113 protein-coding genes, 1 other RNA gene and 1 pseudogene (2 of these 115 only partly in view) are annotated in these 112,254 nt (G+C 72.4%); 62 read left to right on the top strand and 53 right to left on the bottom strand.

The annotated features are described in order from the left end of the window. Both CFI00_RS09860 and CFI00_RS09855 read right to left on the bottom strand, forming a co-directional pair. Positions 1-1,067, bottom strand: partial view of a hypothetical protein gene (locus CFI00_RS09860; RefSeq protein ID WP_207084981.1) — the 5' portion only. It extends 907 nt beyond the left edge of the window; 1,067 of the gene's 1,974 nt are visible here — the first part of the coding sequence; it begins with the start codon at positions 1,065-1,067; its stop codon lies off the left edge, out of view. Between the two features lie 351 nt (positions 1,068-1,418). Continuing rightward, positions 1,419-2,066: a hypothetical protein gene (locus CFI00_RS09855; protein WP_207084980.1), complete on the bottom strand. Its 648-nt coding sequence runs from the start codon at positions 2,064-2,066 to the stop codon at positions 1,419-1,421. A 243-nt stretch (positions 2,067-2,309) separates the two neighbouring features. Here CFI00_RS09855 and CFI00_RS09850 point away from each other — a divergent pair, with 243 nt between their 5' ends. Next, positions 2,310-2,798, top strand: a complete 489-nt coding sequence (locus CFI00_RS09850) for a hypothetical protein (protein WP_207084979.1) — start codon at positions 2,310-2,312, stop codon at positions 2,796-2,798. Positions 2,799-2,922: 124 nt separating this feature from the next. Here CFI00_RS09850 and CFI00_RS09845 read toward each other — a convergent pair whose 3' ends face one another. After that, positions 2,923-3,171: a hypothetical protein gene (locus CFI00_RS09845; protein WP_207084978.1), complete on the bottom strand. Its 249-nt coding sequence runs from the start codon at positions 3,169-3,171 to the stop codon at positions 2,923-2,925. 207 nt (positions 3,172-3,378) lie between these two features. Between CFI00_RS09845 and CFI00_RS09840 the strand changes: the two genes are divergently transcribed. The 5 genes from CFI00_RS09840 to CFI00_RS09815 all read left to right on the top strand — a co-directional run bounded on the left by CFI00_RS09840 (position 3,379) and on the right by CFI00_RS09815 (position 7,085). After that, the gene (locus CFI00_RS09840) at positions 3,379-4,050 is read left to right on the top strand and encodes a hypothetical protein (protein ID WP_207084977.1); all 672 of its coding nucleotides are present in this window, start codon (positions 3,379-3,381) and stop codon (positions 4,048-4,050) included. Positions 4,051-4,140: 90 nt separating this feature from the next. After that, a complete protein-coding gene (locus tag CFI00_RS09835; protein ID WP_207084976.1) occupies positions 4,141-4,653 on the top strand; it encodes a BRCT domain-containing protein in 513 nt (170 codons plus the stop codon). A 190-nt stretch (positions 4,654-4,843) separates the two neighbouring features. Further along, positions 4,844-5,305 (top strand): hypothetical protein, encoded by a 462-nt coding sequence (locus CFI00_RS09830; protein WP_207084975.1) that lies wholly within the window; start codon positions 4,844-4,846, stop codon positions 5,303-5,305. 1,085 nt (positions 5,306-6,390) lie between these two features. Next, complete coding sequence (locus CFI00_RS09820; protein ID WP_207084973.1) at positions 6,391-6,717, top strand: nucleotidyltransferase family protein; 327 nt, start codon at positions 6,391-6,393, stop codon at positions 6,715-6,717. After that, entirely contained in the window at positions 6,714-7,085 is a 372-nt protein-coding gene (locus CFI00_RS09815) for a HepT-like ribonuclease domain-containing protein (protein WP_207084972.1), read from the top strand. Before CFI00_RS09820 ends, CFI00_RS09815 begins: the two co-directional genes overlap by 4 nt. Here the strand turns inward: CFI00_RS09815 and CFI00_RS09810 are convergent. Beyond that, positions 7,064-7,414, bottom strand: a complete 351-nt coding sequence (locus tag CFI00_RS09810) for a tyrosine-type recombinase/integrase (protein WP_207084971.1) — start codon at positions 7,412-7,414, stop codon at positions 7,064-7,066. The two genes, CFI00_RS09815 and CFI00_RS09810, sit on opposite strands and share 22 nt — an antisense overlap. Before the next feature lie 19 nt (positions 7,415-7,433). Further along, positions 7,434-7,727: pseudogene (locus CFI00_RS09805) on the bottom strand (integrase core domain-containing protein); the annotation flags it as partial. A gap of 62 nt (positions 7,728-7,789) precedes the next feature. Here CFI00_RS09805 and CFI00_RS09800 point away from each other — a divergent pair. The 3 genes from CFI00_RS09800 (at position 7,790) to CFI00_RS09790 (ending at position 9,919) form a co-directional block, all read left to right on the top strand. Beyond that, positions 7,790-8,230 carry a GerMN domain-containing protein gene (locus CFI00_RS09800; protein WP_207084970.1) on the top strand — a complete coding sequence of 147 codons (441 nt, stop codon included), beginning with the start codon at positions 7,790-7,792 and terminating at the stop codon, positions 8,228-8,230. Between the two features lie 179 nt (positions 8,231-8,409). Beyond that, positions 8,410-8,691 carry a Fe-S cluster assembly protein HesB gene (locus CFI00_RS09795; protein WP_207084969.1) on the top strand — a complete coding sequence of 94 codons (282 nt, stop codon included), beginning with the start codon at positions 8,410-8,412 and terminating at the stop codon, positions 8,689-8,691. 403 nt (positions 8,692-9,094) lie between these two features. Then, positions 9,095-9,919: a SigB/SigF/SigG family RNA polymerase sigma factor gene (locus CFI00_RS09790; RefSeq protein WP_242532767.1), complete on the top strand. Its 825-nt coding sequence runs from the start codon at positions 9,095-9,097 to the stop codon at positions 9,917-9,919. 9 nt (positions 9,920-9,928) lie between these two features. On the opposite strand, the gene CFI00_RS09785 is transcribed toward CFI00_RS09790, so the two are convergent. Next, a complete protein-coding gene (locus tag CFI00_RS09785) occupies positions 9,929-11,398 on the bottom strand; it encodes a phospholipase D-like domain-containing protein (protein ID WP_207084968.1) in 1,470 nt (489 codons plus the stop codon). A gap of 109 nt (positions 11,399-11,507) precedes the next feature. On the opposite strand from CFI00_RS09785, the gene CFI00_RS09780 reads away from it, so the two are divergent. From CFI00_RS09780 to CFI00_RS09770, 3 genes are read left to right on the top strand one after another with little or no spacing between them, the layout of a single operon-like run. After that, positions 11,508-12,185, top strand: a complete 678-nt coding sequence (locus CFI00_RS09780; protein ID WP_207084967.1) for a hypothetical protein — start codon at positions 11,508-11,510, stop codon at positions 12,183-12,185. 5 nt (positions 12,186-12,190) lie between these two features. Continuing rightward, complete coding sequence (locus CFI00_RS09775) at positions 12,191-13,762, top strand: DNA polymerase Y family protein (RefSeq protein ID WP_207085444.1); 1,572 nt, start codon at positions 12,191-12,193, stop codon at positions 13,760-13,762. 21 nt (positions 13,763-13,783) lie between these two features. After that, positions 13,784-17,179: an error-prone DNA polymerase gene (locus CFI00_RS09770; protein WP_207084966.1), complete on the top strand. Its 3,396-nt coding sequence runs from the start codon at positions 13,784-13,786 to the stop codon at positions 17,177-17,179. Between the two features lie 9 nt (positions 17,180-17,188). Here the strand turns inward: CFI00_RS09770 and CFI00_RS09765 are convergent, their stop codons facing one another. Both CFI00_RS09765 and CFI00_RS09760 read right to left on the bottom strand, forming a co-directional pair. Beyond that, positions 17,189-18,256 (bottom strand): NAD-dependent epimerase/dehydratase family protein, encoded by a 1,068-nt coding sequence (locus CFI00_RS09765; RefSeq protein WP_207084965.1) that lies wholly within the window; start codon positions 18,254-18,256, stop codon positions 17,189-17,191. A gap of 92 nt (positions 18,257-18,348) precedes the next feature. After that, entirely contained in the window at positions 18,349-18,852 is a 504-nt protein-coding gene (locus CFI00_RS09760; RefSeq protein WP_207084964.1) for a MarR family transcriptional regulator, read from the bottom strand. 95 nt (positions 18,853-18,947) lie between these two features. On the opposite strand from CFI00_RS09760, the gene CFI00_RS09755 reads away from it, so the two are divergent. Genes CFI00_RS09755 through CFI00_RS09740 form a run of 4 tightly spaced genes read left to right on the top strand, consistent with a single transcriptional unit; the run spans position 18,948 to position 21,427 of the window. Beyond that, the gene (locus tag CFI00_RS09755; protein WP_207084963.1) at positions 18,948-19,523 is read left to right on the top strand and encodes an NADPH-dependent F420 reductase; all 576 of its coding nucleotides are present in this window, start codon (positions 18,948-18,950) and stop codon (positions 19,521-19,523) included. A 36-nt stretch (positions 19,524-19,559) separates the two neighbouring features. After that, positions 19,560-20,069 carry a VOC family protein gene (locus tag CFI00_RS09750; protein ID WP_207084962.1) on the top strand — a complete coding sequence of 170 codons (510 nt, stop codon included), beginning with the start codon at positions 19,560-19,562 and terminating at the stop codon, positions 20,067-20,069. Next, a complete protein-coding gene (locus CFI00_RS09745) occupies positions 20,066-20,731 on the top strand; it encodes a serine esterase (protein WP_207084961.1) in 666 nt (221 codons plus the stop codon). The genes CFI00_RS09750 and CFI00_RS09745 overlap by 4 nt, the downstream gene beginning before the upstream one ends. 60 nt (positions 20,732-20,791) lie before the next feature. Then, positions 20,792-21,427: a YceI family protein gene (locus CFI00_RS09740; protein WP_207084960.1), complete on the top strand. Its 636-nt coding sequence runs from the start codon at positions 20,792-20,794 to the stop codon at positions 21,425-21,427. A gap of 62 nt (positions 21,428-21,489) precedes the next feature. Here CFI00_RS09740 and CFI00_RS09735 read toward each other — a convergent pair whose 3' ends face one another. Next, positions 21,490-22,383 carry a LysR substrate-binding domain-containing protein gene (locus tag CFI00_RS09735; RefSeq protein WP_207084959.1) on the bottom strand — a complete coding sequence of 298 codons (894 nt, stop codon included), beginning with the start codon at positions 22,381-22,383 and terminating at the stop codon, positions 21,490-21,492. A 77-nt stretch (positions 22,384-22,460) separates the two neighbouring features. Here CFI00_RS09735 and CFI00_RS09730 point away from each other — a divergent pair, with 77 nt between their 5' ends. From CFI00_RS09730 to CFI00_RS09670, 13 genes are all read left to right on the top strand, one after another. Then, positions 22,461-23,678, top strand: coding sequence for an acetyl-CoA C-acetyltransferase (locus tag CFI00_RS09730; protein ID WP_207084958.1), 1,218 nt, complete (start codon positions 22,461-22,463; stop codon positions 23,676-23,678). Further along, complete coding sequence (pcaD, locus tag CFI00_RS09725; protein WP_207084957.1) at positions 23,675-24,451, top strand: 3-oxoadipate enol-lactonase; 777 nt, start codon at positions 23,675-23,677, stop codon at positions 24,449-24,451. The genes CFI00_RS09730 and pcaD overlap by 4 nt, the downstream gene beginning before the upstream one ends. Beyond that, positions 24,448-25,227, top strand: coding sequence for a CoA transferase subunit A (locus tag CFI00_RS09720; protein ID WP_207084956.1), 780 nt, complete (start codon positions 24,448-24,450; stop codon positions 25,225-25,227). The genes pcaD and CFI00_RS09720 overlap by 4 nt, the downstream gene beginning before the upstream one ends. Further along, positions 25,224-25,871, top strand: a complete 648-nt coding sequence (locus tag CFI00_RS09715; protein WP_207084955.1) for a 3-oxoacid CoA-transferase subunit B — start codon at positions 25,224-25,226, stop codon at positions 25,869-25,871. Before CFI00_RS09720 ends, CFI00_RS09715 begins: the two co-directional genes overlap by 4 nt. A gap of 148 nt (positions 25,872-26,019) precedes the next feature. Further along, the gene (locus CFI00_RS09710; protein ID WP_207084954.1) at positions 26,020-26,955 is read left to right on the top strand and encodes a LysR substrate-binding domain-containing protein; all 936 of its coding nucleotides are present in this window, start codon (positions 26,020-26,022) and stop codon (positions 26,953-26,955) included. Then, positions 26,952-28,052 (top strand): enolase C-terminal domain-like protein, encoded by a 1,101-nt coding sequence (locus CFI00_RS09705; protein ID WP_207084953.1) that lies wholly within the window; start codon positions 26,952-26,954, stop codon positions 28,050-28,052. The genes CFI00_RS09710 and CFI00_RS09705 overlap by 4 nt, the downstream gene beginning before the upstream one ends. A 63-nt stretch (positions 28,053-28,115) precedes the next feature. Next, positions 28,116-28,979, top strand: a complete 864-nt coding sequence (gene catA, locus CFI00_RS09700) for a catechol 1,2-dioxygenase (protein WP_207084952.1) — start codon at positions 28,116-28,118, stop codon at positions 28,977-28,979. A gap of 6 nt (positions 28,980-28,985) precedes the next feature. Next, complete coding sequence (catC, locus tag CFI00_RS09695; protein ID WP_207084951.1) at positions 28,986-29,267, top strand: muconolactone Delta-isomerase; 282 nt, start codon at positions 28,986-28,988, stop codon at positions 29,265-29,267. 219 nt (positions 29,268-29,486) lie between these two features. Further along, a complete protein-coding gene (locus CFI00_RS09690; RefSeq protein WP_207084950.1) occupies positions 29,487-31,130 on the top strand; it encodes an ABC-F family ATP-binding cassette domain-containing protein in 1,644 nt (547 codons plus the stop codon). A gap of 206 nt (positions 31,131-31,336) precedes the next feature. Further along, on the top strand, positions 31,337-32,623 hold the full coding sequence (locus CFI00_RS09685) for an MFS transporter (RefSeq protein ID WP_207084949.1): 1,287 nt from the start codon (positions 31,337-31,339) through the stop codon (positions 32,621-32,623). Continuing rightward, on the top strand, positions 32,620-34,083 hold the full coding sequence (locus CFI00_RS09680) for a protein adenylyltransferase SelO (RefSeq protein ID WP_207084948.1): 1,464 nt from the start codon (positions 32,620-32,622) through the stop codon (positions 34,081-34,083). The genes CFI00_RS09685 and CFI00_RS09680 overlap by 4 nt, the downstream gene beginning before the upstream one ends. A 50-nt stretch (positions 34,084-34,133) precedes the next feature. Further along, complete coding sequence (locus CFI00_RS09675; protein WP_207084947.1) at positions 34,134-35,699, top strand: peptide chain release factor 3; 1,566 nt, start codon at positions 34,134-34,136, stop codon at positions 35,697-35,699. 1 nt (position 35,700) lies between these two features. Continuing rightward, positions 35,701-36,804 (top strand): zinc-binding dehydrogenase, encoded by a 1,104-nt coding sequence (locus CFI00_RS09670; protein WP_207084946.1) that lies wholly within the window; start codon positions 35,701-35,703, stop codon positions 36,802-36,804. Here CFI00_RS09670 and CFI00_RS09665 read toward each other — a convergent pair. Genes CFI00_RS09665 through CFI00_RS09660 form a run of 3 tightly spaced genes read right to left on the bottom strand, consistent with a single transcriptional unit; the run spans position 36,791 to position 39,224 of the window. After that, on the bottom strand, positions 36,791-37,981 hold the full coding sequence (locus tag CFI00_RS09665) for a DUF4389 domain-containing protein (protein WP_242532766.1): 1,191 nt from the start codon (positions 37,979-37,981) through the stop codon (positions 36,791-36,793). The genes CFI00_RS09670 and CFI00_RS09665 overlap by 14 nt on opposite strands. Before the next feature lie 3 nt (positions 37,982-37,984). Next, entirely contained in the window at positions 37,985-38,245 is a 261-nt protein-coding gene (locus tag CFI00_RS23565) for a DUF4389 domain-containing protein (RefSeq protein ID WP_242532765.1), read from the bottom strand. 43 nt (positions 38,246-38,288) lie between these two features. Then, on the bottom strand, positions 38,289-39,224 hold the full coding sequence (locus CFI00_RS09660) for a universal stress protein (RefSeq protein ID WP_207084945.1): 936 nt from the start codon (positions 39,222-39,224) through the stop codon (positions 38,289-38,291). Between the two features lie 142 nt (positions 39,225-39,366). On the opposite strand from CFI00_RS09660, the gene CFI00_RS09655 reads away from it, so the two are divergent. After that, positions 39,367-40,068 carry an ANTAR domain-containing protein gene (locus tag CFI00_RS09655; RefSeq protein ID WP_207084944.1) on the top strand — a complete coding sequence of 234 codons (702 nt, stop codon included), beginning with the start codon at positions 39,367-39,369 and terminating at the stop codon, positions 40,066-40,068. 12 nt (positions 40,069-40,080) lie between these two features. Here the strand turns inward: CFI00_RS09655 and CFI00_RS09650 are convergent, their stop codons facing one another. Both CFI00_RS09650 and CFI00_RS09645 read right to left on the bottom strand, forming a co-directional pair. Further along, a complete protein-coding gene (locus CFI00_RS09650) occupies positions 40,081-41,691 on the bottom strand; it encodes an amidohydrolase (RefSeq protein ID WP_207084943.1) in 1,611 nt (536 codons plus the stop codon). A gap of 29 nt (positions 41,692-41,720) precedes the next feature. After that, positions 41,721-43,682, bottom strand: a complete 1,962-nt coding sequence (locus tag CFI00_RS09645) for an ATP-binding protein (protein ID WP_207084942.1) — start codon at positions 43,680-43,682, stop codon at positions 41,721-41,723. Between the two features lie 93 nt (positions 43,683-43,775). On the opposite strand from CFI00_RS09645, the gene CFI00_RS09640 reads away from it, so the two are divergent. Beyond that, a complete protein-coding gene (locus tag CFI00_RS09640; RefSeq protein ID WP_207084941.1) occupies positions 43,776-44,066 on the top strand; it encodes a hypothetical protein in 291 nt (96 codons plus the stop codon). 16 nt (positions 44,067-44,082) lie between these two features. Here the strand turns inward: CFI00_RS09640 and CFI00_RS09635 are convergent, their stop codons facing one another. The 4 genes from CFI00_RS09635 to CFI00_RS09620 form a co-directional block, all read right to left on the bottom strand. Further along, positions 44,083-47,550 (bottom strand): SbcC/MukB-like Walker B domain-containing protein, encoded by a 3,468-nt coding sequence (locus tag CFI00_RS09635; RefSeq protein ID WP_207084940.1) that lies wholly within the window; start codon positions 47,548-47,550, stop codon positions 44,083-44,085. Beyond that, positions 47,547-48,287, bottom strand: coding sequence for a DUF4194 domain-containing protein (locus CFI00_RS09630; protein WP_207084939.1), 741 nt, complete (start codon positions 48,285-48,287; stop codon positions 47,547-47,549). The genes CFI00_RS09635 and CFI00_RS09630 overlap by 4 nt, the downstream gene beginning before the upstream one ends. Beyond that, positions 48,284-49,831, bottom strand: coding sequence for a DUF3375 domain-containing protein (locus tag CFI00_RS09625; protein WP_207084938.1), 1,548 nt, complete (start codon positions 49,829-49,831; stop codon positions 48,284-48,286). Before CFI00_RS09625 ends, CFI00_RS09630 begins: the two co-directional genes overlap by 4 nt. A gap of 201 nt (positions 49,832-50,032) precedes the next feature. After that, positions 50,033-50,401 (bottom strand): DUF2256 and DUF3253 domain-containing protein, encoded by a 369-nt coding sequence (locus tag CFI00_RS09620; RefSeq protein ID WP_207084937.1) that lies wholly within the window; start codon positions 50,399-50,401, stop codon positions 50,033-50,035. Positions 50,402-50,542: 141 nt separating this feature from the next. Between CFI00_RS09620 and CFI00_RS09615 the strand changes: the two genes are divergently transcribed. Further along, positions 50,543-51,520, top strand: coding sequence for a zinc-binding dehydrogenase (locus CFI00_RS09615; RefSeq protein ID WP_207084936.1), 978 nt, complete (start codon positions 50,543-50,545; stop codon positions 51,518-51,520). Positions 51,521-51,550: 30 nt separating this feature from the next. Here CFI00_RS09615 and CFI00_RS09610 read toward each other — a convergent pair whose 3' ends face one another. Beyond that, complete coding sequence (locus tag CFI00_RS09610) at positions 51,551-52,405, bottom strand: universal stress protein (RefSeq protein WP_207084935.1); 855 nt, start codon at positions 52,403-52,405, stop codon at positions 51,551-51,553. 87 nt (positions 52,406-52,492) lie between these two features. Between CFI00_RS09610 and CFI00_RS09605 the strand changes: the two genes are divergently transcribed. Then, complete coding sequence (locus tag CFI00_RS09605; protein ID WP_207084934.1) at positions 52,493-52,987, top strand: SRPBCC family protein; 495 nt, start codon at positions 52,493-52,495, stop codon at positions 52,985-52,987. An 18-nt stretch (positions 52,988-53,005) separates the two neighbouring features. On the opposite strand, the gene CFI00_RS09600 is transcribed toward CFI00_RS09605, so the two are convergent. Next, a complete protein-coding gene (locus CFI00_RS09600) occupies positions 53,006-53,329 on the bottom strand; it encodes a putative quinol monooxygenase (RefSeq protein WP_207084933.1) in 324 nt (107 codons plus the stop codon). A gap of 140 nt (positions 53,330-53,469) precedes the next feature. Here CFI00_RS09600 and CFI00_RS09595 point away from each other — a divergent pair, with 140 nt between their 5' ends. From CFI00_RS09595 to CFI00_RS09575, 5 genes are read left to right on the top strand one after another with little or no spacing between them, the layout of a single operon-like run. After that, positions 53,470-55,548: a catalase gene (locus tag CFI00_RS09595; protein ID WP_207084932.1), complete on the top strand. Its 2,079-nt coding sequence runs from the start codon at positions 53,470-53,472 to the stop codon at positions 55,546-55,548. After that, the gene (locus CFI00_RS09590) at positions 55,541-56,575 is read left to right on the top strand and encodes an acyl-CoA dehydrogenase family protein (RefSeq protein WP_207084931.1); all 1,035 of its coding nucleotides are present in this window, start codon (positions 55,541-55,543) and stop codon (positions 56,573-56,575) included. The genes CFI00_RS09595 and CFI00_RS09590 overlap by 8 nt, the downstream gene beginning before the upstream one ends. Next, entirely contained in the window at positions 56,572-57,885 is a 1,314-nt protein-coding gene (locus CFI00_RS09585; protein WP_207084930.1) for a bifunctional PIG-L family deacetylase/class I SAM-dependent methyltransferase, read from the top strand. The genes CFI00_RS09590 and CFI00_RS09585 overlap by 4 nt, the downstream gene beginning before the upstream one ends. Then, on the top strand, positions 57,882-58,571 hold the full coding sequence (locus CFI00_RS09580; RefSeq protein ID WP_207084929.1) for a glycosyltransferase: 690 nt from the start codon (positions 57,882-57,884) through the stop codon (positions 58,569-58,571). The genes CFI00_RS09585 and CFI00_RS09580 overlap by 4 nt, the downstream gene beginning before the upstream one ends. 41 nt (positions 58,572-58,612) lie before the next feature. Further along, positions 58,613-59,614, top strand: a complete 1,002-nt coding sequence (locus CFI00_RS09575; RefSeq protein ID WP_207084928.1) for a 5'-3' exonuclease H3TH domain-containing protein — start codon at positions 58,613-58,615, stop codon at positions 59,612-59,614. Between the two features lie 8 nt (positions 59,615-59,622). Here the strand turns inward: CFI00_RS09575 and CFI00_RS09570 are convergent, their stop codons facing one another. Next, positions 59,623-60,237 carry a hypothetical protein gene (locus CFI00_RS09570; protein WP_207084927.1) on the bottom strand — a complete coding sequence of 205 codons (615 nt, stop codon included), beginning with the start codon at positions 60,235-60,237 and terminating at the stop codon, positions 59,623-59,625. 117 nt (positions 60,238-60,354) lie between these two features. On the opposite strand from CFI00_RS09570, the gene CFI00_RS09565 reads away from it, so the two are divergent. Beyond that, on the top strand, positions 60,355-60,756 hold the full coding sequence (locus tag CFI00_RS09565) for a nuclear transport factor 2 family protein (protein ID WP_207084926.1): 402 nt from the start codon (positions 60,355-60,357) through the stop codon (positions 60,754-60,756). A 79-nt stretch (positions 60,757-60,835) separates the two neighbouring features. Here the strand turns inward: CFI00_RS09565 and CFI00_RS09560 are convergent, their stop codons facing one another. Beyond that, positions 60,836-62,290 (bottom strand): HNH endonuclease signature motif containing protein, encoded by a 1,455-nt coding sequence (locus CFI00_RS09560; protein ID WP_207084925.1) that lies wholly within the window; start codon positions 62,288-62,290, stop codon positions 60,836-60,838. A gap of 82 nt (positions 62,291-62,372) precedes the next feature. Next, positions 62,373-62,834: an ATP-binding protein gene (locus CFI00_RS09555; protein WP_207084924.1), complete on the bottom strand. Its 462-nt coding sequence runs from the start codon at positions 62,832-62,834 to the stop codon at positions 62,373-62,375. Positions 62,835-62,912: 78 nt separating this feature from the next. On the opposite strand from CFI00_RS09555, the gene CFI00_RS09550 reads away from it, so the two are divergent. The 4 genes from CFI00_RS09550 (at position 62,913) to CFI00_RS09535 (ending at position 67,699) form a co-directional block, all read left to right on the top strand. Continuing rightward, the gene (locus tag CFI00_RS09550) at positions 62,913-63,368 is read left to right on the top strand and encodes an adenylyltransferase/cytidyltransferase family protein (protein WP_207084923.1); all 456 of its coding nucleotides are present in this window, start codon (positions 62,913-62,915) and stop codon (positions 63,366-63,368) included. Positions 63,369-63,453: 85 nt separating this feature from the next. Beyond that, the gene (locus CFI00_RS09545) at positions 63,454-64,743 is read left to right on the top strand and encodes an endonuclease/exonuclease/phosphatase family protein (protein ID WP_207084922.1); all 1,290 of its coding nucleotides are present in this window, start codon (positions 63,454-63,456) and stop codon (positions 64,741-64,743) included. Between the two features lie 141 nt (positions 64,744-64,884). Then, the gene (locus CFI00_RS09540) at positions 64,885-66,897 is read left to right on the top strand and encodes a PhoX family phosphatase (protein ID WP_207084921.1); all 2,013 of its coding nucleotides are present in this window, start codon (positions 64,885-64,887) and stop codon (positions 66,895-66,897) included. Positions 66,898-66,916: 19 nt separating this feature from the next. Then, positions 66,917-67,699 carry a ceramidase domain-containing protein gene (locus tag CFI00_RS09535; RefSeq protein ID WP_207084920.1) on the top strand — a complete coding sequence of 261 codons (783 nt, stop codon included), beginning with the start codon at positions 66,917-66,919 and terminating at the stop codon, positions 67,697-67,699. 24 nt (positions 67,700-67,723) lie between these two features. Here CFI00_RS09535 and CFI00_RS09530 read toward each other — a convergent pair whose 3' ends face one another. From CFI00_RS09530 to CFI00_RS09505, 6 genes are read right to left on the bottom strand one after another with little or no spacing between them, the layout of a single operon-like run. Beyond that, on the bottom strand, positions 67,724-68,755 hold the full coding sequence (locus tag CFI00_RS09530) for an arginine deiminase-related protein (protein ID WP_242532764.1): 1,032 nt from the start codon (positions 68,753-68,755) through the stop codon (positions 67,724-67,726). A 31-nt stretch (positions 68,756-68,786) separates the two neighbouring features. After that, positions 68,787-71,120 (bottom strand): hypothetical protein, encoded by a 2,334-nt coding sequence (locus CFI00_RS09525; RefSeq protein WP_207084919.1) that lies wholly within the window; start codon positions 71,118-71,120, stop codon positions 68,787-68,789. Between the two features lie 20 nt (positions 71,121-71,140). Next, entirely contained in the window at positions 71,141-72,238 is a 1,098-nt protein-coding gene (locus CFI00_RS09520; protein WP_207084918.1) for a beta-eliminating lyase-related protein, read from the bottom strand. A gap of 10 nt (positions 72,239-72,248) precedes the next feature. Then, positions 72,249-72,452 carry a hypothetical protein gene (locus CFI00_RS09515; RefSeq protein ID WP_207084917.1) on the bottom strand — a complete coding sequence of 68 codons (204 nt, stop codon included), beginning with the start codon at positions 72,450-72,452 and terminating at the stop codon, positions 72,249-72,251. 43 nt (positions 72,453-72,495) lie between these two features. After that, a complete protein-coding gene (locus CFI00_RS09510) occupies positions 72,496-73,026 on the bottom strand; it encodes a thermonuclease family protein (protein ID WP_207084916.1) in 531 nt (176 codons plus the stop codon). A gap of 12 nt (positions 73,027-73,038) precedes the next feature. After that, on the bottom strand, positions 73,039-73,563 hold the full coding sequence (locus CFI00_RS09505) for a 2'-5' RNA ligase family protein (RefSeq protein WP_207084915.1): 525 nt from the start codon (positions 73,561-73,563) through the stop codon (positions 73,039-73,041). Between the two features lie 32 nt (positions 73,564-73,595). On the opposite strand from CFI00_RS09505, the gene cobT reads away from it, so the two are divergent. From cobT to CFI00_RS09490, 3 genes are all read left to right on the top strand, one after another. Continuing rightward, on the top strand, positions 73,596-74,633 hold the full coding sequence (gene cobT, locus CFI00_RS09500; protein ID WP_207084914.1) for a nicotinate-nucleotide--dimethylbenzimidazole phosphoribosyltransferase: 1,038 nt from the start codon (positions 73,596-73,598) through the stop codon (positions 74,631-74,633). Beyond that, complete coding sequence (locus CFI00_RS09495) at positions 74,630-75,397, top strand: adenosylcobinamide-GDP ribazoletransferase (RefSeq protein ID WP_242532763.1); 768 nt, start codon at positions 74,630-74,632, stop codon at positions 75,395-75,397. The genes cobT and CFI00_RS09495 overlap by 4 nt, the downstream gene beginning before the upstream one ends. A gap of 481 nt (positions 75,398-75,878) precedes the next feature. Then, a complete protein-coding gene (locus CFI00_RS09490; protein WP_207084913.1) occupies positions 75,879-76,211 on the top strand; it encodes a hypothetical protein in 333 nt (110 codons plus the stop codon). 94 nt (positions 76,212-76,305) lie between these two features. Here CFI00_RS09490 and CFI00_RS09485 read toward each other — a convergent pair whose 3' ends face one another. From CFI00_RS09485 to CFI00_RS09475, 3 genes are all read right to left on the bottom strand, one after another. Continuing rightward, the gene (locus CFI00_RS09485) at positions 76,306-77,568 is read right to left on the bottom strand and encodes an HNH endonuclease signature motif containing protein (protein ID WP_207084912.1); all 1,263 of its coding nucleotides are present in this window, start codon (positions 77,566-77,568) and stop codon (positions 76,306-76,308) included. Between the two features lie 199 nt (positions 77,569-77,767). Further along, a complete protein-coding gene (locus CFI00_RS09480; RefSeq protein ID WP_207084911.1) occupies positions 77,768-78,172 on the bottom strand; it encodes a DUF6069 family protein in 405 nt (134 codons plus the stop codon). Continuing rightward, positions 78,169-79,164, bottom strand: a complete 996-nt coding sequence (locus CFI00_RS09475; RefSeq protein WP_207084910.1) for an RNA polymerase subunit sigma-70 — start codon at positions 79,162-79,164, stop codon at positions 78,169-78,171. Before CFI00_RS09475 ends, CFI00_RS09480 begins: the two co-directional genes overlap by 4 nt. 102 nt (positions 79,165-79,266) lie before the next feature. Between CFI00_RS09475 and cobU the strand changes: the two genes are divergently transcribed. Next, the gene (gene cobU, locus CFI00_RS09470; protein ID WP_207084909.1) at positions 79,267-79,794 is read left to right on the top strand and encodes a bifunctional adenosylcobinamide kinase/adenosylcobinamide-phosphate guanylyltransferase; all 528 of its coding nucleotides are present in this window, start codon (positions 79,267-79,269) and stop codon (positions 79,792-79,794) included. Between the two features lie 8 nt (positions 79,795-79,802). Here the strand turns inward: cobU and CFI00_RS09465 are convergent, their stop codons facing one another. From CFI00_RS09465 to CFI00_RS09435, 7 genes are all read right to left on the bottom strand, one after another. Further along, entirely contained in the window at positions 79,803-80,534 is a 732-nt protein-coding gene (locus CFI00_RS09465) for a hypothetical protein (RefSeq protein ID WP_207084908.1), read from the bottom strand. After that, positions 80,531-81,172, bottom strand: a complete 642-nt coding sequence (locus CFI00_RS09460; protein WP_207084907.1) for a SatD family protein — start codon at positions 81,170-81,172, stop codon at positions 80,531-80,533. Before CFI00_RS09460 ends, CFI00_RS09465 begins: the two co-directional genes overlap by 4 nt. Before the next feature lie 81 nt (positions 81,173-81,253). Continuing rightward, positions 81,254-84,247, bottom strand: a complete 2,994-nt coding sequence (locus CFI00_RS09455) for a bifunctional [glutamine synthetase] adenylyltransferase/[glutamine synthetase]-adenylyl-L-tyrosine phosphorylase (protein WP_207084906.1) — start codon at positions 84,245-84,247, stop codon at positions 81,254-81,256. Next, positions 84,244-84,963, bottom strand: a complete 720-nt coding sequence (locus CFI00_RS09450) for a type 1 glutamine amidotransferase (RefSeq protein ID WP_207084905.1) — start codon at positions 84,961-84,963, stop codon at positions 84,244-84,246. Before CFI00_RS09450 ends, CFI00_RS09455 begins: the two co-directional genes overlap by 4 nt. Beyond that, entirely contained in the window at positions 84,960-86,303 is a 1,344-nt protein-coding gene (gene glnA, locus CFI00_RS09445; RefSeq protein ID WP_207084904.1) for a type I glutamate--ammonia ligase, read from the bottom strand. Before glnA ends, CFI00_RS09450 begins: the two co-directional genes overlap by 4 nt. A 77-nt stretch (positions 86,304-86,380) precedes the next feature. After that, positions 86,381-87,001 carry a hypothetical protein gene (locus CFI00_RS09440; protein ID WP_207084903.1) on the bottom strand — a complete coding sequence of 207 codons (621 nt, stop codon included), beginning with the start codon at positions 86,999-87,001 and terminating at the stop codon, positions 86,381-86,383. 68 nt (positions 87,002-87,069) lie between these two features. Further along, entirely contained in the window at positions 87,070-87,498 is a 429-nt protein-coding gene (locus CFI00_RS09435) for a hypothetical protein (protein ID WP_207084902.1), read from the bottom strand. Positions 87,499-87,599: 101 nt separating this feature from the next. On the opposite strand from CFI00_RS09435, the gene CFI00_RS09430 reads away from it, so the two are divergent. Both CFI00_RS09430 and CFI00_RS09425 read left to right on the top strand, forming a co-directional pair. After that, positions 87,600-88,292: a response regulator transcription factor gene (locus CFI00_RS09430; RefSeq protein WP_207084901.1), complete on the top strand. Its 693-nt coding sequence runs from the start codon at positions 87,600-87,602 to the stop codon at positions 88,290-88,292. A gap of 1 nt (position 88,293) precedes the next feature. Continuing rightward, on the top strand, positions 88,294-89,595 hold the full coding sequence (locus tag CFI00_RS09425; RefSeq protein ID WP_207084900.1) for a HAMP domain-containing sensor histidine kinase: 1,302 nt from the start codon (positions 88,294-88,296) through the stop codon (positions 89,593-89,595). Between the two features lie 29 nt (positions 89,596-89,624). Here CFI00_RS09425 and CFI00_RS09420 read toward each other — a convergent pair whose 3' ends face one another. From CFI00_RS09420 to CFI00_RS09400, 5 genes are all read right to left on the bottom strand, one after another. Continuing rightward, the gene (locus CFI00_RS09420; protein WP_207084899.1) at positions 89,625-89,999 is read right to left on the bottom strand and encodes a hypothetical protein; all 375 of its coding nucleotides are present in this window, start codon (positions 89,997-89,999) and stop codon (positions 89,625-89,627) included. 33 nt (positions 90,000-90,032) lie between these two features. Further along, positions 90,033-90,419, bottom strand: coding sequence for a hypothetical protein (locus CFI00_RS09415; RefSeq protein WP_207084898.1), 387 nt, complete (start codon positions 90,417-90,419; stop codon positions 90,033-90,035). 133 nt (positions 90,420-90,552) lie between these two features. Then, a complete protein-coding gene (locus CFI00_RS09410) occupies positions 90,553-92,595 on the bottom strand; it encodes an NAD(+) synthase (protein ID WP_207084897.1) in 2,043 nt (680 codons plus the stop codon). A gap of 56 nt (positions 92,596-92,651) precedes the next feature. Next, the gene (locus tag CFI00_RS09405) at positions 92,652-93,896 is read right to left on the bottom strand and encodes a hypothetical protein (protein WP_207084896.1); all 1,245 of its coding nucleotides are present in this window, start codon (positions 93,894-93,896) and stop codon (positions 92,652-92,654) included. After that, the gene (locus CFI00_RS09400) at positions 93,893-94,378 is read right to left on the bottom strand and encodes a SigE family RNA polymerase sigma factor (RefSeq protein ID WP_242532762.1); all 486 of its coding nucleotides are present in this window, start codon (positions 94,376-94,378) and stop codon (positions 93,893-93,895) included. The genes CFI00_RS09405 and CFI00_RS09400 overlap by 4 nt, the downstream gene beginning before the upstream one ends. Positions 94,379-94,463: 85 nt before the next feature. Here CFI00_RS09400 and CFI00_RS09395 point away from each other — a divergent pair, with 85 nt between their 5' ends. The 8 genes from CFI00_RS09395 to panB all read left to right on the top strand — a co-directional run bounded on the left by CFI00_RS09395 (position 94,464) and on the right by panB (position 101,381). Continuing rightward, positions 94,464-95,345, top strand: coding sequence for a GNAT family N-acetyltransferase (locus CFI00_RS09395; RefSeq protein ID WP_207084895.1), 882 nt, complete (start codon positions 94,464-94,466; stop codon positions 95,343-95,345). Positions 95,346-95,354: 9 nt separating this feature from the next. Beyond that, on the top strand, positions 95,355-95,870 hold the full coding sequence (locus CFI00_RS09390) for a hypothetical protein (RefSeq protein ID WP_207084894.1): 516 nt from the start codon (positions 95,355-95,357) through the stop codon (positions 95,868-95,870). Between the two features lie 84 nt (positions 95,871-95,954). Next, positions 95,955-96,449: a hypothetical protein gene (locus CFI00_RS09385; protein WP_207084893.1), complete on the top strand. Its 495-nt coding sequence runs from the start codon at positions 95,955-95,957 to the stop codon at positions 96,447-96,449. Next, positions 96,446-96,742, top strand: a complete 297-nt coding sequence (locus CFI00_RS09380) for a hypothetical protein (protein WP_207084892.1) — start codon at positions 96,446-96,448, stop codon at positions 96,740-96,742. The genes CFI00_RS09385 and CFI00_RS09380 overlap by 4 nt, the downstream gene beginning before the upstream one ends. Continuing rightward, positions 96,739-98,700 carry an alpha/beta hydrolase gene (locus CFI00_RS09375; RefSeq protein ID WP_207084891.1) on the top strand — a complete coding sequence of 654 codons (1,962 nt, stop codon included), beginning with the start codon at positions 96,739-96,741 and terminating at the stop codon, positions 98,698-98,700. Before CFI00_RS09380 ends, CFI00_RS09375 begins: the two co-directional genes overlap by 4 nt. A 28-nt stretch (positions 98,701-98,728) precedes the next feature. Beyond that, positions 98,729-99,892, top strand: a complete 1,164-nt coding sequence (locus CFI00_RS09370) for a PQQ-dependent sugar dehydrogenase (protein WP_207084890.1) — start codon at positions 98,729-98,731, stop codon at positions 99,890-99,892. Beyond that, positions 99,889-100,431: a hypothetical protein gene (locus tag CFI00_RS09365; protein ID WP_207084889.1), complete on the top strand. Its 543-nt coding sequence runs from the start codon at positions 99,889-99,891 to the stop codon at positions 100,429-100,431. Before CFI00_RS09370 ends, CFI00_RS09365 begins: the two co-directional genes overlap by 4 nt. Positions 100,432-100,523: 92 nt before the next feature. Further along, on the top strand, positions 100,524-101,381 hold the full coding sequence (panB, locus tag CFI00_RS09360; protein ID WP_207084888.1) for a 3-methyl-2-oxobutanoate hydroxymethyltransferase: 858 nt from the start codon (positions 100,524-100,526) through the stop codon (positions 101,379-101,381). An 8-nt stretch (positions 101,382-101,389) separates the two neighbouring features. On the opposite strand, the gene CFI00_RS09355 is transcribed toward panB, so the two are convergent. After that, positions 101,390-101,674 carry a hypothetical protein gene (locus tag CFI00_RS09355; protein WP_207084887.1) on the bottom strand — a complete coding sequence of 95 codons (285 nt, stop codon included), beginning with the start codon at positions 101,672-101,674 and terminating at the stop codon, positions 101,390-101,392. Between the two features lie 76 nt (positions 101,675-101,750). Here CFI00_RS09355 and CFI00_RS09350 point away from each other — a divergent pair, with 76 nt between their 5' ends. Continuing rightward, positions 101,751-102,401 carry a histone H1-like repetitive region-containing protein gene (locus CFI00_RS09350; RefSeq protein WP_207084886.1) on the top strand — a complete coding sequence of 217 codons (651 nt, stop codon included), beginning with the start codon at positions 101,751-101,753 and terminating at the stop codon, positions 102,399-102,401. Here the strand turns inward: CFI00_RS09350 and CFI00_RS09345 are convergent, their stop codons facing one another. Continuing rightward, entirely contained in the window at positions 102,402-102,626 is a 225-nt protein-coding gene (locus CFI00_RS09345) for a hypothetical protein (protein WP_207084885.1), read from the bottom strand. 23 nt (positions 102,627-102,649) lie between these two features. Between CFI00_RS09345 and map the strand changes: the two genes are divergently transcribed. Together map and rnpB are read left to right on the top strand one after the other, a co-directional pair. After that, positions 102,650-103,498: a type I methionyl aminopeptidase gene (gene map, locus CFI00_RS09340; RefSeq protein ID WP_207084884.1), complete on the top strand. Its 849-nt coding sequence runs from the start codon at positions 102,650-102,652 to the stop codon at positions 103,496-103,498. 13 nt (positions 103,499-103,511) lie between these two features. After that, an RNA gene (gene rnpB, locus CFI00_RS09335) (RNase P RNA component class A) lies at positions 103,512-103,890 on the top strand. A gap of 483 nt (positions 103,891-104,373) precedes the next feature. Here the strand turns inward: rnpB and CFI00_RS09330 are convergent. The 3 genes from CFI00_RS09330 to CFI00_RS09320 form a co-directional block, all read right to left on the bottom strand. After that, complete coding sequence (locus CFI00_RS09330) at positions 104,374-104,721, bottom strand: type II toxin-antitoxin system HicB family antitoxin (RefSeq protein ID WP_207084883.1); 348 nt, start codon at positions 104,719-104,721, stop codon at positions 104,374-104,376. After that, positions 104,721-104,957 (bottom strand): toxin HicA, encoded by a 237-nt coding sequence (locus CFI00_RS09325; RefSeq protein ID WP_242532761.1) that lies wholly within the window; start codon positions 104,955-104,957, stop codon positions 104,721-104,723. The genes CFI00_RS09330 and CFI00_RS09325 overlap by 1 nt, the downstream gene beginning before the upstream one ends. Positions 104,958-105,497: 540 nt before the next feature. Continuing rightward, a complete protein-coding gene (locus CFI00_RS09320; RefSeq protein WP_207084882.1) occupies positions 105,498-106,955 on the bottom strand; it encodes an RNB domain-containing ribonuclease in 1,458 nt (485 codons plus the stop codon). Between the two features lie 51 nt (positions 106,956-107,006). Here CFI00_RS09320 and yaaA point away from each other — a divergent pair, with 51 nt between their 5' ends. Then, positions 107,007-107,786, top strand: a complete 780-nt coding sequence (gene yaaA / locus CFI00_RS09315; protein ID WP_207084881.1) for a peroxide stress protein YaaA — start codon at positions 107,007-107,009, stop codon at positions 107,784-107,786. Between the two features lie 23 nt (positions 107,787-107,809). Here the strand turns inward: yaaA and CFI00_RS09310 are convergent, their stop codons facing one another. The 4 genes from CFI00_RS09310 to CFI00_RS09295 are packed head-to-tail and all read right to left on the bottom strand — an operon-like array spanning position 107,810 to position 112,034. Next, complete coding sequence (locus CFI00_RS09310) at positions 107,810-108,901, bottom strand: FUSC family protein (protein ID WP_207084880.1); 1,092 nt, start codon at positions 108,899-108,901, stop codon at positions 107,810-107,812. Between the two features lie 13 nt (positions 108,902-108,914). Then, positions 108,915-109,655, bottom strand: a complete 741-nt coding sequence (locus CFI00_RS09305; RefSeq protein ID WP_207084879.1) for a C4-type zinc ribbon domain-containing protein — start codon at positions 109,653-109,655, stop codon at positions 108,915-108,917. A 16-nt stretch (positions 109,656-109,671) separates the two neighbouring features. Then, a complete protein-coding gene (locus tag CFI00_RS09300; RefSeq protein ID WP_207084878.1) occupies positions 109,672-110,472 on the bottom strand; it encodes a Nif3-like dinuclear metal center hexameric protein in 801 nt (266 codons plus the stop codon). A gap of 17 nt (positions 110,473-110,489) precedes the next feature. Further along, positions 110,490-112,034, bottom strand: a complete 1,545-nt coding sequence (locus CFI00_RS09295; protein ID WP_207084877.1) for an AMP-binding protein — start codon at positions 112,032-112,034, stop codon at positions 110,490-110,492. Between the two features lie 177 nt (positions 112,035-112,211). On the opposite strand from CFI00_RS09295, the gene CFI00_RS09290 reads away from it, so the two are divergent. Next, positions 112,212-112,254 carry the beginning of a hypothetical protein gene (locus tag CFI00_RS09290; RefSeq protein WP_207084876.1) on the top strand. Its footprint extends 350 nt past the window's final position, so the window shows 43 of its 393 coding nt (coding positions 1-43); it begins with the start codon at positions 112,212-112,214; its stop codon lies off the right edge, out of view.

Here is a 112,254-nt window from a genome sequence, read left to right as displayed (position 1 = left end):
AGTCGCCTCAACTCGGCATCTTCTTCCTTGGTAACCCAGGTGATCCACATGTGTTGGTCGATGATGCCGAGGACTTCCTCGGGCGAGGTTGCCTCGCCGATCTTCGACACGAACCAGTTGACCGGGGTCATGTGTTCGTAGGTGAACGTCTTGTAGCCGTCGATCTTCTTCTGCGAGTGCCAGGTCGCGGTGCGAAGGTCCACCCCCATCGTTGCGGCGATCGCGTTGGCGGCCTCACTGATGCGAGGTGGCCGAGCAGCCGGCACGAGGATGTCGCACATCTTGCGTAGGTCGATGCTGATCGCTTCCCGCAGCCTGGATCGTTGGTGCGAGTTGAGGTCGAGGTCGAGCAGAGCGTGGCACTTGTGCAAGAGGCCGGCCGCGAATGGTTCGACCAGGGAGGCAAAATAGGCGGTCGGCGGATTGCAGCCGCCTTCGACGTCGTCTGGACCCGAAGCCGGACACGCGGGCTCTTTGTTTCGCGGCTGAGACTCCGTGCGCACCTGCTCTGCTGCCGGAGGGCGATTCAATGTCCCTGTGAGGGAGCCACCGCGGGCGATCTCTTTTTGGCGGGATCGGGCAGACCCGTCTCCGTGAGTGCTACTCGCTCTTCCCGCAGGATGCAGCGGACCCGACTGCCAGTCGCCGTCGTCGAGCCGCCACGTCTGACTAGGAGCGTCATGCAGCCCGACTGGTGGGGAGTTGGGGTCGAAGTCGAGGCCGACGAGAGCGATGGCCTCCGAGTACGCCGTCCACGCGTGCTGATACTCGCTCTGGATGCGGGCATTGTCCTCGGGGGTGGCTCCTTCTGGGATTACCACGAACTCCGCGGGAGCCGCTGGCTCGGCCCAAGTGAGTTCACCGTCCAACGCGATCGCGTGCACTCGTTCGTTGGTCATCCGATGGTTAGCCCGGAACAGGAGCGTGCCATCGTCTTGCCACACGAATCGCACCGACCACCCGGCTCCGTTGACGTGCCCGTTGCTGCGACGCGCCACGGCCTCGTCCGGCAAGGTGAGTCCCCACTTGTCGAAGTAGTCGGCGAAGCTAGCCTGCTGCGGCGTCATGGAACTGATTGTGCTCGACGGTCGGGTATAGCAGTGATCGAAGTACTCACTTCGTAGTTAAGGGATCGCCGCCAGTGTCGGACCACGCGTCTATTAGGCGATGCGCGGTCGTAGCGACCAGTGCTTGGCGAGAGCTCCCCCCGTTCATGCGTCGGTTGGCGACGTAGGCGAGCGACGTGACGTCGCAGCGGTTCCTCGCGCCCACGCGACGATCGGATCGCGCGATGCCGGCCAAGCGCCGTCAGGCGGCGAAATGCCGCACCTCACGACCTGCAGGACGGATTACGGCGCGAGGTGTGACCGTGACAGGGTGGTTGGGCCGCCGCCGATCGGTGACGCAAATGCCGATCGTTACAGCACCCAACGTTGCGGAGGGTCGTCGCTCGGCCGAGTCTTGTCGACCTCGTCCAGAATCTTCACCAGTCGCTGCACGCTCGTTTCATGCTTCGTCTGCCGCGCGTAGGCAAGGATCATGTTGCGGTCGTAGGAGCCGGTCTTCGACAAGTCCCTGATGTAGCTCTTCGTCATCGTGACGTCGGTGCTCTTCGTCCAGCCGTTGTACCCCTCGGCCACGATGCGTTGCGGCAATCCTGTGGTTTCCTCGTCGAGCCCTGCGTCCATGATTTCGCCAGTGACGAAGTTGTATGCCTTATGCAACTTTGCCCAGGCCGCCATCTCGTCCGGGATCCACTCCACGAGCACGACGACGCTCGACTCAAGATGCTGCAGCTTCTCCGTGGTCTTGTGCCGTGGGCACCACGCGAGAACAACGCCACGGTCTGGCACAGACCCGCTGCGCTCCGTCACGATTGGCAGCTTCGCGAGCTCTGCGTGGTGAGCCGCGCCGCCCTTCGGAACAGAAAGGACGGTCAGACGTGCGCGGTGTTCTCGAGCCACTGCGAGTCCGACGTGCATGCCGAGCGCGAGGGTGTCCTTCCCAGTGGCCCTCGGCATGTAGATGTATTGGTGCTTCAACGCTTTCTGCAGTCGATCTGACATGCCGTGCCTCCTATGCTCGGACTCGAGGTTTGATCGACCATCTGACAGTCTCTTGTGGGCGCGACCAGCTAGTCGTCCAAGAGAGCACGAAAGCGGTTCGTCAGGCTCTCGGGATCGTCGACTTCACTGTCAATGTCCGCCTGAATGGCCGCGCGCAGCTTCGGCAGCATGGGCTAGTCGAGGTGTCGCCGAATTGTGCAGCAGTCCCGTGCGCCTGGCTGAGGGTGTGCGACGGTGGGCGCGATGAATCCGTACGACACGAATATCGTCACCTACCGGACGCTGCTTGACGGCTACGAACAAGCCCTGAGGCGCTTCACAGACGCGTCGAAGGGTCGCAACGCCAGCGACGTATTCTTGCCGCTGTTCGAGGCGCTGAACTGGGCGGTCGCCCTTGATGACCAAGTGCGCGCACACTGGGCTCCTGAGGGAATTCCGTTGGACTGGTCGTGGAGAACTCGGGTTGCAGGAGGTGACCTCGTGAACGCCGTTCGCTGTGCCGTGAACGCCGTTCGCTGTGCCAGAAACCGGGTTCATCATCAGTGGGCGGATGCTCTGGTCCTGCGCGAGGGCATGAGCGCTCCCTTGACACCTCCGCTCGTCCTGCATGAGTGGAGTTGGCGACCGCTAGGTGATCTGCCGAAGTCCGACGGGCGCAGGACGCCTGTGATCATCGAGGCGGAGTCCGACTACGGCTGCTCCTGGCCACTCTTCCTGCCCGCATCACACTGACCGGACTCTTAAAAACGTTCCGCCGGCTCGCCGACATGCTGGCACCACCTCGACCTCGGTAAGGCCAATCGACCCTTCCTCGCAGGCGGCGGAAGGACGCACCCGTCCCGAGGCCGCCTCGACCTCACGTGTTGCGAGCGCCTTCGACCCTCGTGATCCAGCTCTTGCCCTCGTCGTTCGGATCCTCGTCCTCTGGAACGCTGAGCACCTCCTGGACCTTGTACCAGCCGCCGGGCCATCCGTTGATGGGTACGGCATACGACACCCATGCCCGCAATACGCGGTCGCGGGTGTTCCACGTCTCTAGGACGCCTGGATACCAACGACCCCGTTCCTCCACCCATACGCGATCGGTAGTGGGCACATTCGTCATGCGTCGACGGTAATAGGAACCGGCTGCCGCCGAAGTGCGAATCGGGGATTGTCCAGCGAGGCATGCAAGCGGCGGAATGCCGCACCGGCGCTACTCAGTCCGACCCCAGCGCCGCTGTGACGCGGGACCTGCGGTTGGTAACAACATCGACCATGCTCGGAAGGCTGGAGACCTAGACTCCCTCGGGTGACGATGTAGGGAGACGCCATGCCAAACAGCGACGAAGTGGACCGGATCGTCCGCTTGTGGGAGCGCAAGCAAGACCATTTGCTCTCGGCTGAGCGTCGTCGCACCTTCGCGGAGCGAGCTGAAGTTCACGAACTGGCGTCCGCGTCGTTCGTCGTCGCACTCCGCTCCGCTCAGACCGTGATGGACGCTTGCCAAGGAAGACTCCTGCTGGTCGAGTGGCTTGCGGCAGCTCGGCACCTGGCGGAAGCGGAGCGGCGGCGCGCTGAGGCTGACCGCAAATTGGTCGAGGCGGAGCGACAGGCGATCGAGGCCGAGCAACGGGCGATCGAGGCCGAGTATGAGGCCGCGGGCTCGGTCGACCTGGACGAGGTTCGCGAGGAGCGCGCCGCCGTGGCTGCAACTATGGAGCAAGCACGGATCGCGAAGCGTGAGGATGCTTGGGCGAAGAGCAGGGCGCGACGGGAGGCGCGGGAAGTCGCGCAACGTGAGTCTCAGAGCAGACGCCTCTCCACGTTGACCCCGGAGGAGCGAGAGGCCAATTTGCAGGAGTGGAGAGACTCGCTGCGTGTCGAGGCAACTCCGGCTGCATCGGCCCCACACGTCCCGCGGGTGCCGGCAGCGCAGGAGGCCGACCTATGTCCCTCCTGCAACACACTGCCAGACCCTCTGGGTCACTGTCGGTGTAGCTGAACGCAAGCCGCACCGGCGCCGGCCACTAACCAGCGCCGAAGGCGGAACGCCGATCAGTGGCCGGAGCCGGGAGCGCTGGCAAGCGGCGGAATGGGTCACCTCTGCGACCGCGCGGCCCACGAGGAAGAGGCCCTGATCGGAGTTGCGATCGAACTTGGACTCCACCGCGACCAAATCGCCGCCGTGCACGCCACCTTCCTCGATGCCATGGCCATCGCTGCCTGGGAGGACGGCGTCGTGACCGAGTCGGAGTTCGCCGACCTGAGCAGCGTGGCGAGCATGCTTGGCCTTCCGGGCGGGCTCGTGCGGATCGCCCTCGAACGTGCCGAGAAGCTCGCCGGACGCTCAGCCACCGACGGTGACTTCAGGCTGGAGATGGGCGACCAGGTGGTCTTCACCGGCGAGCTCTCTGTGCCTCGGGGTCAACTGGAGGACCTGGTGCAGCAGGCCGGGCTGAAGTGCGGCGGCATCACGAAGAAGACCAAGGTCGTGGTCGCCGCCGACCCCGACTCGCAAAGCGGCAAGGCTGCGAAGGCCCGCAGTTATGGCATTCCCGTCATCACAGAGGCGGCCTTCGCGCGACTGATCGGCAGCATGCACTAGGACTGTCGGGGGCGGCGTGTGCGACTCGCGGCGGAATGGGCTAAGGGGTGCGCACTAACGCTTCCCGCACGCGCACGGTCTGCGACGGGCGGGTGTAGCGTCACCGGGCTCGGCCACCATGCCGCGCGTCCCCGTAGAGAAAACTTCCAAGCTCAACGCCCGCCGCTCGATCGGGGCCTACCCTGAGGGAATGAAACGCCTGATCTCTGGTTTCATCGGGTCCGCTCTTGTCGCAACGAGCCTGGTAGCGCTCGTAGACGCACCCGCAAGCGCGACCACGGCGATGCCCTATCTCAAGTCTTTGGCGAAGCAGATGCGATGCAAGTACGGGGAGGCCGACGCGCTTGCCTCGGATGCTCGAGTTGCTCATGGTTGGAACTGTGTTGTCCGTCCCGGATCCAGTGGGCGGCGTGAGTACTACCTGATGACGTATCGAAACACCTCACGTGCGCTGGACGAGTGGCGGGACTGGCTCTCGTGCACGACCTACGACTACGACACCGAGCCGTGCGAACCGGGATACATGGCTCGCAAGGCCGGGGTTCTGATCATCGACCAGTCCAAGGGGGACTCGTATACATATGAAGCCGCGGCCTATGCGGCCCGCAAAGTCGGGGGACGCGTGGTAGCCGGGTATCGCTACCAAGGCTGATCACCCAAGGCCTGCCCGGCGGGGCAGCCGACAGGCGGCGAAGGGCAGCGACGTTCGCGTCGCGCAAGTCAGTCGATCCGCCGTTGAAACGCGTGGGCCTGACACCGCGGCCTCGACGTCCGTCACTGCCGCGGGACTACGTGCAGAACTGGCGGTTGCCGGAACCAGGGTATAGCGAGCGGGCTCTGACCGAGCAAGAGTTCTGAAGGCGATGCTCAGCATTCATCAGTGCGCAATGCCTCCCTGGCCACACGCGCTGAGATCCCGCACGCCGGACCGAAAGGGCACCGCCCGCCGTTCGGGCGGTGGCCGACGCCTGCGGGTCGAACACACCGGTCAGTCCTCGGCACCTTCCCCATGAGCGCGATCGTCTCCAGAGGTAGGGATGCGATGGAGAAGAGTTGCGAGGTCGTCCACGCGGATCCGGATCGGCCGGCCGCTACCTGCCCCGCGCTTGCCGAGCGTGTAAGCAGGGAGATCACCCTTGGCGATGAAGCGCCTAACGGTCTTCGCGGACACTGCGAGCATCTCTGCAGCCTCCTGCAGGCTGACGTATCGGCTCGCCATGACCGCCCTCCCCTGCTCTTACCGACGCCTGTCAGGCAGTCAGTGGACCCTGCGGGAGTCGAACCCGCAACCCCCTCGCTGCGAAACGTGGTGCGCTCCCAATCGCGCCGCTCAACGTCGAGGCCGAGATGACGGCGATCCTCAAGCGTGAGGGCCGCAAGCGCTGGTCCTACAGGCGCTGTGATCCAAGGACCGCGGATAATCAAACTCCTCTGCCAACGACGGACTCTGCTGTTCGAGGGGTCGCGAGCGCGTGGCCCCAGTGTGGACCGAACCTCCGCAATCTTCTTGTCTCCGCAGGTCAGCGAGCCGCGCGATCAGATCTACGACATCTAGACTCCAAGACCTAGCGAACCGGCTCCTGACCTGCGAAAACGCAGATTCGGGAGCCGGTTTGTTTCGTCTCAGTCCGCAACGAGTCCGCAAAACGTTTCATCGCGGACCAATGACGGACGGTGTCGGCCAACGGGAGCCAGCGGCGTCCGGACCGGGAGATCACTTCCCGGTACGATCGGAACATGACCAAGCCGACGCCCGAAGTCGGTCCGCTCACCGGCCCGACTGGTCGGCTCGTGGCTGCCCACCGGGACCAGTTGCGCGAGGTGCTCGAGCGTCACGGCGTCGGGAACGCCCGCCTCTTTGGCAGCGTTGCCCGCGGCGACGACCACGACGGCAGTGATCTGGACATCCTGGTCGACTTCGCGCCCCGCACAAGCTTGTTCACCATCCTGCGGATTCAGGACGAGCTCGAGGCCATCCTGGGCGTCCCTGTAGACCTCGTACCTCACTCTGGGCTCAAGGATCGCGTGCGGGTCCGTGTCCAGCAGGACCTCATCGCACTGTGAGTCGTCACGACGCCGATCGCCTCGACGACATCACCGCCGCGACTGAGGCCATCCGATCGCATGTCGAGCGGGGACCGCTGTCGGACAGCTTGGTGAGCGACGCGGTACGCATCCGACTCCTGGAGATCGGTGAAGCAGTCAAGGCGCTCCCCGAGAACCTGACATCAACCGAACCCGACATCCCGTGGCGCCAGATCGCGCGCATGCGCGACCACCTCGCGCACCGGTACTTCATGACCGAGCTTGAGATCCTGCAGAGCACCATCGAGGAAGATCTAGGCCCACTGCGCGACGCCGTCGACCGCATGCGCGCACGCTCGGTGTCAGGTTCGGGCGAGGATTCGACTCAGAGCGATTCGGCTGACTGAAGCTCCTCGGCTCTTGTCTGCATCACCGCGTCGATCGCCGAGCGGGTCGACTCATCCGAGTCCGGCCACAGATGGGCGTACGTGTCGAGCGTGGTCTTGGCTGAGGCGTGCCGCAAGCGCGCCTGGACGACCTTCACGTCGGCACCGCTGGCGATGAGCATGCTCGCCAGGTAGTGCCTCAGGTCATGGAACCTGAAATCCGGCGGCAGCCCAGACACTTTCGCTCTCGCCCTGCGCATCGCTCGTTGCAAGGTCCACGGCGCCAACTGATCACCCCACTCATTGACGAGCACGAAGCCTTCGGCCGACCACTTCCGGGGCTGCTGCACGATCAGGTGACAGGTTGGGTCACGCAGCCTGAGTGGCTGACGCGGTCATGATGGTCTCGAACTCGATGGGGGTCAATCGGCCGAGGGCGGCCTGTCGACGGCGGCGGTGGTAGGTCCTCTCGATCCAGGTCACGACCTCAATCCGGAGCTCCTCGCGAGTGGCCCAGGAGCGACGGTCGAGGACATTCCTCTGGAGCAAGCTGAAGAAGCTCTCCATGGCGGCGTTGTCGCCCGCGGCACCGACGCGACCCATCGATCCGACCATGCCGTGACGGTTGAGCGCGTGGACGAATTTGCGGCTGCGGAACTGGGCAGGTTCAACCAGTCGATCGCGGGGTCCCGGTCGTCCTGTGGCTGCGCGGGGACGACGTGCTCGTGCCCGCGCCGGTCGACGCCTCCTGCGAGGATCCCTCGTCCGAGGTCGTGGAGGCCACGCTCCGCACCCTGGCGGCCGCCCCCTCGACGCAGGAGCGTGACCGGGGGCTGGCCTCGGCCCTTCCCCCGTCAGCGCGCCTCGAGCTGGTCGCGACCAGCGACGGCCTCGCCCGCGTGGACGTCGACCTGATCGACCTCGGCGATCCCGAGAGACTGCCGTTCGCGGTCGGTCAGCTGGTGCTGTCGGTGACGTCCGCGCCCGGCGTCGACGCGGTCGAGATGACCACCTCCGGTCGCCTCGTCGAGGCGCCACTTCCCGGGGGCGCCCTCGCGGACGGGGCGGTGACGGCGGACGACTACGCCGAGCTGCTGAGCGGGCCTGACGAGACCGCCGACGTGCCGAGTGACCTCGGCTGCCCCGACCCGGACCCGGAGCGCTGAGCGCTGAGCGCTGAGCGCTGAGCGGGCACGGTGTGACAGTCGTGTGACGGCTCGATGACCGGCGCCCGTCGATCCCGCTCCACCTCGTTCGGTCTCCTTGCCCGGCACGCCCGGTGGTGTCTTGATGGAGGAGCAGGCCGGGCGCCGTCCCGGCAACGCACCACGAGAGGAGCAACCCCGTGTTCACCATGACCGCGAACGCACGTGAGGTCGTCCGGCGCGTCACCGCCCACCCCCGCATCGGCGCGACGTCAGGACTCCGGATCGCCTCGCAGGGCCCCGGAGAGCACGCGCTGGGCGTCGCGGCGGCGGCCGGGCCGGCACGCGGTGACGAGGTGGTCGAGCGGGACGGGGCACGGGTCTTCCTCGACGGGCCCGCGGTGCCGCGGGTCCGCGGCCGCCTGCTCGACGCGGTCACCAGGAACGGCCGGGTGCACTTCGTCGTGAGGGATCGTCACTGACCGGCGACCGAACGGCCCGTCGGTCGTGCGCATCACGAGCCGCTCGCCGGGCACGAGCTCGACCACCTCGCCACCGGCGGCGGCGTCCGCCCGCGCACCGAGTCGATGTTGGCGTACCAAGGCGGCGCGCGGGCGGGGTCTCCGGCGTACGCCGCCACCTGCGCGCGTGGGAACGCTGGACCGCGACGTGTGGGAGGCGCTGGCGGTGATCGCCGCAGCGCGGTCGGTGGCCGGACCTCCGCTCGCGGACTGACCGCTGGGGACGGGCTGCTGGCGGACCGGCTGTCCAGCCCCTGTCCAACGTTTCGTTTTTCGGCTGTCGGCCACGCAGCGCCCTCGCCACACTCGGAGCACGCCCCACGAGGGCAACGACCAGCGACAGCATGACCGTCAAGGAGATCTCGTGACCACCTTTGCGATCGTCCCCCAGCACGTCGAGCACCACTCCCCTGCCGACCCCGGCACGGACGCCTCCCCGGCCCGTCGTACAGCAGCTGCCGTCGACCTCATGCGATCGGCCACCACCGCCATCGAACGTCGGCGCCTGGTCCACGAGCTGATCGAGGCCAACGTCGCCGTGGCCCGCTCGATGGCAGCGCGCTACCGCAACCGCGGCATCGACCTCGACGACCTCGAGCAGGTCGCGCTCGTCGGGCTCACCAAGGCCGCCCAGCGCTTCGACCCTACGGCCGGGCACGACTTCATGGCCTACGCCGCCCCGACGATCCGGGGCGAGCTGCGCCGCCACTTCCGCGACGCGGGCTGGATGATCCGGGTGCCCCGACGGCTCCAGGAGCTGCAGGCGCGCATCGCCACCGCGGAGCAGGACCTGCTGGCAGCCCTGGGCCGCTCGCCGCAGCCCTCGGAGATCGCCGCACACCTCGGGGCAGACCTCGACGACGTGGTCGAGGCGCTCTCGGCGGACGGGTGCTTCCGGCCGACCTCGATCGACACCACCGCCGGCGACGGGGACGACACGATCGCGAGCCTGATCGGGTGGCACGACCCGGGTCTCACGTCCGTCGAGGCGAGGCTGGTGCTCGACACGGCGATCGCCGGCCTTCCGGAGCGTGAGCGCCGGATCCTGCACTGGCGCTTCGTCGACGAGCGCACCCAGGCAGAGATCGCCGACCTCCTGGGGCTCACGCAGGCGCAGATCTCACGGATCCTGGCGCGCGTGCTGCGCCAGCTGCGCGCGGACCTGACCGAGCCAGCACCGGCCGCCTGACGGCGCGGCTCAGTCGTCCTCCCAGTAGGGACCCTTGCGGTAGGGGTCGCGCTCGATCGTGGTGACCGGACGGCGCTCGGTGACCCAGACCCGGCGCTTCGTGCCGTCCGCGTCGACGACCGTGCGGCGTACGCGGAAGTTGGCGTACGACGTCGTGTAGGCGTTGCGCGAGTTGCGGGTGTTGTTCCACTGGTAGTCGAAGTTGCCGAGGTACTTCTTCGCCACGACCGCGCCGCGCACGGTGAACCAGACCTCGTCGTTGGCGCTGCTGAGGCTGGACCAGTTCACCGAGCCGGTGAGCACCATCGAGGTGTTCGGGACGCCGTTGTAGGTGCCCTGGACGACGAGGTACTTCTGGTGGCTGTAGTAGTCGAGGATCAGGTCGTCGATGCCGTCGTTGTTGAGGTCGAAGTTGTCCTCGGTGTCGAAGTCGAGGCCCGTCGAGCGCAGCGGGATCCGGCCGCGGGCGGTGGGCGCGCCGAGGACGCCCTTGGTGTGGTAGCCGATGAGGCCGTAGCTGACCCGCACGTCGCAGCCCTGGACGTACTTCCTGCGGATCGCCGCGGCGAGGTAGTCACCGCGCTCGCCGCGCATGGTGTGCATCGACAGCGCGAGGCGCGTGCGCGTGACCGCGCCGGTGACGGGGTCGACGTTGCGGCACTGCACCCGGTCGAGCAGGGTCAGCACGAGGTCGTTGCGCGGACCGGACGCCCGCGGGAAGGCGACGACCGTGTGCTTGTCGACCGAGTCGTCGCAGACGCCGAGGAGCGGCGTGCCGCAGAAGGCGAGCGGCTCCTGGCGGGTGTCGTGGTCCTTGCTCATGTCCTTGAAGAGCCCGACGAACTGGCGGAACAGCTCGTGGTCGCCCTCGGTGAAGTAGAGGTCGTTCCACTGGTGGACCGCGGCGTTGCGCGTCATGTTGGCCGAGCCCACGGCGATGACGTCCTCCGACCGGCCGGCCTGGCTGAACAGGTAGAACTTCGAGTGCAGGTTGTTGAAGTCGCTGGCCGCGCCGCGGCAGCTCTTGCGGCACTTGTAGATGAAGCTGTTGCGGCTCCGGTCCTTGCCGATCTCGGCGCGCAGCACCTTCATCGCCGCCGTCTCCCAGTGGTCGTTGAGCAGCATCTGCACCTGCACGCCGCGTCGGTGCGCGGCGGCCAGCGCCTGCGCCACCGGCACGCGGTCCAGCGAGTAGATGGCGATCCTGATCGTGGAACCCTTGGGCGTGCGGTTGATCGTGTCGATCACCTTCCGCTCGATGCGGAAGTGCCCCTCGGCCAGGTGCGGGTCGTTGAAGAAGGGCCCGCTCGGGGCCCTCCAGCGACGCGACTTCTGCGGCTTCGCCTGCTCGGCCCGGTCCGCCTGGACGGCCCCGACCCCCTGCGACGCGCTCGACGCAGCGACCCCGGGAGCGACTGCTCCCAGCGACGCCGTCAGCGCCAGACAGATGCTCCCCACGAGCATCGACAGCTTCGACACGACCGGCCCCCTTCTGCGGATGGTGCCGTGCCAGCATAGGTATCCTCGGCCCGCTTCGGGCGCCGCCTCGCCGCTTGACTCGTTCGAACACGTGTTCGATGATGGGGTCATGTCCTCCGCCCGCTCGATCGCTGCCCTGGACCCGGGGCGCTCGGTGGTCGAGCAGCTGCGTGAGCGGGTGGCGGCCATGGAGCGCAAGCCGGCCGGCGAGCCGGTCCCGACCCTGCCCGGGCTGGCCGACCTGGTGCCCATGCACGCCGGGGCGACGTACGCCGTCGACTCCGCCTCCCTCGCCCTCGCCCTGGCGGCCGGGGCGTCCCGTGCCGGGGAGTGGGTCGGCTTCGCCGGCTGCACGGACTTCGGCGCCGAGGCGGCCGCCGAGCTCGGGATCGAGCTCGCGCGCACGGTGCTCGTGCCCGACCCGGGCGAGCACTGGCTGGAGGTGACCGCGGCGCTGGTCGACGTCCTGCGCGTGGTGGTCCTGCGGGCCCCCGCGGCCGTCGACGAGCGCACCGCCGGGATCCTCGACTCGCGCCTGCGCACCCGCTCCTCGGTGCTGGTCGTCCACGGCGACTGGCCCCGGGCGGAGGCCCGGCTCAGCCTCGAGGAGTCCGTCTGGACCGGCCCCTCCTCGGGCACCGGACAGCTGACGGAGCGCCGCGCCCGCGTCGTCGTACGCCGTGGTGCCCGCCCCCCGCAGCGCGCCGACCTGGCCTGGCCGGGGGTGCGCCGGGCCGACACGTCGACGCAGGACCTGCGACGGGTGTCGCCGATGGGCGCCTGGTGAGGGTCATGGTCGTGTGGTGCCCCGACTGGTCGGTGGTCGCTGCGCTCGACGAGGCCGACCGGTCGCTGCGCTCCCCCGCCGCCGTGCTCCACGCCAACGTCGTCGAGGTGTGCAACGGTCCCGCCCGCGCCGAGGGCGTACGCCGCGGGCAGCGCCGGCGCGACGCACAGGCCCGGTGCCCCGAGCTGGTGCTGCTGCCCGCCAACCCCGACCGCGACGCCCGCGCCTTCGAGCCGGTCCTGTCGGTCGTGGAGGACCTGCGTCCCGGGGTGTCGGCCCTGCGGCCCGGGCTGCTGGCCGTGCGCGCGCCCGGCAGCTGGTACGGCACCGAGACCGCCGCCGCGGCGACCGTGTGCCAGGCGCTGGTCGAGAGCGGGGTCTGGGACGTGCGGTTCGGCATCGCCGACGACCTCTTCACCGCCGAGCAGGCCGCGCGCACCGCCGAGGTGCAGTCGTGGACCGTCGTGCCGCCCGAGGAGTCCGCGGCGTTCCTGCGCGGCCTGCCCGTGCACGTGCTCCAGGACGACGGCCCGCGCGGACGCGAGCTGGTCGGGCTGCTGCAGCGTCTCGGCCTGCGCACCCTCGGCGACCTGGCCGACCTGCCGGGCGACGCGGTCGAGCACCGTCTCGGCAGCCACGGTGCGGCCGTGCGCCGACGCGCCCGCGGCGAGGACCGCACGCTCTTCGCCGCCCGCACGCCCCCGCCCGAGCTGGAGGCCGAGGTGTTCTTCGAGCCTCCCCTGGACTCGGTCGAGGCGATCACCTTCAGCGTCCGCACCACCGCCGAGCGCTTCGTCAACCAACTGGCGCAACGCCAGCTCGTCGCCACCGGCGTCCGCGTCGAGGCCGAGTCCGACGGGGTCGTCTGCTCGGCCCGCACCTGGTTGCACCCGCGCCACTTCTCTGCTCGCGACCTGGTCGACCGGGTGCACTGGCAGCTCCAGTCGGCCGGGTCGACGAGCGGACCGGGAGGCTCGCTGCGCGCCCGCAAGCAGTCCGGTGAGGTGCGGGCGCCGATCGAGCGGGTCCGGTTCGTGCCGGAGGTGGTCGAGTCCGCCGCCGCCCACGGTGAGGCCCTGTGGGGCTCTGCCTCCGACGACCTCGTCGAGCGCGGCGTGGCCCGCGTGCAGGGCATGGTCGGCTTCGACGCCGTACGCCGTCCGGTGCTGCAGGGCGGTCGCAGCCCGTCCGCCCGGCAGTCGCTCGTGCCGTGGGGCGAGCGCGCGGTCGACCTGCGGCCCGTCGACCGGCCGTGGCCCGGCCGGGTGCCGGGGCCCGCCCCCGTCCGGGTCTTCGCCACTCCCCCGGTCGCCGAGGTCGTCGACGACGCAGGACGCGAGGTGCGGGTCACCGACCGCGGCGTCGTCACCGGCGAGCCCCGGCGCTTCCGGCTCGGTGATGGCGTCCTGCCGTGGCAGCCCGTGACCGCGTGGGCCGGTCCGTGGCCCACCGACGAGGGCTGGTGGTCGGGCGGGGCCGGGCCGAGCGCGCGCTTCCAGGTCGTCGGCGCCGACGGGCGCGCGTGGCTGCTGCTGCGCGGGCCCGAGGGGTGGTCGCTGGAGGCCGGCTATGACTGACCACCGAGCGGGGGTGCGCTGATGGGCTGGAACAACCCCGCCATGCACTGGAAGGAGCTCGAGCGCCGGCTCAGCGGGCTCCCCGGCGCCGACGACGCGCCGGTGTCGCGGCGCAAGCGCGCGTCCACCGAGGCGCGGGTGATCGAGCGCCCGGTGGCGACGACTCCCTACGCCGAGCTGCACTGCCACACCCACTTCAGCTTCCTCGACGGCGCCAGCTCGCCCGCCGAGCTCGTCGAGGAGGCGGTGCGCCTGGGCCTCCACGCGCTGGCCGTCACCGACCACGACGGCTTCTACGCCGCGCCCATGCTGGCCGAGGCCGCCGCGGCCTACGACCTGCCGACGGTCTTCGGCGCCGAGCTCTCCCTCGGGCTCAGCGGGCCGCAGAACGGCGTACCCGATCCCGAGGGCAGCCACCTGCTGGTGCTGGCACGGGGCGTCGAGGGCTACCACCGCCTCGCGGCCGCCATGACCGACGCACACCTGCGCGGCGACGAGAAGGGGCGCCCGGTCTACGACCTCGACGAGCTCGGCGAGCAGGGGCGTGGCCACTGGGCGGTGCTCACCGGGTGCCGCAAGGGCAGCGTGCGCCAGGCGCTTGCCACCGGGGGCGAGGCCGCCGCGGCCGAGGCGCTCGACCGGCTGACGGCGCGCTTCGGGATCGAGCACGTGCTGGTCGAGCTGTCACCGCGACCGGGAGCGGACGCGGCCAACGCCACGCTCGCCCGGCTGGCGTCCGTCCACGGCCTCGACGTGGTGGCGGCCGGCAACGTCCACCACGCGACCCCGCGGCAGGCGCGGCTCGCCTCGGCCATGGCCGCCGTCCGCGCCCGGCGCAGCCTGGCCGACCTCGACGGCTGGCTCGACCTGTCCGGCTCGGCCCACCTGCGCAGCGGCGAGGAGATGACGACCGCGCTGGCAGCCCACCCCGGAGCCGTCGCGCGCAGCGTCTCGCTCGCCGACGAGCTGGCCTTCGACCTGCGCAAGGCCTCCCCCGCGCTGCCCAAGCGACAGATCCCCGAGGGCCACACCGCCGACTCGTGGCTGCGGGTGCTGGCCGAGCGCGGCTTCGCCGAGAGGTACGCCGGCGTCCCCCACGAGGCCGAGGCCCGTGATCGGCTCGAGCACGAGCTGCGCGTCATCGCCGAGAAGGACTTCGCCGGCTACTTCGTGATCGTCCACGACATCGTCGCCTTCGCCCGCTCGCGACGCATCCTGTGCCAGGGGCGAGGGTCCGCGGCGAGCTCCGCGGTCTGCTTCGCCCTCGGCATCACCGCGGTCGACGCGGTGTTCTACAAGCTCCCCTTCGAGCGCTTCATCTCCGCGCACCGCGACGAGGAGCCCGACATCGACGTCGACTTCGACTCCGACCGCCGCGAGGAGGTGATCCAGTGGGTCTACGACACCTACGGCCGCCGCAACGCCGCGCAGGTCGCCAACATCATCAGCTACCGCCCGCGGATGGCCGTGCGCGACGCCGCGAAGGCCCTCGGCTTCTCCCCCGGCCAGCAGGACGCCTGGTCCAAGCAGATCGACGGCTGGAAGTCGGTGGTGGCGGGCGACCAGGGCGACCCGGACGCCCACGACGTCCCCGCTCCCGTCGTCGCCCTGGCCGAGGAGCTGATGGGCGCGCCGCGCCACCTCGGCATCCACTCCGGCGGCATGGTCCTCACCGAGCGGCCCATCGGCGAGGTCTGCCCGATCGAGCGGGGGCGGATGGACCGCCGCACGGTGCTGCAGTGGGACAAGGACGCGTGCGAGTCGATGGGGCTGGTGAAGTTCGACCTGCTCGGGCTCGGGATGCTCGGCGCGCTCGACCACATGATGCGGCTCGTCGCCGAGCACCTCGGCGAGGAGTGGGACCTCGCCACGATGCCCAAGGAGGAGCCGGCCGTCTACGACATGCTCTGCCGCGCCGACTCGATCGGCGTCTTCCAGGTCGAGAGCCGCGCGCAGATCGGGACGCTCCCGCGGTTGCGCCCGCGCGAGTTCTACGACCTCGCCATCGAGATCGCCCTGATCCGCCCCGGCCCGATCCAGGGCGGCGCGGTGCACCCCTACGTCCGCCGCGCGACCGGCAAGGAAGCCATCACCTACGACCACCCCGAGCTCGTCCCCGTGCTCGAGCGCACCAAGGGCGTGCCGCTCTTCCAGGAGCAGCTGATGGCGATGGCGGTCACCCTCGGCGACTGCAGCCGCGACGACGCCGACCTGCTGCGCCGCGCGATGGGGTCCAAGCGCGGGGTCGAGCGGATCGAGTCGGTCAAGGCGAAGCTCTACTCCGGCATGCAGCGACGCGGGATCACCGGCGAGCTGGCCGACTCGATCTACGTCAAGATCCTGTCCTTCGCCAACTTCGGCTTCGCCGAGTCGCACGCGCTGTCCTTCGCGCTGCTGGTCTACGCCTCGTCGTGGTTCAAGCTCCACTACCCCGCCGCCTTCCTCGCGGGGCTGCTGCGCAACCAGCCGATGGGCTTCTACTCCCCCCAGTCGCTGGTCGCCGACGCGCGGCGCCACGGGGTCGACGTACGCCGTCCCGACGTCACGCGGTCGTCGGCCCAGGCGGACCTCGAGGGGGTCGTCGTGGGCCCGGTCGCGCCCACCGGCCCCGACGCGTGCCGCCGGCCGCGCTTCGAGCGGACCGAGTGGGTGCCGGGCACCCCCGACCCGGTGCCCGCGCACCGACGCGACGCCGCGCTGGCCGTACGCCTCGGGCTCGACTCGGTGCGCGGCATCGGGCTGGAGGTGGCGCGCAGGATCGTCGCGGCCCGCGAGGAGTCCCCCTTCACCGGCGTCACCGACCTGTCGCGACGCGCGGACCTGACCACGGCCCAGCTCGAGGCGCTGGCCACCGCCGGAGCGTTCGACGCCTGGGGGCTCGACCGCCGCGAGGCCCTGTGGGCCGCCGGCTTCGCCGAGGGGGCCGGCCACCTCCCCGGCACCACCCCGGCACCGGCCGCGCCCACGCTCCCCGGGATGAGCGAGCCCGAGCTCACCCTCGCCGACCTGTGGGCCACGGGCGTCTCCCCCGAGCGGCACCCCGTCGAGCACCTGCGCGAGGAGCTGCGTCGGGCCGGAATCCGATCGGTCGCCGACCTCGCCACCGACGAGGCCGGGCGTCGCGTCCACGTCGCCGGGCTCGTCACCCACCGCCAACGTCCGGGGACCGCGATGGGCGTCACCTTCCTGAACCTCGAGGACGAGACCGGCATGCTCAACGTGGTCTGCTCGATCGGGGTGATGAAGGCGCACCGGCAGGCTGCCCGCAACCGCGTCGCCGTGGTCGTCCGGGGGCGGCTCGAGCGCAACGAGGGCGTCACCAACCTCGTCGCCGACAAGGTCGAGGGGATCGACGTCGTCGTGCCGGGGGCAGGCGCGGTGCTGCAGGCGCGGGCGTCGTCGCGCGACTTCCGGTGAGCGTGTGGCTCAGGCCCGTCGACGCCGGCTGACAGGCCCGTCGCGGAGGAACTTCCCCAGCGAGCCGGCCACGGTGCGCTCCCGGAGGACGGGAGAGGAGTCGGCCGCGCCGTCCTGCATGCCGTGCACCGTCTCGGCCAGGACCCGCAACGCACCGGTGGTGGCCGACCACCCCAGCTCGGAGCGTGCCCTCGTGGTGTCCATCAACGGCACGGAGAAGGCCAGGTCGATCCAGCCGGCGTCCAGCGGCTGCAGGCGGGCGTGCCAGCTCGCGGAGACCGCCGCACGAACGGCGGCCGCGGGGACGTGCACGGAGCGAGCCCCCAGCACCCGCGCGATGTCCTCGGTCGTCACAGCCGGGTCGGCGGCCAGGTTGAACGCTCCGGGCGTCCGGGACTCCAGGGCCAGCACGACCGCCTCGGCGAGGTCGTCGGCGTGCACCATCGGGATGGCCAGACGACGGTCGAGGGGCAGGACGGGGACGTGGGAGAGCAGCGCCCGGGGCACCAGTCCCGGGAGGCCGTAGCGCAGCAGGGCGCTGCCGGCGCTCGTCTGCCCGACGATGCCGGGACGGAGGCGGGTGACCACGGTGCTGGGCCGGTCACGCTCCAGGCCGTCGAGCAGCCGCTCGGCGGCCGCCTTGTGCCGGCTGTACGTCGAGCCCGGCACGCCGTCGGTCGGCCAGGACTCGTCCACCGGACGGTCGTCCTGCTTCGGTGAGTACGCACCGACCGAGGACATGTGCACCAGGTGGCCCACGCCCGACGCGACGGCGGCGTCGATCACGCGCCGGGTGCCGCCGACCCCGAGCTCGGCGAGGTAGTCCTCCTGGTGGGTGGGTTGGAAGCCCCAGGCGAGGTGGACCACCGCGTCGCATCCCGCGAAGGCGGCGGCCAGGGCGGACTCGTCCTCGCTCCGTGTCAGGTCCACCGGGTGCCACTCGACGCCGGCGAACGGCGCGGCCTGCGAGGGGGTGCGCCGCACGACACCCACGACCTCGTGCTCGTTCCGATCAGCCAGCCTGCGCAGCAGCGCGGACCCCACGTTGCCGCTGGCTCCGGTGATGGCGATACGCATGCTGGTCTCCCTGGTCGTCGGGGACGGCCGTCCCGCCCACGCACGTACCCCGGGTCAGCGCCGTCCATCCCCCGCGAGACGGCGTGGTGGACTCAGTCCTCGGCGGCGGCGTCGTGCCGGCGATACATGGGAGTCATCCGGCCGTCCGGGTCGAGCCGTGCGAGGAGGGCGTCCGCGATCTCCCCGAGCTGCGCCACCTGCTGGGGGGTCAGCGCGTCGATCACGTGGTCACGGACGTTCGCGACGTGCCCCGGCGCTGCGGCCGTCACCGCGGCGACGCCAGCGTCGGTCAGGCGAGCGTTGGTGGCGCGCTTGTCCTCCGGGCACGGGAGCCGGTCGACGAGGCCGCGCTCCTCTAGCCGGCGTACGACGTGGGACAACCGCGGCAGTGCAGCGTTGGTCTGCGCAGCGAGGGCTGTCATGCGCAGCGTGCGGTCCTCGGCCTCGGAGAGCATCGCGAGGACGTAGTAGTCGAAGTTGGTCAGGTCGGCGTCGCGGCGCAGCTGCGAGTCCAGGACGTTGGGGAGCAGCTCCAGCACCGCCACCAAGCGCACCCACGTGGCGGACTCGTCCTGGGTCAGCCATCGGGTCGTCATGGGGACAGCCTACTCGAATAGTTGACGGAACAACTAAAGGGTGTACGCTGTTAGTTGTAGCGACAACCAATACCCTACGCACCCAGGAGCTCCTCATGGCACACCTCTCCATCCTCGGCACCGGCAACATGGGCCAGGCCATCGCGTCCGTCGCAGGCAAGGGCGGGCACACCGTCCAGCTCCTCGGCCAGGGCGACGTCGACACCGCCGTCAGCGGCGACGTCGTGGTCCTGGCGGTCCCCTACCCCGCGATCAGCACGATCATCGGCCAGCGCGGTGACCAGCTCGCCGGCAAGGTCGTCGTCGACATCACCAACCCCCTCAACTTCGAGACCTTCGACTCCCTCGTCGTGCCGGCCGACAGCTCGGCCGCCGCCGAGATCGCTGCCGCCCTCCCCGAGTCGCGCGTCCTCAAGGCGTTCAACACCAACTTCGCCGCCACCCTCGCCTCCGGCACCGTAGGCGACTCCCGCACGACCGTCCTCGTCGCGGGCGACGATGCCGACGCCAAGTCGATCCTGATCGGCATCGTCACCTCCGGCGGCCTGGAGGCCATCGACGCCGGCTCGCTCACGCGCGCCCGCGAGCTCGAGGCTCTCGGCTTCCTGCAGCTCACCCTCGCCGTTAGCGAGAAGATCTCCTGGACCGGCGGCTTCGGCGTCAACGACTGACCACACCTTCAGACACCAACGAGGAGCAAGCATCCGATGACCGTCAACGCAGTCCGCCTCAACCACGCCGTGCTGTTCGTGGCCGACCTCGAGCGGAGCCTCACCTTCTACCAGCAGGCCTTCGACATGCACGTCGTCGCACGTGAGCCCCGCGCCAACGCCGCCTTCCTGCGGCTCCCCCGCTCGGGCAACCACCACGACCTCGGCCTGTTCGGCGTCGGCGCCCAGCCGCCGCGTCCGCGCGGCAGCCTCGGGCTCTACCACCTGGCCTGGCAGGTCGACACGATCGAGGAGCTCGAGCAGGCCCGCCACACGCTCGCCGAGCTCGACGCCTACACCGGCGAATCCAGCCACGGCGCCACCAAGAGCATCTACGCCCACGACCCCGACGGCAACGAGTTCGAGGTCATGTGGATGCTGCCCAAGGCGCAGTGGGGCGACTACGAGAACGCTGCCCCCGTCGACCGCCTCGACCTCGCCACCGAGGTACGCACCTGGGGCGGAGTCCGCACCGCCGCCGAGCTCGTCCCGGTCGACGCGTCGTGAGCGCCCCCGTCGCGGCCCCCGCCGTCGCGACGTACGGCAGCGACGACCCGACGGCACCGCTCGTCGTCCTGCTCCACGGACGCGGCTCGAACGAGGAGGACATCCTCGGCCTCGCCGCCCACCTGCCGGCCGGTCCGTCGTACGCCGCCGTGCGCGCGCCGATCGTCGAGGGTGGCGGCTACGCCTGGTTCGCCAACCGCGGCATCGGGCGCCCGGTCGCGGAGTCGCTGGCAGAGACCATGTCGTGGTTCCGGACCTGGCTCGACGCCGTGGCACCGGCGGGGCGCCCGGTCATCCTCGTCGGCTTCAGCGGAGGCGCCGCCTTCGCGGGCGGTCTGCTCCTGCAGGACCCCCAGCGGTTCGCGGGCACTGCCGTCCTCTACGGCACCCTGCCGTTCGACGCCGGGGTGCCGGTCGCACCCGGCCGCCTGGCGGGCGCCTCGGTCCTCGTCGCCCAGGGCGACCAGGACTCCGTCATCCCGCGCGAGCTGCTGGACCGCACCTGGACCTACCTCACCGGAGACTCCGGCGCCGAGACCCTCACCCACCGCGACCCGGGCGGCCACAGCCTCACCGCGCGGACGGTCGACGCCCTCGGCAGCTGGATCGCCGACCGACTGGACCTCCGAGCGGTCGTCCCAGGCCCGTCGCCCCGGGAATGAAACCCGTTCCACCCGCCTTGTCATAGTTGCACCTACAACCAATTCACACTGGAGCCGCTCATGTCGTTCTTCCGCCGCAAGCCCAAGTCCTCTCCCACGACCACCCCTCATGCTGCCGCCCCTGCTGCTTCCCCCACCGCCGTGGCCGAGGCCACGTCCGGGTCGGTCCTGACCGGCGACTACACGATCGACCCGAGCCACACCCGCCTCGGCTTCTCGGCCCGCCACGCCATGGTCACGACCGTTCGCGGCACCTTCAGCGACTTCGAGGGCACCGCCCACGTCGACACCGAGACGCCCGGCAGCTCCAGCGTCCGGCTCACCATCCGCACCGCCAGCATCGCCACCGGGTCCGCCGACCGTGACGGCCACCTGCGCTCGGCCGACTTCTTCGACGTCGAGACCTACCCCGAGATCACCTTCGTCTCCACCTCGGTGGAGCGCGACGGCACCGACTGGGCCGTCACCGGCGACCTCACCATCAAGGGCACCACGCGCTCCCTCACCATCCCCTTCGAGGAGAACGGCACCGCCCAGGACCCGTTCGGCAACGTCCGCATCGGCTTCGAGGGCGCCGCGACCATCAACCGCAAGGACTGGGACCTCACCTGGAACGCGGCGCTCGAGACCGGGGGCGTGCTCGTCTCCGACAAGATCAGGCTCGAGCTCGACGTCTCGGCGATCAAGGACGCCTGACCGACCGCACCACCGGCAAACTGAGGCCCCGGCTCCCCAGGGAGCGCGGGGCCTCTGTCGGCTCAGGTGCCGACCTGGGCCCGGAGGACCCGCAGCGCCCGGACGAGCAGCTCGGACGCGTCGTCGGCTCTGGTGGCCGTCATGAGCTCCATCCGGGCGCGCGAGGCCAGCGGGCGGAAGACCGCGCCGGCCACCACGAGGGCCGAGACCGGCTCCGGCACGACGGCCACCCCGAGGGCCGCCGCGACGAAAGTGACCAGGGTCGACGTCTCGGCCACCTCGTGGCGGATCGTCGGCTCGAACCCGGCGTCGCGGCACAGGGCGGTCACGGCGTCGTACATCGCGGAGCGACCGTGCCCCGAGTGCACGATGAGGTCCTCGCCGCGCAGGTCCGCGACGCGCACCCGACTGCGGCTGGCCAACCGGTGCCCCTCCGGCAGCGCGACGACGTACTTCTCCTCACGCAGCGAGGTGAGCGCCACGTCGGTGCTCTGGGCCAGGTCCGCGAAGGGGCGCAGGAGGGCGAGGTCGATCGAGCCGTCCCGCAGCGCCTCGAGCTGCTGGGGGCTCAGCATCTCGCCCCGGAAGGCGAAGTCGACACCCGGCAGGTGGTCGCGCAGGGACCGCGCCAGCGCAGGCAGCAGGGAGTACGTCGCCGACCCCACGCACCCGATGACGAGGCGGCCCTCGAGGCCGCTGCCGATGCGGACCGCCTCGTCACCGGCCACCTCGACCGACTGGAGGATCGCCCGGACCCGGACCAGGTAGGCCTCGCCCGCAGGCGTCAGGTCGACGCGACGCGTCGTGCGCCGCAGCAGGGCGACGCCGAGCTCGTCCTCGAGCTGCTTGATCTGCTGCGACAGCGGCGGCTGCGCCATGTGCAGCCGCTGGGCGGCGCGGCCGAAGTGACGCTCCTCGGCGACGGCCTGGAAGTAACGCAGGTGGCGGAGCTCCATCGACCAAGACTCTCACGATATCAATCGACGCGAAATGGATACTTCCCCGTATGACTCGGGTCGCCTAACGTCGAGGCATGTCCGACATCGTCATCTGCGAACCCGTCCGCACCCCCGTCGGCCGCCAGGGCGGCGCGCTCGCGTCCCTCTCCGCGGTCGACCTCGCCGCCCACACGCTGCGCGAGCTCGTCCGGCGTACGTCGCTGGGCGAGGGCGACGTGGACGACGTCGTCCTCGGCAACTGCTACCCCAGCGGCGAGAATCCCGCCATCGGTCGGATCGCCGCCCTGGACGCCGGTCTGGGCACGGGAGTCCCCGGTCTCCAGCTCGACCGTCGGTGCGGATCGGGTCTGCAGGCCGCCCTCTACGCGGCGTCCCAGGTCGCCAGCGGCGCCGGCAGCCTGATCGTGGCCGGCGGCGTGGAGTCGATGTCGAACGTCGAGCACTACGCACTCGGCCTGCGCACCGGCGTCCGCAGCGGCGGGATCGAGCTGATGGACCGGCTGGTCCGCGCCCGCGAGACTGCTGGCGGCAAGGACCACCCCGTGCCCGGCGGCATGCTGGAGACGGCCGAGAACCTGCGCCGGGAGTACGACATCTCCCGCGAGGACCAGGACGAGCTCGCACTCCGCTCCCAGCAGCGGGCCGGCGCCGCCCACGACGCCGGGAGGTTCGCCGACGAGCTCGTGCCCGTCACCGTCCCCGGCCGTCGGGGCGAGGCGGACGTGGTCGTCGACCGCGACGAGCACCCGCGACCCGGGACCACCCTCGAGCAGCTTGCCGGGTTGCGGCCCGTGCGCCTGAAGGTCGACGGCGAGTCGACCGTCACGGCCGGCAACGCCAGCGGCCAGAACGACGGCGCCGCCATGTGCGTCGTCACCACCCGCGAGGAGGCTGACCGCCGTGGCCTGCGCCCCCTCCTGGCCCTGAGGTCCTGGGCCGTCGCCGGAGTGGGTCCCGAGGTGATGGGCATCGGGCCCGTCCCCGCCACCGCCGCGGCCCTCGACCGGGCCGGGCTCACCCTCGACGAGATCGACCTCATCGAGCTCAACGAGGCCTTCGCCGCCCAGGTGCTCGCGTGCCTGCGTGAGTGGGAGGTGGACCCGACCGACGAGCGGCTCAACCCCAACGGCTCCGGCATCTCGCTGGGCCACCCGGTCGGCGCGACCGGCGCCCGGATCCTCGCCACGATGGCGTACGAGATGCAGCGACGCGAGTCGCGCTACGCGTTGGAGACCATGTGCATCGGTGGCGGCCAGGGCCTGGCTGCGATCTTCGAGAGGGTCACCTCATGACTGCCGTCGCCGTCCACCACGTCGTCACCGGGCCCGAGGACGCGCCGGTCGTCGTGCTGTCCAACTCCCTCGGGTCGACCACGAGCATGTGGGACGCCCAGGCCGACGAGCTGGCCGACCAGTTCCGCGTGGTGCGCTACGACACCCGAGGCCACGGGGCCTCGCCGGTCCCGCCAGGGCCCTACGACATCGACGACCTGGTCGACGACGTGGTCGCGCTGCTCGACACCCTCGGCGTCGAGAGGGCCCACTTCGTCGGCCTCTCCCTGGGCGGCATGACCGGCATGCGCCTCGCCGCGCGCCACCCTGAGTGCGTCGACCGGCTCGTGGTTCTCTGCACCGGCGCACGGCTCGACCCGTCGAGCGCCTGGCACGACCGGGCCGCTTCCGTCCGCGCGAACGGGACGGGCTTCGTCGCGGAGGCAGTCGTCGCGCGGTGGTTCACCGCGCCGTACCTCGAGGCCAACCCCGACACCCGGGCGGCCCACGAGGCCGTCGTCGCCGCCACGCCCGCAGAGGGCTACGCGTCCTGCTGCGAGGTCATCGCGACCATGGACCTGCGCAGTGACCTGCGCGACATCGCAGCACCCACGCTCGCCATCGCCGGAGCCGACGACCCCGCCACTCCCCCTGCGCACCTCGAGGCAATCGCCGAGGGTGTGAAGGACGGGCGGCTGCTCGTGGTGGCTGGAGCGGCACACCTCGCCAACGCCGAGCAGCCCCAGACCATCACCAGCGCGATCATCGAGCACCTGGAAGGCGGAACCGCATGAGCATCGACAAGGTGGTCCCCAGCGCGGCGGACGCCGTCGCGGACATCGGCCCCGGTTCGAGCCTGGCCGTCGGCGGCTTCGGCCTCGTCGGCATCCCGTGGACGCTGATCAGCGCCCTGCTCGAGCAGGGCGCGGACGACCTGACCGTCGTGTCCAACAACTGCGGCGTCGACGGGGCCGGGCTCGGACTGCTCCTCGAGCACCGCAGGATCAGCCGCGTCATCGCGTCGTACGTCGGCGAGAACAAGGAGTTCGGCCGCCAGTACCTCGCCGGCGAGCTCACCGTGGAGCTGACCCCGCAGGGCACGCTGGCCGAGCGGCTGCGCGCCGGCGGCGCCGGCATCGGCGCCTTCTACACACCCACCGGCGTCGGGACGATGGTCGCCGAGGGCGGCCTGCCGTGGTGCTACCACCCCGACGGTACCGTCGCGCTCGCGTCGGAGGCCAAGGAGGTACGCACCTTCCACGGCACCGAGATGGTGCTGGAGGAGTCGATCGTCACCGACGTCGCGCTGGTCCGGGCCGCGAAGGTCGACCGGGCCGGCAACTGCGTCTTCCACTCCTCGGCCCGCAACTTCAACGTCCCTGCCGCGATGGCCGGGCGCCTGACCGTCGTGGAGGCCGAGCACGTCGTCGAGATCGGCGACATCGACCCCGACGACGTGCACCTCCCGGGCGTGTTCGTGCAGCGGGTAGTCGAGCTGACGCCCGCCCAGGCGAACGAGAAGGACATCGAGAAGCGCACCACCCGACCACGTGAGGTGACCACGTCATGAGCTGGACACGAGACGAGATGGCGGCGCGAGCCGCGCTGGAGCTGCACGAGGGCGAGTACGTCAACCTCGGCATCGGCCTGCCCACGATGATCCCCGCCCACCTGCCGGCCGGGTCGACCGTGACGCTGCACGCGGAGAACGGCATCCTCGGCGTCGGCCCCTTCCCCTACGACGACGAGGTCGACCCCGACCTCATCAACGCCGGCAAGCAGACCGTGACCGTGCTGCCCGGAGCCTCCTTCTTCGACTCCTCGCTGAGCTTCGCGATGATCCGCGGCGGCCACATCGACACCGCCGTCCTGGGTGGCATGCAGGTGTCGATGGCCGGCGACCTCGCCAACTGGATGGTGCCCGGCTCGATGGTCAAGGGCATGGGCGGCGCGATGGACCTCGTCAGCGGCGCCCGCCGCGTGATCGTGCTGATGGAGCACGTCTCGCGCAGCGGCGCCGACAAGCTGGTGGCCGCGTGCGACCTGCCCCTCACCGGTCGAGGGGTGGTGTCGCGGGTGATCACCGACCTCGGGGTCCTCGACGTCGCGGGCGACGGCTTCGAGCTCGTCGAGCTCGCGCCGGAGGTCACGGTGGACGAGATCAGCGAGCGGACGGGCGCACCGGTGGTCGACCGGCGCGCGGCCGCTGCCTGACGCTCTGGCGCCAGCAGCCCATTCATCACTGACATTGATCAATGCGCGGTCAATCCGACCTTGTCCTCGATGAATCACCGGACCTACCGTGAGTGCATCGGGCGTGACGCCCGCCACACACCCCGGACCCGAGGACAGGAGGCCTGCGATGGAGCTGCGGCACCTGCGCTACTTCGCCGCCGTGGCCGAGACGCGCCACTTCGGGCGGGCCGCCGAGCAGCTGCACCTCGTCCAGCCCGCCCTGTCCCAGGCCGTCCGCCAGCTGGAGAAGGAGCTCGGGACGCCACTCTTCGTCCGCACCACGCGCCACGTCAGCCTGACCCCGGCGGGCGAGTTCCTGCACGGCGAGGCCACCCGCATCCTGACTGCCGTCGAGGACAGCGTGCGCGGTGTGCGGCGGATCGCGGAGGGCCAGCGCGGGCTCGTGCGCATCGGCTTCACCGGCACCGCTGCCTTCACCCAGCTCCCCCGCATCGCCCGGGTCGTGAAGCGGGACCTGCCCGGAGTCGCGCTGGAGATCCACGCCGACCTCCTCACCCCGACACAGACCGACCGGCTCCTCGACGGCAGCCTCGACATCGGGGTCCTGCGGCCGCCGACGTCAGAGGGCGAGGGGCTCACCCTGCGCACCGTCGAGATCGAGTCGCTCGTCCTCGCCGCGCCCGCCGACCACGCACTCGCCGGGCAGGAGGTCGTGGAGGTGGCCGACCTCCGTCACGAGGACTTCATCCTCTTCTCCGACGCCCACTCCGCGGTGAACGAGGCCGTCGTGCGCAGCTGCGCCGAAGCTGGCTTCGCTCCCCGCAGGGAGCACGCGGCTCCCGGCACGGCCGCGCTGCTGGCGTTGGTCGCGGCCGGCCTCGGGGTCGCCCTCGTGCCCTCGTCCGTGCGGGCGGCGCCCCTGGCCGGCGTCGCCTTCCGCGACGTCGCGGGCAGCGCGCCGGTCGAGCTCGCCTGCGCCTGGCGCGCCGACGCCGGGTCCCCCGTCGTGCGCGCCGTCCTCGACTGCCTCGAGGCCAACGGGATCTTCGCCGACACCCCCCTCCCCACCACCGCCGCCGAGCCCGAAGAGGTCGCCCGATGAAGATCACCGCCATCGAGGCGATCCCGTACGCCATCCCCTACTCCAAGCCGCTGAAGTTCGCGAGCGGCGAGGTGCACGTCGCCCAGCACGTGCTCGTGCGGGTCCACACCGACGACGGTGTCGTCGGCATCGCCGACGCTCCGCCCCGACCCTTCACCTACGGCGAGACCCAGGCCAGCGTGGTCGCGGTCATCGACTCGCTGTTCGCGCCGGCCGTGGTCGGGCTCGGGCTGCTGGAGCGGGAGCAGGTGCAGGCCCGGCTGTCCCGCACCATCGCCAACCCCGTCGCGAAAGCCGCCGTCGACATGGCGATCTGGGACGCACTGGGCAAGACCCTGGGCCTCCAGGTGACCGACCTGCTGGGCGGCTACACCGACCGGATGCGCGTCTCCCACATGCTCGGCTTCGACTCCCCCGGCGCGATGGTGACCGAGGCCGAGCGGATCCGCGACACCTACGGCATCACGACGTTCAAGGTGAAGGTCGGTCGGCGTCCGCACACCCTCGACACAGCGGTCGTGCGCGCCCTGCGCGAGGGGCTCGGTGACGACGTGGAGCTCTATGTCGACGGCAACCGGGGCTGGTCGGCCTCGGAGTCGGCCCGGGCGATGAAGGAGATGGCCGACCTCGGCCTCACGTTCGCCGAGGAGCTGTGTCCCGCAGACGACGTGCTGGGCCGCCGTTGGCTCGTCCAGCAGCTCGACGTGCCGTTCATCGCCGACGAGTCGGTGCCGACCGCCGCCGACGTGACCCGCGAGGTCCTCGGTGGTTCGGCCACCGCCGTCAGCATCAAGACGTCGCGCACGGGGTTCACCCAGAGCGCACGGGTGCACCACCTCGCCGAGGGACTCGGGCTGGAGGTCGTCATGGGCAACCAGATCGACGGCCAGCTCGGCTCGATGTGCACGGTCGCGTTCGGAGCGGCGTACGAGCTGACCTCGCGCCGTGCCGGCGAGCTGTCCAACTTCCTCGACATGACCGACGACCTCCTCACCGAGCCGCTCGACATCCGCGACGGAGCTCTCACCATCCGTCCCGGTGCCGGCCTGGGCGTCGAGATCGACCCCGACAAGCTCGCCCGCTACCGCCAGGACTGACCAGCACCTCACGCACCGCCCCACCCCGTCCCGCCATCCCCACGCCCCACCAAGGAGAACCTCATGAGCACCACCGTCAACGAGACCGCCACCGCCGCGGCATCCGGCGCCAGCGCGACCGAGCGCTTCCACGCCGACAAGTCCCCCTACGACGCCGTCAAGGACGTCCCGTGCGAGCGGGTCGACGCCATGGCCCGCGAGGTGCTGGAAGCGGTCTACGCCACGGTCCGCAAGCACAAGATGACCTACGCCGAGTTCAACGCCCTCAAGGCGTGGATGATCGACGTCGGCGAGGACGGCGAGTGGCCGCTGTTCCTCGACGTGTGGCTCGAGCACGTCGTCGAGGAGGTCAACACCGAGCACCGCGAGGGCAACAAGGGCTCCATCGAGGGCCCCTACTACGTGCCGGAGGCTCCCGAGCACGGCGCCCACGGCACCATCTCGATGCGCGACGACGAGGGCGGCACCCCGCTGACCTGGTCGGGCCGGGTCACCTCCACGGACGGCTCCGTCCTCGGTGGCGCCAAGGTCGAGCTCTGGCACGCCGACTCCGACGGCTTCTACTCCCAGTTCGCGCCCGGCATCCCCGAGTGGAACCTGCGCGGCACGTTCACCACGGGCGAGGACGGCGCCTTCGAGATCCACACGGTGCAGCCCGCGCCGTACCAGATCCCGACCGACGGCTCCTGCGGAAAGCTGATCGCAGCAGCGGGGTGGCACGCCTGGCGTCCGGCACATCTACACGTCAAGGTGTCCGCACCCGGCCACGAGCTGCTCACCGCCCAGCTCTACTTCCCCGGTGACGAGCACAACGACGACGACATCGCCTCGGCGGTCAAGCCCGAGCTGATCCTCGACCCGCAGCGGCTCGACGACGGCTCCGCGTCCGTCGACTACGGCTTCGTGCTCGACCCGTCCAGGGGCTGATGCCGGATGCTGTTCCACGTCCGGATGGACGTCCGGATCCCGCACGACCTGGACCCCGAGGTCAGGGCCGACCTGGTCGCCCGCGAGAAGGCGTACGCGCAGGAGGTGCAGCGCTCGGGGCGCTGGCCGCACCTGTGGCGGGTCGTCGGTGAGTACGCCAACGTGTCGGTCTTCGACGTCGAGTCCAACGACGCATTGCACGACTTGTTGTCCGGCCTGCCCCTGTTCCCCTACATGGACATGACCGTCACACCGCTGGCCACGCACCCGAGCGACATCGACGCCTGAAGGCCCGCAGGTGGCTGCGGGTGTTGCCGTCGTCGATGGCGGAGCCAGGTAGTCGCCGAACATCACCTCGCACGCTCCTGCCGATGCCTCGGCGACGTCGGGTCGTGCGCGCTTCGCGTCCGTCCGGCCTGGCGACATCACTGGCGGCACCGGCAGCAGCTGGATGCGCGCCGGGCCCGACGGACACAGATCGGGGTGCTGCTCGCTAGGCTCTCCGCCGTGTCTGCCACGCTCGTCGCGAAGGACCTCTCCGGCGGGCACGGTCACCGTGTCCTGTTCGAGGGCCTCGACCTCACCGTCGCCCCCGGCGACGTCATCGGCGTCGTGGGCGCCAACGGTGCCGGGAAGTCGACTCTGCTGTCGCTGCTCGGCGGCGCGACCACGCCGATGGCCGGGTCGGTGTCGTGCGCCCCTCGTGACGCCTTTGTCGGCCTGCTCCCCCAAGAGCACGAGCGGGTGCCGGGCGAGACCGTCGCCCACTACGTCTCGCGCCGCACCGGTGCCGCCGAGGCGACCGGGGCGATGGAGGCGGCTGCCGCTGCGCTCGGCTCCGGCGACGCCGGCGCGGACGACGCGTACGCCGTCGCCTTCGACCGCTGGATGGCCAGCGGGGCCGCAGACCTCGACGACCGCATCGCGCCGGTGCTCGACGACCTCGGCCTCGACGTCGGGCCGGACGCGCTGATGACCTCGCTGTCCGGCGGCCAGGCCGCCCGCGTGGCGCTCGCGGCGCTGCTGCTGAGCCGCTTCGACGTCGTCCTGCTGGACGAGCCGACCAACGACCTCGACCTCGACGGGCTGGCGCGGCTGGAGGCCTTCGTCCAGGGCCTGCGCGGCGGGGTGGTCCTCGTCTCGCACGACCGGGAGTTCCTCGCGCGCTGCGTCACGCGCATCGTCGAGCTCGATCTCGCGCAGAACCAGGTGACGGTCTTCGACGGCGGCTACGACGCGTTCCTCGAGGAGCGCGCGATCGCGCGGCGCCACGCACGCGAGGCCTACGAGCAGTACGCCGACACCCGCGCCGACCTGGTCAAGCGGGCCCGCACCCAGCGCGAGTGGAGCTCGCAGGGCGTGCGCAACGCGATGAAGAAGAGCCCCGACAACGACAAGATCCGCCGCAAGGCCGCGACCGAGTCGTCGGAGAAGCAGGCCCAGAAGGTCCGCCAGATGGAGTCGCGCATCGCCCGTCTCGACGAGGTCGAGGAGCCGCGCAAGGAGTGGGTGCTCCAGTTCGACATCGCCGCGGCGCCGCGCTCGAGCACGGTGGTCGCCACCCTCAACGAAGCCACCCTGCGCCTCGGTGACTTCGTCCTCGGCCCGGTCTCCGCGCAGGTCGAGGCCGGCGACCGGATCGGCATCACCGGCCCCAACGGCGCCGGCAAGACCACGCTGCTGCGCCTCCTGCTGGGCGGGGCCGACCCCGACACCGGCTCGGCGTCGCTGGGCGCGTCGGTGGCGATCGGCGTCATCGACCAGGCCCGCACCGGACTGGACGAGGCGCTGTCCCTCGGCGACGCCTTCGAGGCGCAGGTGCCCGAGCTGACGCAGGCGGAGGTGCGCACCCTGCTGGCCAAGTTCGGTCTGAGGGCCGACCAGGTGACCAGCCAGGTCGGCCGCCTCTCCCCCGGCGAGCGCACCCGCGCAGCCATGGCGCTCCTCCAGGCGCGCGGGGTGAACCTGCTCGTCCTCGACGAGCCGACCAACCACCTCGACCTGCCGGCCATCGAGCAGCTCGAGCAGGCCCTGGCGTCGTACGACGGCGCGCTGCTGCTCGTCTCCCACGACCGACGGCTGCTGGAGCACGTACGCCTCGACCAGCGGTGGGACGTCGAGTCCGGGCGCGTCGTGGTGCGCCACGTCTGAGACCGACCGCCAGGGGAACAGGCACCGCGCGACGTCATGGCGCCTGGCTGTCTGGACGACCACCTGCCATGACGTTCGGCCGTGGAGCGGCGCAGCCGGATTCCGTGCGGGGCCCGTCCGGTCCCTAGACTCGTCCCAGCAGAGGGTTCAACGCGTCCTTGGAGGTGGGTTCGGCGCGTCGTTCCGACGCACCCTCAAGGACCCCTGTGACACCTCTCGCCTCCTACCGCCGACTCCTCCAGGTCGCCGGCCCGACCTACGTGCTCGTCGCCTTCGTCGGCCGCCTTCCGCTGGCGATGAGCCAGCTCGGCACCCTGCTCCTGGTCTCCACCGCGTCCGGCAGCTACGGCCTCGGCGGCCTCAGCGCCGGTGCGCTCGCGGTCGCCAACGCGGTCGGCGCCCCGGTCGCCGGGACGCTCGCGGACCGCTTCGGCCAGCGACCCGTCGTCCTCGCGCAGTCCCTGCTCGGCGCCACCGGACTGGTCCTGCTCGTGACGGCCGTCGGCAACGACGCCGGCGACGGCACCGTCGTCCTGGCCGCCGCGGCGACCGGCCTGCTGCTCCCCCAGGTCGGTCCGCTGGCCCGCGTGCGGTGGCGGCCGATGACGCGCGCCGCCGGCAAGCACCAGCGCCGGCTCGTCGACGCCGCGTTCTCCTACGAGGGAGCCGCGGACGAGGCGTCGTTCGCGATCGGCCCGGCGCTGGTCGGCCTCTCCGTCGCAGCCGTCTCCCCCTCGGGTGCGCTCCTCCTCGCCGCGGCGCTGCTCGCGGTCTTCGGCTCGGCGTTCGCGCTCGACCCGTCCGCCCGGCTCACCCACGCCCAGGAGCGCCCGGCCGGCACGGGCCGGCTCGTGACCCCGGCGTACGCCGTCCTCGTCGGCGCCCAGCTCTCCATCGGCATGCTCTTCGGGGCGACGCAGACCGGCGCGACGGTGCTCGCCACGGACGCCGGGACACCGGGCGTCGCCGGCCTGGTGCACGCCACGCTCGGCGTCGGCAGCGCGGTCGCCGGGCTGGCGACGGCGTACCTCCCGGAACGGGTCGGCCACGAACGCCGCGCCCTGGTGGCCGCGTGGGCGCTGCTCGTGCTGGCGCTGCCGCTGCTCGCGGTGGGCTCGCTGGCCACCGCCACCGTGACCGTCCTGTTCCTCGGCGTCGCCGTCGCTCCCTACATGATCGCGGTGTTCTCCCTCGCCGAGCGCGTCGTCCCGCCGGCCCGGGTGGGCGCGGCGATGACGATGCTGGCCAGCGCCACCGGCCTGGGCTACGCCCTGGGCTCGAGCCTTGCGGGCCGGCTCGCCGACGCCTCGGGCGCGACGGCTGCCTTCGGCGTGACCGTCGGCGCCACCGTGCTCGCGGTGGTCCTGATGACGAGCCAGCAGCGGCGGCTGCGGACGGCGACCGTCGCGGCCGAGGCGGACCGGCCGCCGGCGCCGACGGAGGAGCCGGTGCTGCAGGGCGCCTCGGACCCGGGCGTATCGTCGAGGAAGTGACCACGACAGAGTCGGCGACACTCGCCCTCGACCACCGCTTCGCCGACGAGCTGCCCGAGCTGGCGCTTGCGTGGCAGGCTCGCGAGGTGGCCGAGCCGCAGCTGCTCGCCCTCGACGAGTCCCTGGCCGCAGATCTCGGGCTCGACCCGGCCTGGCTCCGCGGGCCCGACGGCCTCGGCCTGCTCACCGGCAACCGGCTCCCGGACGGCGCCGCGCCTGTGGCGCAGGGCTACGCCGGGCACCAGTTCGGCGGCTGGTCGCCCCGCCTCGGCGACGGCCGCGCACTGCTGCTGGGCGAGCTCACCGACACCTCCGGACGGCTGCGCGACCTGCACCTCAAGGGCTCGGGCCGCACGCCCTTCTCCCGCGGCGGCGACGGGCTCGCCGCGGTCGGGCCGATGCTGCGCGAGCACGTGATGAGCGTGGCGATGCACGCCCTCGGCATCCCGACCACCCGCTCCCTCGGCGTCGTCGCCACCGGCGCGCAGGTCGAGCGCGAGGTCCTGCTGCCCGGCGCGGTGCTGGCCCGGGTCGCGAGCAGCCACCTGCGCGTCGGCAGCTTCCAGTACGCCGCCGCGTCCGGCGACGTCGACCTCCTGCGCCGCCTCGCCGACCACGCCATCGCCCGCCACCACCCCGAGGCCGCGGAGGCCGAGCAGCCCCACCTCACCCTCTTCGAGTCCGTCATGGCCGCCCAGGCCGAGCTCGTGGCGCGCTGGATGCTGGTCGGGTTCGTCCACGGCGTGATGAACACCGACAACGTGACCATCTCCGGCGAGACCATCGACTACGGCCCCTGCGCCTTCGTCGACGCCTTCGACCCCGCGACGGTCTTCAGCTCGATCGACACCGCCGGGCGCTACGCCTTCGGCCAGCAGCCGGTCGTCGCGGAGTGGAACCTCGCCCGCTTCGCCGAGTCCCTCCTGCCGCTCCTGGCCGACGAGCAGGACGAGGCGGTGGCGATCGCGACCGCCTCGCTGGGCCGCTTCCGCTCGCTCTACTCCGCCGCCTGGACGCGGGGCATGCGCGACAAGCTCGGCCTCGCCGCCTCCGTCCCCGACGACACCGTCGCGACGCTGGCCAACGACCTGCTGGAGCTCATGCGGACCGACCACGTCGACCACACCCTGCTGTTCCGTCGCCTCGGCGCCGCCGCCCGCGGCGACGCGGAGCCCGCGCGCAGCCTGTTCCTCGACCTGGCCGGTGTCGACGCCTGGGTGGGTCTCTGGCGCGCGCTCGGTCCGGACGCCACCGTGATGGACCGCACCAACCCCGTCCACGTGCCCCGCAACCACCTGGTCGAGGAGGCCCTCGTCGCCGCGACAGGCGGCGACCTGGCGCCGTTCGAACGGCTGGTCGACGTCGTCTCCGCACCGTACGACGAGCGCCCCGGCCTCGAGCGCTACGCCGAGCCGGCGCCCGAGTCGTTCGGCGCCTACCGCACCTTCTGCGGCACCTGAGCGGGGCCGGCGAAAGCGACGCTCGGCGCTCGCGGCGGTAGATTCTGCCGGTGCCCGACACCCGCCCCCGCCGTACGTTCGCCGTCATCAGCCACCCCGACGCCGGCAAGTCGACCCTCACCGAGGCGCTCGCCCTGCACGCGCGGGTGATCACCGAGGCGGGAGCCGTCCACGGCAAGGGCGACCGGCGCGCGACGGTGTCGGACTGGATGGCGATGGAGAAGGCACGCGGCATCTCGATCACGTCCGCGGCGCTGCAGTTCGTCTACCGCGACCACGTCATCAACCTCGTCGACACCCCGGGCCACAGCGACTTCTCCGAGGACACCTACCGGGTGCTCTCCGCCGTCGACTCCGCCGTGATGCTGGTCGACGCCGGAAAGGGACTCGAGCCGCAGACGCTCAAGCTCTTCAAGGTCTGCGCGCTGCGCGGCATCCCCGTCATGACGGTCATCAACAAGTGGGACCGGCCCGGCCTGTCCGCCCTGGAGCTGATGGACCTCATCCAGCAGAAGATCGGCCTGCGGCCCACGCCGCTGACCTGGCCGGTCGGCGAGGCCGGCGACTTCCGCGGCGTGCTGGACCGGCGTACGGGCGAGTTCGTGAAGTACACCCGCACCGCCGGCGGTGCGACCCGGGCCCCCGAGCGGCGGATGGCGTCCGACGAGGTGGACGTGGACGACGCGCCGCTGTGGGCCGACGCCGTCGAGGAGCACGAGCTGCTCACCCTCGACGAGGCCGACCACGACCAGGACCGCTTCCTCGCCGGCGAGACCACGCCCGTCATGTTCGCCTCCGCCCTGCAGAACTTCGGCGTCGCGCAGCTGCTCGACCTGCTGCTCGACATCGCGCCGGACCCCAGCCCCACTGAGGGCGTCGACGGCTCGGTGCGCAAGGTCGAGGACGACTTCAGCGCCTTCGTCTTCAAGGTGCAGTCGGGCATGAACAACGCCCACCGCGACCGCCTCGCCTACGCCCGCGTGGTGTCGGGCGAGTTCGAGCGCGGCATGGTCGTCACCCACGCCTCCACCGGCCGGCCCTTCGCCACGAAGTTCGCCCAGTCGGTCTTCGGCCGCGACACCCAGTCGGTCGAGACGGCCGAGCCCGGCGACATCATCGGCTTCGTCAACGCCCAGTCGCTGCGCGTCGGCGACACCGTCTACGTCGGCGACCCGATCGAGTACCCGCCCGTGCCGAGCTTCGCCCCGGAGCACTTCGTGACCGCCAGCGCGGGCGACATCGGCCGCTACAAGCAGTTCCGCCGCGGCATCGAGCAGCTGGACCAGGAGGGCGTGGTGCAGGTCCTGCGCTCGGACCTGCGCGGCGACCAGAACCCGGTCCTGGCCGCGGTCGGCCCGATGCAGTTCGAGGTCGTCGAGGACCGGATGACCAACGAGTTCAACTCCCCCGTCCGCCTCTCGCGGCTCGACTACCAGGTCGCCCGGCGCACCGATGCCGCCGGCGCCGCGGCGCTCGCGGGCATGCGCGGCGTGGAGGTGCTCGAGCGCAGCGACGGCACCCGTCTGGCGCTCTTCGTCGACCAGTGGCGCGCGATGGTCACCGCGCGCGACAACCCCGAGCTGATGCTCGAGGCCCTACCGGCGGGCGGGAGCTGACGTGCAGATCACCGGAGCAGTGCTCGAGGAGCTGGGACGGCCCGGCCCGTGGTCGCGGACGCGGCCGCTGACGGTCGGCACGCTCGAGCTGGACCCGCCCGGGCCGGGTGAGGTCCTCGTCGAGATCGCCGCGGCCGGCGTGTGCCACTCCGACCTGTCGGTCGTCGACGGCAACCGTGCCCGGCCGGTCCCGATGCTGCTGGGCCACGAGGCGAGCGGGCGGGTGACGATGCTCGGCCCCTGCGTCGGCGACCTCGCCGTCGGCCAGCAGGTGGTGATGACGTTCCTCCCGCGCTGCGGCGAGTGCGCCGGGTGTGCCACCGGCGGTCGGATGCCGTGCGGACCGGGGTCGGCCAGCAACGCCGCGGGCGAGCTGCTCGGCGGCGGGCGTCGGCTCAGCCGCCACGGCGTACCGGTCCACCACCACCTCGGCGTCTCGGCCTTCGCCACCCACGCGGTGGTCGACGCCCGCTCGGTGGTGGCCGTGGACGACGACGTGCCGGCCGACGTGGCCGCCGTGCTGGGCTGCGCGGTGCTGACCGGCGGCGGCGCGCTGGTCAACGCCGCTCCCCCCGAGCCCGGCCAGAGCGTGATGGTCGTGGGCCTGGGCGGCGTCGGGATGGCCGCCCTGCTCACCGCCGTGGCCCTCGGTGCGGGCGACGTGGTCGCCGTCGACGGCGTCGCGGCCAAGCGCGAGCGGGCCCTCGAGCTCGGGGCGACCTCCGCGCTCGACCCGGCCGAGCTGGCGTCGACGGGCACGCGGTGCGACGTCGTGGTCGAGGCGGCCGGCAACGCGCGTGCCTTCGAGGCCGCCCTCGCCGCGACCGCTCCCGGCGGGCGCACGGTCACCGTCGGGCTGCCCCCGCCCGACGCGCTGGCGAGCATCTCGCCCCTCCAGCTCGTCGCGGAGGCCCGCACCGTGATGGGCAGCTACCTCGGCTCCGCGGTGCCGTCGCGCGACATCCCGGTCTTCGCCCAGTGGTGGCGCGAGGGACGACTCCCCGTCGACGCCCTCGTCTCCTCCCGCATCGGTCTCGACGACATCAACCTCGCGATGGACGAGCTGGCAGCCGGGACGGCGCTGCGGCAGGTCATCGAGTTCTGACGGACCGCCGGCTGTGCAGGGCACCCCACGTGAGGGCGCCTCCGACCAGCACGGAGAGTCCGCCGAGCGCAGCCATCAGGCCGATGGCCCACCCGGTGGCAGGCAGCTCCGCACCGACCGCCACGTCGGCCGTCACCCCCGCGGTCGCGTCGGCGTTCATCACCACGACCGTCCAGTCGCCGTCCTCGACCGCCCACCGCAGGTCCTGGGTCCCGGTGCCCGATGCACGGGCGGTCCAGAGGACGGCGTCCTCGGGAGCGGCGAGCGGCGCGGCTCCTGCGACGTCCCGGTAGACCGGCTCGACGCCGGACCCGGTCGAGTCGAAGTCCACGACCACCGCGTGCGCCACCTCCGCGAGGTAGGCCTCCACCTCGTCGGTGGGACCGATCCCGACGAAGACGGCACCGGCACCGGACGGCTCGACCGTCAGCCTGGTGTCGCCGAGCAGACGGTCCGGCACGACCTCGGCGCCGTCGGCGAGCTGTGTCTCGAGGCTCTCCGAGACGATCGCGTACGACGCCGTGCTGAGCTCCTCGCGTCCCGACATCACGAACCCGTCGTCGTCACGCAGGGTGCCCTGGAGCACGCCCAGGGTCGCGGCGACGCCCAGGAAGCCTGTGCCCGCCAGGAGCCCGAGGCAGCCGAGGACCAGCATCACCACCCGCGGTGCGGACCAGTGGTCGGGTGGCGGCTGTCCGTCGCCGGAGGGCTGGGGCGCAGGCGGCCGGATCCCGACCCGCGAGCCCGGGTCGTCGGGCCCGGTGTCCAGGCGGAAGGGCGGGTAGTCGTCGGTCATCAGCCCGGCGTACGCAGCGACGCGGATGACCCAGCGGTTCAGGCCCAGCACCAGGTCGAAGACCCCCGACGGGTACCTGCCGGTGAAGAGCAGCACGACCGCCGCCACCAGGACCAGCAGCCCGATCAGGCCGCCGCCCGCGGTCCACGCGGCGTCGTCGCGCGACGCGGCCTCGTTGGCGATCCAGAGCCCTCCGCCGGTGAAGATGCCCACGACCACGTAGTGCGGGAGGGCGAGCAGCCACCACTTGACCAGCACCAGGCCGCGCGAGAGGTGCTCGGGGTAGGAGACCTCGAGGTGCGCCGGGTAGTCGGGGACGTCGGCCAGGGTGAAGGGCGGGTAGCGGTCCGTGGCGAGCGCTCCGTAGGCGTAGTAGGCCACCCGCTAGCTCCACCGCAGCACCCCGACGTTGAAGTCGAAGACCTGACGCGGGTAGCGGCCGGTGAGGAGGATCGCGAAGAACGCGACCACGCTCAGCACGAGGAAGGCCAGCCACAGGAAGGCCAGCACGACGTAGTGCGGGATCACGAGGGCCCACTTCACCAACCACAGCCAGCGGTTGAGGTGCTCCTCGGGGAGCACGTCGACACGTACGGGATAGACGTGCGCGGGATGCTCCTCTGCGGGTCGGGCCTGGACGCTCATCGTTCCTTCCTCCTCTGTCGTGCTGCGGTGGTGCCGGCCGTGGTCAGGCCTGCGGCGAGATCTCGTCGGCGACGAGCTCCCAGTCCTTCGGGGCGTCGCGGTGGGGGCGTACGGGCACGACCATCACGGGGCTCCTCGCCTCGCGCACGACCGTGCGTGCCAGCGACCCCAGGTGGGCCGGCTCGAAGCTGTGCGGCCCGTGCCGGCCGACGACCACGAGGGAGGCCACCTGCGAGTCGTCGACGAGCACGTCGGCCGGCCACTGGTGCCGCACCTCCACCGTGACCTCCACCGCGGGGTGCTGCGCGCGCAGGCCGTCCACGACGGTGGTGAGGGCGCGCTGCTGCTCCTCGCGCCACTCGGCGGCGACGCGGTCGGTGATGATGTCGTCGTAGACCGCGTCGAGGCGCCACGCGTGGACGACCCTGAGGGGCGCCCCCGTGGCCTCGGCCTGGGCGAAGGCCGCCTCCAGCACCGCGAGCGGCACGCCTGCCTCGTGGACCCCGACGACCACCTCGCCGGGCTCGCCCGTCGAGGGCTGCCAGTCCGCAGGGACGGAGACCACGGGGCACGCGGCGTGCGCTGCCACGGCGTACGCCGTCGAGCCGGCGAAGAGCCGCCGCAGGCCGTGCGGCAGGTGGTGCTGCACCACCACCGTCCGGGCCTCGCGGCCCAGGTCGACGAGCACGTGGGCGGGCGTGCCGGCCACGGCGAGGGTGCGACAGGGCACCGTGCCGTCCGTCAGCTCGGCGAGCTCGTCACCGACCTGCTTGATCACCCAGTGCGCCATGTCGGCGGTCTCGGCGGAGGTCAGCAGCGCGCGCGGCGGCGGTCCGGTCAGGGCCGTGCGGAAGGCGTGGACGGCCACCACTTCCGAGGCGTCGCGGCGCGCGCGGTCGACGGCGTAGCGCAGGGCTGCGGTCTCCCGTCCGGGTCCGCTGACCCCGACGACGACGGCGTCCTTCGTGGTGGTGTCCATGGTCGTCCTCCTCCGGGGGGCGCTCCTGCCCCTACGTCCAGCGTCGTCCTCGCCACCGGTGCACGACAGGGCCACAGGTCCCACCCATGACACCGACCGTCCCGCGTGAATAGCGGACGCGGCGCGTGGGTACGGCGCCGGCATGGAGCCCATCCCTGAGACGCTCGAGGCCCTGGACGAGCTGGACCCCTACCTGGACGACACCCCGCTGGTCGACCAGCTGAGGGCCACCTCCGACCGCGCACAGGCGGTCGCCCCCGGCCTCGTCGGCGTGAGCATGGCATCGCGCGCCCACGACCTGACCTTCACCGTGGTGGCCACCGACCAGGAGATCGCCGCCCTGGACGCGGTGCAGTACCTCGACACCGGCCCCTGCGTCGACGCCATCGGCCTGGGCCACGGCCTCGCCACGTCGCCCGAGGGCCTGCTGAGCGAGTCCCGGTGGGGCGAGTTCGCCCGGGCCAGCGCCGCGATGGGCGTGCACAGCACGCTGACGCTGCCGGTGCTGATCGAGGGCTCGGTCGTCGCGACGGTGAACCTCTACGGCCGTGCAGCGGACACGTTCGTCGGTCTGCACGCGGCGCTGGCCGAGGTCTTCGGCGCCTGGGCGCCGGGCGCGATCGCCAACGCCGACCTCGACTTCACCACCCGTACGCTGGCCGAGCAGGCCCCGACGCAGCTGCGGGACGCGGCGACGATCGACACCGCCACGGGCATCCTCGCCGCCCATCGCGACCTGCCGGTCACCGAGGCGCGTGGCGAGCTCGACGACGCGGCGCGCCGCGCCGGGGTGCCGGTGATCCTGCTCGCGCGGGTGCTCGTGCAGCTGCACCACGAACGCTGAGCGCCCGCGGCGTCAGGCCTCGTGGACGCACTCGCCGTCGATCCAGGTGGAGCGCACCCGCGCCCGACCGATCTCGTGGGGCTCCAGGAAGGGGTCGGAGTCCAGCACGACCAGGTCCGCGACCGCACCGGGCCGGACCATGCCGGCATCGTCGCGGTGGTTCACCCACGCCGAGCCGCTCGTGTAGGCGGCGAACGCGACCTCGACCGGGAGCGCCTGCTCGGGGAGGAACGGCTCGGTCCCGGCGGGCGCCGGCTCGCCGTACGCCGTGCGGTGCACCGCGGTGTGGATCGCCGCGAGCGGGTCGGGGGTGCTCACAGGCCAGTCGCTGCCGGCCACCAACCGAGCCCCGGCGGCGTGCAGGTCACCGAACGGGTACTGCCGCCCGGCGCGCTCGGGACCCAGGAACGGGAGGGTGAGCTCGGTCATCTGGTCGTCGAGGCAGGCCCACAGCGCCTGGATGTTGGCGGCGACGCCCAGGGCGGCGAAGCGGCGTACGTCGTCGGGGTGGACGAGCTGGAGGTGCGCGACGTGGTGGCGCCGGTCGGGGTGCGTGCCCTCGAAGGCGTCGAGCGCCTCGCGCACGCCCCGGTCTCCGAGGCCGTGGACGCGCACCTGGAAGCCGTGGTGGTCGAGCTCGCCGACGTAGGAGCGCAGGGCCACCGGGTCGACGAAGGAGATCCCCGCGTTGTCGGTGGCGTGCCCGCAGCGGTCGAGGTAGGGCTCGACGAGCGCCGCCGTGCCGTTCTCCGCGACCCCGTCCTGCATCACCTTGACCGACGTGGCCGAGAACCGGCCGCCCGAGTAGTCCTCACGCCTGGCGATCAGGTCCGTCACCTGCTCGCGCCCCCGCGCCCGGTCCCACCACAGCGCACCCACGACGGTGCCGGTGAGGTCGCCGTTCGCGGCCGCGCGCGCGTAGGTCGGGCCGACGTCGCGCATGCCGGAGTAGGCGCCGACGATGGCGTCCTGCCAGGCGGTGACCCCGAGGGAGTGGAGGTACCGCTGACCCTCGAGGAGGGCGGCGCGGAGCTGGGCGTCGTCGACGGGCGGCAGGACGTGGTCGAGCAGCGCCATGGCCCCCTCGTGCAGCACGCCGGTCGGGCGTCCGCCGGCATCGCGCTCGATGCGACCGTCCGCAGGGTCGGGCGTGTGGGCGGTGATGCCGGCGACCTCCAGCGCGCGGGTGTTGACCCACATCCCGTGGTGGTCGCGGGTGGCCAGCGCGACAGGACGATCGCCGACCACCTCGTCGAGCTCCTGCGCGGTCGGCAGGCCGCCGGGGAACGCCGCCATCGCCCAGCCCCCACCCTGGACCCAGTCGTCGCCGGGACGCGAGCGGGCGTGCTCGCCGACGTGGCGCACGTACGCCGTCGCGTCGGCCGCGAGCCCGCTCAGGTCGCAACCGAGGCGCTCCAGCCCGCCCTGCACCGGGTGCACGTGGGCGTCGGTGAAGCCGGGCAGCAGGAGCCCGCCGTCGACGTCGACGACCCGCGCCCCGGCGGGCACCGCGTCCGCGCCCACGGCCGCGACGCGTCCGTCGCGGACCACGACGTCGCCGACCCGGCCGAGGTGGGCGTAGCCGTCGAACACGGCCGCGTTGCGGAAGATCGTGACGACCACGTCGCCTCCTGGGTAGGTCGGGATGGCGCTCAGTGTCGCGCACCGGGCACGGCCGGGAGGTCGAGGCGGAACACCGCGCCCGGGCCGTCGCCCGGGGCCACGCACACGATGCGGCCGCCATGTCGCTCGACGATGGAGCGGCACAGCGAGAGCCCCAGCCCGGTGCCGGTGTAGGACGCCTGGACCTCCTGGCTGCGGTGGAACCGGTCGAAGACGCGTTCGCGGTCCGCCTCCGGGACCCCGATGCCGTGGTCGCGCACCTCGACCACGACCCGGTCCCCCCGGACGTGGGCGTCGACCTCCACCCGGGGCGGGACGCCGGGACGGGCGTACTTGACGCAGTTGCCCACGAGGTTGGCGAAGAGCTGGCGCACCGCCCCGGGGTCGGCGTGCACCGCGGGGAGGTCGGCCGGAGCGACGACCGGCTCGTCGAGCCCGACCAGGTCGGCCACCTCGGCCAGCAGCCCTCCGCTCCCACCGAGGACGACCACCTCGGGCCGGAGCTGGCCACCCTCCGCGGCCGCCTGCGCGAGCAGGTCGTCGATGAGCTCGCTCATGTGGACGACCGAGCGGTCGACGCGACGCACGGCGTCCCGTGCCTCGTCCTGCCCGGTCCCGTCGAGGTCGTGCTCGACGAGCGAGAGCCAGGACCGCATGGTCGTGAGCGGGCCGCGCAGGTCGTGCGCTGCCGTCGACGCGAACTCGACCAGCGGCCGGAACCCCGACCGGTGCGCGGTGACCTCCCGAACGACCAGCAGGGTCCCGAGCCGACCCGCGGCGAGCGGCCGGGAGGTGACCGCGAGCACCATCTCGCCCCCGTCCGCGAGGGGTACGACGACGTCGCCGGGGCCGAGCTCGGGCCGGCGCCACGCCGCCGGTCGGGGCGGGTGGTCGAGCAGGTCCACCAGCGCCGCCAGGGCGCGCTGCTCGTCCCCCGGCAGGTGCCGGCGCGCGAGCCGCGCGCTGGCGGCGTTGTGCGTGGTGACCCGGCGCTCGTCGTCCAGGACCAGCAGGCCCTCCCCCATGCTCCCGGTCATCCCGGAGAGCAGCTCGGCCTGGGCGTCCGACACTGCCTGCGCCGCGACGAGCTGCCGGACGAGGTCGTCCACGCGGTCGCGGAGCGTGCCCACTGCGAGGGCCGTCAGGAGGAGGGCCAGCAGGAAGGACTGGGTGCCCATCGCCTCGACGTACGGGTCGTCGAGGCGGGCGATGGGTCCGTGCCCGCCTGCGGTCAGCACCAGGGCGACCGTCCCGAGCGCGCACGCGTGCAGAGCGGCGGTGAAGGTGGTGAAGCGCGAGGCGCACCACCCGGTCAGCGGGACGAGCAGGAACACCAGGGGAAGCGGCTGGAGGAACATCGCGACGACGGCGGCGGCCGACATGCCCCACAGCACGGCCAGCTCGGCGTGACCACCGCCGCCGACCCGCGGGTCCGCGTGTCCGCGACGCCACTCCCAGGCCAGGTGACCGACGCTCCCGATCACGATCGTCCCGGCGACCTGCCGGCCCCAGACCAGCACGGCGTCGCCGAGGTCCGGGTCGTCGCCCGCAGCCCACAGCGCGAGGGTGAGCAGCACGGCCCCGACGGCGCAGGCGACCAGCACGGCCCCGGTGCCGACGGCGAGCGTCCGGAGGGTGTGCACGCTGTCCTCGCCGCCGGCGCCGATGAGCGTCGGGCACCAGCGACGCACCAGCGCCACGACCAGCCAGGTCTGCACCGCCACGCCCGCGCCGCCGAGCAGGACGAGGGGCACGTCCGCCCCGGTCACGGCGAGGACGACGCCCAGCAGCACGGCGACCAGCAGCAGGACCCGGACCTGACGGTCCGACCGCTCGGCCAGGAGCCAGAGCACCGCCACCCCTGCCGCGGGCCACACCAGGCTGACGGACGAGCCAGGCAGCACCGTGGCCCGGCCCACGAGGGCGAGCGCGACGTAGGCCACGGCGAACCCGAGGGCCGCCGGCAGGCCGAGCACCCGCACCGATGTCATGGCTCCACGGTAGGGCTGCGGCGTCCCGCCCGCGGCGGTTGAAGGCAAAACCATCCCGCGTCTCGGGTGGGAGGCTCGACCTAGGCTGGGGAGATGGGCGAGGAGCAGCTGCGGCAGGCGGTCGACGCGGCGATGCTGCCGATCGTCGCCTCCCTGGCCCCTGCCGGCGTGCTGGAGGCGCACTGGCTGCCGGACCGCGGCGGCTCGCCCGTCGTCTGGGTCCGCGTCGCGACCGAGGCCGGTCGCGTCGCGGTCGAGTCCTACCCCTGGGTGCTGCCGCAGGTCCAGGTCATCCTCGCCCGCCTCGGGCTGTCGCCGGAGAAGGTGCTGGCCCTGAGGATGGAGGTCACCTCGGTCGAGGCGGAGGACCGGCTCTTCGAGTGAGTCCGGGTCCGCCCCGCTAGGAGCTCCGGGCGTCGGTGATCGAGGTGATCCACGACTGGTGCGTGGTGCTGTTCTTGGTGATGGCGAGCAGCTCGTCCATGTGCGGCTCGAGGCCGGTGACCTTGTCGAGCGGCACCCCGATGACCAGCTGGAAGCCCAGCCCCTTCCAGGCGCGCACGGCACGGCCGGCGAACTCGGAGTCGGCCTTAACGAAGCCCTCGTCGAGGAAGACCGGTGCGAAGCGCGGGCGCGAGCGCATCTCGTCGCCGAGGCGGAAGCGGAGTGCCGACCCGACGATGAAGGCCACCAGCTCCTGGCTCTCGCCGCCGCTCTTCTCCCCCAGCGTGCGGTAGGTCGCCCGCAGCTCGCCGGTCAGCGAGTCGTAGCGCTCGGCACTCACCTCCACGTGACGGCGTACGTCGAGCAGGCGGTCGCGCTCGCTCGCGGTGCCGTCCCCGCCCTGCGTCGGGCGGCGCAGCTGCTCCATGAAACGGCTGAGCTCGGCGAAGCGCTGCTCGAGGTCGGCCTCGTCGGTGTCGGGCGCCGACCGCGCGGTGAGCGCGCGCAGGTCGCGCAGGAAGACCTGCACGTGTGCCGGGGCGAGGCGTCGCAGCCGGATCCGGAGCCGGTCGCCGGCGCCTCCGAACTCGAGGCGGCGCAGGATCGCGTTGATCGGCTCGAGCCGGTCCTCGATGTCCTCGACCGACGCTGCCATCGCACCCAGCAGGGGCACGAGGTCCTGGCCGCTCCACTCGGTCAGGCGGCGGCGCCACTCCGAGCGGCGTCCGGCCAGCCCGGTGCCGCGGATCTCCTCGAGGATGCGGGCGTAGTCGCCGTAGGACTCTGCCGTGGCGCCGAGGTTGGGCGACTCCCACTGGAGCTTGTAGGCGCGGAAGATCGAGGCGAGCTCGTCGTCGGCGCGGCGCAGCTCCGCCTCGGCGTCACCGACCGCCTCGCGCAGCCGCTCGGCCAAGCGCTGGGAGGTCTCGGCGAAGCGGTCGAGGTCGTCGGGGTCGCCCGGGGCCGCGGCGGCGCGGAAGTCCGCGGCGAGCGCGTCGCGCTGCTCCTCGTCGAGCGCGAGGGGCGCGGCCGTCTCGAGGCGGTCGTTGACCAGGTCCTCGTCGTCGACCAGGCGACCGTGCTGCTCGTTGAGCTCGCGCTGGCGCTCCTCGAGCCCGAAGCGGACCCGGCGGGTCGACTCCAGCTGCTCGGCGAGCCGCTCGATCTGCTGCTCCAGCACCTGGAGCTCGTCGTCGGCGCCGAGGATCTCGGTGCGCCGGGACTCGAGGTCGGCCAGGCGCCGCTCGCTCGCCTCGACGTCGAGGTCGTCGAAGCGCGCGACGGCCACGGCGTCGTACGCCGATCGCTGGTGCTCCAGCACCGCGGCCCGTCGGTCGAGCTCGGCGACCTCGGCGTCGATGGCGTCGAGGTCGGCGCCGATCGAGGCCAGCTCGGTGTCGAGCTCCTCGATCGCGTCGGCGTTGGAGAAGCCGATGATGCTGCGCCCCTCGGTGCGACCGTGGGTGCCGCGGCGACCGCTGCGGGTCTGGCCCGCGAGCGTGACGCGAAAGCCGCCGCCGTCGAGGTCGGAGGCGTCCTCGACGCACAGCGCGTTGCGGGCCGGCTCGGCGACGTGCGCCTGCACCCAGCCCGAGAACGGCGAGTCCTTGAAGAGCAGCTTGCCGGCGATCCGCTCGGGATCGGCAGGGCCGAGGTCGGGCAGGTCGAGCGGGACGCCCTCGAAGACGAGGCGTCCTCGCAGGTGCAGCCCGTCGATGGCGCGGGAGAAGTGCGACAGGCGGTCCACCGGCACCAGCAGGGTGCGGGCGCTGGCACCGAGGACGGTCTCGACCGCGGTGCGCCAGCGGGCCTCCTCGGGCGCGAGGTCGAGCAGCTCGGCGACATAGGGCAGCTCGTCCTCCGAGAGCCCCGACGCGCGCGCCACCTCGGCGCGCAGCTCGTGCATGCGGGAGCCGACCCGCCCCTTCTGGCTCTCCAGCGACCCGCGCTCGCGACGCAGCTCGGCCTGGCGGTGGCTGAGCGGGTAGCGCCGGTCACGGGCGCCGTCGCGCTCGCGCTTGAGCCGCTCCTGCTCACGCTCCCAGCCGGCGAGCCACTGCCGCGCGTGCAGCTGAAGCACCGCGAAGGCCTCGGCCGACATCAGCGCCGAGTCGATGTCGGGCGCGCTGGCGTCGGCGACGTCGACGAGCGGCAGCAGCCGGTCGGAGAGGACCGTACGCCGGTTCGCCCGGTCGTCGCGCACGACCTTCTCCTGCTCCACCGCCCACGCCAGCGACTGCAGGGTCGACCCACCTGCGGCGCGGTGGGCCTCCTGCGCGGCCTCGGCGTCCGCCACGAGCGCCCGCTCGGCGGCGGTGGTCGCGGCGAGCGCATCGGTCGTCGCGGCACGGTCGGCGCGGTTGGTCGTCACCGCCTGTCCGATCAGGCGCAGGTGCTCCTGGAGCAGCCAGGTGCGCAGCGGGGTGTCGCCGGAGCGGGTGACGCCGAAGGAGTCCAGCTCGGCGAGCCGCCGCGCGGCCTGGACCGTGCGCTCGTGGATGCCGGTGATCGGCTCGAGGAGCTCGAGCTTGTGCTGCTCGGTGCGCATCGCGGCGTGCGCGGCGTCGAGGTCGTCGAAGTGCTCGATGGCCCGGTCGGCGGCCGCATAGGTCGCCGGGCGCTCGAGCACCATGTCCTTGTAGAGCTCGTCGACGCTGCGCACCTGGTTGCCCGACTGGATGCGGGCCAGCAGCCGCAGCGCCTTCGCGCCGTCGCCGTTGGCGCCGATGCCGAGGCGGGCGTGCAGCACCGCGGCAAACTCGGCGTACGTCCGGTGGACCCGCACACCGGGGAAGAGCTTCTTGAGCGTGTTGGCGTGGAAGCGCTCGGCGACCGCGACCTCGAGGGTGTCGAGCCGGAGGGGGCCGTCGTGGGTGACCAGCTGCATCTGGACCTCGCCGGAGCGGGTCGCGCGGCGGGGGACGTAGTAGGTGCGCAGCACGGTGAACTGCCCGCCCCGGTCGTTGACGAACGTCATCGCCACAGCGCCCCAGGTGTCGCCGCCGCGCCCGCGCAGCAGCTTCTCCACCGGGCGACCGGTGCGCGGGTCGTCGACGACGTCGACGGCACCGCGCAGGTAGGACAGCAGGTTGCGCTGACCGATGCTGCGGGCGCGGCCCGCGACGGCGTCGTTGGAGGCGCCGTTGAACTTGGTGTCCGACGGCATCATCAGCGCGGTGTAGGCATCGAGGATCGTGCTCTTGCCGACGCCCGAGGCACCGGAGATCATCGTGGCGTCGCCGCGCAGCGGCACCGTGGTGAGGCCGCCGAAGCCGCCCCAGTTGACCAGCTGCAGCAGCGCGGCGCGCCACTGCATGGTGTCGTCGGCCGGCGTGGCGACGCTGTGCTCGGCGAAGAGCCCGTTGGGGTCGGTCTCGTCAGGAGTGGCGTCCGGGGCGTCGGGGCGCACCTCGTCGATGCTCATGCCTGCTCCTGTCCCTGCTGGTCCGCGGCCGGCTCGAAGAGGTCGCCCTCCGGCTCACCCGGCGCCTCGCCGCCGTTGGCGCGACGCAGCGCCTCGAGCAGCTCCTGGAGCAGCTCCAGCGGCAGCAGCGGCTCGACGGCCTCGCTGATCTCGAAGCGGTCGTCGCCGGGGGCACCGATGAGCAGGCCGGCCTTCACGATGCTGGTCACCGCGTTGCGGGCACGCTTCTCGTCGCCCGCCTCGTCGGTGGCGTGGGCCGGACGGAAGCTCTCGATGTAGTCGACGACGTCGTCGCGGTCGACGTACACCCGTGCGTCGCCGCCGGCGAGGCCGGCACGGAGCCGGTCGCGCAGGTGCACGAGCACCAGCGTCTCCTCGCGCGACCACGCCACGTCGTGGAGCAGGGTCGGGAAGCGGCCACCGGTCTCGGAGGTGGCCTGACGCTTCCACGCGACCTCGCGGGACCGGTCGACGAGGAGGTCGAGGAACAGGTCGTTGAGGCGTCCGCGGATGACCCGCTCGTGCTCGACCAGCACGCGCCAGTCGCGCGGGTGGGTGCGGGCGCTGATGAAGCGCTGCTTGAGCAGCGTGACGAGTGCGTGCCGCTGGCCGTGCTCGAGCCCGCCCTCGTCGCCCTCCCACAGGGAGACCGAGGCGAGGTCGCCCGGGTCCGCGTCCTCGGGCTGGAGGTCGGTGTCGGGTTCGAGGTCGAGGTCGAGGTCGGTGTCCACGCTCATGCGCGGGCCTCCTGCTGGTGGGTGTCGAGGTCGGGGTCGAGGTCGGGGTCGGGCAGCGGCACCCGTGGCACCGAGAACGTGCGGCGGGTGCCGTCGTGGCGGACCGCGACGTAGGTCTCGGCCGGAGGGTCGGTGCCGTCAGGGCTGCTGGGCCTGCCGGGGGCGGCGGCGGGCTCGCGGGCCAGGTCGGCAGCGAGGTGGAGCAGGCCGAAGATCTCGACCGGGCGCTGGAGCGAGGGCTCGAGCCGGTCGAAGAGCTCGCCGAGCGAGCGCACCGGCGAGAGGTCCGACCACGCCTCGACCAGCCGGTCGCGCAGCGAGTCCAGCTGGGGGCCACCATGCGCGATCAGCTCGTCGAGCGACACCGGCGGCGCGTCGGCGGGGTCGGCGGCCCGGATCGGGTCGGGCAGCACGTCGTCGGCGGGGTCGTGGAAGCGCTCGCGCAGGTGGTCCACGGACGCACGTGCGGGGAGCAGCGGCACGGCGTGCACGGCGCGGGGCCCGGTGGTCGCCATCCAGGTCATCAGCTCCGACTCGACCTGGCGCAGCGTCTGCTCCAGCTCGCGGTCGCGCACGGCGTCGTGGGAGACGATGTACTCCTTCAGCGTCGCGGTCACGCGCGAGCGCTGCGACAGCACGCGGTCCAGGCCTTCGCGGACCAGGCTCACCGTGCCGCGCAGCTCGGCCCGGTCGGCGTCGCTGAGCAGCCGGTCGGAGAGCGGGTGCTCGAGCACCGCGGTGAGGTCCTCGCGCAGCTGGGTCACCATCGCGTCGTCGCGCAGCAGCGCGAACGCACCCTCGAAGGCGCGGCCCTCGTGGGTGGCTGTCATCAACGCGTCGGCGCGGGCGAGATAGGCGTCGATGACCTCGCCGGCCGGTCGGTCCTCGGCCCGGAAGGCGGCCAGGATCTCGCCGCGGATGGCCCCGAACCGCTCCTCGACGCGGGCGAAGTCGCTGGGGAGGGCGGAGATGAGCGAGAGCAGCTCGGTGAAGCCCTCGAGCATGTAGTCCTCGGTGGCCCCGACCATCTCCGCGCCGTCGACGAGCCGGTCGCGCTCGGCGCGCAGCCGGGCGATCTCCTCGTTGAGGATGGACACCCGCGTCGTGCGGTCGGGGTTGGCCTCGGCGTTGAAGCGACGCACGGTGCCGAGGATCGTGGTGATGCGGTGCTCGCTGAGGGTGGCGCGGTCGCGGCTGAGGTTCTTGACCAGCTCGAGCGCCTGCTGCGCGTGCGACGTGAGGGTGTAGACCTCGTGGCCCTGCTCGTCGAGCGAGCGCACCAGCCACTGCCCGCGCATCCACCGCTGGCAGATCTCACGGCCGCTGCCGCTGGGCAGGTCGGTCTCGCCCGACTCGCGGATCCCCGCGAGGTGCTCCTCGACCTGGGTGTGCAGCCGCGCGGTGGGGATGGGCCGGTTGTTGCGACCGAACGCGGCCCGGAAGATCGTGATCACCACGGGCGCCTGGCGCTGGTGCAGCAGGGTCAGCGTCGGCTGGGCGAAGGCGCCCTTGACCCGCGCGAGCTCGACCGCGATCTCGCTCACCTGCCCACCTCCACCTGCGCTCGTACGGACCTGCCTGCGACGCGACAGCATCCCAGAGCCGCGGTGCGCCGGCGGGCAGCGGGGGCCGCTCGCGCCGTACGCGGCGGGGTTCACCCTCCAAACTGGAGCCTCGCCCCCGAAGTTTCGGGGTGGAGGCTCCAGTTTCCCCGGGTACCCGGGGAACGCGACGACAGCGGCCCCTCAGCGCCGCCGGATCCGGATCGGGCCCTTCGCGGTCGAGGGGTCCACCACGTGCCCGGCCTGGGTGATCTCCACCTCGCCGCGCTCGACGAGGCGCCGAGCGGCGCGCCGGGCCGGCTCCATGAGGTCGCGCCAGCTGTCCTCGTCGCCGACCAGCCGGGCGGCGTCGGAGGGGCAGATCGTGGACGTGCGCGCACGCTGGGCGAGCAGGTCGGTGATCGCGGCCTCGAGTCGCCGGTCGACGTCGCTCACCCCGCGCTTGCGGCACGCGGTCGAGCAGTAGCGCACCTGGTCCCAGTCGCGCTCCCACTTCTTGCGCCACTCGATGGTGCGCCCGCACGACTGGCAGGTCTTCGGCTCGGGCGTCATGCCTTCCAGTGTGCCGACCGGCACCGAGGGGGCGTACGGGACGTGTGACCTCACCCTCACCTCACCGGTCCGCGGCATAGTGGGCCGCCGTCGTCGGTTGGGCGAGGAGACAGACCACGAGAAGCAACGAAAGGCACCCGCATGCGCGCACTCGTCCAGCCCCGTTTCGGAGACCCGTCCGAGGTCCTCTCGGTCACCGAGGTCCCCGACCCCCAGCCCGGCCCCGGCCAGGTGCTCGTGCGCGTGCTCCTCTCTCCGATCCACAACCACGACCTGTGGACCGTGCGCGGCAGCTACGGCTTCAAGCCCGAGATGCCGGCGCGTGCCGGCACCGAGGCCGTCGGCGTCGTCGAGGCGCTCGGCGAGGGCGTCGAGGGCCTCGAGGTGGGGCAGCGCGTGGCCACCGGCGGCAGCTTCGGCGCCTGGGCCGAGCTCATCGTGGCGCCGGCCGCCGGACTGGTCCCGGTGCCCGAGGGCGTCGCGGACGAGGCCGCGTCGCAGCTGGTCTCGATGCCGTTCAGCGCCATCGCGCTGCTCGACTTCCTCGAGCTCTCCGAGGGCGACTGGTTCGTCCAGAACGCCGCCAACGGCGCCGTCGGTCGCCTGCTCGCCCAGCTCGCGGAGGCCCGCGGCGTGCACGTGCTCGGGCTCGTACGCCGTGCCGACGGCGTCGAGGAGCTGCGCGAGCAGGGCATCAGCCACGTCGTGGCCACCGACGACGACGACTGGCGCGACCGGGTCCGCGAGATCGTCGGCGACGCGCCCCTCGTGGCCGGCGTCGACTCCGTCGGCGGCGCCGCGGCAGGTGACGTCGTGTCCCTCCTGGCCGACGACGGCGTGCTCGTGGTCTTCGGCGCGATGGCCTCCCCGACGCTCGAGATCGGCTCGGGCGACGTGATCTTCAAGCAGGCCGTGATCAAGGGCTTCTGGGGCAGCAAGGTCTTCGGCGCGATGTCGGCGGACAAGCGGGCCGCCCTCATGGGCGAGCTGGTCCGCGGCATCGCCGACGGGACGCTGACCCTCCCGGTGGAGAAGGTCTACGCGCTGGAGGACATCGCCGACGCCGCCCGCGCGAACGGCGAGCCCGGTCGCCGCGGCAAGGTCCTGCTGCGTCCGTGAGCCGGCTCCCGGTCGCGGGACGCCGCACGATCAGCGGACGACCGCGACCGGGCACTGGGCCCGGTGCAGGACGGCCTGGCTGACCGACCCGAGCAGCAGGCCGCGGAAGTAGCCCTGGCCGCGCGAGCCGACCACGACGAGCGAGGCGTGGGCCGAGGCGTCCACCAGGCACTTCTCCGGGGGCACCGAGATCGCCTCGTGCTCGATGCGTACGTCGGGGTGCTCGGTGCGCATGCCGGCCAGGCTCTCGGCGAGGAGCAGCTCGTGCTGCTGGAGCTCGATCATCCGCGGCTCGGAGCTGTAGACGTCGGCGGAGGCGACGTGGTCCCGCCATCCGTGGATGGCCACGACGGTCTCACCCGTCTCCTCGGCACGGCGTACGGCGAAGTCGAGCGCCGCCATGCTCGTCACCGAGCCGTCGATGCCGACGACGATCCGGCGCGAGGTGGCGTCGCGGGGCTCGCGCACCACGACGACCGGGCAGTTCGCGTGGCGGGCGAGGTGCTGGCTCACCGAGCCCATCAGGGCCTCGCCGGCGGCGCTGTGCCCGCGGCTGCCCACCACGAGCACGGACGCGTGGTCCGCGGCGTGGAGCATCTCGTCGACCACGTTGCCCGAGCGCGCCTGGGTCGTGACGTCGGTGACGCCGAGGTCGGCGAGCTCCTTCTCGGCCTCGCCGAGCAGCTCGGAGCAGTCGCGGACGTAGGTCTCGGTCACCACGATGGTGCCGCCGACACCGCCCCACGTGGGCGCGAGGAGCTCGTTGACCGCGAGCACGCGGACCGGGGCGCCGGTGCGCAGCGACTCCTCCGCCACCCACCTCAGCGCGAGCTTGGCGTCGTGCGAACCGTCGTAGGCCACCACCAGGGGCATTGTCGTCCTCATGGCTCCAGCCTCGTCGCGACGTCGCGCCGCCGGCAGGGTCCTAGGTCCCTGGCCCACGGGACCGGGGTCCCTCCGTAGGGTGGCGCCATGGCGCGCCCCCTGACAGTCAGCGACAGCACGGTCGTCCCCGCGAGCGCCGCGGAGATCTACGCCCGGGTGGCGGACCCGTCGCAGATGCCGCGATGGAGCCCGGAGAACATCGCCGGCGAGGTGCCCGCGCCCGGCACGCCACTCACCGTCGGCGACACCTTCGTCGGGACCAACCGGCGTGGCCCGGCGCGTTGGTCGACCCGCTGCGTCGTGACGGCGGCCGAGCCGGGTCGCGAGTTCGCGTTCAAGGTCCGCGGCATCGGTCTGCGGACCCCCCGCGTGCGGGGCCGGATCGCCACCTGGACCTACACCTTCGAGCCCGTCGCCGACGGCACCCGGGTCACCGAGACCTGGACCGACGACCGCCAGTGGCCCGATGCTGTGGCGGCCGTCTTCGACAAGATCGCGACGCGCGGGCACCACTTCCACCAGTTCCAGCGGCGCAACATCGCCACCACGCTGAGCCGGCTGCGGGCCGACTTCGAGGCCTGAGCCCCGGTCGGGCTCGGCTCAGTCGACCCTCATCTCGCCCAGCTCGGACCAGTCGTCCTGGTCGACGCTCTGGCTGACGATCCGCGGGGTCGCGGCGAGGTACGGCGGCAGCTCGGCCTGCGCGGCCCTGAAGTGTGCGGAGCCGACGTGCGCGGCACCGGCGTCCCCGTCGCGGAAGGCCTCGACGAGGACGTACTCGTTCGGGTCGTCGAGACTGCGTGACCAGTCGAACCACAGGCACCCGTCCTCGGCGCGGGTGGCCTCGGTGAAGGCCCGGGAGATCTCGGGCCACGCCTCGGCGTGCTCGGGGCGGACGGCGAACTTGGCGGTGATGAAGATCAAGACTGCTCCTGGCGTAACGGCACGACTCGGACGGGTCCCAACGTACTCACGCCCCAACGGAGGTGACCCCGTCCGGCAGGCCGCACCTAGCGTCGAGGGACGGGCGCATTCCTGCGTCCGGCCAGACCACGGGAGCACCCATGCCGAACAAGCGACCGAGCGCGTCCACCCCCGACCAGCGGGGGGAGGGCGACGAGCTCCACCAGGGCGTGAAGCGCGGCGAGCGCATGACGACCGCGACCGGCACGCCCCTGGGCGACGGGCAGAACTCGCTGAAGGTCGGTGACCGCGGGCCGACGCTGCTCGAGGACTTCGCCTTCCGCGACAAGATGTTCCACTTCGACCACGAGCGCATCCCGGAGCGGGTCGTGCACGCCCGCGGCTACAGCGCCCACGCGACGCTCGAGTGCCTCGACGCGATCCCCGACCTCACCCGGGCGGCGCCCTTCGCCGAGAAGGGCAAGAAGACCGAGGCGTTCGTCCGCTTCTCCACCGTCGCCGGCAACCTCGGCTCCCCCGACCTGGCACGCGACGTGCGCGGGTTCGCGGTGAAGATGTACACCGAGGACGGCAACTGGGACATCGTCGGCAACAACATCCCGGTCTTCTTCATCCAGGACGCGATGAAGTTCCCCGACCTCGTCCACGCGGTCAAGGAGGAGCAGGACCGCGGCTGGCCGCAGGCCGCCTCGGCCCACGACACGTTCTGGGACTTCGTGTCCCTGATGCCGGAGTCGACGCACATGCTGCTGTGGGCGATGAGCGACCGCGCGATCCCGCGCTCGTTCCGGTTCATGGAGGGCTTCGGGGTCCACACCTACCGCTTCGTCAACGCCGACGGCGACTCCACCTTCGTGAAGTTCCACTGGAAGCCGCGCCAGGGCATGCAGTCGGTGGTGTGGAACGAGGCGCTCAAGATCAACGGCGCCGACCCCGACTTCCACCGCCGCGACCTCCACGCGGCGATCGACAGCGGCGACCTCCCGCAGTGGGACCTCGGCGTGCAGGTCTTCGACGAGGCCTTCGCCGACGAGTTCGACTTCGACGTACTTGACGCCACCAAGATCATCCCCGAGGAGGTCCTGCCGGTGCGCGTCATCGCGCGGCTCACCCTCGACCGCAACGTCGAGAACATGTTCGCCGAGAACGAGCAGGTCGCCTTCGGCACCCACAACGTGATCCCGGGCATCGACTTCAGCAACGACCCGCTGCTCCAGGGCCGCAACTTCTCCTACCTCGACACCCAGCTCAAGCGCCTGGGCAGCACCAACTTCACCCAGCTGCCGGTCAACGCCCCGCGCTGCCCGGTGGCGCACTTCCAGCGCGACGGCCACATGCAGACCTCGCTGCAGGAGGGACGCGGCAACTACGAGCCCAACTCGCTGGCCGGCGACGACCGTGGACCGCGCGCCGACGTGGTCCAGGGCTACCAGAGCGTCATGCGCCAGGAGGCCGGGCCGACCCGCCGACTGCGCGCGGAGTCGTTCGCCGACCACTACAGCCAGGCCCGTCAGTTCTTCCTGAGCCAGACCGAGGTGGAGCGCGAGCACATCGTCGCCGCCTTCGCCTTCGAGCTGGGCAAGGTCGAGGACCCGAAGATCCGCACGCGGATGCTCGCGAACCTGCGCAACGTCCACGAGGACCTCGCCGGAGCGGTCGCTGACACGCTCGCGATGCCGCTGCCCGCGGCTGCGGAGGCCGCAGTGCCGACACGCACGGACCTGCCGGAGTCGCCCGCGCTGAGCATCCTGCTCAACGGGCCCGAGTCCTTCGCCGGTCGCAAGCTCGGCGTGCTGGTCACCGACGGCAGCGACCAGGCGGTGGTGAAGGCGGTCGCCTCGGCGTTCGAGGACGCCGGCGCGGTCGTGGAGTACGTCGCCCCGGCGATCGGCCCGGTGAAGCTCGAGGGCGGCGGCACGCTCACGCCGGACCACGCGATCGACGGCGGTCCGTCGGTGCTCTTCGACGCGGTGGCGCTGCTGCCGTCGTCCGACGGCGCCGACGCGCTGGCCCGACGCGCCAGCGCGAAGGACTTCGTCAGCGACGCCTTCGCCCACCACAAGCTGCTCGGCCTCGGCGCCGACGCGGCGGTGCTGATCGCCGCGGCCGGCGTGGAGCCGGACGAGGGCTTCCTCGACCTGGCCTCCGCCGACGACGCGGCTGTCTTCCTCACCCGCTGTGCCTCGCTGAGGCACTGGGACCGCGACGTGCGTGCCTGAGCCGGGCCCGGTGCTGCTCGGCTCCCCGAGCCGGGCCGAGCGGGACGAGCTCACCGACGCTGCCGCCCGGGCAGCGGAGGCTGCGGGAGACGTGGCCGCCGCACTCGCCCTGGCCGGGGCGCTGGGCGGTCGGGTGCCCGCACCCGGGACCGGTCGCACCGCGCACGCGTGGTCGGCGTTGGCGAGCGTCGCAGCGGCCGACCTCACCGTCGCGCGCACCCTCGAGCCGCACCTCGACGCACTCGCGATCCTCGACCAGGCCGGCGAGCCCGCGCCGTCCGGCACCTGGGGCGTCTTCGCCGCCGAGGGGCCGGGCGAGCCGCTGCGCGCCGAGCCCGACGGGTCGGCGTACGTCCTCACCGGGCGCAAGCACTGGTGCTCGCTCGGGGGCGTGCTGGACCACGCACTGATCAGTGCGTGGGTGGGTGGGGAGCGACAGCTCTTCACCGTCGACCTGGCGCAGGACGCGGTGAGCGCCGTGCCTGGCACGTGGGTCGCGCGCGGCCTCGTTGCGGTCGACTCGGGTCCGCTCGACCTGGCCGGCGCCACGGCTCGCGCCGTCGGCGCCCCGGGGTGGTACCTCGAGCGGCCGGGCTTCGCGTGGGGCGGCATCGGTGTGGCCGCCGTGTGGTTCGGCGGCGCCGTCGGGATCGCCCGCAGGATGCTCGCGGCGTCGGGCACCCGAGCGCCCGACCAGGTGGCGATGATGCACCTCGGGGCCGTCGACGCGCAGCTGCACGCCGCGCGGTGCGTGCTCGAGCAGGCGGCGCAGGCCGTCGACGCGGGGACGCTCGGTGGCGCGGACGGCTGGCAGGCAGCCCTGCGGGTGCGCGAGGTCGTGGCGCTCGCCGTCGAGGACGTGCTCCGCCGCGCCGCCCACGGGCTCGGGCCGGGACCGCTCGCCACCGACGACGAGCACGCCCGGCGCGTGGCCGATCTCGAGCTCTACCTGCGCCAGTGGCACGCCGAGCGCGACCAGGCAGCGCTCGGCGAGGCGCTGCTGCGATCGGGGCCGGCCGGGTGGTGAGCGAGCCCGCCTTCCGCCACGACCGGGCCGGCACGCCCGCTGCCGCGTGGACACCGTCGATCGACGCCCTCCCGGCACTGCACCTGCCGGACTCGCGCACCCGGCTGGTCGTCGTCGGGGCCCACCCCGACGACGAGACCCTCGGGGCGGCCGGGCTGGTCCGCGCGGCCGCCCGCTCCGGGTGGGAAATCACCGTGGTGACGGCCACCGCCGGCGAGGGGTCGCACCCCGACTCCCCCACGCACCCGCGCGCCCGACTCGCTGACGTACGCCGACTCGAGCTGCAGGAGGCGATCGCCGTCCTCGCTCCCGACGCGACGGTGGCGTGCCTCGACCTCCCCGACGGCGACGTCGCGGCGCACGCCGACGCGCTGGTGGCCGTGCTCGTCGAAGAGGTCGGGGCTCGGGGCGACGAGGTCGTGCTCTGCGCCCCGTGGCGCGGGGACGGCCACCCCGACCACGAGGCGGTCGGTCGCGCGGCCGCGGTCGCCGCCGTACGCACCGACGCCCTGCTGGTCGAGTACCCCGTCTGGCTCTGGCACTGGGGCTCGCCCGAGGACCTCCCGTGGGACCGAGCCCTCCGGTTGGAGCTCGACGAGGCCGGTCGCGTCGCCAAGCGCACGGCCGTCGCCGCCCACGCCAGCCAGGTGCGTCCGCTGTCGCCGGCTCCGGGCGACGAGGTGCTGCTGGGACCGGACCTGCTGGCACACTTCGACCGCGACGGCGAGGTGTTCCTCCTCCTCGACGAGCCGGTGGAGGACGACGCGCTCGACCAGGTCCACCGCGAGCGCCCGGATCCGTGGCAGGTCGAGTCGGCCTACGAGCGGCGCAAGCGGGCACTCACGCTGGCGAGCCTGCCGCGCGAGCGCTACCGCAGCGCCCTCGAGGTCGGATGCTCGGTCGGAGCGCTGGCCGTCGACCTGGCTGGCCGCTGCGACCGGATGCTGGCCGTCGACGACAGCGAAGCCGCGATCGAGCTCGCGCGTCGGCGTACGGCCCGGATCGGCCACCTCGAGGTGCACCGGGCACGGGTGCCCGACCAGTGGCCCGAGGGGCGACACGACCTCATCTCCGTCTCCGAGGTCGGCTACTTCCTCAGCCCGCGACAGCTCGACGAGGTGGTCGGGCTCGCCCTCTCGACCCTGACGGACGACGGGCACCTGGTGCTGTGCCACTGGCGCCACCAGCCCGTCGGGTGGCCACTGGCCGGACCTGCGGTCCACGACGCGTTCCTCGCCACGGGCGCGCCCGTGCTGGTCGAGCACCACGAGCCCGACTTCGACCTCCTGGTGCTGGGGCGGCCCGCGTGAGCACGCCGTCGGCGGTGGCCGTGGTGGTCCCGGCGCGCGACGAGGAGGTGCTGCTCCCCGCCTGCCTGGAGTCGGTCCGCGTCGCCCGCGACGCGCTGCGGGCCGAGCACCCGACGATGCGCAGCGAGGTGTTCGTCGTGCTCGACGTGTGCCGCGACGACACCGCCGGCGTGGTGGCCCGCCACGGGGCGAGGGGGGTCACGAGCCGCGCCGGCTACGTCGGCGCCGCCCGAGCGCTCGGTGTGGAGACGGCCGCCGAGTGGGCCGGGGACCGCGGTGACCTGTGGATCGCGAGCACCGACGCCGACAGCGTGGTGCCGCCCCACTGGCTGCTGACCCAGGTGCGGCTGGCCGCGGAGGGGCACGACCTCGTGGTGGGGACGGTCAGCCCGCGCCCGGCCGACCTGTCCCCCGACGTGCTGGCCGCCTGGCACGCCCGCCACACGCTCTCCGACGGGCACGAGCACGTCCACGGCGCGAACCTCGGGTTCTCGCTCGACGCCTACCTCGACGTCGGCGGGTTCGCACCGCTGCCGGTCCACGAGGACGTCGAGCTCGTCGAGGCGATGCGTCGCGCCTCGCTCGACTGGGTGGCCACGGGTGCCATCGACGTGTCGACGTCAGGACGGCGTACGGCCCGGGCGCCGCTCGGCTTCGCCTCCTACCTCGAGGGCCTCGGCGCCTGATCGCGGCTGCGCCCCGGCCGTCTAGGCTGGCGCCGATCACCATGGCTCCCAGCACCCCCGACCCTCGCGCCCGCCGCCTGCTGCTGGTCGTCGACGCGCCGTCGCTGCTGCACCGCAACCACCACGCGCGCGCCCACACCGGGCTCCGCGACCGGCAGGGTCGCCCGATCTGGGCGCTCCATGGGATGCTGCGCCAGATCCTGGAGTCGATCGACACGATGGCGCCCGACGCGATCGTCTTCGGCCTCGACGACCGGACCGGGTCGCTGCGGCGCGACGCCTACCCCGACTACAAGGCCGGGCGGGCGCAGAAGGACCCCGAGCTCGTCGAGCAGCTCGACCGCGCCGGGGCGCTCCTCGACGCCCTCGGGCTGGCCACCGTGACCCCGCCCGGGCTGGAGGCCGACGACGTCAACGCGTCCGGCGCCACGTGGGCGGAGCGCAACGGGTGGAACTGCGTCATCATCACCTCCGACCGCGACGCCTTCGCCCACATCAGTGCGCACACGCGGGTGCTGCGGCTCATCGACGGCGGCATCCACGGGTCCCCGATGCTCAACCCCGCGCGGCTCTTCGACATGTACGCCGTCCGTCCGGCCAACTACCTCGCCTTCGCGGCGCTGCGCGGCGACTCCAGCGACAACCTGCCCGGCGTGCAGGGCATCGGGGAGAAGACGGCGGCCATCCTGCTCGACGTGGCCGGGTCGATGGACGCCGCGTGGGCCGACATCGACCACAACGACGGCCGTGCGCTGCTCGAGGCCCTCGACGACTGGGCCGCCGAGACGGGCGGGCGCCGCGTCGGCGCCACCGTCGTGCGCCGCCTGCGGGCCGAGGGCGCTCGCGAGCGCTACGACTTCAACGTGCGGATGATGTCGGGGCGCGACGACCTCGATCTCGGGCTGACCCCGGACGTGCCCGGCTCGCGGGGGCTGCTCCCGCTCGACCTCGACCGCGTGACCCGGGTGGTCGGCTTCCTCGACAACGATTTCACCACCGACTTCGCGGTGCGGGTGCTGACCGGTCGGCCCGCGTCGGGCTGAGGCCGACGCTAGGCGGCTTCCTCGTGCTCCGGATCCGTCGTCTGGTGGAGATCCACCCTCATCATCCGGGCGGTCAGGTCCACCGCAGGGCCGAGGAGGAGGATCACCGCGAGGGTGCCCGCGCCGACGGTGGCGCCCAGCAGCCAGCCGCCGAGCGCTCCGCCGCCCTGGACGACGCTGTAGGTCCACCTGAACGCCACCGGCGGGTCCCAGGCCAGGGCCGCGGCCTCGGCAGGTCCGGCACCGCTGTGGCTGCCGAGGTAGAGCGCGATGCCGATCGCGAGCACCGGGAACGCCGCCACGAGCAGCACGATCCGCCAGAGCACGTCGTCCGGAGTCGCCATCAGCCCGAGGGCGACGTCGACCACCACCCCGACCAGCACCACCTGCACGACCGTGCCGATGCCCGGGATGACCTTGCGCAGCATCGCCATCGTCACGAAGACCGCGCCCACGACGAGGTTGACGATCCAGAAGGCGGCACCCGTCGTGAGCGCGAGTCCGTTGACCAGGGTGGAGTAGCCGTCGGAGCCGAGGTCCGCGGCCAGCAGCATCGCCACTCCCGTCCCGAGCACGACGCAGCCGACCAGGAGCATCGCCGTACGGCGCGGGCTGGGGATCACGCGCGCCAGCATGTCAGGCGCTGCGCACCCACCAACGTCCCGGCAGCTCCCCGGACAGATCGCGAGAGCGAGCGTCCATCGAGACCCGCACGCCCCCGGCGGTGGCACCATGTCGCCATGCCCGACCCGACCGTCGTCATGAACGCCGTCACGAACGCCGTCATCCGCGCCGCCGAGGCACGGGCCGAGGCCCTCGCCCGGGGCGATGCCGACGAGCTGCTCGCCCTCCTCCACCCCGACTTCCGCTGGACGACCCACACCGGCCAGGTGTTCGACCGCGCTGAGTACGTGGCGCGCAACACCGGGGGCACGACCGTCTGGAAGTCGCAGGCACTCGTCGACCCCGACGTCGCGGTCATCGGCGACACCGCCGTGCTACATGCAGAGGTGGCTGACGTGGTGCTGGCTGCTGACGGCCGACCCGAGACCTTCCGGATGCCGGTGACCCAGGTCTGGGTACGGGACGGCGATGGCTGGTCGTGCCTCGCCGGCCATGCCGGCCCACGCCTCGCTGGCTGACCAGGTCTCGACGAAGGATGGGGACATACGGACATGCCTGTGGCCCCGCCGTCGCTGGGTGGCGGGGCGTGGGGCGGGGTCATCTTCGAGGCGACGGGATCCGGGGCGGGCCGGGGTCGGGTGGGTCGAGTGCGGTGGTGCCGGTGCGGTCCCGGCGGTAGCGGTGGCCATGAGGGCTGGTCCACTCGAAGACTCCGGGCGCAGTCATCCGGTAGCGCCAGGCGCTGTGGGTCTTGAGCCTGTGGTGGAACCGGCACAACGCACCAAGATTGTCGGTGTGGGTCGGCCCGGGTTGCGGTCTGCCTTCCGCGTCGGCGTCGTGGTCGTACTCGGTGATGTGGTCGACGTCGCAACCCCTGGCTGGGCGACCGCACCACGGGAACACACACGTGCGGTCGCGGAGAATCACGTCCTCCCGGATCCGGTCCGGGATCGCGTAGCCCGGTGCGGCCTTCTCCTGGTTGAGGTCGATGACGGGCCTGACCGTGATGGTGGTGCGCGAGTCACCGCACCAGGACCTGAGCTGGTCCAGCAGGAGCAGTCGCTGGCCCTCCTCCAGCCGGCCCGTGGGAGCGAAGACCGTGGTGTCGCCGGACATGGTGGCGTCGAAGTGGGCGTGGAGGACGACCTCCCGAGCGACCGGGAGGTCCTGCCCGTCGTCATCGGTGGTTGAGGTGCGAGCGGAGCGAGCCTCGAAACCACTATCGGCAGAGTTGTTCTGCTGGAGGAGGTCGAGCGCGGTCTGCGTCCGGGCAAGGTCGCCGAGCGCCTTCGCCCGGCGGGCGTCGAGGGACTCCTGCGAGCCGAGTGCCTTCTGAAGGGCGGCGCCGTGCGCCAGGGCCCGGTGGAGGTCGAGTCCGTCGGCGAGGTCGATCTCGGCCTCGAGCCGCACGGTGCCGGCGAAGTGGACGTCCTCGTCGTGAATGGTGACGTGGCGCGGGTCGACGTGGAGATACCCGTCCTCCGGATCCGCCGAAGGGTCCACGCCTGCGAGGTCGAACCGCTTGATCGTCTCCGCGACCAGCCGGTCCAGCTGCGCCGGTCCGATCTTCCCCGCCACCGCGGCGACCTGCGCATCGACGAACCGCGCCGCCTCGACCGTCAGCTCCGGCGTCGAGTGGATCGTCACCTCCGCGACCGCACGGGCCCGCCAGGCAGGAACCGATCCGGAGTGGACCTGCGCCCACAGGCGCGGGAGCCGGTGGCGCAGCTCGAGCGCATGGCCGATGAGCTTCTTCGCCGACACCGATGTGATGCCCAGGACGGTGCCGAGCTCGGCGACGCAGAACTCCGCGACCAGCGGCGTACCCGGTCCGGCGATGGGCTCCTCGTGCTGGCACCCCGCGACGGTGAAGGAAGCGGCCGAGTGGATGGACTCCGGTGGGTGCAGGTCGGCCCACCGGGCTGCGAGGTCCAGGACGTCGGCTGCGGCCCGGTCCTCGGCGGTCTTGCGGGAGCGGATCGAGGCGAGCAGGGCCGCGGGGCCGAGGGCGTCTGCCCCGGCCTCCGGTCCCATCTCCAGCTCCTCGATCATGCATTCGATTCTAGAGGATGCGTCCGACAGTCACCTCGAACCGGCAAGCGCTTGTGGAGGGTCTCGACATGTCTCACTCCGGCTACTCCACCACCAGGAGCGGGCCCTCGTCCGGAGTAGGCGGCTCGAAGTGGTCGAAGTACTTGATAGCCAGGTCCTCGGTGAGCACGAAGTCGTCGGAGTGCTCGCCGCGCCTTGCCCGCATGCGGCGCAGCACGGTCTCGCGATCGGTGGCGAGGTAGACCGTCTCGGGGACGACACCTGTCGGCCCGAGCAGCGCGCGGTAGTCATCGCGCATCCGCCGCGACCAGAACGAGAAGTCGAGGACGACGTCAGCACCTGCCGCGACCAGCTCGAGCAACCGACGCTGCAGCTCACCCTCGATCTCGCGCCGGACATCCGGTGGCAACGGCACCGTGGAGATCCCACGCCGCCACATCTCGACGTCGAAGGACAGCCGCACCATCCCGGCACTCTCCAGACGGCGGGCGTACGTCGACTTCCCCGAGCCCGACGGGCCGCACATGAAGATCACGCGGCTCATGGTGCAAGCCTAGGTCGACCCGACGACCGAGAGGCGTAGAACAGAGTGGTCAGCACCGAGTCGGACGTCAGGAGCAGCATGGTCACCCAGCCAGCCGGGCCCCCGCCCCCACGACGCGTCTACGTCGACATGGTCGGCGACCTGTTCCACGCGGGCCACGTCGCGCTGCTGCGAGAGGCACGCCGCCACGGCGACCACCTCATCGTCGGTGTCCTCGGCGACGAGACCACCGCGGCCTACAAGCGCCGGCCGATCATGACCCTGGCCGAGCGGGTCGCCGTCATCGAGTCGTGCCGGTACGTCGACGAGGTGGTCGCGGACGCGCCCTTCCTGGTCGACGAGGACTTCCTCGAGAAGCACGCGATCACGACCGTCGTGCACGGCGACGACCTCTCGCCGGAGGGAGCGGCCACCATCTACGGGGCGGCAGTGGAGCACGATGCGCTCGTCCTGGTCACCCGGACCGGCGGGCTGTCCACCACCGAGGTGATCCAGCGCGTGGTCGATCGGGCGTCCGAGGTGAACACCGGGTGAGGCCTCAGCCAACAGCACCCGGGCCACCTTCCGCGGTGTCGGAGGTCCGTCGTAGGTTGGCGACGACCCCCTCGGAAGGTTCCCCATGTTCTCTCGGTCCACGTCCCCCCGCACCCGCGTCGCCCTCGCCGGCGCGACAGTCCTCGCCGTCGCCGGCCTCGCAGCGCCGCTGCTGACCACCCCGGCCAGCGCAGGCGGCACAGGCACCGACGCACGCCGGAGCGCGAAGCCGGCCGACGTGCGCTTCGCGACCTTCAACGCCTCGCTCAACCGGCTCGCCGAGGGCGACCTGGTGCGCGACCTCTCCACGCCCGACAACGCCCAGGCGGCGGCCGTCGCGGAGACGATCCAGCGCACCGACCCCGACGTGCTGCTGCTCAACGAGTTCGACTACGTCGAGGGCGGCCGCGCCGCGGAGCTGTTCCGAGACAACTACCTCGAGGTCGGGCACAACGGCGCGGCTCCGGTCGACTACCCCTACTACTACGTCGCCCCCGTCAACACCGGCGTCCCGAGCGGGCTCGACCTCGACAACAGCGGCACGATCGGCGGCGGCAACGACGCCTTCGGCTTCGGCACCTTCCCCGGCCAGTACGGCATGGTGGTCTACTCCAAGCACCCGATCGCCACCGATGACGTCCGCACCTTCCAGGACTTCCTCTGGAAGGACATGCCGGGCGCCGTCCTTCCCGACGACCCGGCCACGCCCGAGCCCGCGGACTGGTACTCCCCCGCCGAGCTCGACGCCGTACGCCTGTCGTCGAAGTCGCACTGGGACGTGCCGATCCGCATCGGCGGGCGCACCGTGCACTTCCTCGTCTCGCACCCGACGCCGCCCACCTTCGACGGCGCCGAGGACCGCAACGGCACCCGCAACCACGACGAGATCCGGCTGTGGGCCGACTACGTCCGCGACCGTGCCGACTACCTCTACGACGACGGGGGCACCTACGGCGGCCTGCCGCCCGGCAGCCGGTTCGTCATCGCCGGGGACCAGAACGCCGACCCCCTCGACGGCGACTCCTTCGACGACGCGATCCTCCAGCTGCTCGACCACCCGCGCGTCCGTGACCCGCACCCGGCGTCGGCCGGCGCCGTCGAGGCGGCCGCACGCGACGCAGCCGCCAACCTCACCCACTCGGGCCCGCCCGCACACGACACCGCGGACTTCGCCGACGCGCTGCCCAACGGCCCCGGCAACCTCCGCGCGGACTACGTCCTGCCCGACCGGTCGACGAAGGTGCGCGGCGCAGGCGTGTTCTGGCCCGAGTCCGACGACCCGCTGTTCCGCCTCGTCGGCACCTTCCCCTTCCCGGCCAGCGACCACCGACTGGTCTGGGTGGACGTGCGACCCACCGGAGCTCGCGGGCGCTGAGCCACCGCCCCCGAGCAGCGGGCGGCTTCGCGGAGGGGTCGGGTGACGTTCACCCGATGTCCACCCGCCGGCCCTCCGTACGGCGACACGGGCGGTGAGAGTCGGGGCGTCCGCCAACTCCTCCTCTCGGAAAGTCTCCCCATGACTCCTCCCCAGAGCCGCACCCTGCTCCCGATGGTCAACCGCACGCACGGCAACCGCAGCGCCGTGACCTGCCACCTCCGCTGCGGCGACGCCTGCTTCCAAGAGGTCCCCAACACCACCGAGACCTCCTACTTCCGCGACATCGCTGCCAAGGCGCTCAGCCGTCGCTCCGTCGTGGGCACCGGCCTCACCGTCGCCGCGCTGACCGCGGTGAGCGGCCCGGTCGCCGCCGCCCCGAGCGCCGCGAAGCCGAAGCCCGACCGCGGCGGGCCGCAGCGCCTCGCCTTCTCGCCCATCGCACCGGTCGCCGACACCGTCGACGCCGTGAGCGTCCCCGCCGGCTACCGGTGGGACCCGGTCCTCCGATGGGGCGACCCGATCCTGGCCGGCGCACCCGAGTTCGACCCGGACCGGCAGACCCCCGAGGCGCAGGCCGGCCAGTTCGGCTACAACAACGACTACCTCGACATCATCGAGACCAACCGCGCTGGCACCCGCGCCCTGCTCGTGTGCAACCACGAGTACACCAACGAGGGGATCATGTTCCCGCCCGGCACGGACCCCGAGACCGTGATCCGCACGGCCTGGGCCGCGCACGGCATGTCGGTCGTGGAGCTCGAGCGGAGCCGGCGCGGCGACGTGTGGTCGTACGTCCCGGGCGCGCGCCTCAACCGGCGCGTCACCGTCGACACCACGTTCGTCGTCGACGGCCCCGCCGCCGGCTCAGACCTGCTCAAGACCAAGGCGGACCCGACCGGCCGCACGGTCCTCGGCACGCTGAACAACTGCGCCGGCGGCACCACGCCGTGGGGCACGATCCTGTCGGGCGAGGAGAACTTCAACCAGTACTTCCGTGCCACCGGGGCGGACCCGAAGGAGAAGCGCTACGGCCTGTCCGCCACCCAGGACTCGCGCAACTGGCGCTCGCTCGACCCGCGTTGGGACACCACCACCGACGACTACCGCAACGAGCCGAACCGGTTCGGCTGGATCGTCGAGCTCGACCCGAGCGACCCGACCTCCACCCCTGTCAAGCACACGGCGATGGGCCGCTTCAAGCACGAGGGTGCCACCGTCGTGGTGAGTCGCGACGGCCACGTCGTGGCCTACATGGGCGACGACGAGCGCTTCGACTACGTCTACCGCTTCGTCTCCCGCGAGAAGATGCGACCCGGCAGCAGCGCGAAGGCGCGCCGCCACAACCTCCGCCTGCTGAGCGAGGGTGACCTGTCCGTGGCCCGGTTCGACGGCGACGGCCTCGGAGACGGCGTCAGCGACGGCACCGGCGAGTGGCTCCCACTCACCCGCGACGGTCGGTCCGTCGTCCCCGGGTACACGACCGAGGAGGTGCTGGTCTACACCCGCCTGGCCGCCGACGTGGTCCAGCCGACCAAGATGGACCGCCCCGAGGACGTCGAGCCCAACCTGCGCAACGGGCGCATCTACGTCGCCTGCACCAACAACACCGCCCGCACCGCGGCACAGGTCGACGAACCCAACCCGCGCCCGGCCAACAAGGACGGGCACGTGGTGGAGATGGTCCCGACCGGCGGTGACCACACGGCGGCGACCTTCGCCTGGAACCTGTTCCTCATCTGCGGTGACGCCGCCTCCGCCGGCACCTACTTCGGCGGCTGGACCGGGCCCGTGTCCCCGATCTCGTGCCCCGACAACGTCGCCTTCGACAGCGAGGGCAACCTGTGGGTCTCGACCGACGGCCAGCCCAGCGCGATCAAGCTCGACGACGGCTTGTTCAAGGTGCCGGTCGAGGGTCCGGATCGCGGCCACGTGCAGCAGTTCCTGGCCGTGCCCGCCGGCGCAGAGACCTGCGGACCGGTCATCCGGGACCGCGAGGACACGGTCTTCGTCGCCGTCCAGCACCCGGGCGAGGACGGCACGTGGGCCGCGCCGCAGTCGCGCTTCCCCGACTACGTGCCGACTGGCTCGGCCGCCGGTGCGGGGTCGTTCGCCGGCCCGCGCCCGAGCGTGGTCCAGGTGACGCGCGCCTGAGGAGCCCTACGATCGACCCGTGCCGCGACCCGTCCCCACCAGCGTCGCGGTCGCGGCCGGGTCGACGGCGCTCCTCGCCCTGGCGGTCGCCCAGGGTTGGCTGGGGACGGACGTCGGGCGCGGTGCGAACTTCTGCGAACGGGCCCGACCCGGCGCGATCGCGCAGCCGGCCAACACGCTGTCCAACATCGGCTTCGTCGTGGCCGGGCTCCTCGTCGCCCACCACGCGCAGCACCGTCGACACCACCGGGCCTGCGCCGGGCCCGTGATGTCGACCGGCGTCGCGACGCTCTTCGCGTGCGTCGTGGTGCTGCTGGGGCCGGGGTCCGCCGCGATGCACGCCACCCAGAGCGAGTGGGGTGGCCACCTCGACATGCTGAGCATGTACCTCGTCGCGGGATTCGCGGCCGCCTGGGCCTGGGCCCGATGGGCCCGTCGCGGGACCGCCGGCTTCGTGACGGCGTACGTCGTCTCCGTGGCCGCGTGCGAGGCGGTCGGGCTCTGGCCCGATCCGGTCCCCGTCGTCAACTACTCCGGCAACCTCGCCTTCGGCGTGCTGCTCCTCGGCGCCGTCGGGCTGGAGACCGCGCTGTGGCGTCGCGGCGAGACCAGCCGCGTCTTCCGCCACGGCGTCGTGGCGGTGGCCTCGATGCTCGTCGCGTTCAGCATCTGGCTGCTCAGCAACGCCGGCTGGTGCGACCCCGACTCGCTGCTGCAGGGTCACGCCGCGTGGCACGTGCTCTGCGCGGTCGCGGCGTACTGGCTCTACCGGCTCCACGCCTCCGAGGTGCGCGCCACCTGACTCGGCTGACGCACGAGGGTCGGCTCAGGCGTTGCCGTCGACGAACCGTCCGTCCGGCGTCACGGGGTTGTCCTCGTTGATCGCGGCGACCGCCGCGCTGAGCTCGGCCTCGGCCAGCGGGCGGCGGTGGTCGAGGTGCACCCCGGCGATCATGCAGCGCACCGAGCCGCCGGCGAGCTCGACGGTGGGGATGTCGACCGCCACGATCTCGCACGACTCCTCGATCGCGGCGACCTGGTCGGGACGCAGCGACCGCTTCGCCCGCGCCGACATCGCCATGACGTAGCGGCGCTTGCCGTCGGACGTGCGCCCGCAGAGCTCGACCGCGTTGCCGGCGAACTCGCGGATCTGCTCCTCGGTCAGCTCGACGATCGTGCGCCCGGTGACGGCGAGCCGCTCGCGCACCTGCTGTCGACGGTGCTCGTCGGGGATCATGTCGAGCGCGAAGAGAGCGACGTGCGTGCCGACGCAGGCGATGACGTTGGTGTGGTAGACCGGCACGCCGTCGGAGTCGACCGCGTCGAACGCCATCGGCTCGTAGTTGAAGTCGGTGCAGAAGCGCTCCAGCACCGCCACGTCGGCGCGGTAGCTGCGGGCGGCGTAGGCGACCCGCGAGACGTGGTCCAGCACCATCGCGCCGGTGCCCTCCAGGAAGATGCCGTCCGGCTCGAGGCCGGAGTAGTCGACGATCGCCTGGACGCGGTACTCCGACTTCAGCATCTCCAGCACGTCGCTGCGACGCTCGTGGCGGCGGTTCGAGGCGTACATCGGGTAGACCGCGACGGTGCCGCCGGCGTGCGTGGACAGCCAGTTGTTCGGGAAGACGCTGTCGGGGCGGGTGTGGTCGTCGTCGTCGAAGACGTGGACCCGTACGCCGACCGCGCGCAGGGCCTCGGCGAGGGCGTCCATCTCGGCGAGCGCCCCGGCGGCGGTCGCTTCCTCGGTCTGGCCGGCCGGGGCGTCGGCCTGGAAGGCGTTGTCCGCAGCGGTCGCCGGGTTGGGGACGAACCTGGTCGCGCGGATCAGGATGACAGCGGAAGGGGCCTGGGCACTCACGGGAGGAATCTAGGGCACGCGGCGCCTCGCGTCAGAACCCGCGAGACCCGCCACCGCCGCCGCCACGGGAGCCGCCGCCACCGCCGAAGCTGCGCGAGCCCCCGCCGCCGCCGCTGCGCGACCCGCCTCCCCCACCGAAGCCGCCGCCACCGCCGAAGCCGCCACCGCCGCCGCTCGAGCTGCGGCGCCGCGATGCCTCCGCGCGGCGGGCCGCCTCGCGCCGCTGCTCGGCGTCGCGGCGGTCCTGACGGGCGCGCGCGGCGGCCGCGTTCGCGGTGTCCTTGGCGCTCTCGGCGCCGGCCGCGATCGCTGCCAGCGAGCCGGTCTCGGACTCGGCGAGCGCGAGCTGCTCCCGAGCATCGTCGAGCAGCTCGCGGGCGGCGCCCGAGACGTCCCCGTGGACGACCTGGTCGCGAGCTGCGGCGATCGCGGACGCCGCTGCGTCCAGTGCGCGCTGGGAGGCCTCGTGGTCGGCGATGGCCCTGTCCACCACGGCGCGGGCGCGGGTCAGGCCCGCCTCGGCCTCCTCCAGCTGTGCGTCGAGGCGCAGCCACGGCGGTCTTGCCAGACCGGCCGCATCGCCGACCCCGACCGCCGCCGAGCGGAACCCCGACACGTCGGGGACCTCTGCCAGGAAGGTCATGGCCGCGGGGTGGGTGCTGACCTGTGCCTGGATCGCGTCGGCCTCCACGACGGCCCTCTCCACGCGCTGCGGAACGTCGACCGCGAGCGCCCGCAGCTGCTCCACCCGCAGCGCCGGGTGTGCGGCCCCGGCCGCGACGGCGTCCGCGGACTGCTGCGCCGCGGTGAGCTCATCCCGCGCCCGGGCGAACTGCTGGTCGGCCATCGAGGTGTGCTGCTCGATGGTCCGCAGGGCCCCGTCGAGCGCCTTGCGCGCAGCCGATGCCTCGTCGACCGTGGCGCGCACGCCCTCGACGCAGCTGGGGTCCTGGTCGCGCTCGAGCGACTCGGTGGTGACGTACGCGTCGGCGATCGCGGCGTCGAGCTCCGTCGTGCGGGTGCGGAGCGCTGCGGTGTCGCGCTCCAGTGCCGCCCGGAAGTCCGCGAGCTCGCTGAGCCAGGTGCGGTGGGCGGCGAGGTCGGTCTGCGCCCGCTCGAGGAGCGCGGCGGCGTCACCGTGGCGCTGCTGCGCGGCGAGCGCGGCGGTGTCGGTCGCGGCCCGCTCGGCGGCAGCGGGGGCGGCGTCGTTGTCGGTCGTGCGATAGCCCTCGACCTGCCGCGAGGCGAGGAGCGCGGTGACCTCGGCGGCGCCCGCCCGCAGCGCCTCCATCCGCGCCGGGAGCTCCTCGCGGAGCGTGTCGTAGGCCGAGAGCTGCGCCTCGACCCCAGCCATGGCGGCCTGCGCCGAGCGCAGCTCGCGGGTGGCCGCCTCCACCTCGTGGCCGGCCCGCGTGGCCTCCTCGGTGTCCATCCCCGCCACGGCCGCCTCGGTGTGCACCTCGGAGAGGCGCAGGTAGGTCGCGGTGGCCCCGTCCCGGGTGGCCACGGCCTCGGCGTGGGTGGTCCGGATCCGGTCGGCGACCGAGTCGCTGACCGGCGGCAGCGCGCTGACCCGCGCGTCGATCAGCTCGTTGCTCTCGTCGAGCTCGAACCACGCCTGTGCCATCCCCGACACCGCGTGCGAGAGCGAGGCGCGGGCCGCGGCCCGCGCCTTGAGCCGTCGTCGCAGCCGGACCGCGCCGTAGCCACCGCCGCCGACCGCCGCCAGGCCGACCGGCACGCCGAGGAGCCACGGGGACGGGGCGGACCCGGCACCATCGGACGAGAAGTCGTCGGAGAAGCCGTCGGTATCCGGGAAGTACGGCTCCGGGCCGCGCGTCGGGCTGGAGGCGGCGTACGCCTCTGCGTAGCCGCGCAGCCCCTCGACCATCCCGTCGGTCCACTGACCGTTGCCGAAGGCCGGCCCCATGGCGCCCAGCTCGACGTCGTCGCGCGAGGAGTCGAAGCGATCGAAGGCCCAGCCGTCGTAGTGCGTGCCCAGCTCGCGGCCCCCGGTCGAGACGCCCAGCACGAGCAGCGAACGCCGCCCTCCGCCGGTGAAGCCCCGGCCCGCGCACTGCGCGCGGGCGTCGACCAGTGCGTCGTAGAGGCTGCCGCCGCCGGGGGTCTGCTCCCAGGCAATCACCTTGACCGTCACCCGGTCGTCGTAGGAGGACCTGGCCGCTCGGGAGACGGCGCGGTCGTCCAGCACGTCGGCCTCGTCGAACACGACGCTGCTGTCGCACAGGTCGCCGGCGGCCTGCGCGGGCGACGTCGTGGAGAGGGCCGTCCCACACGCCAGCAGCGCCAGCGCGGTGCCCCGTCGTACGCGACTGCCCAGGGTCGTCCCTGCCTCTGCCCGCATGGCGATCCTCCCGCGCTCGGCTACGTGCCGGGGCGAGGTTCCCCGACTGCCGCGGCCATCAAACCAGCCACCTCGACCGGGTCGCGGGCGATCGCGGATTCGTAGCAGGTCAGCTCGGTCTCCACCCAGCCCGGCACGTCTGCGGCCCGCCACAGCCCGCTCGGCACGACACCGCGCTCCTCGGCGAAGGCCACGACGCGCTCGTTGACCTCGTCGGCGGCGCCGGCGGCGTAGGCGAGGAACGTCGCGATGTGCGGCTCCTCGGGGAAGGTGGCGAAGCCGTGGTCGCGCAGTGCTGCGGCGAGGGCGATCGCCCAGGCGCGGTAGTCATCGAACCTCGACAGGTCCCGCAGGCCCATCAGCCCGCCGACCGCCGCAGTGGTCATCGAGAAGAGGGTGCCACCCATCCGCTGGCGCCACGAGCGCAGCTCGCCCGCGAGGTCGTCGGGGCACACGACGAGCGCTCCGCTCGAGGCGCCGAGGCCCTTGTAGAGCGAGACGTAGACCGAGTCGAAGAGCTCGCCCACCTCGGCCAGGGTGCGGTCCCAGTGGGGCACGGACTCCCAGATGCGGGCGCCGTCGGCGTGCAGCGGGACGCCGCGCTCGCGGGCCGCCGTCGAGAGGGCGACGAGCTCGTCCCACGTCGGCAGCAGGCACCCGGCGTCGCGCAGCGGCAGCTCGACCAGCGCCGCGCCGAGCCGGCCGCCGACCCGCGCGAGCGCCTCCGCGGTGGGGGTCTCGCGTCCGGTGGTGAGCCACTCCAGCTCGAGGCCGAGCACACGGCGCGGGCCGTCCTGCTCGTGGTGGACGAGGTGGGACAGGTCGGGCAACGCGACGCGGCGCGAGCCGGACCGGTCGCACCAGGCGCGCAACGTGGCCTGCTGGGCCATCACGCCGCTGGGGAACATCACCGCGGCAGGCTTGCCGAGCAGCCCGGCGACCTCCGCCTCGAGCTGCGCGACCGCGCCACGCTCGCCGTAGCGGTCCCACTCGACCTCGTGCGCGTCGGCGTACGCCGCCAGGTCGGCGAACATCGCCGCCGGCGTGGAGGGCGGGCGCCAGAAGATCGCCTCCGCGGACGCCGAGGCGGCGCGGAACCGGGTCGCGAGGTCGCTCACGACCGGCCGTTCAGGACTGGCGCTTGAACCAGTACGTCGTCTCGACGCCGGGGATCACCTGCACCAGCTCCCAGCCGTTGACGCCGAGGGAGGTCAGCAGGTCCTCCCACGACTCGGTGTCCGCCACGAGGGCCTCGGGGTCGGCGTTGTAGCCACCGACCTCCACGTTGCCCTGGTCGTCGACAGTGATCTCGAGGTGCGCCCATGAAGCCATGTCCCGATCCTGCCACGTCGCGGCACGGTCCGGTCATCCGCACTCAGCGCCAACAGGCTGCCCAGGAGCCGCGGTCGTCCTTCCGGGCGCGCCGCTCGGCCGCCCGGTAGTCCTCCGCGCGCTGCAGCGGGTCGTCGCGGAAGATGAAGACCTGCGCGCGACCGGACCTCAGCTGCGCGAGCCCGACGTCGTCGCCGGAGCGGTGCACGTAGCGCAACAACCGGCCGTAGCGGTCGCGATTGCCCTGGGTCGGGTCCGACACGAGGACGACCTTCGACCCCACGGGCGCGAGCCCAGCCATCGCCGCAGTGGCCTCCTGGCCACCGCACTCGAGCTGCGGGTAGACCTCCGGGGTGTCGATGCCGAGGATGCGGACGTCCTTCTCGCTCCCGTTGGCAAGCCGCACCTTCAGGGTGTCGCCGTCGGTGACCCGCACCACGACCGCTCGGTCACGTCTGGCCTCGTCCGCACCGAGCAGGTCGGTCACCTGCGCGGGCAACACATCGGTTCCCACCACCTTCGGCAGCGCGAGGAGCAGCGCCGCGGCGAGGAGGAGCAGGGCGAGGCGGCGCATGGCGCAAGACTGTCACCCGCCGAGGCGCCACTCACGGAGAACGCGGCAACGGTCGGTCTCCCACCACGCGAGCTGCAGCCGGTCGAGCACGACCCGCACCGGGACCGCGTCGCCGAGCAGCGCGGCCGTGGAGGCGAGGTCGACCTTGCCCGAGGCCGCATCCACGGTGAGGTGCGGCTGCACGTCGGCGCCGAACTCACCGGCGTACGGCGGCCACGCGGGGAAGGCCGCGACGAGCGTGGCAGTGAGGTCCCGGAGCCGGTCGTCGGGCTCGGGGAGCAGGTGGATGATCCCGTTGGGGAACCGCGCGAGCTCCGCCAGCTCCACTGCGATCGGCGCGGTCAGCGAGGCCAGGTCGGCGATCGTGGCGAGGGCGGCCTCCGACGGATCGGGGTCGAAGGGGCCGAGCGCGGTGATGTGGGCGTGCCCGAAGCGCGGGTCCGTCGAGACGAAGCCCGCGTCGTAGTGGGCCGTCCGCGCCCGCACCCACTCCTCCAGCGCGTCGACCGGGAGCTGGAGGACGGAGTGGCCGGGCACGGACCCAGAGTGGCATCTAGGCTGGCGCCGCCATGGACCAGACACGCATCGCCCCGCCCTCCCCCGACGTCGCCGCCCTCGCGCAGGAGCGGCTTGCCGGTCTCGCCACCCCTGCGGGAGCGCTCGGCCGGATCGGCGAGCTGGGCGCCTGGCTGGCGGCCGTGCAGGGCGAGGTGCCGCCGCGCCCGCTCATCGACGTACGCCTGGTGGTGCTGGCCGGCGACCACGGCGTCGCGGCGCACGGCGTCTCGGCCTACCCGGCCGCGGTCACCGAGGCGATGGTGCGCACGATCGTCGCCGGCCGCGCCGGCGTCTCCGCGCTGGCCCGCGAGCACGGGGTCGCGGTGACCGTGCTGGACGTCGCCGTCGACGCCGACCTCTCCGACCTGCCTGCCGAGGTCGGGGCCTGCAAGGTGCGCCGCGGCTCGGGGGCCATCCACCTCACCGACGCGCTCACCCGCGCCGAGACCGAGCGCTCGCTCGCCCTCGGCGCCGACCTGGCGCGCGAGCTGACCACCGACGGCGCGCAGCTGCTGATGACCGGGGACCTGGGGATCGGCAACACCACGCCGGCCGCCGCGCTCGTGGCAGCGGTCCTCGGCCTGCCCGCGGACGAGGTCACCGGCCGCGGCACCGGCATCGACGACGACGGCTGGACCCGCAAGCGCGACGTCGTCGCGGCCGCGCTCGCGCGTGCGGCTGGACGCACCGCGGACCCCGTCGACCTGCTCACCGCCCTCGGCAGCGCCGACCTCGCCGCGACGGTCGGCTTCCTCGTCGAGTCCTCCACGCTGGGCGTGCCCGTGGTGCTCGACGGCCTCATGTCCGTCGCGTGCGCCGTCGTCGCCGAGGCGATGGCACCGGGCGCCGCCGCCTGGTGGATCGCCGGGCACCGCTCCACCGAGCCCGCCCAGGCCCACGCGCTGAAGTCGCTCGGCCTCGAGCCGCTCCTCGACGTCGGCATGCGCCTCGGTGAGGGCTCCGGCGCGGTGGCGGCCCTGCCCATGTTGCGCTCTGGGATCGCGGTGCTGCGCGACGTGGCGCTGCTCTCGGAGATCCTGCCTTCGTGAGCGTGCTGCGCGACGCCTCGCTGCTGGCCGCCGGCACCCTCACCGCCGTACGCGTTCCGCCCCCGTCGCGCGTCGACCGGTCCGTGGCGGGCGTCGCGATGGTGCTCGCGCCCCTGGCCGTGCTCCCCCTCGCTGCTGCGGCCGCGCTCGTCGTGCTCGCCGCCGGCTGGATCGACCTGCCACCCCTCGCCACGGCGTACGTCGTGGTGCTGGTGCTCGCGCTCGGCACCCGTGCCCTCCACTGGGACGGGCTCGCCGACACCGCCGACGGGCTCACCGCGTCCTACTCCCCCGCCCGCTCGCTCGAGGTGATGCGCACCGGCCCGGTCGGACCGGCCGGCGTCGTCGCGGTCGTGCTGGTCACCGGACTGCAGGCCGCCGGACTCAGCGCGGTCGTACGGCACGACCAGGCGTGGTGGGTGGTCGCCATCCTGGTCTGCGCGTCGCGGTCCAGCCTCGCGCTCGCGTGCGTGCGCGGCGTCCCGGCCGCCCGCACCGACGGACTCGGTGCGGTCCACATCGGCGCCGTGCCCGTGGTCGCTGCTGTCGGGTCGCTCGTCGTGACTGCGGTTGCCGTGGCGCTGGCCGGCGTCGGGGTGGGGTCGCCGTGGCCACTGCTCGTCGGGCTCGTCGTCCTCGTGGCCGCGGTCGTCGCCCTGCTGATGCGGTGCGTACGCCGCCTCGGCGGGATCACCGGCGACGTGCTCGGCGCCGTGGTCGAGGTGTCGTTCGCGGTGCTGGTGCTGGCTGCGGCGACGGGCTGACTGTCGGCGACAGCGAACCCCGAGGTTCCCTGATGCGACTGCGCTCCAGTCCGAACCTGGGTCGAGTCGGTGTAGACCTCGGTCGAGCCGTCAGGCAACACCCGGTAGTAGTTCGTCACGGGGTCACCTTCGGTCGTGGGATGGCGGACGGTCAGTTCTGCACCCCGTCCCGAGTCGAGCGCGCGTCGTAGGCAGGCGACTTCTGCTCTGCCCTCGACCTCTGCTGCCTCGCCCTGTTCAAGCTGCAGGGAGCCACGGCTCGGCAGAGATGTGCGGGACTCCCCGCAGGCAACCGCCCCACGCACCTTGTTGCCGGATGTTCGCCGCACGGAGGCCGTCATGCTCATGAGACGCATGGTGAACCCCGTGCGCTCCCTGCACGGGAGAACATCCGGCCATCGGATGAGCGCACGCTCGGATTGCGGCCGACCCGGACGTCTGCGTCCGAGCACGCGTCCTGAGCTGCGGCCATACTCTCGACGTGAAGAAGCGACCTGCTGCGAGCGCCGCCATCGTCGTACTTGTCGCGACTGCCTTCCTGGGCTCTCGCATCGTGTGGGTGCACGACGCGTACGGCGAGTGGGGGATCAGCCCCGCGTCGCCCCCACTTCGTATCTCGACGTTCGGTCGCGACTATGACCGCAGCAGGCTCAAGCCGGTCACCACGGCCCTGCCAGGGCTCCGATCCGTCGACAGCACCGAGCACGGCACGGTGCTGGCCTCGGACAGCGCCACCACGTCGTCTCCTACCGTGGTCTATCTCGAAGACCCGGAAGGGCTCGTGTGGTCCTGTGCCTTGGTAGGCGGTCCCTAGCCGACACTTCCGGATCTCACCAGGTCCCTGCGTCTCGGCATGATCGGATGCCGGGGCGGGTCAGCCGCTCTCGTGGACACCTCTTCCGGCTGGCCTACGTCCGCCGGTGGAACCTGAGGTCGCCGTTGGGGAGGCGGTCGGTGCGGTAGCCGGTGTCGTGGGCGCGGTGGTGGTGGTGCGGGCAGAGCAGGATCGCGTTGTCGAGGTCGGTGGGTCCGCCGGTGTGCCAGGGGTCGAGGTGGTGGGCGTCGCACCAGGTGCCGGGGGTGTCGCATCCCTCGGCGCGACAGGTGCGGTCGCGGATCAGCAGCGCCTTGCGCTGTGCGGGTGTGAACAGTCGCTTCGCTCGGCCGAGGTCGACGGGGAGGCTGGTGCCGTCGAGGACGGTGGGGAGGATCTTCGCGGTGCACGCGAGCCGGCGTGCCTGGCTGGCGGTGATGCGGTCGCCGGTGAGGTCATCGCCCGGGACGAGGCCGGCGCCGATGAGGTCGGCGGTGGCGAGCTCGGCCCGCAACGACGCCAAGGGGATGGTCACGATGACCGTGGTCGCGTCGCCGCCGTGGACGGGCAGCCGGGTCGGGTCGACGGTCTCGAGGAACTGGGCGAACGCCTCGCCCATCCGGCGGGGGTAGGGCAGCCGGGTGAACGGATCGCCGTCCCCGCCCGTCTTGTCGTGGGGTGCGCGGGGGTTGGCGAACGCTTCGAGGTACGTCGCGAGCCGGGTCGCGACCGCGTCCGGGACGAGGGCGCTGATGCGGGTGGTGCCGTCGCCCTGGCGGCGCATCGTCATCCGGGTCCGCTCCGCGGCGGTGGTTTCGAGGTCGGCGAGTCGGGCGGCTTCCGCGGCCTCGGCGATCTCGGGGGCGACCACGTCGAGGACCCGGCGCCCGATCCGGCCCAGCTCCTTCGGCCCGAACTCCGTCGCACAGCCCACGAGGTGCGCTTCGGCACGGTCGACCGTGTCCGCGTCCACCGCAACGGGAAGGGCGTCGAGGGCCCGGCGGATCACGTGCGCCTGAGCCAGGGTCACGGCACCGTCGCGCATTCCCGCCGCCAGCGCCGGGCGCTCCCGGTCCAGCACCCCGGCAAGGGCGAGGTCGGCGCGTGCGTCGGCGAACCGCGTACGGGTCTGATGAGCCAGCCACCCCGCCGCGTCCTTCGCGCCGGCGGAGTCGGCGAGGTCGCCTGCGTCGGCCAGGACCCGCAACCGCAGCTCGACCAGCTGCGCCTCGGCAGCGACCAGCTCACGCAGAGCGACCGCCTTCTCCGAGGTCGACATGAACGTCGGGTTCGCACCCGCCACGCCCTTCAACACGCTCCGGATGTCGGAGGCAGCAACAAGGATCGGGTGGTTCACGGCTGGCCTCCTCTCGACGACGACTTGGCTCACGCACGTGCGTGTGGCTCTACGGTCGTCGCTCCTGGAGGCCCGGATCACCGGACTATTACTGACCCTCGCAACTCGCCCCACCAGCTCGGCATCACGACTACCCGGTGACTGTGGAACGTGAACCCGACTCTACCCCGGCTCGACCATATTTAGAACACATGTTCGATCAAGATCTGATTGACACACCGTCAAGAGACCGAGCCAGGCTCGAGATCACCACCCCCGCAGCAACGAGGTGCAGCACCACGAGCGTGACGCTCGTCGACGGCGCCGCCCCGACGGCCCAGGGCGGGACCAGCGACAGCACGGTCAGCACCAGGGTCGTACGCACGAAGTGTCGACGGGGTCGGGCGCTCCACCGCCGCAGGGCAGCGGCGAGGACCACGCCGACGAGCGAGAGGACTCCCGTCACGAAGGCGATCCCCGACAGCGGGATCGTCTCGCCGTCGGCCGGCACCTCCAGCTCGACGCCGAGGGCCGTGGCGAGCGCCGCCGATGCGGTCGTCGCGACGACCGCCACGAGTGATGCGAGCAGACCGGTGCGCGCGACGTCGAGCAGTCGGCGCCTCACGCCGACTCCCCCTCCAGTCGCTCCGGCAGCCCGAGGCGCGGGAAGTGGTCCCGGCCGAAGATCGTGACCTCGGTGACGCGCCCGCCGCTCACCCGCAGCACGTCGACCGTGATCGGGACGTGGGCGCCGGCCTCCGCGTCCCAGATGTAGTAGCCCACGGCGGGCTGGCGGTTGACCGACGTGGGGACCGCACGCAGCCCGGCCATCCCCGGATAGCCGTCCGCCACCCAGTCCGCGATCACCGCGTCCCGCCCCACGATGAGCCCTTGCGTGGGCGGCATCGCGAAGCGGACGACGTCGCGGAGCATGGTGGCGATCGTGTCGATGTCGGCGGCGACGCTGGCCTCGGTGAAGCGGCGTACGAGCTCGCGGTTGGCGGCGTCGTCCTCCGCCCCGGTCCACTCTACGCGCTCGGCGGGCAGGTGCTCCCGCATGCCGGCGCGCGCCCGCTGGAGCGCGCTGTTGACGGAGTTGACCGAGTCGCCGAGCAGGTCGGCCACGTCCTTCGCCGGCCAGCCGAGCACGTCGCGCAGGATCAGCACGGCGCGCGGTCGCGGCGCGAGGTGCTGGACCGCGACGACGTACGCCAGCTCGATGGTCTCCCGCGCGACGGCGAGCGCCTCGGGCTCGTCGGCCCCGATGGCAGGCAGCTCGTCGAGCAGGTGGTCGGGGTAGGGCTGCAACCAGTGCGCCTCTCCCCCGGTGGCCGGCCCGGGGCGGCGCTTCTCGAGCAGGTCGAGGCAGGCGTTGGTGGCGATCCGGTAGAGCCAGGCGCGGACGGTCGAGCGCCCCTCGAAGGTCTCACGCCGCCGCCACGCACGCAGGTACGTCTCCTGCACCGCGTCCTCGGCGTCCTCGAAGGACCCGAGCATCCGGTAGCAGTGCACGTGCAGCTCGCGCCGGTGTCGCTCGGCAACCCCCGAGAACTCCGCCTCGTCCATCGCGTCGAGCTCGTTCACGTCGTACTCCTCCAGCCGCGTCACCGCAGTCATCGCACCCATCCTCCAGCCTCTTCCTCGACCTGGCGTGTCCTGTCGCAGGTATGACGGGTGCGGGCCCCGGAACTCATCACCGGCTCTGGGAGGATGCGCGCCATGCGGATCCTGGTCACCGGCGGAGTCCGGTCGGGCAAGTCGACCCACGCCGAGGGCCTCATCGGCGACGAGCCCGCGACGTACGTCGCCGCCGGGCCGACGCCGGACGCGGAGGCCGACCCCGACTGGACCGCCCGCGTGGCCGCCCACCGGGCGCGCCGCCCCGCCGCGTGGGACACCGTGGAGACGCAGGACCTGGCGGACGCGCTGGCACAGGCCGGTCACCCGGTCCTGATCGACTGCCTCGGCACCTGGTTGACGGCGGTCATCGACTCAGCAGAGGCGTGGGAGGACGACTCCGATGGCGTGCACGACCTCGTGCTGGCGCGCACCGACGAGCTCACCGCGGCGCTGCGCGGGTGCGAGCAGGACGTCGTGCTGGTCACCAACGAGGTCGGCCTCGGCGTCGTGCCCGAGCACCGCTCCGGCCGACTGTTCCGCGACCTGCTCGGCACGGTCAACCAGCGCGTCGCCGCAGCCTGCGACGAGGTGCACCTGGTGGTCGCCGGACGCGTGCTGCGGCTCTGAGCCGTCCCTCACAGCAGGACGAACGCCCCCAGCGCCACGAGCCAGGACGCGAACGACCCGAGCAGGAAGTACTCGGTCATCTCGTGGACCGTCTGCTGCTCGTCGCGCGAGGACAGCTCGGGGAAGCGCAGCAACCCCTTGGCCGCCACGACCACGCTGGCCGCGGTGACCTGGCCGCCGAGCGCGAGCGCGAGGATGAAGACGCGCTCGAGCGGACCGAGCAGACGCCCGCCCTTGAGCTGCGTCGGGGGCATCTGGCCGTCGGAGCGCGGATTGATGGTGCCCGTGGACTTGAGGACGAGCCGGACGAGCACGTTGCCGGTGGCGAGCTGGACGGCGAAGGCGCCGAGCAGCAGCAGGAACCGGTCGGCCTCCATGTCCTCCAGCGCGGGCAGCGACACCGAGTCGAGCCAGCGCCCGAGCAGGCCGGACGCCTCCGGGGCGAGCCCGGAGCACGCGATCGCGGTGACGAGCGCGACGACGAAGACCGCGAGCGGCACGCGCGCCGGCTTCGGCCCCGGGTGACCGAAACCCCAGGTGACGGTGAGGCCCCAGAGCAGGACGACGACCGCGACCACCAGCAGCGCCACGACGTCGCGCCCGGAGGTGAGCCCGGCGAGCGCACCGACGACGAGGACCGTGAGCGCGCCGACGCACTCGGGCAGGTAGCGGGTGCGGCGCACCGAGTGGGTGAGGTCGGTGACGGCGAACCCGACCAGCAGGATCCCGAGCCAGCTCATCGGTCTCCTCCCGGGGCGAGCAGGTCGTGGGCCGCGACGATCGCCGCGAGCCCGTCGGCGCGCACCCGCTGCGACACGGCGGACGCGCTGATCCCCAGGGCTTCCGCGAGGTCGCGCTGGGTCTCGTGCAACAGCAGACCACGCAGCACCGACACCGACCGCTCCGACAGGCCGCTGACCCGCTCGTCGCGCAGCACCAGGCCGGCGTTCACGAATCCCGGGTCGGCGCCGTCCTCGGCACCCTCGGCGACGACGTACGCCGTGCGCAGCCAGCGTTGGGCGGGCGTCTCGGCAGCGCGCTCGGCGGCGTCGACCGCGGCGCGCGCGGCCCACCAGCCCGGCCCGTCCTCGATGCCCGCCTCGTCGAGCACGCTCGTCGCGCCCCAGCCGATGCCGTGGCGTACGTCGTGCGCCGGCCACAGCCGGACCCGCACGAGCAGGGTGGCGCGGACCGCCTCTGCGACCGTGGCGAAGGTGCCCTGGTACTCGTCGCCGGCGGTGACCCAGAGGCCACGCACGGGCCGGAGCTCGTCGTTGACCTCCGCGAGCGCGCGGCCCAGGCGCTGGTGGAGGTCGGCCCGGTCCTGCGAGGAACGCGAGCCGACGAGGTCACCGATGACGGTGGCGACGGAAGTCATGACTCCATGGTGAAGGTCATCGCTTCATTTGTCCATTATGAAGACTATTGCTTCATTCGAAAGCGAATGAAGCCCGAGGCTTCACTCCCAGAAGACCCGCTCCACCACGGCGTGGGCCCGACGGGTGGTGCGGAGGTAGTCGTTGACCATCTGGTCGGACGAGTCCGGGGGATAGCCGAGCACCCGCGCCACGGCGGCCCGCTCCCGGGCGTCGCGCGGCAGCTGGTCCGAGGGACGGCCACGCACCAGCGTCACGGCGTTGCGCACCCGGCTCACCAGGCGCCAGGCCTCGGCCAGCGTCTCCGCGTCGGCGGCCGAGATGAGCTCGGCCTCCGTCGCGGCCTCGAGCGCGGTCAACGTCTGCGGCGTGCGCAGGCCCTCCACCCGTCCGGCGTGGCGCATCTGCAGCAGCTGGACGGTCCACTCGACGTCGGCGAGCCCGCCACGGCCGAGCTTGAGGTGGGTGTGGCGGTCCGCGCCGCGCGGCAGCCGCTCGTCGTCGACGCGCGCCTTGATCCGGCGGACCTCGATGACGTCGGACTCCGAGAGGCCCTCGGTCGGGAAACGGATGGGGTCGATGAGCTCGGTGAAGCGTCGGCGCAGGTCCTCGTCGCCGACGACGGCGTCGGCGCGCAGCAGCGCCTGGAACTCCCACACGTGCGACCACTTGGCGTAGTAGGAGGCGTAGGACTCCACCGTGCGCACCATCGGGCCGTTCTTGCCCTCCGGGCGCAGGTCGGGGTCGACCTCGAGCGGCGGGTCGCTGGCCGGCAGCGACAGCAGGCGCCGCAGCTCCGAGACGACTGCCTGCGCGAACGACGCCGCCACCTGCGCCTCCGCGCCGTCGACCGGGTCGTGCACGAACATCACGTCGGCGTCGCTGCCGTAGGACAGCTCGAACCCGCCGTAGCGGCCCATGGCGACCACGGCGATGCGCGTCGGGACGGCGTCGAGACCCCGCTGGCGGCGCACCGACTCCGTCGCGATGTCGAGGGTGGCCTGGAGGGTGGCGTCGGTGAGCCGGCTCAGCCCCTGACCGACCAGCGCCACGTCGGTCCCGGCCACCAGCTCCCCGCACGCGATCCGCAGCAGCTCGCGACGGCGTACGGCGCGCACGGCGCCGACCGCGGCCTCCGGGGAGTCGGCGCGCTCGAGCACCGCCTGCATCTCGACGTGCGCCGCCTCGGCGCTCAGCGGGACCAGGGACTCCCCCAGCATCTTCACCCCGCGCGGCTCCCGCTCGAGGAGGTCGGTGGCGTAGCGGGACGTGCCGAGGAGGAAGGCGAGCCGCTGGGCGACCTCACCCTCGTCGCGCAGCATCGTGAGGTACCACGGCGTACGCCCCAGGCTCTCGCTGATGCGGCGGAAGCCGAAGAGCCCGGCGTCGGGGTCGGGCGAGTCGGCGAACCACTCCAGCAGGACCGGCAGCAGGGTGCGCTGGATGTCGGAGGTGCGCGAGACGCCGCTGGTGAGCGCCTCGAGGTGGCGCAGCGCCGCCTTCGGGTCGGCGTAGCCGAGTGCGGCGAGCCGGGCCTCGGCCGCCTGCAGCGACAGCCTGGCCTCGGTCCCGGGCAGCTTGGCGACCGCGCCGAGGAGCGGGCGGTAGAAGAGCTTCTCGTGCAGCCGACGCACCTCGCGACGGTGGTAGCGCCACTGCTTGTCCAGCTGCGCGGCCGGCTCGGAGAAGTGGCCGAGCGAGCGGCCCAGGCGGCGCAGGGACGCCTCGTCGTCGGGCAGCACGTGCGTACGCCGCAGCTGGTGCAGCTGGATGCGGTGCTCGAGGGTGCGGAGGAAGGCGTAGGCCTCATGGAGCTTCTCGCCGTCCTCGCGCCCGACGTAGCCGCCGTCGGTGAGCCGCGCGAGCGCGCTGAGGGTGGCGCCCTCGCGCAGCGACGGGTCGGCGCGACCGTGCACGAGCTGGAGCAGCTGCACGGCGAACTCCACGTCGCGCAGGCCCCCGGAACCGAGCTTGAGCTGGCGCTCGGCCTCCCGGGCGGGGATGTGGTCGATGACGCGCCGGCGCATGGCCTGCACGTCGGACACGAAGCCGTCGCGCTCGGCCGCGCTCCACACCAGCGGCTCGATCACCTCCTCGTACGCCCGTCCCAGGTCGGGGTCGCCGGCGACGGGACGTGCCTTGAGCAGCGCCTGGAACTCCCAGGTCTTGGCCCACTTCTCGTAGTAGCCCCGGTGGCTGGCGATCGTGCGGACGAGCGGTCCCTGACTGCCCTCGGGGCGGAGGTTGGCGTCGACCGGCCAGATCGTGCCCTCGCGGGTGTGGTCGGAGCAGATCCGCATCAGGTGAGAGGCGAGCTGCGTCGCCGACCTCAGCGCAACGCCGTCGTCGGCCGTCTCCCCCGACTCCAGCGCGGCCGGCTCGTAGACGAAGACCACGTCGACGTCGGAGATGTAGTTGAGCTCGTGCCCGCCGCACTTGCCCATGGCGATCACCGCCAGCCGCGCGGACGCAGCGGCCTCCCCCACACGGGCCCGCGCGATCGCCAGCGCCGCCTCCAGCGTGGCGGCCGCGAGGTCGGAGATCTCGGCCGCGGCGTCGTCGATGCCGACGTGGTGGGCCAGGTCGCGGGACGCGAGCCGCAGCAGGATCCGGCGGTACTCCACGCGCAGCGCGTCCACGGCCTCCGCGTCGGGACGGCCGGCAACGGGCACGGCGTCCCCGGGCTCGGCCCCGACCGCGGTCAGCATCGCCTCGCGGACGGCGTACGCCGCCGGGCGGGTGCTGCCGAGCGTGGGGTCGGCGAGCTCGCGCCAGTGGTCGGGATGGCGCACCAGGTGGTGGGTCAGCGCGGTGCTCGCGCCCAGCACGCTGCACAGCCGCATCGCGGTGCCCTCGTCGTCGGCGACCTCGGCCAGCATCTCGGCACCCGAGCCCGTCGACTCCTCGTCGAGGGCCTCGGCGAGCCGCAGCAGTCCCTCGAGCGCGGCGTCGGGGTCGGCGGTGGCGGCGAGCTTGTCGGTCAGCGGCCGCCCGGCGTCACCGAGGCGCTCGATGCCCCGGGCGGCCGCGGCCCCGTCCACGAAGCCGAGCCGCACGAAGTGACCCGAGGAGGTCATCGGCGCGCCTCCGCGATAGCGGCGAACAGCGCGACGAGAGGTTGCCAGTGGGCCTCGAGGGCCGGGCGGGCCTCCTCGATGGAGGCCAGCACGGCGCCTTGGTCGAGGCCGAGGGCGACGTGGTCGGCCCGGTCGGACTCCGCCCACCGCGTCACGACGCCGGTGTCGGCCTCCGGGTGGGCCTGGACTCCCCACGCGCGCGGCCCGAAGCGGGCCGCCTGCACCTCGCCGCCGGGGGTGCGCGCGAGCACCACCGCACCGTCGGGCAGGGCGACCACGACGTCGTTGTTCCAGTGGATCGCCACCTCGGCCCCGGTGCGCGCGCCGACCCAGTCGTCCGCTGCGGCGTCCTCGGACCAGCCGACCGGCTGGAGGCCGACGATCTGTCCGCGCGGGTTGCGCTCGACCGTCCCGCCGAGGGCCGCGGCGATCAGCTGGTGGCCCAGGCAGATGCCGAGCAGCGGGGTCCCTGCGGCGACCGCGTCGCGGATGCCCGCCTTGAGCGGCCCCAGCCACGCGACGGTGTCGTCGTCGTTGGCACTCATCTCCCCGCCCAGCACCACCACGGCGTCGTACGCCGTCAGCGCCGGCAGCGCATCCCCGTCGTAGGGGCGGCACACCTCGAGCGCGCAGCCGGCCTCGGCCAGCCACGTCCCGACGAGGTGCGGCGGACAGGACTCCTGGTGCTCGACGACCAGGACCCGGCTGGTGCTCACAGGACCGGCAGCATCCGGTCGCGCTCGAAGGCGGAGACCTGGGTGCGGTACTCCTCCCACTCGGCGCGCTTGTTGCGCAGGAAGAAGTCGAAGACGTGCTCGCCGAGGGTCTCGGCGAGGAGCTCGGAGGTCTCGGCCACGTCGATCGCCTCCGACAGGCTCTTGGGCAGCGGGGCGATCCCGAGTGCCTTGCGCTCGCGCTCGGTGAGGCTCCAGACGTCGTCCTCGGCCTCGCGCGGGAGCTCGTAGCCCTCCTCGATGCCCTTCATTCCGGCGGCCAGCACGACCGCGAAGGCGAGGTAGGGGTTGCAGGCCGGGTCGACGGTGCGCAGCTCGATGCGGGTGGACTGGCCCTTGTTGGGCTTGTACATCGGCACGCGGATCATCGCGGAACGGTTGTTGTGGCCCCAGCAGATCGACGAGGGCGCCTCGCCCCCGCCGAGCAGGCGCTTGTAGGAGTTGACCCACTGGTTGGTCACCACGCTGATCTCGCTGGCGTGGCGCAGGATGCCGGCGATGAACTGCCGCCCGGTCCGGGAGAGCTGGTACTCGGCGCCGGCCTCGAAGAACGCGTTGCGGTCGCCCTCGAAGAGCGACACGTGAGTGTGCATGCCCGACCCGGGGTGCGTGGTGAACGGCTTGGGCATGAAGGAGGCCCAGATGTCCTGGCCGAGCGCGACCTCACGGACCACGGTACGGAAGGTCATGATGTTGTCGGCGGTGGTGAGCGCGTCGGCGTAGCGCAGGTCGATCTCCTGCTGGCCCGGGCCACCCTCGTGGTGGCTGAACTCCACCGAGATGCCCATCGCCTCGAGCATGGTGATCGCCTCGCGACGGAAGTCCGCGCCGCGGGACTGGGCGGTGTGGTCGAAGAAGCCGCTGCGGTCCACCGGCTCGGGCTCGTCGCCCTTCCCCGGCATGTCCTTGAAGAGGTAGAACTCGATCTCGGGGTGGGTGTAGAAGGTGAAGCCCTTGTCGGCCGCCGCGCTCAGCGTCCGCTTGAGCACGTGGCGCGGGTCGGCGTAGGACGGGCTGCCGTCGGGCATCCGGATGTCGCAGAACATGCGGGCGGTCTGCGGACCCTCCATCCCGCCGCGCCACGGCAGGATCTGGAAGGTCGAGGCGTCCGGGTGCGCGAGCATGTCGGCCTCGTAGACGCGGGCGAAGCCCTCGATCGCCGAGCCGTCGAAGCCGATGCCCTCCTCGAAGGCGTTCTCGAGCTCGGCCGGCGCGACGCTCACGCTCTTGAGGTAGCCGAGCACGTCGGTGAACCACAGCCGCACGAAGCGGACGTCGCGCTCCTCGAGCGCCCGGAGTACGAAGTCCTCTTGCTTGCCCATGGCGCCAGCCTAGGGGGACGTACGCCCCACCGGCCGGAGGAGGTCGCGGAGCGGTCAGGTCAGGCGCCGCGTGCGGCTCAGCGACAGATGTTCACGTCCTGCGACCCGAGCACGCCGTCCCACACCTCGCGCATCGGCGGGAGCCACCCCTCGGTCACCGGCACGAACGCGATGCTGCCCGGCACCCGCTCGTGCACGCCGTCCACCTCGACCTCCTCGACCACGAGGGGCACGGTCACCGCCCGGCGGCGTACGCCCTCCCAGCAGGCGGACGCCTTCCGCTTCGTGACCGCCTCGGCGAGGGTGACGGTGTCACCGACCTGCTTGCCTGCGTAGCGCCACGCGACGGTGGTGGCGTAGCCCGTGTGGCCCTCCCACGGCGCCCGGACGGTGACGGAGAGGCCCCAGGTGCGCTTGGTCGCGACGCGGAAGGTGACGCGCCCGTCCTCGACGGTGCGGGTGCGCGACTGCCAGACGTGGACGACGTCGGCGTCGAGGGTGCCGCGGGCGTTGACGAGCCGGACCTCGCAGCCCTCGCAGTCGTCGACGGTGAAGGTCAGCCGGGTGCGGGCGTCGGCTGCGGCGACCTCCGCGCCCGACGACGCTGCCGGGACCGCGAGGGCGCCGAGCGCGGCGAACCCCGCGACGGCGGCGGCGAGGGTCGTACGGCTCATGGTCGTGCTGGTGCTGGCGGACATGTCGGTCTCCCCGTGGATGGTCGGTCGCAGTGAGGACGCCTGGTCCGCGGGGAAGGTTGCACCTGCGGTCAGTCGTCGCCCAGGGTGTTGCGCTCGATCTCGGCGAGCGCGGGTCGCCCGCGGTTGCAGAAGACCTCGAGGTCGACGGAGTTGCGACCGTCGCTGAAGATCGCGTCGACGTCGTCGTCGGGGCCCTTCTCCCAGCTCACCACGCGCCACCCGGCCTCGCTGTCGGGGCGGGCGGCGACGCCGTACGCGTAGGTGTCGCGGCACTCCACCGCGAAGGTGCCCCACTCGCCCGAGACCTCGTCGCCGATCGCGGGCCCCTGCGGTGACGGGACGGCGGTGGGCGCGGACAGGTCCTGCACCACCTCGTCTCCGACCGGACCGCGGTCGCGGATGGTCGCGCCGACCGTGGACACGGCCAGCACGCCGACCACGACGGCCACGGCCGTCGTGGCGACCCACAGGCCGACGAGCAGGAACCGACGTCTCACTCCCCCATCGTGCACTGCGCGACGTCAGCGCGAGGTGAGGTGAGGGTTAAGGCGGGGATAAGGACGGCGGCAGGCGCCGGAACGGGCGGTACGGTCACCGCGTGGCCGAGGTGCTGATCATCGAGGACGACGACCGGATCCGGCCGTTGCTGGTGCGCGGCCTGCGCGAGTGCGGCCACACCGTGACCTCGGCGCCCACCGGCATGGCCGGTCTCCAGCTCGCGGTCGACTCCTCCCCCGACCTCGTCGTGCTCGACCTCGGCCTGCCGGACGTCGACGGCACCCAGGTCCTGTCGATGCTGCGCGCGGTCAGCGCGGTGCCGGTCATCATCGCCAGCGCCCGTGCCGACGACCCGTCACTGGTCGGCGCGCTCGACTCAGGCGCGGACGACTACGTCGTGAAGCCCTTCACCAGCGCCCAGCTCGACGCCCGCGTGCGCGCGGTGCTGCGCCGCGTGCAGTCGGGGCGGCAGCGCCCCTCGACCCTCACCGTGGGCGGGCTGGTGCTCGACCTGGCCGGGCGCCGCGTCCACCTCGACGGCACCGAGGTCGAGCTGACCCCGCGTGAGTTCGACCTGCTCGCACACCTCGCCGAGCGTCCCGGCGAGGTGGTCACCAAGCGCGACCTGCTGGTCGAGGTCTGGCGCCAGCCCTGGGGTGGGTCGGACAAGACCGTCGACGTGCACCTGTCGTGGCTGCGCCGCAAGCTCGGGGAGACCGCGGCCGAGCCGCGCTACCTGACCACCGTGCGCGGCGTCGGCGTACGCCTCACCGCGCCCGGCGAAGGCGCCTGAGGTGCGGCGCAGCCTCCTGCTCACCGCCGCGGCGGCGATCTCGATGGTGCTGCTGGCCATGCTCGTGCCGATGGCGATCCTGGTGCGCAGCTATGCGCTGGAGGACCGGCTCGCACGGGCCGCGCTCGAGGTGCAGGTCGTGGAGACCGTGGTGTCGCGCTACGACGACAAGGGTTCGGTGGCGGTCTACCTCGACCAGCTCAACGACGACGAGCAGCACACCCAGGTCACCGTGCTCTACCCCGACGGGCAGGGCGTCGGTCCCGACCCCGGCGAGGACGCGCTGGTCCTCGATGCGCGCAACACCGGTCGGGCGCGGGTGGACGACGTCGCCGGCGGCTCGCAGATCCTCGTCCCGGTCTCGCGGGGCGGCAACTCCGCCCTGCCGTCACAGACCCCCGTGATCCGGGTCGTGGTCGACGAGCCGGGCCTCGACTCGGTCGTCGGGGTCGCGTGGGGCCTGCTCGCCGGGCTGGCGCTCGCGCTGCTGGCCGGCTCGCTCGTCGTGGTGGACCGGCTCGGGCGCTCCTTCGTGCAGCCGATCCGGCGCCTCGCCGAGCACACCCAGACGCTGGGGCAGCCGGGCGCGACCGTGCCGACGGCCGTCGCCGAGGGGCCGCCCGAGGTCCAGGAGCTGGCCGGTGCGGTGGACCGCCTGGTCGGCCGCATCCAGCTGCTCCTGGCACGCGAGCGCGAGAACGTCGCCGACCTCTCCCACCGCCTCCGCACGCCGGTCACCGCGCTGCGGCTGCGGGTGGAGACGGTCGCCGACCCCGAGCTGCGCGACCGGCTGGCCGGCGACCTCGACTCCCTCGAGGCCACGGTCGACGAGATCGTGCGCGAGGCGCGGCGCTCCGAGCGCGAGGGCCTCGACCCCCGCACCGACGCCGTCGCGGTGATCGCCGAGCGCGTACGCCACTGGGCGCCGCTGGCCGAGGACCTCGGTCGTCCGTGGGAGGTCGACCTCGCCGGGACCGGGCCGCTCCTGCGGGCCAGCCGCGCCGACCTCGAGGCGCTCGTCGACGTCCTGCTGGACAACGTCTTCTCCCACACCGCCGACGCCGACGCCGTACGCATCACGCTCTCCGCGTCGACCGACCGCGTCGACCTCGTGGTCGAGGACGCCGGCCCGGGCCTCCCAGCCGGGCTCGACGCCACCGGTCGCGGTGCCAGCGGCGCCGGCTCGACCGGTCTCGGGCTGTCGATCGCCGCACGCACCGCGGAGGACGCCGGCGGCGCACTGGTCACGGGCACCTCGGACATGGGAGGAGCCCGGGTCGCCGTCACGTTGCGGACGGCCTGACCCGGGCTCTCGCCGGTCGAGGGGATTGCTCAGCGCAGGGTGACCTTCGTGGAGCAGGACGCGCCACCGGCCGGGGTCACCGTCAGCTTGAAGACGTCCTTGCCCGCGGTGTTGCGCTGGAAGGTGTCGAGGTCGAGCTCGCCCTCGTTGTCGGCGCGCAGGACCCGCGAGGTGGCGACCTTGCCGTCGTGGCGGATCGTCACGCGCCACTCGCTGCCCACGCGGGCGTCGTCGATGTCGGCGTCGACCTCGAAGCCGCCGCGCTCACGGTCGACGTTGAGCTCGTACGTCGCTCCGGCGCAGGTCCCGCGCCGCTCGACGTCGGCGTGGGCCGGGGCAGCGACCAGCGCGGTGGTGCCCGCGGTGGCGAGCAGGGCGGCGGTGGCGATGAGCGCCTTCTTCATGGGTTGTCTCCAGGTGGTGTGGGTGGATGTGGATCAGAAACCGAGGGTGGCGGTGCAGGGCTCGCCGTCGGCGGGCGTGAACGTCACGGCGTACGTCGCGTCGCCGGGGTTGCCGTCGCTGAAGGCGTCGACGTCGATCTCGCCGTCCTCGTCGGTCGTGCGCTCGCCGGTGAGGAGCGAGGTGTCACCGCGCATGAGCTCGACCTGCCAGGCCTCGGCGGGACCCGACGACTGCAGCTCGGCGCTGACCTCGGTGCCGCCGTCCTCGGCCTCGGCGCTGAGCTCCCAGGTGGCGCCACCGCAGGTGCCGCGCTCGCTGGTCTGGGCCTCGACCGACGCCTCGACCGCCCACCAGGCTCCGAGCCCGCCCACGACCACTGCCGCGGCGATGCCGCTGCCGATGACTGCCTTCTTGTTCACGGTTCCTCCTCGTCGTCCAGCGCCGGTGTGGCGCCATGACCAGAAGGTTCGCGGCAGCGGGCCTAACCCCGCTCCAGCCGATGGCTAAGGGCAGGCAAAGGTGTCGGGGGGCCGTGGTGAGCCCGCTCGGACCTCAGGAGGCAGGCACGTCCCGCTCGATCTCGGCCAGCCAGGCCGTCCCCTTCGCGTCGCTCGGCATCCGCCAGTCCCCGCGCGGGCTCATCGTCCCGATCCCGCTGACCTTGGGTCCGTTGGGCAGCGCCGAGCGCTTGAACTGGTTGGCGAAGAACCGACGGACGAAGACCTCGAGCCATGCCCGCACGTCGGTGAGCGAGTACGCCACCCGCGCGTCGTCGGGGAACCCGGGCGGCCACTCGCCGGCGTCGATGTCCTTCCACGCGTGCCAGGCGAGGAAGGCGATCTTGCGCGGGCGGTAGCCCAGGCGCACCACGTGCGCCAGCGTGAAGTCCTGGAGGTTGTAGGGCCCGACCGAGTCCTCGGTGGCCTGCGGCTTCCTGCCCTCCTCGATCGGGATCAGCTCGGGGGTGATCTCCTGCTGGAGGATCTCGGCGAGCACGTCGTTGGCGGCCTCCTCGAACTCGCCGTGGCTGATCACCCAGCGGATGAGGTGCTGCACGAGCGTCTTCGGCACGCCGGCGTTGACGGTGTAGTGCGACATCTGGTCGCCGACGCCGTACGTGCACCAGCCGAGCGCCAGCTCGGACAGGTCGCCGGTGCCGACGACGATGCCGCCGCGCTGGTTGGCGAGGCGGAACAGGTAGTCGTAGCGCAGCCCGGCCTGCACGTTCTCGAAGGTGATGTCGTAGACCTTCTCGCCCTGGGCGTAGGGGTGGCCCAGGTCCTCGAGCATCTGCTCGGCCGCGGGGCGGATGTCGAGCTCCTCGAAGGTGACGCCGAGCGCCTCGGACAGGCGGGTGGCGTACGCCTTGGTGGTCGCGCCGGTCGCGAAGCCGGGCATGGTGAAGGCGAGCACGTCGCTGCGCGGACGGCCGAGCCGGTCCATCGCCTTGCACGCCACGATCAGCGCGTGCGTGGAGTCGAGCCCGCCGCTGACGCCGATCACGGCCTTGGGCGTGCCGATCGCGGAGAGGCGCTGCTCGAGGCCGGAGACCTGGATGTTGTAGGCCTCGTAGCAGTCGAGCGCGAGCCGCTCGGCGTCGTCCGGCACGAAGGGGTAGCGGTCGACCTTGCGCAGCAGGCCGATGTCGCCGGCCGGCGGCTCGAGCTCCCACTCGACCGTGCGGAACCGGTCGGTCCGCTCGCGGTGGGTGCGCCGGTTGTCGTCGAAGGAGCCCTGCCGCAGCCGCTCCTGGCGCAGCCGGTCGAGGTCGACGTCGACGACCGTGCGGCGCGGGCCGTCGGGGAAGCGCTCGCCCTCGCCGAGCAGGTCCCCGCACTCGTAGACCATCGTCTGGCCGTCCCAGCTCAGGTCGGTGGTCGACTCGCCCTGGCCGGCCGCGGCGAAGACGTACGCCGCCGAGCACCGCGCGCTCGCGCTGCGCACCAGCAGCCGGCGGTCCTCGGCGCGGGCGACCGTGATCGGTGAACCGCTGAGGTTGGCGAGCACCGTCGCCCCGGCCAGCGCGGCCTCCGCACTCGGCGGCACCGGCACCCACATGTCCTCGCAGACCTCGACGTGCAGGTCGAGGCCGGGGACGTCGAGGCACCGGAAGATCAGGTCGGGCCCGAACCGCACGTCCTGGCCGGCGACCGTCACCCACTCCAGCTCGCGGTCGTCGCCGGGCGCGAACCACCGGCGCTCGTAGAACTCGCGGTAGTTGGGCAGGTAGGACTTCGGCGCCACCCCGAGGACGGAGCCGCGATGGACCACGATCGCACAGTTGTAGACCCGGTTGCCCTGCACGACCGGCGCCCCGACCACCAGCATCGTCATCAGGTCGGCGCTCGCCGCCACGATCTCCGCGACCGCTTCCTGGACGCCCTCGAGCAGGGTGTCCTGGAGGAACAGGTCGTCGACGCTGTAGCCGGTCAGGCCCAGCTCGGGGAAGACGGCGACCGCGACGTGGTCGTCGTGGCACGCGCGCGCCTGCTCGACGACGGCCGCGGCGTTGGCGGCGGGGTCGGCGAGGTGCACCGGCAGCGTGACCGCCGCGACGCGCGCGAAGCCCTGGGCGTAGGCGGAGTAGAAGTCCACGCGCTCACTCTAGGGAACCGGCACCGCACCGCTGGTCGAGGAAGGGCGAAGTCCTGTCACGAGACCCCGTCCAGCAGGTCCGGAGCAACCGCGATCCATCGCATTCCCGGCCCGCCGCTGCCCAGCCTCGTGAAGTCGCCGGTGCGGAAGCTCCACGACACCAGGTGCGTGACGCCGTCCTCGGGACTCGTCGTGCGGAAGTCCATCGGCGTCACCATCAGCAGCACGGTGTCGGGGTCGACGAAGCCGAGCGCCGTCAGGTGGGCATTGTCGCTGTAGACCGAGTCGCGGTCCTTGATCGGGGCGTACGCGAGGATCTCGCCAGTGCCGGGATCGACGACGACGGGACCGCTCATCAGCTCCACGCCGTTCGGTCCCGGGTTGCCTGTGTAGGCCACCAGCCCGAAACGGGTCACGTAGCGCTCTCCGTAGCCGCCGAGCGACACCGACGACGCATCGTCGGCGGAGTTCCACGTCCGGAGCCGACCGTATGCTCGCGTGCGTTCGCGGATCGTGCCGTCGTCGGGGTCCACCATCACGCCGCTGCCGTACGGCCCACCGAACGGTGCCGGCTGCCCCGTCCCGTCGAGACCCACCAGCCACGGGCGCTTCCAGTGCAGGACGACGAAGCCCTGGTCCCCCGGCAGCCAGCGCAGTCCGGGGCGGGAGTCGACCGGACCCGCCAGCTCCTGCGGCCACGGCACGACGCTCTGCTCGCCGGTGGTCGCCTCGACCACCAGGACGCCCGCGTCGACCGCCATCGCCACCCGGTCGCCGTCCGGGCTGATCGCCGGGCTGACGACGTCGCGGAAGGTCCCCTGGATCGCGTTCGCGGTGCCCGGCACCGAGCGCCACTCACCGTTGGTCGCGAGCACACGCAGGTCGGCGCCCTCCTCCGGCCAGGCCAGCACGATGTCCGGCAACGGCGCCTCGGCGATGCTCGGCGCGGCGGCCGGAGGAGCGACCTGCTCGGGCAACGAGCTGGAACGGCGCGGCGCGTCCACGACGGTGAACGGGTCCCAGACCGGCTGCGTCGCAGGATCCGCGTCGAGCGTGGACGGAGTGGACGGCGTGGCCGTCGGGCTCGGCGTCGGCACCGGCGTGTCCACCACCCCGGCTCTCGGCGTCGGGTCCTGCACCGCCCACGCCACGCCCCCGCCCAGCAGCACGACGGCGGCGAGCGCCCCGGCAGCCGTACGCCGGACGCGGCGCCGGTGGGCCGACGCGAGCGCGCCACCGACGAGGTCGGGCGCGTGCACGTGGTCGGTCGCCTCGCGGAACAGCTGGTCCAGGTCGTTCACGGCGTCCTCCCGATCAGGCTGAGCAGCTCGGGTGCGCCGGTGCGCAGCCGCGCCAGCGCTGCGGCGTTCTGGCTCTTGACGGTGCCGATCGAGATGCCGAGGACGTCGGCGGTCTCGCGCTCGGTCAGGTCCTCGAGGTGCCGCAGCACCAGGACGGCCCGCTGCGACGGTGTCAGGCGCGCCAGCGCGCGGCGTACGACCAGCGCGACCTCCGGCTCGTCGCTCGTCCCCGCGTCGAGCACCGACTCCGTCGGCACGTCGCGACGACGGCGCCACCACGAGATGTTGTCGCGGGCGATGATCCGCAGGGCGTACGCCGTGGGGTTGCCGTCGGCGAGCCGCGGCCAGCGCAGCGCCACCTTGGTGAGCGCCTCCTGAACGAGGTCCTCGGCGCGGTGCAGGTCGCCGGTGAGCAGGTAGGCCGAGCGCAGCAGCTGGCGCTGCCGCCCGACCGCCCATTCCGTGAAGCCCTGCTCGTCCACCCGTTCCCCCTCGTCTGCACACTCAACTGCACGAGACGCCGAAATGGTTGGCACGACCTGCCCAACGTGCGTCACCGTGGGCTCCATGGAGATCACCCCCTGCACCTCCGACGTGGACTACGAGCACTGGCGGCGGGTGCGGATCGCGGTGATCCCCTACGAGCGGACCCAGTCGGTCGCCGAGCTGCGGGCCGGGGACACCCCCGAGCGGCTGCTGCTCCTCGCGCGCGACGGCAGCGAGGTCGTCGGGCACGGGCTCGCCCAGCGCGGGGACAGCGCCGGTGCCGGGTCGGTGATCCCCCGGGTCCTGCCGGAGCACCGGCGCCGCGGCATCGGCACAGCCCTGCTCGAGCGTCTGGTCGCACACGTCGAGGGGTTGGGCCTGGGCACGGTCCGCGGCACGGCGGACGACGACGGCGCGCTGGCCTTCGCACACCGCTTCGGCTTCGTCGAGGTCAACCGCGAGGTCGAGCAGACGTACGTCGTCACCGCACCGCCCGACGTCGCGCCGCTGCCCGAGGGGGTCGAGGTGGTCACCGCCCGGGAGCGCCCCGAGCTGTGGAGTGCCTGCTTCGAGCGGTTCGGCCGCGAGGCGCTCGCCGGCTTCGCCGTGGACACGCCCCTCGACGTCAGCCTCGAACGGTGGAAGCGCGACTGGCTGGGCGACCCGATGTTCCTCGCCGTCCACGACGGCGAGGTCGTCGGCTGCGCGGGCCTCGGCCTTGACTCCGACAACCCGTCGCGGGCGGAGAACTCGCTCACCGCGGTCCGCGGCGACTGGCGCGGTCGCGGCCTCGCGATGCACCTGAAGCAGCGCACCCTCTCGTGGGCGGCGGACCACGGCGTCACCGAGGTCTACACCTGGACCCAGGACGGCAACGCAGCGATGCGGACGCTCAACACCCGCCTGGGGTACGCCACCACGCGCGTCGGCGTCCAGCTCTCCCGCGAGACGCGATGGGCCTAGGCTCTGGGCATGCGGATTCTCGGCTGCGTCGTCGCACTCCTCGTCCTCAGCGCGTGCAGCGCCTCCTCCGGTGGCGGAGCCGGCGGGGACACGTCCGACCCGGCGTCCCAGGCGCGACTCGGCAAGGAGGCGCTGGAGGCGGCCCGCCCCGGTATCACCGCGGCCCTCGCCCCCACGGATCACAGCTTCGGTGGGTCGCACATGAGCTGTCGACTGGGGCGCAACAGCTTCGAGTACACGATCAACGGCGGGGTCATCGCCGGAGCCGACACGTGGGCGGCCGGTGTCGACGCCGTCTCCGACGAGCTCGCCCGCTCGGGCTGGACGCTCGGCACCTCTGCCAACGAGGTCGGCGTCCAGGCGGAGAGGGACGGCGTCAGCCTCTACGTCCAGCGCCAGCGGCGCTCCGAGGACGGCGTGGAGTGGCGCGTCCAGATCACGACCCCGTGCGTCTCCTACTCCGAGGAGGACGCCGACACGGTCCGCGGCGGCAGCGGGACCGACGACCTCACCGGCGACTTCTGACGCACACCGGCGCACGTCGGGACGCGTCCTCCATCGCCCGTTCAACAGAGGTTTCCGCCGCCGCTGAGAGGGCATCCTCGGTTCATGGCCCGCCCTGATCCCACCGTCACCGACCCGTTCTTCCGGGTCCTGCGCGAGCGTCACCCCGACGTCGACGTCGTCCTGCTCCCGCCCACCCAGCCGCGCCCGGCCGATCCTGACGCGTGGAGCGGCGACCCGGACGCGGTGGCCGACGACGCTCGCGAGGCACTGCGCGTGCTCGGCGTCTCCCTGGGCACCGACCTCCCGGCCGGCGTCCGGTTCTGGAAGCACCACGAGGAGGCCGCGCAGCAGCACCTCGTCGTGGTGACCTCCTTCGCCGCGCCCGGACGGGAGGTCCCTGAGCTGCGGCGTGTGGGCCAGGCACTCCTCGACCTGGGCTGGCGGGCGGTGCCGCTGGAGCGCGAGGACCGGCCCACGCTCGAGGCGCACCGTGACGGCCACCGCCTCGTCGCCCACGTCGTCGAGGGCGGGGTCGACCTGGTCCTCACCTCGCGACCCGTGAAGGACTCCGCATGGTCGGAGGAGGCGCGGCCATGACCGAGGTCCCCTACTCCGTGATCGTCAAGGCCGCCCGCGACTGGGACGAGCAGGCCGACGTCCTCCACTCCGCGAGCCGCAACCTCACCCAGGCCGAGGTCGCCGAGCTGGGCCCGCGCGTCGCCGCGGCGGCCAGCCGCTTCGTGGAGACCTGGCGCACCGAGATCGATGCGATGGAGCAGGCCGCCATCAGCCACGCGCAGGCACTGTCGGCGGTCCGGCTCGACTTCCTCGTCACCGACCAGCAGGCGTCCACCGACCTGCGCGACCTCGTGCCGTGGGCCGACCGATGACCACCATCCAGGTTCCCGCACCGATCGCGGAGTGGCCCGAGCCCGACGTACGCCACTCTGCCTCCGCCGTCGCCACCGACCTGCGCGCCGCCGCGATCGCCACCTCCGACGTGACCTCCTGGATGTCGGCCCACGGCGCTCCCGCCGGCTGGACCGGCAACGCCGCCGATGCGGCGGGTCACGCCATGACCTCCCTCGGCAACCGGGCTGACGCCGCGGTCGCGGCCCTGGAGAAGGCCCTCACCGCGGTCGAGGTCTACCTCGACCAGATGACCACCCGCCGCACCGAGCACGACCGGCTCGACGGCGATCGCGCCGACTACAACCGCGATCGCGCGTCGCTGTGGTCGCGTGCCGACGGCGCCCCGGCCGACGAGGCCGACGAGCTCCAGCACGAGGCCGCGGCCCTCACCCGTCGCCACGACCGCATCGTGGCCGATCGCGAGGCCTGGCTCGAGCGGGTGCGCGCCGACGAGGACCGGGTGATCGCCGTCCTGGCGTCGGTCGACACCCGCGGCGAGGGGCGCGATGCTCGCGACGCCCCCGGCCGGGTGGACGTCGACGGCCTGCGGCGTCAGCTCGCGTCCCAGGGCGACCCGCAGTCGGTCAACGACTGGTGGCTCTCCCTCAGCGCCGCCCAGCGCGCGGCTCTCTCGATCGCCTTTCCCGAGCTGGTCGGCAACACCAACGGCATCCCCACCGGCGACCGCGACGAGGCCAACCGCGGGATGCTCGACCGCGACGAGGACTACCTCCGCCAGCGCCAGGCGGACGGCACCCTCACCGACGAGGAGCAGGCCTGGCTCGCGCGCGTCACAGCCACCCGCGACGCGCTCGCCCTCGGCGAACCACCTGCCCACGCCGGCGCCCCCATCGACACCAACCTGCTGCTCTACCTCCCCCACGCCTTCGACGGCGACGGGGCCGCCGCGGTGAGCTACGGCGACCCCGACACCGCCGATGACACGGCCGTGATCGTCCCCGGCCTCACCAACGACATGACCAAGATGGAGTCGCAGGGCCAGGACGCGCTCAACCTCTTCCTCGACGCGCAGAGCAAGGGCGAGGACATCGCCGCCATCGCGTGGATGGGGTACGACGCGCCCAGCGCCTCGGAGGGCATCACCGATGAGCCGACCGACATCGCCGGCGTCACGGGCGAGGGCCTCGCCGAGAACGGCGGGCACCTGCTGAGCGACTTCGTCGACGGCCTGCGGGCCACCTACACCGGCGACAGCCCCACCGGGCAGTCCCACCTCACCGTCATCGGGCACAGCTACGGCTCGACAACCGCGGCGCACGCCGCCGCCGACGGGCTCGACGAGGACTCCCTGGTGCTCATCGGCAGCCCGGGAGCAGGCGGCGGGGTGCACGACGTCTCCGGCCTGAACGCCCCAGCGGGCGAGGTCTACGTCGGCTCCCGCGAGAACGACTTCGTCACCTGGCTGGGGGGCGAGATCTCCATCGACGTGCCGGTCAACCTCGGCGGCGACACGGTCCACCTCGGCAACCTCGGGCTGGGCGACGACCCGAGCCAGGAGGCCTTCGGGGCCGACCGGTTCGACGTCTCCTCCGACGGCACCGACACGCCGTGGCACCTGCAGGACGGCGAGGCGATCCTCGACCGGCACACCAGCTACCTCGACAGCGGCACGGCGTCGCTGGACAACATCACCAACGTCGTGATCGACCGCGACGACCAGGTGGACCTCGTGCCCGGGCGCGACACCCCCGCCCACGACCGTCTCTACGACTTCGCCCAGAGCGAGGCCGCCCACCAGGCGCAGCAGGTCGTCGACGACTACGTCGTCGAGCCGTTGGAGGACGTGCGCGACACCGTCGTCGACGGCGCCGGACGGGTCGTCGACGGAGCGGGCCAGGTGGTGGACGGGGTGCGCTCCGGCGCGGAGGACCTCGGACGCCGGTTCAGCGACGCCTGGCCGGACCACTGGCCGTGACCGCGTGTCGATGCGTAGCGTGACGAGGGTGCACCGCCACCTCCGCACCACCTCGCTGGCTCTCTCCCTCTGCGCGCTCGCTGCCGGCCTGCTGACCGCCGGCCCGCCGTCGATCGCCGACACGGGCCTCGCGGCGACACCGGCGGCGCGTGCCGAGGCCCCGGCCCTCCGGGTGCGCACGGTCGTCCGTGGCCTCGAGCATCCGTGGGACGTGCAGCAGGCGCCGGGTGGGCGACTGGTGGTCTCCGAGCGTGACCGGGCCCGCATCAGCGTCGTACGCAACGGCAGGCGCCGCACGCTCGCAGATCTCTCCCAGCTGGTCTGGGTCTCCGGGGAGACCGGCCTGCTCTCCCTCGCGGTCGATCGCGACCGCCGGCAGGTGTGGGCGTGCCACGGCGCCAGGACCCGCTCCGGACCCGAGGTGCGCGTCACGCGCTGGCGCGTCGACAGGCGCTGGCGCTCCTTGTCCGGGCGGCGCACGGTGCTCTCGGGCCTCCCCGCCACGAGCGGTCGCCACGGAGGGTGCCGCCTGCTGCTCGAGCGCCAGGGTCCCGGGCTCGTGATCGGCACCGGCGACGCTGCCGTGGGCAGCAATCCGCGCGACCTCGACTCCCTCGGCGGCAAGGTGCTGCGGGTCGACCGGCGCACCGGGACACCCATGGCCGACAACCCGTTCGCCGGAGCCACCGGCAACCGGCGCCACGTCTGGACCTACGGCCACCGCAACGTGCAGGGGCTCGCGGAGCGCGCCGACGGCTCGCTGTGGTCGGTCGAGCACGGCAGCTTCCGCGACGACGAGGTCAACCGCCTCGTGCCCGGGGGCGACTACGGCTGGAACCCCGTCCCCGGCTACGACGAGTCGGTGCCGATGACCGATCAGTCCCTTCCCGGCGAGCAGCAGGACGCCGCCTGGTCCTCGGGCACCCCGACCATCGCCACGTCGGGGGCAGCCTGGGTCCGCGGCACGCAGTGGGGCCGCCTGGAGGGCACCCTCGCGGTCGCCGCGCTCAAGGGGTCCGAGGTGCTGTTCCTCCGGTTCGACGCCCGTGGCGCCCTGGTGTCGGTCGCGCGCCCTCCGGCGCTGGCCCGATTCGGTCGGCTGCGCTCGATCAGCTCCGCCCGCGACGGCGACCTGCTGCTCACCACCGACAGCGGCGCGGATGACCGGGTGCTGAGGGTCTCGCCACGATGAGTGGACCCCGGGTGGCCGTGAGCACCACGGTGGGTCACAGGCGCACCACCCTGCTCCTCCTCGCCCTGATCGGCCTGCTCGCCGCGTGCGGCGGTGCGAGCTCCGGCGGGACGGACGCGGACGGTTCGTCGGTCGACTCGGTCGAGTCGACAACCACCGAGCGGGCCCAGGAGGCCATCCCCCTCGTTGCGGAGGCGCTCGGCGCCGACGTCGTGCGCGGCAGCCAGCAATGGCAGAGCTGCATGGCGATCAGCTGGCGCCACGAGGCCTTCGCGACGCTCTCCGCACCGGCCGGGGACACCACGACACAGCTCGACGACGTCCGCTCGGCGCTCACGGGCGCGGGCTACGACGACGCGACCCAGGTCGACGACCACGTCACCGTCACCCGCGACCAGACGACGGTCGACGTCCAGCCAGCTTCCGCCCGCGGTGAGGGCACCTGGACGGTGACGGTGAGGTCGGGGTGCGCCGACTACGACGGTGACGACCTCGACCGCGTGGAGGACGACGACGGCGGCCCGCTCGACGGCGTGTGATCGCCGCCACAGCGCCGCAGCCGTGGGTCCGGACTAGCCTGATCGTGTCCGTGGACTCCACCAGGGAGCTGCGAGATGACGAGGAGCGAACGATGACGACACCGTCCGAGGAGACCGCCCCCTACGGCTCCGGCCCCGCCGCCCCGACCGCCCCGGTGAAGCGCGTGCGCACCCACCACCTGCGGGAGATGAAGGAGCGCGGCGAGAGGATCACCATGCTGACGGCGTACGACATGTACACCGCGGCGACCTTCGACGAGGCCGGCGTCGACCTGCTCCTCGTGGGCGACTCGGCCTCCAACAACGTCTTCGGCAACGAGACGTCGCTGCCCGTCACCGTCGACGAGCTGCTTCCGCTCACCCGCGCCGTGGCCCGCTCGACGAAGCGCGCGATGGTCGTCGGCGACCTGCCGTTCGGCAGCTACCAGGCCTCCCCCGAGCAGGGCTACCTCACCGCGGTCCGCTTCATGAAGGAGGCGGGCGCCCACTGCGTCAAGCTCGAGGGTGGCGCCGAGATGGCGCCGGTCATCGAGAAGTGCACGCGCGGCGGGATCCCTGTCATGGCGCACATCGGCTTCACCCCACAGAGCGAGCACACCCTCGGCGGCTACCGCGTCCAGGGCCGCGGCGACGCCAGCGACCGGATCGTCGCCGACGCCCGTGCCGTGCAGGAGGCCGGCGCCTTCGCCGTCGTGATGGAGATGGTGCCCGGCGACGTGGCCGAGCGGATCAGCAAGGAGCTGACCATTCCCACCATCGGCATCGGGGCCGGCGCCGGCTGCGACGGACAGGTCCTGGTGTGGCAGGACGCCTTCGGCCTGCGCACGGGCCGGATGGCGCGCTTCGTCAAGCAGTACGCCGACGTGCACGGGGTGCTGCTCGAAGCAGCCAGGGCGTACGCCGACGACGTCCGTGGCGGCACGTTCCCGGGCCCCGAGCACACCTTCTGACGGGTGGCTCAGGCGTTGAGCCAGTCGAGGTAGCGCGAGCCGGCCACGATCGTCACGAACCACACCAGCGCGACCAGCACCGGCAGCAGCACCACGGTCCGCGGTCGCCGGGTGAACCACCGCAGCGACTGCACGAGGGCGACCAGCCACACGACGGCGAGGCCGAGGACCGCCCACCACGGGACGCCCAGCGGGCCCACCGTCACGGCCACCAGGAAGGCGACGCACGCCATCCCCACCAGACCGGCGACGGGCCACGGCGAGATCGGCTCGCGGACGGTGGGCGTGGGCACGGCGTCACGTTAGTCGGTGACAACGACCGCGTGGCACGGCAGGATCGGGTTCCACCGACGACGCGAGGAGCCTTCCATGAGCGAGAGCCCGAACGAGAAGAACGCCCCCGCCACGAAGGCGCCGGCGAAGAAGGCCGCCGCCGCCACGAAGGCGCCCGCGAAGAAGACGGCCGCGAAGAAGGCGCCCGCGAAGAAGACGGCTGCCAAGAAGGCGCCCGCGAAGAAGGCTTCTGCCAGCAAGACGCCTGCGACGAAGACGTCCACCGCGAGGAAGGCGCCGACCAAGAAGGCACCGGCCAAGAAGGCACCGGCCAAGAAGGCACCGGCCAAGAAGGCACCGGCCAAGAAGTCCCCGGCCAAGAAGGCACCCGCCGAGAAGGCACCCGCGAGGAGCGCGCGGGCCAAGCGCACGACTCCGACCCGCACCGCGCCGCCCGGCCCCGCCCCGACGGCCATCCGGAAGTCCGCGACCGAGCGCGCGGTCGACGTCGGCGCCCAGGCGATCGGCACGGCAGCGCTGGTCCAGCGGGTCGCCCAGGAGACCGCCGAGCGGGTCGCGGCCGAGACCGCGGCGCGCGTCAGCAGCCAGTACGAAGCGGCCATCTCGGAGCTCACCCGCACGCTGGACAAGAACACCAAGCGGGCACTCAAGAGCGTGCGGGCAGCGGCCGACCTCGCTCAGTCCGCCAACCCCGTCAAGGGGAAGAAGGACAAGAAGAAGAAGTGATCAGCTGTCCGGCGTGCCGTCGGTGAGGCCGTCGCCCGAGGCCGGACCGTCCTCGTTCCAGTCCGGGTCGTTGTCCCACGCCTCGTTGCGCTCCTGGACCTTCTCCAAGGCGCGCGACGCCTCCTCGGAGGAGGCGTAGGGACCGAGGCGGTCGGCGTTCTTGCAGCCGTCGCGGCCCTCGACCGTGTGGTGCTTCAGGCAGAACCAGTATTCGTTCTCGGTCATGGGGCGAAACTACACTCACGCACGTGCCTGCCGTGTCCCCCGCAGAGGTGTCTGCGCGTCGTTCCGTGCCCGCCCACATCCCCCGCCCGGAGTACGTCGACCGCCCGGCACCGCAGCGGTTCACCGGCGAGGAGGCCAAGGACGCCGAGACGATCGAGCGGATGCGGGTCGCGGGCCGCCTGGCTGCGCAGGCCCGTGAGCTGGTCGGCTCCCACGTCGTGCCGGGCGTGACCACCGACGAGCTGGACCGCATCGGCCACGAGTTCCTCTGCGACCACGGCGCCTACCCCTCCACGCTCGGCTACCGCGGCTTCCCCAAGTCGCTGTGCTCGAGCGTCAACGAGGTCGTGTGCCACGGCATCCCCGACTCCCGCGTCGTCGAGGACGGCGACATCGTCAACATCGACATCACCGCCTTCATCGGCGGCGTGCACGGGGACACCAACGCGACCTTCCTCGCCGGCGACGTCGACGAGGAGTCCCGGCTGCTCGTCGAGCGCACCAAGGAGTCGCTCGACCGGGCGATCAAGGCGGTCAAGCCGGGGCGCCGGGTCAACATCATCGGTCGGGTCATCGAGGCGTACGCCAAGCGCTTCGGCTACGGCGTGGTCCGCGACTTCACCGGCCACGGGATCGGCACGGCGTTCCACTCCGGGCTGATCATCCCCCACTACGACGACGAGCGCTTCGACGACGAGATCCGTGTCGGGATGACCTTCACCATCGAGCCGATGCTCAACCTCGGCACCCCCGACTACGACATGTGGGACGACGGCTGGACCGTGGTGACCAAGGACCGCCGCCGATCCGCGCAGTTCGAGCACACGCTGCTCGTCACCGCTGATGGCGCCGAGGTGCTCACGCACCCCTAGACTCGCTCCTGAGTGGGTCGGCCGGGCGGCCGCGGTCCGTCACCTCCGATGCGTCGGGGATGCGGGTCGAGGAAGGTCCGGGCTCCACAGGGCAGGGTGGTGGCCAACAGCCACCCGGGGAAACCCGCGGGATCAGTGCCACAGAGAACAGACCGCCTCCCGGCTTGCCGGGCGGTAAGGGTGAAACGGTGGTGCAAGAGACCACCAGTGCGCCGGGCGACCGGCGCAGCTAGGCAAACCCCACCCGGAGCAAGATCAGACAGGATGTGTTCGAGGGCGGCCCGCCCGAGCATCCGGGTAGATCGCACCAGGCGGCCGGCAACGGTCGTCGCAGATGGATGGTCGCCCCTGCTTCGGCAGGACAGAACCCGGCCTACAGGCCGGCCCACTCCCCACAGGCCTCTGACCTGCGGAAACGTGATCACGACACCGCTGTAGTCCGCAGATAGTCCGCAAGAGAAAAACTCTTGCGACTTCAACTACCGTCGCCGATCGGCCCGAATCGCCACCGAACCGGCGCGTCCCGACCTAGGGTCGCGGGGTGTCCGAAGGTGCCGACGAGAAGCAGATGAAGCTCCGGTACGCCGGCGTCTGCCGGGTCTGCGATGCCGAGCTGGCGGCTTGGGTCGAGGTGATCTACGAGCGATCCACCAAGTCCGTCCGGTACCGAAGTCGGCAGCGATCTGCTTGAGATGGACGCCCGGCCCACGATTTCTGGCAACCCGAACAACGTCCTCACGGAACTCCTTGGGATACGGCTTCGGCACAGTGCACATTCTTCCAGCGGCACCTCTTGGCACCACAGATCAGATGTCACCTACTCGTGCAGCAGCCCCACCTGACGACACGGTGACTCGCTGTCGCCGCCTCCTACCTCAGCCGGCCGAGGTCAGCTTCCGGACAACGTACTGGTTGAGACTCAGACCATCCTCTGCGGCATGGATCGCAAGCTCGCGGTGCAAGTTCTCTCCCACTCGCAGGTTGAACTTGCCGGAGTAGGTGCGCTCAGCGAACGGTTGGGGCACCTGCTCACCTGCGGCGGCCATGTCAGCCACGACGTCCACGAGCAACTGCTCGAGCCCTTGCAATGCCTCGACCTGAGAACCTGCCAGCCAGGACAGCGACGGGAACTCGGCGCAGGTCGCGACGTACTCCGCGTCGTCAGTGGACCACGAGACGCGGTAGGTGTAGTGCGAGACGTCGGGGCGGGTATCGGTCTGCATCACATGGCCTCCTTCTTGTCGATTGCCTTGAGGACCTGGCGCACCTGGTACGCCTTGGCCTTGCCTTTGTCGTTCTGGATGTTGACTCGAGGGTCACCCGGCCAGGGGGTCTTGAAGACCGCGTGGGAGGTGCCGGACTGCCGCGGTGTACCGAAGTAGTGCTCGCACACCTTGAGGAGATCGTTGAAGGCGACGTTCTGCTGGTTCCGGCGCATCGCAGCGACGACATCGGCCAAGGACGCCATATTCACATGGTACTACCAGCAGTACCACATTCCAAGGGACCGTTGAGCAGTCCACGCAGGTCGCGCAAACCCTTCAATCGAGGCCGCTGTAGGCCAATTCAGTCCGCACACGGTTCGCAAGAACTTCAGGGACGACCGTTCCAGACAGTCACTCCAAATCGCGTTTTCGCAGGTCAGAAGGCATTTCCGCTGTTTTCCAACCACATCAACTTACGCGAGAATCGGCCCCGGCCTACAGGCCGACCCACTCCCCACAAGCCTCTGACCTGCGTCGCAGGCATCAGATGGCCCCGCCAGTCCGCACCGCCGTGGAGGAGCCCGGCCACAGGTGGTTCTCGGTTTCTGACGCGTCCAAGGTTTGTAGCAGGAATAGGACCCCCGCATGTCGGGGAACGGAGGCATGGGCGCTCCCGCGATTCAAGAAGCGGGTCGCGGGGGCGTCCCCCGTCCGCGGGATAGACTCAGGCTCGGGAGGGAGCACCCCCGACGCCGCTTCTGCCGGGGGTGCTCCTGTTGCTGTCTCCGCTGGCCTCAGGCGAGCCGGAACTCCACCGACCGCGACGCCGGGTCGGCCTGGACCAGCTCGACGGTGACCTCCTCGCCCAGCGGCAGGTCGCGCTCGGCCCGGACCGACGCCTCGATGGCGGGGTCCTCGATGGTGATGTCGCCCCGCGTGCCGTCCTTCTCGTCCACCTCGACGACCACGGCCGCGAAGCTGTCGCCCACCCGGTCGTGCAGCAGCTCGGCCTCGCAGAGGTTCACGATCGCGTTCTCGTACTGGTTGGCGCGCCGACCGGACTCGCGCATCGAGTCGGGCAGCTCGCCCATCGCCGCGACCACCCACTCCGGCACCTCCGTGCCCGCGCACAGCGCCACGCACACCTCGCCGGCGTAGCGGTCGACCAGGCGCCGCAGAGGTGCGGTGACGTGGGCGTACTCCGAGGCGAGCGCCGAGTGCTGCGCCTGCTCGGGCAGCCCCCCGTTGAAGGTGACGTAGCCCGCCCCGCGCAGCAGGCGCGTGCACGCGACGATCATCGCCGCGTGCGTGGGCCGCGACGGGTCGAGGGTGCGGACGAAGTCGGGGTAGAGCTGCTCGGCCGGCCAGGCGATGCCCAGGGCCCGGGCCGTACGGTGCAGCCGCTGCACGTCGCGCGGGTCGGCCGGCGGGAGGGTCCGCAGGATGCCCACCCGGGCGTAGACCATCAGCGACGCGGCGGCCATCCCGGTGAGCAGGGAGATCTGGGCGTTCCAGGTCTCGACGGGAGTCAGGCGGCGGAACTCCAGCTCCCAGTGGCCCTCGCCGGTCTCGGCCAGCTCCTGCTCGGGCAACGGCAGCGAGACGCCGCCGCGGGCGGCCTCGCGTGCGAGCCGGAGCTCACCGACCTCACTCAGCAGGCCGATGAGGTCGCTCTCGCGACCGGCGTCGACGTCGGCTTGCACCGCCTCGTAGGACAGCTTGGCGCGTGAGCGGACCAGGGCACGCTCGACCTGGACGTCGGTGCCCTCGCCGGTGTCGTCGACCTTGATGGTCCACAGCAGCGCCGGACGCACCTGGTCCGGCAGCAGGGAGGCCGCGTCCTCGCTGAGGACGGGCGGGTGCAACGGGATCTTGGAGTCCGCGCCGTAGAGCGTCTCGCCCCGCCGGTTGGCCTCGACGTCGACGGGGTCGCCGGGGGCGACGAAGGCAGCGACGTCGGCGATGGCGTAGTGGACGACGTAGCCGCCCGTGTCGGGGTCCCGCTCGATGTGCAGCGCCTGGTCGAGGTCGCGCGCCGACTCGGGGTCGATGGTGATGAGCTCGATGTCGGTGCGGTCGAGGTCCGGGAGCCGGGGGTCGGCGGCAGCCTCGGTGGCCGCTCGCTCGACCGCCTCGGGGAACGCCGCGGAGACCTTCATCTCCGCCTGGATCGCGGCGATGCCGTCGCGCATCTCCTGCGCGGTGACGCTGTCGCCGCTCGAACGGACCTTCACCACGCGGTTGCTGGGCATGTGGGGAGCCTAACCACAGACGACCCAGCACCGCTGCCTACGCTTGCGCGCGTGCTGATCCTGCTGCCGCCCAGCGAGGGCAAGTCCGCGCCGCGTCGCGGCAGGCCCCTCGACCTGGACTCCCTCTCCGCTCCCCGGTTGACCGCGACCCGCCGCGAGCTGCTCGAGGCCCTGACCCGCCTGTGCGAGGAGGACCCCGACCGGGCGGCCGACGCGCTCGGCCTCGGCGCCACGCAGCGCGACCTCGTCGAGCGCAACGCGCACCTCCGCACCGCGCCGACAGCCCGCGCCGACGCGATCTACACCGGGGTCCTCTTCGACGCCCTCGACGTCGCGACGCTCTCCCCCGCGGCCCGTCGTCGCGCGACCTCGCGCCTGGCCGTGACGAGCTCGCTGTTCGGCATCGTCCGCCCCGGCGACCGGATCCCGGCCTACCGGCTCTCGGGCGACGCCGTCCTGCCCGGTGTGGGCCCGGTGGCCGCCGCCTGGCGCGAGGTCCTCGGCGAGGCGGTCACGGACGCGATGCGCGGTGGCCTGCTGGTCGACCTCCGCTCCAGCACGTACGCCGCCTTCTGGCGGCCCGGCAAGGACCTGGCCCGCCGCGTCGCGACCGTGCGTGTGCTCCACGAGTCCGACGGACGGCGCACCGTGGTGAGCCACTTCAACAAGGCCACCAAGGGCCGCATCGTCCGCGCGCTGCTGGAGGACGGGGCCGACCCGCGCACGCCGGCAGCCCTGGCCGAGGCGCTGACCCGCCTCGGCTGGACCGTCGAGGTCGGCGAGCCGACGCCGAAGGGCACCCAGCTCGACGTGGTCGTCAGCCAGGTCTGACCAGTCCGGTCAGCGCGGCCCGGTCAGCGCAGCGGGATCACGTCGGTCGCCTCGAGCGGGTCCATCCCGCACAGCGCGAGCAGGTCGGCGATGATCGAGCGCACCTGCGCGAGGATCACCTCGGCCGACAGGTCGTGGCTGTGCTCGACGGTCGCGGTGGCGTGGCCGAGCGCGACCAGGTCGTCGATCACCGCGGTCGCCATCCGGTCGGCGACGAGCTCGTCGGCCACCCGGTCGGCGAGCTCGGCCAGATCGCGCATCAGGGCGGCGTACGACGCCGGGACCGGCTCGCGGCGGTGGCTCGCCACGGCCACCCGACGTACGACGACGCGGGTGTTGCGCAGGGCCACGTCGAGCGGCTCGACGAGCTCCGCGAGCTGGCGCTGGTGCTCACCGTGGCCACGGCGGAAGGGAGAGGAGCTCACCACCGACAGGCCCTCCTCCGACGCCGCCCGCAGCTCCGAGATCAGGACGTCGGTGGACCGGGCCTCGCGCAGCGTCGCGAGCGCCCGCTCGGCGTCACCGTCACCGAGCCGGTCCGACGACGACCGCAGCAGCTCCGCGATCTTGCGCACGACGACGGCCGCCTGGTCGCGCGGCTTGCGCAAGGGCGCACGTGGGACGACGGTGGCCGCCACGAGCGCCACCGCGCCACCGATGAGCGCATCGGTCCAGCGCACGAACGCATCTCCGGGTGCCGGTGCCAGCGCCGCCACCACGATGCCCTGGACGGCCGCCTGGATGAGCAGCAGCTGCCCGGCGTCGAGCAGCAGCGCGATCGACATTCCCGCCGCGACGATGAGGGCGATCTGGGGTCCGCCCGAGCCGATCAGGTGGGTGGTCGCGTCGCCCAGGAACACCCCGAGCGCCACGCCGACCGTGACCTCCGCGACGCGGCGCTGGCGCTGGCCGTAGGACATCCCGAGCGACACGACGGCCGCGATCGGGGCGAAGAACGGCAGTCGGTGGCCGAGGACGTCGGCCGCGAGCCACCACGCGACGCCGGCCGCGACCGCGCACTGGCCGATGACCCAGCCCTTGGACCGCAGGCGTGCGACCCGGGCCCGCAGGGACGTGCGTCCCCGCGCGGCCATCAGCTCCGCGTCGAGGCGCATGCTCGAGCGGCTCTCAGAGTCCCGACTCGTCGGTGCGCACCAGGATGCGCTGGCACTCCTCGCACCGGACCACCTCGTCGACCGGGGCCGACCGGATCCGGGAGAGCTCGGAGGCGTCGAGGGTCATGTTGCAGCCACCGCACTGGCGGGCGCGCAGCAGGGCCGCGCCGATGCCCTTCTGCTCGCGCAGCCGCTCGTAGAGCGCCAGCAGCGCGTCGGGGATGCCGTCGACAGCGGAGCCGCGTGCGGCGGTGACCTCGGCGAGGGAGGCGTCGATCCCGGCCTGCTTCTCGTCGCGGGCGGCGACGAGCTCGGCGAGGCGCGCATCGATGTCGTCGGCGCGGATGCCCAGGCCGTCGAGCACCTGCTGGGCCTCCTCGAGCTTCTCCATCACCTCGAGCTCGGCGTCCTCGAGCGTGGAGATCCGGCGCTCGAGCGAGACCAGCTCGTGCTGCATCCGCTCGAGGTCCTTGGGGTTCGTGATCTGGCCGGTGTCCATCCGGTTGCGGTCGCGCTCGCGCCGCGTCTTCACCTGCTCGACCTCGCGGTCGGCCTTCACCTGCTCGACGGTGAGGTCGTCGACGACGATGCGGGCATCGCGCACCTGGTCGGTCAGTGCAGTGCGCTCGGAGGTCAACGCCGCGATCTCGGCGAGCTCCGGCAGCGACGAGCGCTGGTGGCGCAGCTGGGCGACGCGTCGGTCCAGCTCTGCCACGTCGAGCAGCTGGACCTGGTGGGTGGGATCGGCCTTCAACGGCTCTCCTGGGACTTCAGTAGCGAAACGACCACGGGTCGGTGCACAGCGTGCTGACCCGGGTGCCGACCCTATCGCCCATGGCCTCGCGCAGCCGAGCCTCCACCACCGGGAGCCACGTCCACTCCGCGGCCCAGTGCGCCACGTCGACCAGCGCAGGACCGTCGTGCTCGAGGAACTCCGCCGCCCGGTGGTGGCGCAGGTCGCTGGTGACGTAGACGTCGACGTCGCCGTCGGCCAGCTCGTCGAGCAGGAAGTCCCCCGACCCGCCGCACACCGCGACGCGACGCACCACCCGGTCCGGGGCACCCGCCACCCGTACGCCGTGCGCGGTGACCGGGAGCGACTCGCCCACCCGGGTCGCGAAGGCCTCGAGCGTCGTCTCCGCGACCGTCCCGACCCGTCCGGTGCCGGTGTTCGCGCCCTCGGACGCGGGGAGGATCGGCGCCAGGTCGCGCAGCCCCAGGGCGAGCGCGAGCGCCTCGGAGACGCCCGAGGAGGCCTGGTCGGCGTTGGTGTGCGCCGTCAGCAGCGCGCAGCCACCCGAGGTGAGCGTGTGCAGCGTGCGGCCCTTGGGCGTGGTCGCGGCGACCGAGCTGACGGGCGTGAGGAAGAGCGGGTGGTGGACCACCAGCAGGTCGGCACCCCACTCGACGGCCTCGCGCGCCACCTCGATCGTCGGGTCGACCGCGAACATCACCTTCACGGCCTCCGCCGACGGGTCGCCGGCCACCAGGCCGACGGCGTCGAAGCCGTCCGCGGTCTCCGGCGGGTACCAGGCGTGCAGCAGGTCGACGACGTCAGCGAGCGTGGGCATGGCGCCAGTATCGGGGGTCAGTTGACCTGCCGCCCCTGGCCCTCCCAGTAGGGCTGGCGAAGCTTGAACTTCTGCAGCTTGCCGGTGGCGGTGCGGGCCAGCTCCTCGCGGAACTCGATCGACGTGGGCGCCTTGTAGCCCGCGGCCTTGTCCTTGCACCACGCGATCAGCTCGGCCTCCATCTGGGAGCTGTCCGCGCTCGCCCCGTCTGCCAGCACGACCAGCGCCTTGATCGTCTCGCCCCACTTCTCGCTCGGCACCCCGATGACCGCCACCTCGGCCACGGCCGGGTGCGAGAACAGCACGTCCTCGACCTCGATGGACGACACGTTCTCGCCGCCGGTGATGATGACGTCCTTCTTGCGGTCGCTGATCGTGAGGTAGCCGTCGTCGCCGACCACTCCTCCGTCCCCGGTGTGGAACCAGCCGTCCACGAGCGCCTTGGCCGTCTCGTCGGGCCGCTCCCAGTAGCCGTCGAGGATCACGTTGGAGCGCGCCAGCACCTCGCCGTGCTCGTCGGTGCGCAGGCGTACGCCGATCGCGGGCGCACCGGCCCGCACCAGCTTGGCCGCCCGCTCCTCCGCCGACAGGTCGTCCCACTCGGCACGGCTGCGGTTGACCGTCAGCAGCGGCGAGGTCTCGGTGAGGCCGTAGATCTGCACGAACTCCCAGCCGAGCTCCTCCTCGACCCGGACGACGGTCTTCGTCGGCGGCGGCGCGCCGGCCATGATGATCCGGACCCGGTCGCGGCCGGGGATCGCGCCCTCCCAGTCCTGGGCCGCGTCGAGCACCGCGGCCGCCACGGCCGGCGCTGCACACATCACCGTGACCCCGTGCTGCTCCACCCGGCGCAGGATCTCCGCGCCGTCGACCTTGCGCAGCACGACCTGCGGGACCCCCAGGCCGGTCATCGCGAAGGGCATCCCCCAGCCGTTGGCGTGGAACATCGGCAGCGTGTGGAGGTAGACGTCGCGGTCGGTGACCCCGGCGTGCAGTCCGAAGGTGACCGCGTTGGTCCACAGGTTGCGGTGCGTCAGCTGAACACCCTTGGGCCGCGCGGTGGTGCCGGAGGTGTAGTTGATGGTCGCCGTCGCGTTCTCGTCCGGTTCCCACGCCCGCGGCTCCGCGCCGGGGGCCGCGAACATCGACTCGTCCTCGCCGAGCACGAAGCGGTGCTCCACGTCGATGCCCGACACCGACTCGACCAGCTCGGGGTCGACGTAGAGGACGCGCGCGCCCGAGTGGGCGACGATGTAGGCGATCTCGTCGGGTCGCAGCCGGAAGTTGATCGGCACCAGCACCCGGCCGGACCCGCACACGCCGAAGAACGACGTCAGCAGACGCGCGGAGTTGTGGCTCAGCACCGCGACCCGCTCGCCGACGTCGATGCCGAGCTCGTCGAGCCGGGCGGCCTGCCGCTGCGCGAGGGCGTACGCCTCGGCGTACGACAGCGTGCCGAGCGAGGCGGCCGGCTGGTCGGGCTCGTCGATGAAGCCCGGTCGGTCGCCGTAGACGGCGGCGGCCCGCTCGATGAAGTCGGTGACGCTGAAGGGGACGATCACGGCAGCTCCCTGGTCCGGTGGCGTGTGGCACCGCCACTGTGGCATGCGCCTCAACCCTCGTACGACGCCTTGGCGCACCAGGTGCGACGGACGGCACCAGGACGTCGGTGAGCGGACATGAGAGCTCTCTCATCCGGCTCTCATCCCCGTTCCAGCATCCGCGCGCACGATGGGGGCATGGGTCCGCTGCCGAAGGTGTTGCTGCTGCTGGCGCTCGTCG

Origin of the sequence: Nocardioides sp. S5 (assembly GCF_017310035.1) — a bacterium.
Classification (GTDB): domain Bacteria; phylum Actinomycetota; class Actinomycetes; order Propionibacteriales; family Nocardioidaceae; genus Nocardioides.
This window is presented reverse-complemented; position numbering and strand designations above follow the sequence as displayed.

Bases quoted from the DNA above. Each gene is read 5' to 3' on its own strand.
- CFI00_RS09855 (WP_207084980.1), bottom strand. From the start codon at position 2,066: ATGTCAGATCGACTGCAGAAAGCGTTGAAGCACCAATACATCTACATG.
- CFI00_RS09850 (WP_207084979.1), top strand. From the start codon at position 2,310: ATGAATCCGTACGACACGAATATCGTCACCTACCGGACGCTGCTTGAC.
- CFI00_RS09845 (WP_207084978.1), bottom strand. From the start codon at position 3,171: ATGACGAATGTGCCCACTACCGATCGCGTATGGGTGGAGGAACGGGGT.
- CFI00_RS09840 (WP_207084977.1), top strand. From the start codon at position 3,379: ATGCCAAACAGCGACGAAGTGGACCGGATCGTCCGCTTGTGGGAGCGC.
- CFI00_RS09835 (WP_207084976.1), top strand. From the start codon at position 4,141: ATGGGTCACCTCTGCGACCGCGCGGCCCACGAGGAAGAGGCCCTGATC.
- CFI00_RS09830 (WP_207084975.1), top strand. From the start codon at position 4,844: ATGAAACGCCTGATCTCTGGTTTCATCGGGTCCGCTCTTGTCGCAACG.
- CFI00_RS09820 (WP_207084973.1), top strand. From the start codon at position 6,391: ATGACCAAGCCGACGCCCGAAGTCGGTCCGCTCACCGGCCCGACTGGT.
- CFI00_RS09780 (WP_207084967.1), top strand. From the start codon at position 11,508: ATGTCCTCCGCCCGCTCGATCGCTGCCCTGGACCCGGGGCGCTCGGTG.
- CFI00_RS09775 (WP_207085444.1), top strand. From the start codon at position 12,191: ATGGTCGTGTGGTGCCCCGACTGGTCGGTGGTCGCTGCGCTCGACGAG.
- CFI00_RS09770 (WP_207084966.1), top strand. From the start codon at position 13,784: ATGGGCTGGAACAACCCCGCCATGCACTGGAAGGAGCTCGAGCGCCGG.
- CFI00_RS09765 (WP_207084965.1), bottom strand. From the start codon at position 18,256: ATGCGTATCGCCATCACCGGAGCCAGCGGCAACGTGGGGTCCGCGCTG.
- CFI00_RS09760 (WP_207084964.1), bottom strand. From the start codon at position 18,852: ATGACGACCCGATGGCTGACCCAGGACGAGTCCGCCACGTGGGTGCGC.
- CFI00_RS09755 (WP_207084963.1), top strand. From the start codon at position 18,948: ATGGCACACCTCTCCATCCTCGGCACCGGCAACATGGGCCAGGCCATC.
- CFI00_RS09750 (WP_207084962.1), top strand. From the start codon at position 19,560: ATGACCGTCAACGCAGTCCGCCTCAACCACGCCGTGCTGTTCGTGGCC.
- CFI00_RS09740 (WP_207084960.1), top strand. From the start codon at position 20,792: ATGTCGTTCTTCCGCCGCAAGCCCAAGTCCTCTCCCACGACCACCCCT.
- CFI00_RS09735 (WP_207084959.1), bottom strand. From the start codon at position 22,383: ATGGAGCTCCGCCACCTGCGTTACTTCCAGGCCGTCGCCGAGGAGCGT.
- CFI00_RS09730 (WP_207084958.1), top strand. From the start codon at position 22,461: ATGTCCGACATCGTCATCTGCGAACCCGTCCGCACCCCCGTCGGCCGC.
- pcaD (WP_207084957.1), top strand. From the start codon at position 23,675: ATGACTGCCGTCGCCGTCCACCACGTCGTCACCGGGCCCGAGGACGCG.
- CFI00_RS09720 (WP_207084956.1), top strand. From the start codon at position 24,448: ATGAGCATCGACAAGGTGGTCCCCAGCGCGGCGGACGCCGTCGCGGAC.
- CFI00_RS09715 (WP_207084955.1), top strand. From the start codon at position 25,224: ATGAGCTGGACACGAGACGAGATGGCGGCGCGAGCCGCGCTGGAGCTG.
- CFI00_RS09710 (WP_207084954.1), top strand. From the start codon at position 26,020: ATGGAGCTGCGGCACCTGCGCTACTTCGCCGCCGTGGCCGAGACGCGC.
- CFI00_RS09705 (WP_207084953.1), top strand. From the start codon at position 26,952: ATGAAGATCACCGCCATCGAGGCGATCCCGTACGCCATCCCCTACTCC.
- catA (WP_207084952.1), top strand. From the start codon at position 28,116: ATGAGCACCACCGTCAACGAGACCGCCACCGCCGCGGCATCCGGCGCC.
- catC (WP_207084951.1), top strand. From the start codon at position 28,986: ATGCTGTTCCACGTCCGGATGGACGTCCGGATCCCGCACGACCTGGAC.
- CFI00_RS23565 (WP_242532765.1), bottom strand. From the start codon at position 38,245: ATGAGCGTCCAGGCCCGACCCGCAGAGGAGCATCCCGCGCACGTCTAT.
- CFI00_RS09660 (WP_207084945.1), bottom strand. From the start codon at position 39,224: ATGGACACCACCACGAAGGACGCCGTCGTCGTCGGGGTCAGCGGACCC.
- CFI00_RS09655 (WP_207084944.1), top strand. From the start codon at position 39,367: ATGGAGCCCATCCCTGAGACGCTCGAGGCCCTGGACGAGCTGGACCCC.
- CFI00_RS09645 (WP_207084942.1), bottom strand. From the start codon at position 43,682: ATGACATCGGTGCGGGTGCTCGGCCTGCCGGCGGCCCTCGGGTTCGCC.
- CFI00_RS09640 (WP_207084941.1), top strand. From the start codon at position 43,776: ATGGGCGAGGAGCAGCTGCGGCAGGCGGTCGACGCGGCGATGCTGCCG.
- CFI00_RS09635 (WP_207084940.1), bottom strand. From the start codon at position 47,550: ATGAGCATCGACGAGGTGCGCCCCGACGCCCCGGACGCCACTCCTGAC.
- CFI00_RS09630 (WP_207084939.1), bottom strand. From the start codon at position 48,287: ATGAGCGTGGACACCGACCTCGACCTCGACCTCGAACCCGACACCGAC.
- CFI00_RS09620 (WP_207084937.1), bottom strand. From the start codon at position 50,401: ATGACGCCCGAGCCGAAGACCTGCCAGTCGTGCGGGCGCACCATCGAG.
- CFI00_RS09615 (WP_207084936.1), top strand. From the start codon at position 50,543: ATGCGCGCACTCGTCCAGCCCCGTTTCGGAGACCCGTCCGAGGTCCTC.
- CFI00_RS09610 (WP_207084935.1), bottom strand. From the start codon at position 52,405: ATGAGGACGACAATGCCCCTGGTGGTGGCCTACGACGGTTCGCACGAC.
- CFI00_RS09605 (WP_207084934.1), top strand. From the start codon at position 52,493: ATGGCGCGCCCCCTGACAGTCAGCGACAGCACGGTCGTCCCCGCGAGC.
- CFI00_RS09595 (WP_207084932.1), top strand. From the start codon at position 53,470: ATGCCGAACAAGCGACCGAGCGCGTCCACCCCCGACCAGCGGGGGGAG.
- CFI00_RS09575 (WP_207084928.1), top strand. From the start codon at position 58,613: ATGGCTCCCAGCACCCCCGACCCTCGCGCCCGCCGCCTGCTGCTGGTC.
- CFI00_RS09565 (WP_207084926.1), top strand. From the start codon at position 60,355: ATGCCCGACCCGACCGTCGTCATGAACGCCGTCACGAACGCCGTCATC.
- CFI00_RS09560 (WP_207084925.1), bottom strand. From the start codon at position 62,290: ATGATCGAGGAGCTGGAGATGGGACCGGAGGCCGGGGCAGACGCCCTC.
- CFI00_RS09555 (WP_207084924.1), bottom strand. From the start codon at position 62,834: ATGAGCCGCGTGATCTTCATGTGCGGCCCGTCGGGCTCGGGGAAGTCG.
- CFI00_RS09550 (WP_207084923.1), top strand. From the start codon at position 62,913: ATGGTCACCCAGCCAGCCGGGCCCCCGCCCCCACGACGCGTCTACGTC.
- CFI00_RS09545 (WP_207084922.1), top strand. From the start codon at position 63,454: ATGTTCTCTCGGTCCACGTCCCCCCGCACCCGCGTCGCCCTCGCCGGC.
- CFI00_RS09540 (WP_207084921.1), top strand. From the start codon at position 64,885: ATGACTCCTCCCCAGAGCCGCACCCTGCTCCCGATGGTCAACCGCACG.
- CFI00_RS09525 (WP_207084919.1), bottom strand. From the start codon at position 71,120: ATGCGGGCAGAGGCAGGGACGACCCTGGGCAGTCGCGTACGACGGGGC.
- CFI00_RS09515 (WP_207084917.1), bottom strand. From the start codon at position 72,452: ATGGCTTCATGGGCGCACCTCGAGATCACTGTCGACGACCAGGGCAAC.
- CFI00_RS09510 (WP_207084916.1), bottom strand. From the start codon at position 73,026: ATGCGCCGCCTCGCCCTGCTCCTCCTCGCCGCGGCGCTGCTCCTCGCG.
- cobT (WP_207084914.1), top strand. From the start codon at position 73,596: ATGGACCAGACACGCATCGCCCCGCCCTCCCCCGACGTCGCCGCCCTC.
- CFI00_RS09475 (WP_207084910.1), bottom strand. From the start codon at position 79,164: ATGACTGCGGTGACGCGGCTGGAGGAGTACGACGTGAACGAGCTCGAC.
- cobU (WP_207084909.1), top strand. From the start codon at position 79,267: ATGCGGATCCTGGTCACCGGCGGAGTCCGGTCGGGCAAGTCGACCCAC.
- CFI00_RS09465 (WP_207084908.1), bottom strand. From the start codon at position 80,534: ATGAGCTGGCTCGGGATCCTGCTGGTCGGGTTCGCCGTCACCGACCTC.
- CFI00_RS09460 (WP_207084907.1), bottom strand. From the start codon at position 81,172: ATGACTTCCGTCGCCACCGTCATCGGTGACCTCGTCGGCTCGCGTTCC.
- CFI00_RS09455 (WP_207084906.1), bottom strand. From the start codon at position 84,247: ATGACCTCCTCGGGTCACTTCGTGCGGCTCGGCTTCGTGGACGGGGCC.
- glnA (WP_207084904.1), bottom strand. From the start codon at position 86,303: ATGGGCAAGCAAGAGGACTTCGTACTCCGGGCGCTCGAGGAGCGCGAC.
- CFI00_RS09440 (WP_207084903.1), bottom strand. From the start codon at position 87,001: ATGTCCGCCAGCACCAGCACGACCATGAGCCGTACGACCCTCGCCGCC.
- CFI00_RS09420 (WP_207084899.1), bottom strand. From the start codon at position 89,999: ATGAAGAAGGCGCTCATCGCCACCGCCGCCCTGCTCGCCACCGCGGGC.
- CFI00_RS09395 (WP_207084895.1), top strand. From the start codon at position 94,464: ATGGAGATCACCCCCTGCACCTCCGACGTGGACTACGAGCACTGGCGG.
- CFI00_RS09390 (WP_207084894.1), top strand. From the start codon at position 95,355: ATGCGGATTCTCGGCTGCGTCGTCGCACTCCTCGTCCTCAGCGCGTGC.
- CFI00_RS09385 (WP_207084893.1), top strand. From the start codon at position 95,955: ATGGCCCGCCCTGATCCCACCGTCACCGACCCGTTCTTCCGGGTCCTG.
- CFI00_RS09380 (WP_207084892.1), top strand. From the start codon at position 96,446: ATGACCGAGGTCCCCTACTCCGTGATCGTCAAGGCCGCCCGCGACTGG.
- CFI00_RS09375 (WP_207084891.1), top strand. From the start codon at position 96,739: ATGACCACCATCCAGGTTCCCGCACCGATCGCGGAGTGGCCCGAGCCC.
- CFI00_RS09365 (WP_207084889.1), top strand. From the start codon at position 99,889: ATGAGTGGACCCCGGGTGGCCGTGAGCACCACGGTGGGTCACAGGCGC.
- panB (WP_207084888.1), top strand. From the start codon at position 100,524: ATGACGACACCGTCCGAGGAGACCGCCCCCTACGGCTCCGGCCCCGCC.
- CFI00_RS09350 (WP_207084886.1), top strand. From the start codon at position 101,751: ATGAGCGAGAGCCCGAACGAGAAGAACGCCCCCGCCACGAAGGCGCCG.
- CFI00_RS09345 (WP_207084885.1), bottom strand. From the start codon at position 102,626: ATGACCGAGAACGAATACTGGTTCTGCCTGAAGCACCACACGGTCGAG.
- CFI00_RS09330 (WP_207084883.1), bottom strand. From the start codon at position 104,721: ATGCAGACCGATACCCGCCCCGACGTCTCGCACTACACCTACCGCGTC.
- CFI00_RS09320 (WP_207084882.1), bottom strand. From the start codon at position 106,955: ATGCCCAGCAACCGCGTGGTGAAGGTCCGTTCGAGCGGCGACAGCGTC.
- CFI00_RS09310 (WP_207084880.1), bottom strand. From the start codon at position 108,901: ATGCGCCTCGACGCGGAGCTGATGGCCGCGCGGGGACGCACGTCCCTG.
- CFI00_RS09300 (WP_207084878.1), bottom strand. From the start codon at position 110,472: ATGCCCACGCTCGCTGACGTCGTCGACCTGCTGCACGCCTGGTACCCG.